The sequence below is a fragment of the Bradyrhizobium sp. AS23.2 genome (assembly GCF_001908185.1).
Taxonomy (GTDB): domain Bacteria; phylum Pseudomonadota; class Alphaproteobacteria; order Rhizobiales; family Xanthobacteraceae; genus Bradyrhizobium.
Genome location: NZ_LGHM01000051.1, coordinates 57,672 through 142,074, shown reverse-complemented (window position 1 = coordinate 142,074; position 84,403 = coordinate 57,672). Strand labels below are relative to the sequence as shown.

The following is an 84,403-nucleotide window of genomic DNA, read 5'->3' as shown; positions in this document are numbered from 1 at the left end:
CGCGAACTCATTTGTCATTGAAAAAGGATGCCCCGGTCCCTCGTGGCGTTGAGTGGGCCGGGAATATCGTCTGCCGCCCGATCCTGGGTGGACTGCACCATCAATATGGCCGGATGTGATTTACGGTAGGCAGAACACTATTCACTTCATCGATCGACTCCGATAGTTACCGAAGTGGCCTTTCTTCCGAGCCGGATAAATTTTCCTGTGAATTCAAGACCAAAAGGTTGGGGCGGATATACCGTCGGGATTTGACTGCCCGCTTTGAAACTTTGTGTTTGCAAATCAGCGCGGTAGTGTCGTCCTTAATGATTGAGTGGGAGTAGGGCGGCCAGACGCTATCGCGCAGTTTGGCGTAGTTTTGGTGAGGCTGTTCTCACTTCCTCTCATATCCGAACGTTGACCCGAGTTGTAGCCTCCACTTAATCTCGATCGGTGTTTGAATTCCACCGCGCTTCCTCGAACAGAGTATTGTGGCGTATTACAGCGTGCAGAGCGGCCGGAGCCCGTGAGGCGAAGCCTCAGTTTGAGGGTAGCGAAGCGGACATCCGCGCCAAATCCGACGGCAGCAACGGGCCATAGAAAGACGTCGCCACGGAAATTCCGGCTCGCAGACCGCTAATTTGCTGCAGTTCTGAGCGTTACCTCAACGTACGCGAAAGGTGAGGCCGGCGCGCTCGCTCAGACGCTCGCGCAAGGCCGGCCCCATGAGCGCGGCCGGTGTCCAGGTGCCGCCCTCGCCCTGCACGTCGCGCACGAGGCAGAGAGCGCTCTCGGTGATCATCTTGCTGGTCGAGCCATAGCCCGGATCGCGGTCGCCCGTGACGACTGCCTCGACCCGTCCACCGTCCGGTAGCTCGCCCAGGAAGAGGATATCGTAGAAGCCCTTCTCGCGCTCGTCCCGGGTCGGACCTGCGCCGGGTTTGAGACCGCTGGTCCCGAACAAGGAAACCACCGTGGCGAACGTCTCCGTCGCCACGCGACCGAATTCCCCAAATACCGGCGCGACCATCATCTCGTCGTACGCGAAGTCCTCGCCGTAGGGATGACCCAACAGGAAATTCGTACGGTGCACGTTCTTGGTGTTGATCGGCGCCATCGGGAACGGCACGAGCCACGCGTTCATGCGCGGGTCATATTCGGGGATGAGGCCCGACGGCTGAGAGGGCCCGGTGAACCCCGGCGTCAACGCGAAGGGATCGGTCAGCAGCCGGATCAGGGTCGGGTCGCGCGCCGCAGCGGCTAACGTCGCCTGAGCGCTCGCCGCAGTGCCGCCAGACATGCCGCCCTTCACCTTGCGCAGGCGGGCTTTGACTCGCCGCGCCGGGCGTCCGAATTTCTGGCGCGCCTTCTCCTGCAACGTGAGCACACCGAGATCGAACGGGATGGAATCGAAACCACAGGAGAAGACGATGCGCGCGCCGGTTCGTTTCGCCTCCTCGTGATGGGCGTCGATCATGCGCCGCATCCAGGCCGGTTCGCCGCACAGATCAACATAGGCCGTGCCCGTGGCCGCGCACGCCGCCACAAGCCCGGAACCATGGAGCTGATAAGGGCCGACCGCCGTGATGATCACGGCCGCACGCTCGCACATCGAACGCAGGCTGGCTGGCTCGGCGGCATCCGCCTTCACCAACGGCAAATCGTCTGGTGCGCCGATGTCGGCACGCACCTTCTGGAGCTTGTCGATCGAGCGTCGCGCGATCGCCCAGGAAGGAGCATCGTCACCGCGATAGGATGTCGCCAGATATTCGGCGATGAGACGGCCGGTGTAACCCGTCGCGCCATGCACGATGAGGTCGAAGTCCCGCTTCACGGCGTTGATCCTCCTCGAGACCGGGAGAGCGCTACCCCTTACGCGGACCGGTCTTCCGTCGGCCGGATCGCACCAGCTGCCTGGCGCACTCATTCGATCACCTCGTCGGCGCGGGCCGAGTAGCGCCTATGAGGTGGGGATGCCAGGCCATTTTGTGCTGTCCCGGAGCCCGGCGAGCACACGAGGACGCGCAGCAAGTGCCGTTCGAGGGGCAGCCGCTTTCATTGAACCGTCCCATCGCGTTGACGGAGGATACCACAGTTCCTGTCTTGGGGCGCGCAACGTCCGGTTAGAGCCAAGACGCCATTTTGACCGCGGGCGAGCCACTTCCGGTTTGCCTCGATAAGCGGACAGTTTCCGGGCCGGTTGGCATGTCCCAAACGGGCCCAATTGCAGAAGTGGCTCCCACCCGGGAGCTATGGCGATTGGCGCTCGCGCGCGCGATAATCGCGCCTCCTTACGACCTTTTCGATCGTTAGGTCGGCGAGCCTGCGTTGAGAAGCTGGGACACTGCCGTAACCAACTGCGCTGGGGCAAACGGCTTTTTCAGCAGAATGCTATTGGGCACGCCTTCGGACGCCCAATCGTCGGCGGCAGCACCGGTCATGTATACGATTGGAAATGCAGGATCGATTTGCCTGACCAGTTGCGCAATATCCCAACCCTTCATTTGCCCCTTGACGTTGATGTCGGTCACGAGTGCCGAAAACTTCAGCACGCCGCTTTCGATCATGGACACGGCTTCTTGGCCGGAAGCGACCGTGGTCAAGTCGAAGCCGCCCTCCGTCAAGGCGTCATGAATCATTTCCTGCAACGGTTCTTCCTCCTCCACTACGAGGACAATCGGCAAATCTGGCAATTCCCCCTCCGCGCAGCTTCAACTAGGGGGCCGTCCAGCCCTGTAACGCGATCTGGGCGGAAATGTTCAAAAGTGAGCGCTAGGTCGCGCGGAACCATCGGCCGGCCCCGTCCTTATACCCTCGGCAGTCCATCCTCCACGAGCGCGCGCCATGAGCGATCGCGACAACAAGCTAAACGGTTGCCGTGTTCTCATCGTCGAGGACGAGTATTTCCTGGCGAACGATCTGGAAGAAGCGCTCAAATCCCACGGCGCAAGTATCGTTGGACCATTTGGTGACTTTGACGCAGCGTACCGCCGAGCGGCACGCGATCACTTCGACGTAGCCATTATCGACATCAATCTCCACGCCAAAACGGCTTACCCGATCGCCGACGAACTGATGCGTCAGCGCATACCCTTTGTCTTCTATACTGGATACGATAGCAATGTGATCCCGGTGCGCTTTGCCGGAGTGAAACTATGGCAGAAGCCTTTCGACCCGTTTGAACTCGTCGAGGATATCGGGCGGCTGTGTCGGGAATGATCGTTCAGGCGCATCTTGCGGTGTCGCTTTAACGCCGTCGTCGGTGTTTGTCGCGCATTCAAAGAGCGCCAAACGAAGCTGCTCGCGTTCGCACTCAAGCTTCACCTTCAAGGTGCGACTGCGGTGTTGAAGCTTGCGGCTCTCTTCGATTGCAAGCTGGGCGCCGGCGTGTTTCCGACCACATCGCCGCACTGGCGTTTGTGGATGCATACTAAAGTCAGCTCCGGGTCATTTTCGACGGACTTAACCGGGTTTCTCACCGGTTGATGTCCGTGTTGCCCCGGAAGCAGACCTGGAGAAGGGGGCGAAGCGACGCCGGCAGCAGCCGCAGCGCCCTCGTGATGCCGCTAGTCAAATCGCACATGTGCAGCAAATGCTGCCGCGCGCGGCGGTCTCAGATACGAAACCTGTTGACAGCGATCGGCTTCATTCGTCCTTCCATTTGATCGAGCAGCCAATAGACGCCTTTTGGTCAGCTGGCGCCAGACCGGTGGTCGCAATCGCGCGCATGGCCTCGACAAGCTCTCGGGGCGCCCCCGCGCGAGGCGGAGTTGTGCGCCCTTCGTCGAGCCGGCCGCGATACTTGAGCTTGCGGTCGGCATTGTAGCCGAAGAAGTCCGGCGTACGACCGCCCCATACGCCCGAGCGACTGTCTGGGTCTCGTCGTGGAGATATGGAAACGGGAAATCATGAGCCTTCGCGAAACGCTTCATATTCTCAAATGAGTCTTCGGGATAGCTCGCCGCATCGTTCGAGCAAATCGCCGCAAAGCCGATGCTCTCCGACATCAGCACGCGGGCGTCCGAAACCACGCGGTCGATCACCGCTTTAACATAGGGACAATGGTTGCAGATGAAGACGACGACTGTGCCTTTTTCGCCCGCAACGTCGTCCAGTGCGTAAGTCTTGCCGTCGGTGGCCGGAAGCTGGAACACCGCCGCCGGCGTATCAAAAACGACTTGGGTAGCTGCTGTCGCCATATCGCACCTCCTTTGTGGCCCAATATATGCTGACGACGGCCCGCTGATGCACAGTTTCCAAAACCTGTTCGCCAGTCGCGTCGTTTTGGCCATACGTAAGCCATTTCCGGTCGCCCCTTAACAGCCGCCATTTGGACGAGCGCGGGAATTCGTCGGTGTGGGCCACGAATGGACGTTAGCACCTCCAATGCCCCGGCGGCGTGGGGGCGGCCATAAGCTACAGCTGTCTAAAGTTTGTTCGTCCGGCGGCTCTGAATGATTGTCTCGACACTCACCGCCGGCCGCGCTCCTGCGATTTTTTTTCGCCGATCAGACAGGGCACCCGGGGCTCTTTCTCGGCGGCTGGGACGATCCCGCTCTCTGGCGTGAGGCCCGCAACTTCGCGAACAAGCTTGGTCCGGATCGCATCCTGGAATTTTTCACGATCTTTGATCGTCATGACGAAGGCGCCCGGCCCTCCGATCACGCAGTCCTCGTAATAGAGATCAAGATTCTCGATATCGGTCGTCGAGAGGGATGGCTCCTTCACAATGATCGGGAGGCCGTTGATAATGATGCCTTTCTCCAGGGCAGCGTCGCGCGCGCCGGTTACGGGGGCTCCGTCGTTGTTCGGCCCATCGCCGGATATATCGATGACGCGCCGCAATCCGCGATAGGGATTCTCTTCGAACAGCTGCACCGCGAAATTAATCGCGCCGGAAATCGAGGTACTCGAACCTCGACGAACCGGCGGTTTCATGATCTCGGCGGCCACTGCATCCGCCGATTCCGGGCCGTCGATCATTCGCCAGGGAACGATGATCTTCTCGTCGCCCGACATCGACCACTCGAAATAGGTCACTACCACCTTGCTGCCCGGAACGGCCCTCAGCGCCTGCAGGAAGTCTTTCGAGACGATGGCCTGTGCATAGCCCTCGCGCTGAATGGCAAGCTCGTCCATATCCATCGAATAGGAGACGTCGACGACGATAACGAGCTCGACATTGACGGGCTGTACACTGTGGCTGGTGTCGGCGAATCGAGAGTTCGGGGTCGGCGCGGCAATGCCAGCAACGTCACCTCCGACCATCGCCCCCGCAACAAGCACCGCCCCGACCGAGACACACCAGCGCATGGCGGCCCTCCCGTCCTTTCACAAGCATGGTGACACCCAAAACGCGTTCCGAAAAGCGGAAACATGCAATTGTCGTCCTCGTTCGCAGCGATCAAGGCTTGCTCTGGACGATGAGTAGAAACCCGGAACTGCCTCGTGCTTCCGGGGCGCGCCAACAAGGCTTTGCCTGTCCGGACACCGATGAGACTTCCCAGATTCCAGTTAGTAAGATGACTGAGCAGAATCTCGACGCCCTCGTAGCCTGGTTGCGCACCATTCCGCCGATCGAATAGAGGTGAAGCTGTTGGCGCAAAGCGGACCGAGGTGTCTAAGTACGGAGTGGTCCGGTGCGCGGCGCGAGCGATCACCTCACAAGCCAACCACGGTTTTCCTGATCATTGACGGTATCGGAAGCAAAGGCGCGCGAGTGCGGGCGGTGACCCTTACGGCAAGGCACTCGCGTCCACCTAGTCGATTGACTCCGATACTTGCCGAAGGAGCCATTGCTCCGAGCGGCATGAATTTTCCCGTGAATTCAAGATCATAACGTTAGCACGGATATACCATCGGGATCTGACCGCCAGCTTTGACGCACTGTGCTTGCAAATCAACGCGGTAATGTCGTCCTAGATGATGGCGTGCTCGCATATTTCGGCTATCCGCGGGCCGATGAAGACGATGCTGAGCGAGCGGTATGCGCCGGACTAGCATTGGTTGCGGCCGTGGCAGGACTCGATGTCGGCCCGTCGGCAAGATTGCGAGTGCGAGTTGGCATTGCCACTGGCTTGGTGATCGTCGGTGATCTCATCGGAGAGGGCGCGTCGCAGGAACATGGGGTGGTCGGTGAGACCCCCAATCTGGCCTCGCGGCTGCAGGCGCTGGCCGAGCCGGATACGGTGGTTATCGACGGCAGCACCCGCCGCCTCGTCGGTGGACTGTTCGAGTATCTCGCTCTCGGGAGCGTGTCCATCACGGGCTTCAGCGATCCGGTGCCGGTCTGGCGAGTCATCGGCGCGAACGCGGTCGATAGCCGCTTCGAGGCCTTGCGTGTAGCCAGAACGCCACTGCTCGGCCGCGATGAGGAGATCGAGCTGCTGATGCGCCGCTGGCAGCAGATAAAACGCGGCGATGGCTCGGTCGTGCTGATATCGGGTGAGCCCGGCATCGGCAAATCGCGCCTCGCCGAGACCGTGCTCGAGCGACTGAGCGATGATCCACATATCCGTTTGCGCCGTTTCTGCTCGCCGCACCATCAGGACAGCGCGCTTTTCCCGACCATCTCACAGCTCGAGCGGGCGGCGGGATTCCGGCGCGAAGATACGGACCGGCAACGGTTGGACAAGCTCGAAGCGTTGCTCGCGGAGTCAGACGCTGACCTCGGCGAGGCCGTCCCTCTGATCGCGGACCTGCTGTCCGTGCCTATCGGCAATGGCTATCCGCCTCTCAGCCTTACCCCTCAGAAGCGCAAGGAGAAGACGCTTGGGGTTCTCCTGGCCCAGCTCGAGGGACTGGCGGCGCGCCGGCCCGTGCTGATGGTGTTCGAGGATGTGCACTGGATCGACCCTACCTCGCTCGACCTGTTGGACCGCATCGTCGACCGCGTGGCCACCCTCCGGGTCTTGCTGATCATCACTTTCCGGCCAGAGTTTGCGCCAGCCTGGATCGGGCGCTCGCACGTGACATTGATCAGTCTCAGTCGGCTGCCGCATCGCCAGCGCGCCGAGATGATCATGCGGGTGACCGGCGGCAAGACGTTGCCCCAGGAGATCGTCAAAGGAATCATCGATCGGACCGATGGCATACCGCTGTTCATCGAGGAATTGATCAAGGCGGTGATCGAGAGCGGCATGCTGGCCGACGCTGGTGACCGCTTTGATGCGAGGGGGCCCGTGCCTCGGCTTGCCATCCCTACCTCGCTCCATGCCTCGCTCCTGGCACGGCTCGATCGCTTGGCGCCCGTGCGCGAGATGGCGCAGATCGGGGCTGCCCTTGGGCGGTCATTCTCGCATGAGCTGATCAGCGCCGTCGCGGCCATGCCGCAGCAACAGGTGGACGGCGCCTTGGCGCGGCTCGTAGACGCCGAACTGGTCTTCCAGCGGGGGACCCCGCCTGAAGCAGAGTACACGTTTAAGCACGCGCTGGTGCAGGACGCAGCCTATAGCACCATGCTGCGCGGTCGACGCCAGCAGATCCATGCTCGCGTTGCGACGACGCTAGAGAGCCAGTTCCCTGAAATCGTGGCTGCTCAGCCCGAACTCATGGCCCACCATTGTACCGAGGCCGGTTTCAACGAGAAGGCGGTCGGCTACCGGCTCAAGGCCGGCCAGCAGGCGGTCGCGCGATCGGCAATGACGGAAGCGGTGGCGCAGTTGCGGAGGGGTCTGGAATTGCTTGCGAACATGCCCGAAGAGTCGCGGCCGGTGCAGCACGAGCTCGACCTGCAGATTGCCCTCGGGCGGGCCCTGATGGCAGCCAGGGGATATTCGGCGCCGGCGGTGGCCGATACCCTTGTCAGCGCGCGGGCACTCGCTGAGCGGCTCGATCGACCGGATCGTCTCGCTCCGCTGCTCTATTCCCAATGGGGTTTCCATATGGTTCGGGCCGAGCACGAGCTGGCGGTGTCCCTTGCCGAGCAGATGGAGAAATTGGGCGAGACAAGAAAAGATCAAGCCACTCTGCTGCTGGGTCACTATATCCACGGCGCCAGTTGCTACTTTCGCGGCGAGTTTGTGACAGCGCGCGGCCTTCTCGAGCTGCGTGATGGCTTGAGAGATCCGGCTGCTCGCGCGATTTGCGCCACCATAGCGGTGGCCGACCCGCACGCCGCGAGCCTGGGTCACTTGGCGTTGACGTTGGCGCTTCTGGGCCACATCGATCAGGGATGCGCGCGTGTGGACGAGGCGTTATCGGAAGCCCGTTCGCTCGACCATCCGTTCACAGTGGCCTTTGTGTTGAGCAAGGTGTGTGCGGTCGAGGCGGCCGCCGGCTTGTCGCATGACGCGCGGCGGCACGCCGAGGAATTAGTGGCTCTCTCGAACGAGCACGGTTTTCCGCTCTGGTTGGGCGTCGGACTGCTTCAGCACGGTCGTTCATTGACAACACTTGGACAGGTGCAGGACGGCCTCGCGCTGCTCGCGAGGGGGCTCTCGGTGCTTCGTGCTGCCGGAGCCGTCGTGCACACGCCGCGCGCGCTCTGCTTTCTCGCCGAGGCTCACGTCAAGGTCGGGCATCTGCAGGAGGGGCAGAATTGCCTCGCGGAGGCTGCGCAGCTGATCGAGACGACCCGCGAGCGGTGCGGTGAGGTCGAGCTCCATCGACTTCGAGCCGACATGATGAATGCGCGAGGCGACCAAGCTGCTGCGGAGCAAAATTATCACCGAGCGCTCGCAGCGGCGGAGCGCCAGAGCGCGAAGACGTTTGGGCTGCGCGCTGCGACCAGCCTCGCCCGCCTGTGGCTCAAGCAAGGCAGGTGCACGGAAGCTCGCGACCTCCTCGCGCTGGTGCACGGCTCGTTCACCGAAGGCTTCGACACGCCAGTCCTGCGGGACGTCAAGGCGCTGCTCGACCAGCTGGCCTGATGCAATTCACCGCTTGCGTGGCGGGATAGCTGCTCGTCGCCTGCACTGCAAGGCTTGACGCACTTTGGTCGATCATCTCATCAAGTGTCATCTGCAGCTTGGCGCCGCCGGCGCGCAGAGTGTGATGGTGTGATGCGATTGCCAACTCATGCGCACAACGCCGTCGCAATGTCTGCAGAGGGGCAAAATGCGACCTCGCGGGGAGGGCAGCTTCTGGCGCAAAGCGGCCCGCCGCCGAAAAAGTCGCGTCATAGGCGATATCTGACAGTCCGTCTAAGGTCAGACGGCCAAGCCGCCGCAGGCCGACAAGACGGCTCTTTGGGTACGAAAGACGTCGACCGTTAGCGAGCCGTTGGCCAGAGCATTGTTTGTCCGGTGCATGCGATAAGGCGGTCGGATCTACGATTAAGAAGGAGTAGCCATAGTCAGATCGAACGTGAAGCGGTAGTTTGATGTCTGCAGAAGAAGAGCAATCAGGCATTCAGGTGCGGTAGCCCGACAATGAGGCAATGAAAACCTCCTAAGCGCCACTGATTCACTGGTGAGCCCGGCAGGGCTCGAACCCGCAACCAAACCGTTATGAGCGACGGGCTAAAGAACGCAATCGTTGATTTTACTGAACTTTCGTTGGAAATTGATCGTGTTCGTTGCGCTCTGGTGAGATCGTTTCTGGTGCGAAAATGGTGCGGTAGATCGCAGGACCCAGGATCTACGGATGAGGACCAACGCGAAACTTGAGCTCGATGCCGGCACCAAGACGTTTGCTTCGGGCCTCCTGCCAGATTTGATAGCTGCGTTGCGCCTCAGTCGTAAGGGCGATCTCGTTGCCGTGATCAGCGGTGATGCAAGCATTGGCCCCGAGCTTGAGGCATGGTGTCGCTTCACCCGCAATAGCCTGGTCGGCGCTTCTGACGAAGGCGGCCGCACGCGCTGGGTGCTCCGCTACGGAGAGGCTCCTGAGGATGTTGGAGAGGATCGGCCTGTCGGCTCACGCCTGTGGCTTTACACCAACTTCGACTGCAATCTTGCTTGCGACTATTGTTGCGTGCGCTCGTCACCCAAAGCTCAACGGCGGGCGCTTGGCGTCGAGCGGGTGCGGCGGATTGCCGTCGAAGCGGCGGAGCTTGGCGTGGACGAAATGTTTCTCACTGGCGGTGAGCCATTCATGCTGCCGGATATTGGCGAGATCATTGCTGTATGCGCCGCGGCGGCGCCAACCACGGTCCTCACCAACGGCATGCTGTTTGCCGGAAGCCGACTCGCAACGCTGCGCTCATTACCGCGCGAGCGCGTGACCTTGCAGATCAGCCTCGACAGCCCAACGCCGGAACGTCACGAGAGCCATCGTGGAAAGGGGACATGGGCGCGCACCTTGAAGGGAATCGAGCTGGCCCGTGCCGAGGGATTTCGGGTGCGATTGGCGGCGACGGTTTCAACTGACGCAGAGGCGGAAGAGTTCCGTGGCTTCCTCGATACCCATCACGTGAGCGAGGAGAACCGGGTGATCAGGCGAATTGCGCTCCGAGGCTCGGCCGCGCAGGGCATCGCCTTGGCAAGGGCAGATCTGGTTCCCGAGGTGACGATCACCGCTGAAGGCGTGTTCTGGCATCCGGTCGGAGCTGAGGATAACGATCTGCTGGTCAGTCGCGACATCTTTCCACTTGCCGATTCCTTCGCGGCCGTGCGCCGCGCCTTCGAGCGCGAATCCGAGCATCAACGCCGGTTGGCAAGGATTTTCAATTGCGCCTGACAGCGTTCATGGCCGCTCCAAGAAACCCTGTTGCGTCGAGGCGTCGCGCAACTCGGCATAAGCTTCGAGCTGCGGCGGTATCCATTGGCGCAACCCCTCCGCATCAAGCACAGCACGATGCGCGGGGTTATCGTAGCTCATTCTAAACAATGCGTTGGCAAACGCCTGCTCCAATGCAGGGTCGAGATCGACCCGAGCAGTAAACATGCAATGATTATAGGGCTGCGAGGTCCAGATCTCCGTCAACGCGCCTTCCGGCACCAGGTGCTCGCTACGCACGGTATTCCAGAATGGGCTGCCGATTGCCCCGGCATCGGCGCGGCCGTCGAGGACCGCGCGAACGACGTCAACCTCGCTCGTCCCGGTGTCGCCGTGTTTGCCGAGGTCGGTGTTGAAGCGCAGCGTTTGGTAGTCCTTCCCCTCAACGAACCCCTCGCGCTGTAGAAAATAGACCGGGAGAATTGCCGCATGGCCGCTGTCGCGGCTGCCGAGAGCCAGAGTGCGGTTCCTAACTTCGGCAAGCCTTGCGACGGGCCCGCCGGTGACCCCGACGATCTTGGTCATCCAGCCGACATCGGTATCGCGCATCGCGATCGGTCGGCAGCGATGGTCGCTCCAGGCATCCGCCTGGATATAAGCAAGGTTTGTGTTCCATCCGATATCGATGCGCGGCAGCGGCTCCTCGGGCAAGGCGAGGAGGGCGGCGACCTGCGCCTCGTAGCTCTGAAACAGCACCACCTCGACAGGGAGCTTCGCTTCGTCGTGAAAGTACCGACGCATGCCCTCCCAGATAGCGACCACCTTTGGATCATATGCGACGGCACCTACCCAGATTGTCCGGCTCATGACTGCATCTCCCTTCGCAGGCTCGATGTTCAAATGCGATAAATCGCGCTCCCGAATCGCTGCCAGGCGGCGCTGCGCTCTCGCGCTCAAAACAGCGGTATTCCCAAAATGGCTTTGCCAATGAAGTCGCGCAGCACATCGCCGGTCGGCGCCATCACAGCGCCCGCATGGGCATCGCGGAACAGTCGCTCGATAGCCAAATGCCTGGAAAATGCAGCGCCTCCGCACACCCGCATCGCGGTCGAGGTGACGGTGATGGCGACATCACCTGCCGCTGCCTTGCTCTCGAGCACGCGCAGCATCGTGGTGTCCCGGGGCCGCTCGAGGTGATCAACGAGATCGTCGACACGTGCGGCAAGTCCATCCGTGTCGATCTGCATCGTCGCAAGCTGCGCGCGAAGCGTCGGCAGACTCTCGCCGAGGGTCTGGCCCAGATGCTCGAAGCGAGCGCCATTGAGATGCGCCACGGTCCCTGCCACTGCGGCCCGGCAAAGACCAAGTGCGACCGCCGATGTGCCAAGGTTGAACAGCGGAAGCACAACCTCCAGCATGGCCTTGAACCCGGCACCGTCATCGGTCAGCTGGAAACCGGGCGCGACCTCGCAATCTTCGAGGATCATCGGCGCAGATGCGTTGGCGCGCATCCCGAGACCATCCCACGGGCCGGCGACCGACAGTCCGGGCGTATCGCTGGCGCAAAGGTAAAGGGTCGTTTCGGTTGGACCTTTGCCTTCAGGAGACAGCGCCGAGACGACATAGCTTTGCGCGTGGCCGGCGCTCGTCACCCACGATTTCTTGGCGCTGAGGTGCACACCGGCGCCGTTGCGCTTCGCTCGCGAGACAGGCGCCCAGAAGTGGCTACGTGATCCGGCCTCGCTGAACGCCAAAGTGGTCAGGTGTTTGCCGGTCGAAATGTCCTTAAGCGTCTGCGCGACGGCGGCTCCCGGACGGGCCGCGGCGATGGTTGCGGTGGCGCATATGTGCATCAAATAAACCATCGCCGCCGATGCATCCGCTTCTGCGAACGTCGCGATGACCGCGGCGAGGGTCCGTGGTCCGAGCGCCGAGCCGGCTACCTCGGTGGGCAGCGTGATCCCCAGCAATCCGGCTGGACCGAGCGCCGCGATTGCCTCGGATGAAAATCGGGCTTCCTTGTCGTTTTGCCTGGCGGCCGGTGCGAGAATGCGATCGGCGATGTCTTTGGCATTCGAAACTGCGGTCTCGTGATTCATGACGACCCCTCGATACCTAGGTGCTGCCAACCAAGTTCGAAAAATATCGAACCTGCTCTCTGCGCGAACGATGCTAAGCGACCCGCATCATCGGATCAATATGACCAGCCTCAAGCATGGCAAGTTCTTGCGTTGCAGCAGCGAGTACGGGCCACCGTAATTACGTGCTCAAAGCCATTTAGTTACATCACCTGGAAGCTTTTTTGGCGTCGACAAAACCTTTCTTCGAGCCGCGGCCAGTAGGCAGCGCTTGCTCGCTGTCGACCGGAGCGCTACCAATGGCCGGCAACTGTGTGACGAGGTTCGTCTGGCGATGCCGGTCAATGATTGCGGGGTCTCGTCCGTCCCCGCGCAAAGACATGACACACTGCACCTGATCGCGATCGCCGCCGATCGCGTGCGATCCAGGCTTGTTCGGTGAGCGGCGCGGCGATCGGGATCGTTGGCAAGGCGCCGCAACCCGGCCGCTCAAAGACGCGGCTTGCGAGCGCCATTGGCGCTGCGGCCGCTTCCCAGCTGTCCGCTTGCTTTCTGCAAGACGTCGGTGCGGCGATCGAAGCGGTACCGGAAGCGCTCGGCAGGCGCGGCTATGGCGTCTATGCGCCGGCGGGAGCCGAAGATATCATGCGGCAGCTGCTTCCTGCAGGGTTCGGACTGTTATTGCAGGCCGGCGATGATCTCGGCCACGTGCTGATCGGCGCGACGCGTGCGCTGCTCGATGTCGGACATGACTGCGTCCTGCTCGTCAATGGCGATAGCCCAACCTTGCCCCCTCGCTTCCTTACGCAGGCGATCACTGCGCTGCGCAAATCCGGTGATCGGATGGTGCTTGGGCCGGCGAGTGACGGTGGCTATTACCTCATTGGGCTGAAGCACCCGCATCAGCAACTGTTCACCCGTATCGCGTGGGGAACGGAAACGGTTGCCCGCAGCACACGCGAGCGGGCCGCCGAAATTGGTCTTGCCACAACGCTGCTTCCGGAATGGTACGACGTCGACGATGTCGAGACATTGCGTTGGCTACGGGAGGAGCTGGTTGGCCGTTCGAACCGCTTTCGCGACGGCGGGTTTGCCGCGGCGACCCGGGCCTTTCTCGAGGCCGGGCACATGATAGGCCTGTGAACTGATGGCCGGGGCTGCTCGAAGGCAATTCGGTCGACTGGCGCGCGCCGCCAACCATGCTGCTCCGCTTCATCTGTTGGCCGGCATCGGTGTTGTTATCGCCGGCATGACGCTGGTCACTCCCTTTGCCTTCGAGGCTTATGGTGACAACGCCTTCATTGCTCTGACCATCGCCGCGGGGCTCCTGACGATCGTGTCGACGCGCCTCGCCGAGCGCGTGCCAATCGATCGCGCGCTGTGGCTCATCTTCGGACTCGGGATTGCGCTCAGGATCTATGTACTGTTGTTCGATCCGCTCCTGTCCAGCGATATCTATCGCTATGTCTGGGATGGCAGGGTTCAGGGCGCCGGCATCAATCCCTACCGCTATGTCCCGGCGGATGAGGCGCTGGCATTTCTCCGCGATGGCGCGATCTTTCCCCATATCAACCGCGTCGATACGGCTGTCACGATCTATCCGCCAGTCGCGCAACTTTTCTTTCTCACTGTCACGCGGATCGGCGAAAGCGTGACTGTGATGCGTCTCGCACTCTTGGGGTGCGAGACCGTCACCGTGTCACTGATCATGCTGCTGTTGCAGCATATGAAACGCCCGGTGACGCGCGTGGTTGCCTATTTCTGGCATCCGCTGCCCTTGTGGGAGATTGCCAACAGCGGCCATGTCGACGCGCTGATGGTTGCCCTGATGCTGCTGGGCCTGTTCGTTGCCCTGACCGGCCATGCGTTGCGTGGGGCCGTCGTGATCGCGCTTTCGATGCTGGTCAAGCCGTTTGCGGCACCGGTATTCGCCGGGATCTGGCGGCCGTGGGACCTCAAAATGCCGCTGGTCGTGATCGCAGCGGTCGTGCTCTGCTATCTTCCCTATTCATCCGTCGGTTGGGGCGCTTTCGGATTCCTGACCCAAGGCTATCTGAGGGAAGAAGGCATCAGTGCCGGCTACGAGATCTGGCCGTTGTCCCTCTCGCGGCTTGTGTTTGGCGAGCATCAGGGTGACGTGGTGGCTTACGCCGTGCTCGCCGCGCTGATCCTCGTGTTCAAAGGGCTTTCCGTGGCGCGCAGTTGTGATCATAGCATCGCGTCCAGGCTTGCCGACATCAACATGCTGCTACTCCTGACTCTGTTGCTGTTGTCGCCAAACTATCCTTGGTACTTTCTCGTCATCACGCCGTTTGTCGCCCTGTGTGGCTCCCTGCCGACGTGGGTCGTTTCAATTGGTGCACTGTTACTGTCCGAACAACTCGATTGGGACTTCTACATTCCAAGAATGGTAACAAAATCAATTCTGTTCGGAGGTCTCTTACTGGCTTGGGCCCTGACGACCTGGAGGACCCGCATGCAGCGAACCGCAGAAACGGGGTTGTCACCATGAGCCTTTCCGGCGATACGCGGGGCATTCGCGCGCCCTTCGATCCACGCCGTTATCACGAGCAGGTTACGGGGGAGCGCACCGAGGTCGCGCAGCGTGCGCCCGTTTGCCTCTATCTGGAAGTGACCAACCGATGCAATCTGTTGTGTACCACCTGTCCTCGCACCTACGAGGAGCTAGAGCCGCCCGCAGACATGGACTGGGACCTGTTCACATCGATCGTCGACCAGGTTCCCGATCTCGCGCGCGCCGTCCTGCACGGTGTCGGCGAACCGATGCTAGTCGCGAATCTGCCGCGGATGGTCAAATACCTGAAGGATCGCCGCGTTTACGTCCTGTTCAACACCAATGGGACGGTTCTCAGTGACCGCAACGGCCGTGCGCTGATCGAGGCCGGGCTCGATGAGCTGCGTGTGTCGCTCGACGCGTCAAACCGCGAAAGCTTCAAGGCGATCCGGGGGCGGGATTATTTCGGCCGCATCCTCCGCAACGTGCGCGCGTTTCGCGAGCTGCAGGAGCGGGAGGGATATACGAAGCCGCAGGTTTCCGTTTGGCTTACGGGCCTGAAGGAGACTGTCGAGGAACTCCCGGCGTTCGTGAAAGTGGCGGCCGAGATCGGTGTTAAGGAGGTCTACCTGCAACGTCTTGTGTTCTTCGATGAACAGACCATCGGCAAGGCGCGTCCGGATCAGGCCCTGTTCGAACGGTTGGCCGCGGGCGAAGCCGCCTGTCTGAAGCAAGCCGAGGAGCTGGCGCGCTCCCTTGGCATCACCTTCAGTGCGTCTGGCGCGGCGAGCGAGCCGGGCCTAAGTCTGAAGAGCAGCGGCTGTGGTTCGCCGTGGTCGCTCTGCCGGCGACCGTGGTCGCTGATGTATTTCACGGCCAATGGTCGCGCATTGCCGTGCTGTATCGCGCCGTTTTCGCAGCATGGCTATGACAATTATACGCTTGGCCATGCGGCGCGGCAGTCCTTGCAGGACATCTGGAACGGGCCATCGTATCGGGATTTTCGTGCGGCGCTGCTCTCGGACAAGCCGCCCAAATGCTGCGCCAATTGCGGCCTGCGCTGGAGCCTGTGAACGAGGTGGCCATCGTCTCGGCGATCATTCCGTGTCTCGACGAAGAAACGGCGATCGGCCAGGTCGTGACCGCGGTGCTCGCGCAGAATGTGAGAGAAGTCATCGTCGTCGACGGGGGCTCGCTGGATCGTAGTGCTGAGCGGGCAAAGGCCGCCGGGGCTCGCGTCATTGTCGAGCCGCGCCGCGGCTACGGTCGTGCCATTCAGGCAGGCATCGCCGCCGTGCGCGACGACGCCGACATTCTTGTCTTCCTCGACGGCGACGGCGCCGATCCTGCGGAATTCATCCCGGATCTGGTGTCGCCGATCGTTACAGGCCAGGCGGTCTTCGTGCTCGGTTCGCGCGTACGCGGTTCGCGCGAGCCCGGCAGCGTGGCACCGCAGCAGCTCATTGCCGCCCATGTCAGCAGGCTGCTGTTGCGTCTAGTCTATGGCACAAGCTTTACCGATCTGTCGCCGTTTCGCGCCATCCGGCGGGATGCGCTCAGCGGTCTCGGGATGAAAGAGGAGACCTATGGCTGGAACCTGGAAATGCTGATGCGGGTCGCCTCGGCGCGACTGCCGGCGCTGGAAATTGCCGTTGGGCAGCGGCGCCGGATTGGCGGGGTATCGAAGGTTTCCGGCAATCTCGTCGCCGGCGTCAAGGCGGCCTGGTCCATTTCGGCGACGTTTGTTCGCGTCGCGCTCCAGCTGCGAAGGTGATCAGCGTGCGCCGGTACGATCCGCACAAGCAACGATGCTCCCGGGAGATCTTCGTTTTTCCGGTGGCGAAAACACCGCGAGGTATCCGCCATCGCCTGCCAGCTGATATGTGGCGATCTCGCGATATCCAACCGCAGAGAGTTCGCAACGCAGCAGCTCAATCGGCGTGCCGTGGTCCGATGTCGGCTGCTCAAGGTCGACAATTCCGACCCGCGCGCTGGGCTTTAGCGCGGGCACGAGATCGTAGAGGAAGGCATAGGGCTGGGCGATCTCGTGATACATGTGCACGAGGATCGCGGCATCCAGCGAGGACGCAGGCAGGCGAGGGTCACCTGGTTCGCCGAGCGCGAACTTGACGTTTGTCAGCTTCAGTTGCTCCGTTCGCCTGGCGAGCTCGACGAGGTATTTCCGCGTGACGTCCTCAGCGATGACAGAGCCGGTGGGGCCGACGAGCGGCGAGAGGCGAACGGTGTGGTAGCCACTACCCGCACCGATGTCGCCGACCGTCATGCCAGGTTTCAGTTCAAGAAGACGGACGATCTCGCCGTCCTCATTGAGGGAGTCGCGGTGCTCCTCATTGGAACGCCTGGGGCTGACGATCTTGGCAACCGGACGCTGGGGTGCGGGAAACGCCGTTGCGGCGACTCCCGGCGGAGCCAGATAGCCGATGTCAGCGGCGTGCGCGCTGACGGCGGCGCCCAGCGCGATAAAGAGCGTCGCTGCGAGGCCAGCGCCCTCATATGCTCGTTTTCTCATCCAAACGACCGCGATCAACGATCAACCCGCGATGTCGAAGAACCAGCCAACAAACCCCTTGCCGTCGCGCACGACGGGCACCTCGCGGCGAAGCCAGGCATCAAGGCCAAGACTGCGGCCGGCGCCGTCGAGCGCAAACAGGAACATCAGGAGGGCCAGGCACATATACGTCCATGGCCACTCGGAGGGGTTGCCATACAGGCCGAGCCAGAGTTGCAGCGTATAGGCGAGGGCCAGCACTCCCACCAATCGCACCGCAAGGCCGAGGATCATCGATCCAGCGAACACCAGCTCGGCCAAAAAGACGATAGGCCCAAAGATCGTCATGTGAGGCAGCACGATGTCCTTCATGAAGGTGCGGTGAAACTCGAACGCCGCGCTGGTCGATTCCTGTTCGGTCCAGTATTGCAGACCGTCGGACACCGGCAGCGGTAGTTTCCACAACATGCCCTGGAACCACAGGCAGCCGATCAAGACTCGCGCCACCCAGATTCCAAGATGTCGGCTGGTACGCTGCGCAGGATCTTCTCGCCAATTCCGCACAGCAATCACGATGCTGGCAAGCAGCAGTGCCCAGAATAGCGCCACGATCAGATAGCGCCAATTTCCCTGATGGAGATAGTCGCTCGTCGTCGCGGTCAGGAAATGCCAGACGTCGGTGAAAGGATTGGTGGGCATGCGCGGGCTCCCAGGGGACTTGGTTGCTCTACGTATCGCTTAATCGCATCGTTACTCTGCGTGCCAGTTGCCTGCCAAGGCGCACCGCCCGCAGGCGATCGGACGGTGCGCCCGCCTTACGTGCTTTCGATCAGCTGTCCGAAAAAACCCCTCCTAGGGTCATTGCGCGTCGATCCATTTGTCGGATCCTGTCAATTTCACCGACACATCCGTCAACGTGATCCGGAAGGGCTTTCCGTCCACCATCCCGGGGTGATTCATTGAGATCAGGAGCGGGCCGGCCTTCTTGTGGTCCGCATATATCGCGGTCACGAAGTGCGGCGGGTTGGCAGCGCCCCGGTGGTAAGCGATTTCCTCAATTCGCTTGTCGGCGCCAATGTAGAGGTCCCACGTGTCGCCGGGCTGGTAGCCGCCCTCCGACGGGTATTTCATCACCACCTTCTGGGCCGACGTGTCACCTGTCGGTCGCTTCTGCTGGCCTTCGTCGGTCGCGGTCGCGCCATCCCATAGCAGGTGGAACGGGAGCAACACCCAATATTGATCGTTGGAGAATGCTGGATCGACTTCTTTCTTGACGACATCGCTTTGGCTAGAGAGCTGGGAGCGCTGATAGGTCACCTTGACCGGATTGCCTTCCTTATCTTTCCCCTCGTAGGAGACCGTGTCGGTCTTCGGGCTCCATTCCCACTTGTTGGAAATTTTGTGACCGCCAGGAAACTCACCGTTCCACGTGTAGCGGATCGCCTCGATTTGTCCAAATGAATCAAGACCGTAGGTCTTTGCGATCTGCTCGGCAATCGATGGGCTCTGCTGCGCCCGGGAAGCCGCAGGGAGGACCAACAGTAGGCCGAAGGCCAAGAGGCGGATCACATTCAGTCTCACTTCGCTGCGCGCCTGAGTACGAATACTGGTCATGTCGGGCTCCTTGGATGTGGCTTGCAATTGCCTCGGCCGAGCCGAGGTTCGAGGCCGTTCGGCCAAACATTTGGGCTCGGCCGGGACGGAGCACATGTTCGGACGGCGAGAGACACTGTTTCGTGTCACGCACGAGTGCCGGTCGTCCCGAACATTCTAGCAAACGACCGGAAATTGCGGCCGTTGGCGGTCATGAGCATACCAACAAATCTGGTCAACCGCTGATGGGCGGTTCTCGTCCGTGGTTTGTCTTAGGGCAAAGCGAGTGAAGCGCTCGAAGCGGCAGCTTAGGGCGCAAAACGGGGCCATCGATGCCCTTCGACTGAGAATAGTTGACGGTATCAAGCGGAAATCGAGAGAAGCGAAGCGGCGGCCGCTCACACCGAGCACACGTCTACTTCGTCGATTGACTCCGATAGTTGCCGAAGCCGCAATTCCTCCGAGCGAAACAAATTTTCCTGTGAATTCAAAACCAAAAAGTTCGGGCGGGTATGCCGTCGGGATTTGACCGTCAGCTTGAGAAGTTTGCTTGCAAATCAACGCGGTAACGTCGTCCTAATGATTAAGGGGAAGGAGTGCGGCCGGCTGGGATCGCGGCCTTTAGCGTAGTCTGGTGGAGTCGTACTCACTTTCTCCGCGTTGAGGACGCTGACCGAAGTAGTGAGATTGTGGCGTAGTCCGATGGAGGTCGGTGATCCACCGCTTCTTCGCGATAGAGTATTGCAGCGCAGCTAATCGTGCAGAAGGGCGGGTCGTCCAAAGCCCAGAATTCGAGCACCGGGCTTTAGCCCGAAGCCCAGCCCGATGCATCCCGAACACGCTAGGGCGCCGTCCGAAAGAGCGCTTACACGTGACCGGTCCCTTCGTGCCGATCCAGGTATTGTTCGTCGCTGACTTTTTCCAACCATGTGACGGGACTGCCGTTCAGCGCTTCCTGGATCGCGATGTGGCTCATCGCAGTATCGGCTGTGGCTCCGTGCCAATGCTTCTCGCCGGCCTCGAACCAAACAACGTCGCCTGGACGAATCTCCTCGACCGGTCCGCCGTCCCGCTGCACCCAGCCGAGCCCTGACACGACGATCAGCGTCTGGCCGAGCGGATGTGTGTGCCAGGCCGTCCTGGCGCCGGGCTCGAACGTCACGAGGGCGCCGCGAGCACGAGCCGGCTCCGGCGCCTCGAAAAGCGGGTCCACGCGCACCGCGCCTGTGAAGTATTCCGCCGGCCCCTTGCCGGAAGGTCGAGAGCCACTGCGTTTGATGTCCATGTTCATGCTCCTTTGTCAGATACGATTAACAGCCAGCCAGAGTGGAGGCTCCAAGCCGACCTTGGATTTCCGTCAGCGCGGGTCGTAGCCCGGCTTCTTGTAGATACTGTCAGGTTTGGCGAGGATGTCGGGCTTGTAGACCTGCTCCGACCAGTCCTTCGGGTGGATGTCCTCGATGGCGACGGAGACCGATTCCTCTCCGGATCCGAGCGTGTCCATCACCGCTTTCGTCAGTGCCGTTGCCAAAGCGGACTTCATCTGCTCCGACCATTCCAGAATGGAGCTTCACGACCACGTGGGGCATCGCCCGTCCTTTCGCGCTCTCAGGTTGATTTCTCGGTTGCGGGGTGCCTCATCAGCCAAGCCGCGACGAGGACGGCGCAGAGAACGGTTGCGGCACTGGCGAGAAACACGACGTTCATCCTCGCTCCGGTCGCGATCAAGCCCAGTGCCAGGCCCCGGCTCTGCGGCGGCACGCGGCGCACCGCTTCCACGCCGAAGCCTGGATAAACGAGGGAGAAGCCGAAGCCGGTGAGGGCGGCCCCGACCAATGCCATCTCCGGCCGAACGGACAGCCAGATCAACTCCTGACCGGCCGCTTCGATCAACGCGCAGACAAAGGCGACCTTCGCCCCGCCGATCGCGTCGGGAACGTGGCTGAAGAATACCCGCGCCAGGATGAAAGCCGTGGCATATGCCGAGTAGGCGTGCCATCCGTTCGGCCAGCCGCGGCTCGCGAACAGCAACGCGACGAAGGTAGTCACCGCACCGAAACCGACGCTGCCGAGCGCCGAGCCCATGCCCGGCACCCATACGGCACCGACAACCTCGACGAACGAGAAACGCGCGTGGTGCACCGGCGCGACCGCCGGGAGGCGCGCGACAAGCAGCAAAGTGGCAAGCGGAGCCGCCGCGGTTGCGAGCGCGATCGCGGCAAACCCGTAAGCCGCGTAGAGGGCCGATCCGGCCGGCGCGCCGATGGCAAAGGCCGCGAACACGGCCGATCCGACCCAAGCAATGACCTTGCCGGTGCTGCGGGAATCGACGAGCGCGAGGCCCCAACTCACGGCTGCCGTGATGGTGAAACTTTCGGCCGCGCCAAGCAGCCCGCGCCCCAGCAGTAGAATGGAGACTGACGCAAGCGGAGCATCGATGAAGCGAGCGACAGCAGATAAAGCAGTCCGGAAGCCGCGGCCGCGAGCAGACCGACGATCACGCCCCGCTTTGCGCCGCTGTTGTCCGAGTAGCTTCCCGCCACGGGCCTCGAGATCAGCGAGGCAGCGAACTGACTTCCGGCGACGAGGCCCACGACAAAAGGCCCCAGCCCCAGGCCATCGTGCACGTGAAGCGGAAGGACGGGCATCGCGATGCCGATGACGAGGAAGCGACGAAGACAATCCCCATGATCGGCAACAACATCGGAGCCACTTCCGATGTCTGTTCCGTAACCGCCGACATCGCTCTACCAGGCATAGGCAACGGGCGCCTCGCCCCCCGGACCGGGCCAGATCTCATCCAGGTTCGCCAACGTCTTGTCGGCGAGGCGGAGCGAAGGCGCCTTCAAGTTCTGACGAAGCTGCTCGACAGTGCGGGGCCCGCTGATGGCCGCCGTGACGACGGGATTGTGGAGCAGCCAAGCGAGCGCCACATCGGCCGGTGCCTCACCGAGATCGGCGCACAGCTTTTCATAGGCTTCGAGCCGCGGCCGCGACTTGTTCACCTGCTGCTGCATCCGCTCGGACGCGCGGCGGCCACCTTCAATCTTCTTCAGCACCCCGCCGAGGAGGCCCATGCCGATCGGGCTCCATGGGATGAGGCCGATGCCGAAGTGACGCAGCGCCGGGATCACCTCCAGTTCGGCCGTCCGCTGAGTGAGATTGTAGAGGCTCTGCTCGGAGGCGAGGCCGAGCAAGCTGCGTGACGCCGCGGTCATCTGCGCGGTAGCGATGTCCCAGCCGGCAAAGTTGGAGGAGCCGACATAGGTGATCTTGCCCTCTCGGATAAGCTGCGCCATCGCCTGCCAGATCTCTTCCCAAGGCGTCGAACGGTCGACGTGGTGCATCTGATAGAGGTCTATGTGGTCGGTCCGGAGCCGGCGCAGGCTCGCCTCGCATGCGCGCCGAATGTGGTAGGCCGAGAGGTACTTGTCGTTGGGGCCGGTCTCCATCGGTGGTAGACCTTGGTCGCCAGCACGATCTTGTCGCGCCGGCCGGCATTCTGCGCCAGTCAATTGCCGATGATCTCCTCCGAGACGCCGAACCCCTTCGCCATATCCGGCGACTGCGGCCCGCCATAGACGTCGGCCGTGTCGAACATATTGATGCCCGCTTGCAGCGCCTCGTCCATGATCGCGAAGCTGGTCTTCTCGTCGGTCAGCTCGCCGAAGTTCATCGTGCCGAGCACGATCCGGCTGACCTTCAGGCCGGTGCGGCCGAGATGCTTGTAGTCCATCGTCGTGACTCCTCGTTCGATTAGCGTCGACCGACGAAGCGCCTCCTTCAGGGCAGCGCCACGCCGGTAAGTTCTTGAAGACGTGCGACCAGTGCGTCCTGGAAGACGGCATCCATTGCTTCGGCCGCAGGCTGGTCCTGCCGCATGTTGTGCCAGTATCTGCCGCTGACCATGGCGGCAGCGTCGGAGCTCGCGGCGAGCCAGCTCTGCGTCCGCTGCCCCGTATCGATGTCGACCGGAGCGCTCGCACCTCCCATCCGCGTGCGCACCCAGCCGGGATCGACCGCGTTGCAGAGGACCTTCGGCCACCGCCGGGCGAGACAAAAAGCCAACGCGACGACATGCAGCTTGCTTTCCGCATAGGCGCGCGCCCCATCCCATGGACGATCGGTCCAGTCGAGATCGCGCAAGGAGCCATCGCCCCCCCCCCCGGTGAAGTCCGCTGCTGAGATAGACCAGCCGGTCGGGTCGCTCGATCAAGGCCGTCAGCATGAACGGCGCCAGCGTGTTCACCGCCAAGGTGACCGCATGCCCTTCCGGCGTCGATCCTCGACTAGGTGCCGTGTAGATGCCGGCATTGTGGATGATGGCATCCATGCGGCCGATCGCGTTGACCTGGTCCGCGATGCGGCGGACATCGGCCGCGCTGCTCAGGTCGCCGATGACGACTCCGGCGGTTGCGGACAAGAGATCGGCAAGCGCCGAGGCGCGCTCGCTCGATCGCGCATGCAGGACGACTTGATGGCCCACGCTCAGAAGCGAGCGCGCCGCCGCGCGACCGAGCCCATCGGTGCTGCCGGTGATGAAGATGCGTGCCATCCCTTCCTCCCGTGCGCACGCGGTGCCAAATCTTTCCTGGAAATCACCGCTGCCGCTACCCGGCATCATCTCACGTCAATGCGACTTCCCTTCCGGTTTCACGAGGTGGAGCAAATCGTCGGCGATACGATCGGCGGGCGTATCGGCGTCGAATGCCTGCACAAACTGACCTTGCGGGTCCATGACGTAGAGGTAGGTGCTGTGGTCGATGAGGTAGTCATTGGCGCCCTCATCACCCTTGTGTGCGACATAGTACGCTCCGTATTCGTGTGCCACGGCGGCGATCTGCGCGGGAGTGCCCGTGAGCCCGACAATTCTTGGATCGAATGACTCCGTGTATTTGGCCAGCACGTCAGGTGTATCGCGCTTGGGATCAACGGTGATGAAGATCGGCTGCACCTTTGCGGCGTTAGGGCCGAGCTTCTCAAGCGCAGCAGCGATCTCCATGAGCGTCGTTGGGCAACTATTGGGACAGAAGGTATATCCGAAATACACGAGCAGCCATTTTCCCCGATAAGTCTGATCGGTGACCGTCGTGCCGTCGGGCGCTGTCAGACTGAAAGGTCCCCCTATCGAGACAGATGAGGCCGGTTGGCTGATGGCCAGCACTATCGCGAGGACCGCACCAGAGAGACTTCGCTCAAGAGCCGAAAGATGAATGAGTTCACGGCGGCGATTCATTGGACCTCCGCAATCTCTGGTCGCAGCTTTCAGGCCGCGAAGCCGCTCCTCGACGCCTGCTCTGCGCCAGTCAAATCATTGACTTCAGGTAAGTTTAGGTATGCTATAAATTACTAAGGTGTGTTTCCCCTGGCAAGACGATTGGGTCTTGGCATTGAGAACGGGGAGGCGCCGTGATGAAACCCAATTGTTCAGTCATTGTGGCCTCCCTGATCGCCACCGCGATCAGCGGTGTGCCGGCGCGCGCATACGAAGAGGGCCCCGTCCCCCAGGGCGGATCCATCCAGGGCAAGGTCATCTTTAATGGCGCGCTCGAGACGCGGAAGATCATTCCGAACAAGGATCTCCAGGTCTGTGACGGGCCTCGCGACGAGCCCTTGATCGACGTTGGACCTGACAAGGCCGTGCAGAACGCGGTCGTGTATTTGGCCCAGGTGGCCAAAGGAAAAGCTTGGCCCGCGCAGGCGGGGCAGGCCAAGACGCCCGAGCTCGTCAATCACAACTGTCGTTTCGAGCCCAAGGTTCAGGTGATCCGCGGGGGACCACTCGTGGTCGTGAATAGCGACCCGATACTGCACAACACCCACGGCTATTACGGGAAGCGTACAGCTTTCAATATGGCACTGCCGAACGAGGGGCAGCGAATTCCCACGGAGCTGACGCGGGCCGGAACCGTGCGCATCGACTGCGACGCACACGGCTGGATGGAAGGGTGGATCTACGTGGTGGAGAACCCCTACTACGCAATCACCGGCGCGGACGGAAAGTTCAGTATCGCTGACGTACCGCCTGGCAACTATACGCTGGTAGCGGTCCAGTCCCTCACTGGCCCAGTGCAGCAGTCCGTCACCGTCGCGGCCGGCAAGCCGACTGAACTAACGATAGAACTAATGAAGCAATAGACTTTTTCACCGCCGGTAATCGCCGGCAGCACTTGCGCAACGCGAGACACAACCGCGAGGTCCGGCGACAGATCTCAGACACAGAGAGGAACGATCTACCGGGAGGAGGTGCCTATGTCCGAGCTTGACCGTGAACGGCGTGAGTTGGCGGCGGTTCTCCAACGGCCCGGGGTGCATCCTGATCCCTCGCTCCGTCTTACTCGGCGCACTTTCATTCACAGATCGTGTTTGACCGGCGCGGCTACAGTCGCCCAGACTTTCGCATGGTGGCCGCTACTTAACACCATCGACGTCGCTTACGCTGCCGAGGAGCCCTTCAAGTTCGCATGGGTTTCCGACACCCACCTGTACCCGAAGTCTGTCAACACGCGCTTCGTCGAGAAGGTGCAGCGCGCCGCGAGGGAGGTCCAGGCCATGAGCCCGCCGGCCGACTTCATGATCTTCGGCGGCGACTTGGCTCAGCTCGGCAGAGCCAACGAGCTCGAGCTCGGAGTTGAGCTCCTGAACGAAGTGAAGATTCGGAAAGTCTTCATCCCGGGCGAGCACGACTGGTACTACGACATGGGCGCGAAGTGGAAGCAGCTTTTCGACAAGCCCAACTGGACCTTCGACCACAAGGGGGTGCGCTTTATCGGGCTCGACACGGTCACCCACGGACCGGACTACTGGACGGCGCGGAAGATGAGCCCCGAAGAGCGCATGGACCATATGGCAACCCTCGACGGCAGCGTCGCCGGCCCGTGGGCCGGCGTGGGCCGCGACCAGCTCGACTGGATGCAGAAGACGCTTGCCGACTGGGACAAAGCCAGGCCGGTTGTCATCTTCAGCCACAACCCACTCTACGAATACTATCCGCCCTGGAACTTTTGGGTGCGCGACTGGCGCGAAGTTAATGAGGTGCTCAAGCCTTATCTCAACGTCACCAATATCCATGGCCACGTCCATCAGGTGCTCTACAACGAAATCGGAACCATGCGGTCGATCGGCATGCTGGCGACCTCCTGGCCTTGGCCCTATGCCCCCGAGGGCGTGCCCAAGCTCACCAAGCCGATGATCCGCGCCGACCCCGGCGATTTCTACGACGGCGTTGGCTGGGAAACCTTGAGCATGAAGAATGATCGGATCGAGACCGAGTACATTATGTGGGGCCGGAAGGAGGTCTTCGTTCAGTCGCCGCCGGACTCCTCGCTGAGTCAGCCTGAGATCCTGCGGCCGCGGATCGCCGACCAGATCTGGCCGTACTAGGGAGGACAGCCATGACAACCAGAACGACATTGCTGTTCACTCTTTGCATTGCTTCGCTCGTTGGTCTCTTGGCCGCGCTTGCGGTTCTCGTCGGCCCTGCCAATGCGAACAAGGACCCGGTAACACCTCAACAGTTGAAAGCTTACGAGGACGCCTTCATGGAGCAGGTCAAGAAAGGCGACCTGTTGTTCCATGGCGATGCCGCGACCGCGAAGCAGATGAACGTCGTGCTCAGCAACACCGGAATGGCCTGCGCGATGTGCCATCCCTTTGCCTCCGACACCCACCCGCAGGCGTTCCCAAAGTATCAGGCGAGCATGAACAAATTCGCGACGCTTCGCGACATGATCAACTGGTGTATCGAAAAGCCAAATCAGGGCGAGAAAATCGATTCCGATTCGGACGCGATGAAGGCACTCGAGGCGTACATCTATTGGTCGAACAGCGGCTCGGTGCTGGTCCCTGGCAAGTACTAGTCTTCGGAACAACACGAAGAAGCGGGTACCGTGACGAGCGAGTTCGGACGGAGCAACAGATGCCGCAGTGATGCCTGAGGAGCCGCGCGGCGTGAGGCCGCGATGTCGGCAAAGGGCGCGCGATGACAGAAACATTGCAACTACGAGGCAGGTTCACCGGTGTCGACCTTGATCAACTGGTCGATTGGAGTGTCGTTCGAACTTGGCTTTACCTGGGGATGTTCTGGCTCATGGTCACGCCGTCGATCGGCGTGGCGCTGTCCGGTCTCTTCAATTATCCCGACTATCTTGGTCCTACCTTGGGGCTGACTTTTGGTCGGCTCCGTCCGGTGCACGTCAATGGCGTCATTTTCGGCGCGTTTTCGACGCTGTTCATCGGCGAGTGCTATTATCTGGTGCCGCGCCTGTGCGGTGTTCGCGTGCCGTGGGGTCAGTGGGGCGTCCCGCTCGCCTGGGTGTGGAGCATCGCACTCCTGGCCGGTCTCGTATCGCTGCCTTTCGGGACGAACCACGGGCTGGAAGCCGGCGAACTCCCGCTCTTCGCTGAAATTCCCATGCTCATCGTAGTAGCCGCTGCGACGGTGCAATTCCTCATGACGATCGCGCAGCGCCTCGAGCCACAGCTCTACGTCGCGCTCTGGTATCTGATCGGCGCCTTCATATGGACGACGATGAACCTGGTTTTGGGAAGCTTCATCCTGCCCTACACGATTTCCGGGATAAACAGCGCGGCATTCCACGGCCTCTACATCCATTACATCGTCGGCCTCTGGATCACGCCTGCGGGCTATGTGCTGATCTACTACTTCCTTCCAGTCAGCGTGCACAATCCGCTCTATGCTCACAAGCTCTCATTAGTTGGCTTCTGGTCTCTCGCCCTGTTCTATCCGTTCGTTGGCATCCATCACTATCTTTACAGCCCAATCGCCGACTGGGCCGAGACGCTTGCAATCGTCACCTCCATGCTTCTGATCATTCCGGTGTGGACAGTGCTGGTGAACTTTTTCGGCACCGTGAAGGGGCGTTGGGATGGCTTCGGGAGGAATCTGCCCGCGAAGTTCCTGATCATGGGCTCGCTGATGTACCTGGCGGGTTGCTTCCAGGGCTCAACGGAGGCGTTGCGTTCGATCCAGCAGCCGACGCATTTTTCCGACTTCGTCATCTCCCATTCGCACCTTACCGTGTTCGGGACTTTCGTCGTATGGGCGATGGGAGGCCTGGTCTATGTCTGGCCGCGGGTGTGTGGTCGCGAGCTTTGGTCCTTTGCGCTCGGCAATTGGGCATTCTGGCTGATCACTGTCGGCATCACCACGATGGGCCTCGTTCTGACCGCCGCAGGTCTGCAGCAGGGCTTTGAGTGGATGAACGGAACGGAGTGGGTTGATACAGTTGTTCGGATGAGGCCGTATTGGCTGGTGCGCACGCTCTCCGGCATCAGCATGGACACCGGAATGTCGCTGTTGGTCATCAACATGATGATGACAGCGTTGACCCGGCCCGCCGCGGCGAGGGAAGTGGCTCCAGTCCCCGGCGTGGCTCCCGTTCCTGCGGGAGGGTCGGCAGAATGAGCGCGCGGTTTGTCGCCCTTGTTGCCGGCGTCGGCTTCTTCTTTCTCGCGGTCCTCACCCAGGGGATACTGCCGTTCGTCGAACCGACAGCGCGTACCACTACCGTGACCTCGGTTGTGCGCACCGAGCTGGGTCAGCTCAAATGGATGGTGACCGAGGCCACCGACTACACCCCGATGGAGCAGCTCGGCCGTCGCGTGTATCTGCGCGAAGGCTGCTGGTATTGCCATTCCCAATACGTTCGTCCGGTGACGGGCGAGACGCGCCGTTGGGGCCCGGTGAGCGAGGCGGGCGAATACGCCTTCGATGTTCCGCACCTGTTTGGCACGCGACGCATCGGACCGGATCTGACGCGGGTCGGACTCAAATACGGCGACGAGTGGCATCTCGCCCATTTTTGGAATCCGCGCATGCTTACGGAAGATTCGATCATGGCGCCCTATCGGGAACTATTTGATGCATCCCCGCAGCCAGCGAAGATTGTTGATGATGGAGCAGGCAATCGCACGCTTGAGAAAACGTCGGAAACTGCAAAGCTGTTCGACTTCGCGAGCAAGGAGCAGATCAAGCTCACGCCCAACACCGAGGGGCTGCTGTTCGTTCCGATGAAAGCGCGCGGCAGGTTTCCGATCGTCTGGACGCCAAACATGGAATACACGGGCGACACGGTCAAGATAGCTGCCGAGACGGAAGAGCTCGAGGGTCTCATTGCCTATGTCCAGAAGCTCGGCATGAATCGCGGCAAGTGGCGCGATATGTTCGAGCCGCAGCAGCTGGCGGTCACGGAGGCCACCCTTCCGCGCTCAAGCGGATGGATCGCGTACGGCAAGGAGGTCTACGAGCGGCGATGTATCGGGTGCCACGGCGTCAAGGGCGACGGGAATGGACCCGCTGCGACCTTCCTGTTCAAGCAGCGACCGCGAAACTTCAATGCGGCGGCCTTCAAGTTTCGTTTGACCCAGAAACCGATCCCCACTGACGGCGACTTGTTGCGAACCATCACCCGCGGAGTGCGCGGCACGGCGATGCCGGCGTGGTATGAGTTGCCACTCACGGATCGGCTCGCTGTCATCCAGTACATCAAATATGAGCTTGCGGTCGACCGCTCCGACCCCGCAGCACCTTATGCTTTCTTCACCGAGGAGCCGCCGGGCGCACCACTGTATATTGGACGGCCGCCTGCGCCGTCCCAACAGCTGCTCGCTCATGGCAGGGAGGTGTGGCAAAGCGCCAAGTGCTGGGAGTGCCACGGCAATAGCGGCAAGGGCGATGGCGAGAAGGCCCCGGGGCTGAAAGATGATCTCAACTTCCCGGCGCCGCCCGCGGATCTCACCAGCGGCCAGTTCAAGTCGGGGCCCGCCGTGGAGGATATCTTCAGGACTATGAGCACCGGCCTCAGCGGAACGCCCATGCCTTCTTACCGTGACTCGCTGTCGGAGGAGGACCGCTGGGCTCTTGCCTACTATGTTGTTTCGCTGTCCGCCTTCAAGGACCCGCTCACCCTTCAGCCGCTGTCTATTTCGCCCGCGGATCGCGCCGCACTCAACGATCCCAAGTTGGAAGCTGCAACACCGGAAGATGCCTACGTTCCGGGTGGCGGCCGTATGCAGCGTGCCGAGGTGTCTGGCGCCGCAACCGGCAGCCCGGAGCGCTTGTCGGCAAGCGGAACTGCCGACCCATTGAGGAAAGAATGAACCATGACGGATTTCGAGGTCATAGGACCTTACTTGGTTGCGTTGCTGATGAGCATCGGTGCGCTGTGCATCTTCATTTGGGGTGTCCTCTCGGGCGCCTTCAGTGGAGCGGACGACGCGGCTCTACGGTTCTATCGCAAGGAGATGGAAAATGACCGAGCCGACGAACCGGTCAAACGAGCCGGCGAGTGACAGTTCAGCCCACGAGATGGAGGAATATGCCGGTGGCTACATCCAGGCGCGAGTCGGGAAGATCCCGATTTGGCTGTTGGTTGTCTATGCCGTGCTGTTCATCTGGGGGCTCTATTACCTGGTGAACTATTGGGGCGGGCTTGGCCCGGGAAGGCCGGGCTGAGCGGGAGCGGGCGATGACGAACATCCTGCCGGCGCGGCTGATTGCAATCATCATCATCGCGATAGCGGCCTTGAATCTGATTTTCCTGCTTTCCGAGCTCACCATGAATGTTGTCCGGGTCTACTTCGGCTGAGGGAACAGACCATGCTGGCCGATCCAATCTTCTCGTTGGCTGCTGCAAGTCCAGAACAGATCGTCGCCTTCATCGGATTTGCGGTATTCACGATTGGTTTCTTCGCCTGGGTTGCTTACCTCGTTCGTATGAAGTAGCTGCCGCGCAGTAGCGCCCGGCGCAATGCGACCAGACGATTTGCGGGACGTCCGTTGTGGCCTACTATCTGATGCTCTTCGCCGCAGGCTTCGCCGGCAGCTTTCACTGTGTCGGGATGTGCGGCGGCTTCGCCTGCGCGCTTGGCCATGACCCGCACGGGCAGGCAGCCACCGCGTTGCGCCATTTTCTCTATAATTTGGGCCGATTGACCACCTATTGCTTCCTCGGCGTACTGGTGGGCGCTCTCGGTCAGGTGATCTGCACGCCTCAGGGAACGGCCGTATCGATGTTGAGTGGCAGCCTCGACGCCACCCAGCGAGGCCTGGCAATTGTTGCCGGAATGCTCATGATCGCCATGGCGCTGCAGTTCTTCGGCCTGCTGCCGCGCTTGCATCGCCTCGCGACCGGCTTCGGTAGCAGCACGCTCGCCGCGTCGCTGCGCAGCCTGTTGACCGCACATGGCCACGCCGCACCGCTGGCATTCGGCGTATTCAATGGCTTCCTGCCGTGCCCCTTGGTCTATGCCTTCCTTGCTGAGGCGGCGAGCACCGCCGGGGCGCTTCCCGGCTTTCTCACCATGGCGTCGTTCGGACTGGGGACCTTCCCGGCCATGCTGATGATGGGCGCCGTTGGCCAGGTTCTTGCGCCAGCATGGCGGCAACGTGGTGTGTGGCTGGCCGGCAGTTGCATTCTGCTTCTCGGCTTTTTCACCCTTGGCCGCGGCATCCTGCCCTTCGCTGCTCAAATGGCACATGGCTGGCCCGGAGGATATCCCGCATGAGCGAGCGCGGCGCCATCCTGTGCAGCCATTGTCTGCTTCCCGTCGGCGTACGCGCGATGCAGCGTACGGTGAACGGCGAGAGCCACGCATTCTGCTGCTATGGCTGTTGCATCGCGTTTCAGGTGAAGAGCGGCAAGAGCGAGGAATGGGAAGCGGCTTGGCTCCTCATCAGGCTCGGTGTGGGCGCTTTTCTGTCCATGAACATCATGCTGTTCAGCCTGCTGCTATATGCAGGGACATTCACAGGGGTAGATGCGAGGCTGCTTCCTTGGATTCACCTTTTTCTCTGGGTGTTCGCCACGCCGGCTGTCATTATTCTCGGCGGACCATTCTTTAAGGAGACTTGGCGTGAGGCACGCGACGGGCACGTGACGTCCGCTGCGCTCATCGTGCTTGGCGTTGGTGCCGCCTATCTCTATTCGGCATTTGCCGTCCTCGAGCGCGGCCCGCACGTCTACTTTGATACCGCTACTATGGTGCTGATGCTGTTCACCGTAGGCCGCTATCTCGAGGCGGCAGGCCGCGCCCGGGCCGCCCGCAACCTCGAACCGCTGTTGGCTGCGGAGAGCGAATGCGCGACTGTGGTTGAAGGCGGCCTTGAGGCGCGCCGTCCGGTGCGGGAGGCGGGCGTCGGCGCGCTGGTGCGGGTGCGACCGGGCGAGCGCATTCCCCTCGATGGTACGGTGGTGGAAGGCGACTCTCACGCCGACGAAGCTGTGATAACAGGTGAAGGTCGGCTGGTGCCGAAGGGCGTCGGCTCCGCAGTGATTGCGGGCAGCATCAATATGGATGGTCCGCTCTTGATCCGGAGCACCCGGGCCGCGACGGACACCCGATGGGCCCAGATTTGCCGATCGGTACGGGACGCGCTGAGCCGGCGCAGTCCGACCCAACGTCTTGCCGACCGCGTCGTCGGCGTCTTCGTCCCTCTGGTTCTGTCCCTCGGCGCGCTGACGGTGCTCTACTGGGCGCAGTGGCTGCCGTTCGATCGGGCATTGCTTATCGGTCTTTCCGTGCTCGTGATTGCCTGCCCGTGTGCAGTAGGCCTTGCCGCCCCGCTTGCGACCTCGCTCGGCATCGGGCGGCTGGCGCGGCGAGGCTGCCTGGTCCGAGAGCCTGGCGCGCTCGAAGAACTTGCCCGCACGCGCCTGGTTGCTTTCGACAAAACGGGCACGCTCACGTCGGGCAGAGCACTTGTTGTGAGGATAGAGACCGGCGGAGTAGTGGCCGACGAGGTGCTCGCACGAGCCGCTGGGCTTGAGCGCCATTCCGAACATGGTTTCGGACACGCCATCACGGCGGCGGCGGCGATGCGTGGCCTCGATCCGGTAGTTGCTGCCGACGTCCGGATCCTGCCGGGCCGCGGCATCCGAGGGATCACAGACGGACAAGTAGTGGTGGCCGGCAACCGAGCACTGATGAGCGAACTGGGCTGGTCAGTCGCGCCGGCTCTCGGCGAAGGTGGACGGTCGCTGGAAGCCGATGGCTATTCCGTGATCTATGTCGGATGGGGCGAGCAGGTGCGTGCCGCGCTGGCGCTCGATGATACGGCGCTTCCCGAGGCGCGATCGACGGTCGAAGCACTGCGTCGGCGGGCGTTGCACGTGATGCTGCTCAGCGGGGATCTAGCGCGTGCCACGCAGCGAGTTGCGGTCACGGCCGGGATCGAGGATGCACAATCTGGCCTGTCCCCTGAGGCCAAGCGGGCTGCCCTGCGTCGACTGCACCAAAAGTACGATGTGGTTGCGATGGTCGGCGACGGCCTCAACGACGGGCCGGTGCTCGCCGAAGCGGACATCGGAATCGCCGTCGGTTCCGCGACCGATCTCGCTCGCGAAACGGCCGCCGTGGTCTTGCCTCGGGGTGGGTTGTGGATGCTGCCTTGGGTCGTCGATGTGGCACGCGCGGTTCGCATGACGATCCTCACCAACCTGCTATGGGCGTTTGGGTACAACCTGATTGCGCTGACCCTTGCCGTGCTCGGCCTGCTTCAGCCAGTCCTTGCGGCTGCGGTGATGGCCGGCTCGAGCATTCTCGTGGTGGTGAATTCACTTCGTCTGGAAAGGATGCCGGATCCCGTCCACACGCCGATATCTGGAGAACGGCCGGGCGGGGAAACGCAATCTGCGCCCGATACCTTCCCGGTGATACCCGTGTCGGCAATCGAGCGGGGCTGAGCGACGGCTTCAGCCGAAGATGTCATGGGTGAATGCGGCGTACCAGCCGTCTGCCTCACGCACAGCCTCCCGGCGTGTCTCGGCACTGTCACCGACCTTGCTGAGGAAGAAGTCGTTGATCTTGATTGTATCCGGCTCGGCGCTGTAGCTGATGGCACTCGTCACCGCGTCGTCGGAAGCAAGAAGAGTGAAGCATGTATTGAACAGGTGGGGCACAAATCGCTCGGATCCGGTGAGTGCAGCCAGGATTGCGAAGGCGCAGACCTTGGCTTGGCTATTCGACGCAAAAGCCGATTTCGCCATATTGCCGGCCTTGGCCGCATCGCCGATGACATGGATGCCGGGCTGCAGCTTCGATTCGAACGTCATCGGATCGATGGGACACCATCCCGATTGGTCCACGAGGTGGGCCTGGTGCGCGAGCCGGCCCGCCTCCTGTGCCGGGATGACATTGGCGACATCGGCCTTGAACGTGTCCCCGCCCGTCTTGATCATTCGACCCTTCACGTCGACCCCCTTGATTCCGCCCGTGAACTGTCCCGGCAGCCACTCGATCATTCCCGGATAGTGGCGGTTCCAACCATCTTCGAACACGTCCTGCGCGAAGAAGCTGTCTTTCGCATCGAGGATCAGGATTTTCGCCCGCGGCTTGTACTGCTTGAAGTAATAGGCGATTAGGGACGCGCGCTCGTAGGGACCGGGCGGGCAGCGGAACGGATCCGGCGGAGCGACGAGCACGAACACGCCGCCGTCCTCCATGCTTTCGAGTTGCCGTCGGAGAAGGCTGGTTTGTAGCCCGGCGGACCAAGCGTGCGGCATGATCTGCATCGCGGCGTCGTCATAGCCCTCGATGGAGCCAGCCTTGAAGCCAATACCTGGCGCAAGGACGACGCGGTCGTACGATAGGTTCGCCCCGCCTTCGAGGCTCACGTTCTTGGCCACCGGATCGATCGCGGCCACGGAGTCTTGGACGACGTTGACGCGGTATCTCTGCGCAAGTGTCTCATAGCCATGCGTGAGGGATTCCAACGGGCGGAGCCCGGCGAGATAGAGGTTGCTGAAGAAGCAGCTCGTGTACCGCGCTTTGGGCTCGACCAGTGTCACATCGAGCGCTTCGGAGCCCAAGGCCAAGTACTTGGCGGCGGTCGCGCCGCCGACGCCGCCGCCGATAACAATGATCCGCGCCCTGGCCTGGCCTCGCGCGGCTTGCGGACGGAGCGCCGCTACGGACATCGCTCCAGCCAAATAACCAAATTGACGACGTGTCCAACATGTCATCGCCGCTGGGTTTCCTTTCCTCGTGCCGCGAAATAGCGCGCCAGGATCGCGATCTCTTCGTTGCTGAGGGAGCGCGCCATTGTGCGCATGATCGGACCGGTACGCTCGCCCGACGTGAAGGCGCGCATAACGGCGACAAACTGTTCCTCGCTGAGTCCGACAATCGACGGAATACCCGTGTCGTGGCCGTCGAGGCGATGACAGGCTGCGCACGTGGCTGCCAGTTGGGCGCCCTGATTATTGTCCGCCCCGAAGCTGCACTCCGCAAAGGAGACAACCAGGCTCAAGACCGTCGAGAGCGCGATGAACTGATGGAGGCTCGACGCACTTTGGCGGTGGGCCGCGGTCGCCGAGACAGCGGTCGAGCCGCCCGGCATCAGCCGACTGTGAGTTGGTGGGTCAATGCGTAGATGTGGCCACCATCCTCCTCCCAGACGAACTCCAGCCGGCCGCTCTCCGTCGCACGCAGGTAGAACTCAAGATAGGGATTGGCCGCCACGGCCTCGTGCAGATCGACGCCGAACACGATGACGTCGTTGTAACGACAGCTAAACCTGTTGATGATATTCCGCGGGATCACGTCGCCTTGATCGTCGCGACGCAGCCCTGTTTCCATTCGATGGCTAATTAGGGCCTTGACCTGAAAAATTTCGCCGTTTGCCGCAGTGCTTGGCACTTGCACGCGTGGTGTCGGGATGAACATTCTTGCCTCCTTCCGGGCGATGTCAGGTGCAGCCGTTCGTGGCCACCTCGACCCAGGTCTTGTTCATCAGGAGTGCGCCATCGTTCATTTCCACCACCGCCAGGACATATTGCGGTTCGGCCAGACGGATCCGCGTCGACACTCTCGGCTCGCTACGCCGCGGCACAAAGTGAAAGCGGGCAACCTCAATGAGCGGATTGTGCGGCGCGAGCACACGGACATGCCGCACGTGGTCCGCTTCGGTCATTGGGCTATCAATCTCGAGAGAGAGAGGTACGGTATAGCCGTTTGGAAACGTCCTCGGCATCACAAGGTGAATTCGATCGGACTCCACGGGAGTCTTTCCGGTGAGTTGCTTGACGATGGCAACATCATCGTCACTGTCACCCGCGTCCACCTGCGAAATGAAGACACCGCCTGCCACTCCAGCGCCAGCCGCAGCGGCCGCCGTCAATAGAGCACGGCGCGTGAAGTTTGCTGTCTTGGTTCCTTCCACCACGCCAACCTCCTCGTGCCGACGTGGACCACCAAACGCGATAAGACACTATCCCACGTCCGGGCGTGCTCACAAGGCGAAGTTAGTCCGCTGACATGATCTGCCGATCAATCGTGACGGACCGATCCTTGACGGGCGTCGGTTGTGCAACGCAGCGCCGCTCAAAAGTCGATGTCGGCCCCGTGGGGCGGGTGCGGGTGGCCAAGCGGCGCCGTATCCTTCCGCTCTGCGACCATGGCCTCCGTCGCGATCAGCAGGCTTGCGATCGACGCAGCATCCTGCAAGGCCGCTCGAACCACCTTGGTCGGATCGATAATGCCCTTGGTCACGAGGTTGCCGAATTCGCCGGCCTGGGCGTCGAAGCCGTAGGCGTAGGTCTCGTGATCCAGGATCTTTCCGATGACGAGCGAGCCGTCCTCGCCGGCATTGATGGCGATTTGACGGGCCGGCCAACCCAAGGCCTTCCTGACGATCTCGATCCCGTGCCGCTGATCCTCGTTTCCGCCCTTGAGCTTCCCGAGCGCCTTGACCGCACGGAGCAGCGCAACTCCGCCGCCGGGCAGAAAGCCTTCTGCGACCGCCGCACGGGTTGCATGCATTGCGTCATCCACGCGATCCTTCCGCTCCCTGACCTCGATTTCGGTCGCCCCGCCGACGCGGATCACCGCGATCCCACCGGCGAGCTTGGCGAGCCGCTCCTGGAGCTTCTCACGATCGTAGTCGGAGGTCGTCTCCTCGATCTGCAGCTTGATCTCGGCAATGCGAGCCTCGATGTCGGCCTTCTTGGCGGCGCCGCCAACGATCGTGGTGTTCTCCTTGTCGATCAACGCCTTCTTGGCGCGGCCGAGCATATCAAGCGTCACACGTTCGAGCTTGATGCCGAGGTCCTCGGAGATCACGGTGCCGCCGGTCAGAATTGCAGTGTCTTGGAGCATCGCCTTGCGGCGATCGCCGAAATCGGGCGCCTTGACGGCAGCGACCTTAAAGCCACCCCGCAGTTTATTGACCACAAGCGTCGCGAGGGCTTCGCCTTCGACGTCTTCCGCGATGATGAGAAGCGGCTTGCTGCTGTTCACGGCCGCTTCCAATAGCGGCAGCAACTCCTGCACCCCCGACAACTTTTTTTCGCAGATCAAAATGTGCAGGTCTTCAAACTCGACCAGCATTTTTTCGGCATTGGTAATGAAATAGGGCGAGAGGTAGCCGCGATCGAACTGCATCCCATCCACCACTTCAAGCTCCGTCGCGAGCGACTTTGCCTCCTCGACAGTAATGACGCCCTCGCTGCCGATCTGTTTCAAGGCATTTGCGATGAGCCGGCCGATTTCTGTATCGCCGTTGGCCGAGATCGTGGCAACCTGAACGATCTCCTCATTCGAGGTCACCTTCCTGGACTTTTCCTTGAGGTCTTCGACAACTGCATCGATTGCCAGGTCAACCCCGCGCTTCACGTCCATCGGATTCATGCCCGCGGCTACGGCCTTGACCCCCTCCTTGACGATTGCATGGGCGAGTACAGTTGCCGTCGTCGTGCCATCACCGGCCAGGTACGACGTCTTTGACGCGATTTCCTTCACCATCTGCGCACCCATATTTTCGAACTTGTCGTCAAGCTCGATTTCCTTCGCTACAGTCACGCCATCCTTAGTGATCCGCGGCGCCCCGAACCTATCGAGCACGACATTACGACCCTTGGGACCCAGCGTGACCCGCACGGCGTCGGCGAGGATGTCGATGCCGCGCAGCATCTTTTTGCGCGCCTCGGTGGAGAATTTGACGTCCTTGGCAGCCATCGCGTTTCTCCCTAGTCAATTTCTGTGTGATTATGCTCCCCGTTGATTACCTGAGCTGTCCGAGCGTCGGCTCGTTTCGCACCGCGCTCGGTTTCCTGATCCAAGCAGCCACATTTTGTCACGCTTCGACGCGAACGCGACGGAGTGGCGCTCTCGTTATCCTGCGGCTCTGAGCATACCGCCGCCGTTCCTTGTGGGAAACATTCTCGTATCGTGAAACGGGCAAACCAGCCGAACCCGCGACCCCAGATTCGGCGGCTTGAATCAGAGGATAGCAATCGCCTCGATGCGAACGAGGCGGATCGCATGTCGGCTTTCGGTCGTAGACCGGAAAAGACTTGCTCAGTTCGAGGCTTACCGTTTCTGACCCAACTGCGACATCGAACGGGATAGATGCCGAGGTACGTTGAGTAAAACATTTCCCATTCGCCGCCAGACGCGACGTACCGAGAGTGGCGGGCGCTTTGCAAATCCCATGGCAATGCAGAAACTCTCCTGAGCTTCTGCGTAGGAGTCGTTGTCGGATATCTGCTTGGGGACAATCGCGACCCGTGCTTCTTGATCCGAACGAAACTCCAGATCGAAAGGTCGACCGCGACGTTGCAGAGCATCGTCCGGTTCCCAGTTGAGCCCGCGCTTTACGGTGCATCACCCTGGTGTTACTTCTTCACACGCTTACAGTAGCAAATCGAGAAGGGAGGATTTCATGCGTTTGATTCACGCAGCGGCATTCGCTCTTTGTTTGCTCACAGTTGCTCCGGTGGGGTCCTTTGCCGGTGACCCCAAGAGCGATGTCTCGGCGGCTTACGCAGCATTTGATGCGGCATACAACAAGGGCGACCCGAAGGCTGTTACCGCCTTATATCTGCAGAACGCGAAGGTGCTACCGCCAACCCACGAGGTGGCGTCGGGTCCGGCGGAGATCGAGAAGTTTTTTGCCGGATTCTACGCCAACGGGGTAACGGACCACAAACTTCAGCTGATCGATGCAGGGGGCGATGACAAGGTCCTCTATGGCACGGCAAACTGGAGCGCCAAAGGCAAGGACAAGGATGGCAAGCCTGCGAACTTCTCTGGCATCGCCACGCACGTGTTCGAGCGTCAGGCGGATGGTTCGCTGAAGCTGAGGTTACATACCTTCAACTGAGCTGGCCGTATGTATCGCCTGACGCCGCGCGAGGAGACTTTGCGTGGATATCGCGGAATGGCTTCGTGATCTTGGGCTGGATGCGACAGCTGACCGAAGAGGCGCGGCGCACGTCGGAGCGCACCGCGGATGCGGCTCTTCGGCTTGCCGCACACCGTCTGTCCGGGCTCACAGCCCTGCAGGTCGGAGCGTTTGTCGAAGCGCGCTCCGAATTTGAGACGATCTTGCGCCTCTATGACCCGAGCCAACATCGCCCTCCACCGGTCCATTACGTCCACGATCCGAAGATTTCGGCGCTCCCGTATCTCGCGGTCATCCTCTGGATCCTGGGCTATCCGGAGCAGGCGCGAGCCTGGAGCGTTGCGGCGTTGCAGTACGCCGAAGTATTAAACCAGGCGAACCTCACCGCTCATGTCCGAGTTTACGGCGGCGCCGGGCTTGCCGAGCTTCTTCGCGATACGGCGGCGGTGCGGGGGCATGCCGATGCGATCATCGAGCTCGCCGATCAGCACAGCTTGCATTACTTCCGGCTAAGCGGCCTGATCCTGAGAGGCTGGGTGATGGCCCAGGAAGGAGTCGGCGAGGCCGGGCTGGCGCTGATGCGCCAGAGCGCCGCTGAGCGGCTCGCCTTGGGCGTCGGCTGGTACCAGATCCGATATCTCTGCATGCTGGCGGCAACTCACCTGCAAGCAGGCGCCGCCGAAGAAGGCTTGGCCGTCATCGCCCAAGCGACGGATCTCGTCGCGCGAAACAACGACCATATGTGGGAGGCAGAACTCCACCGGCTTGAGGGTGAGTTGCGGTCCGCGCAGGGTGCATCACCGGCCGACGTCGAGTTTTGTTTTGCGCAGGCGCTGGCAACGGCGCGGGATCAGAGCGCCAAGTCATTCGAGCTGCGGGCCGCGATCAGCCTTGCCCGACTCCGGCGCGCCCAGGGCAAGTACCCTGAGGCCCGCGCTCTGCTCGCGCCGGTCTACGGCTGGTTCAGCGAAGGCTTTGAGACCCGCGATCTGAAGGAAGCGAAGGCCCTGCTCGACGAACTCTCGTAACTTCCGGTATTGGCCCGACACGAACCTACTGCTCGCCCGGTCTCACGTCGGCCGTTCGGGGTAAAGCGGACTCATTGTGCCTCAGTACGAACCATTCTGAGTGTGACCCACTCAGATATTGCGCGCTATCCGCCCGAGGGCGACTGGTGGTCCGATTCCAATAATTCCCGTCGCTTCATGGGTCCTAGAGCTTTAAGCCGTCGCTATACCGGCAAACAGGTTCTTCTTGATGATCGCGTGGATGCCCCAATTGCCATCGACTACCTGCGTGACGCCGAAGTCGACTCCGATGGACATGAGCGAAATCGCCTCGTCCTCGGTCAGTCCCTTGCTGGTCATCAGGAAGCTGCGCATTTTGCGAAACGCATCCCTTAGCGCGAGATCGATCGAGGATTTCTTGTAGATGTCCTGCTGCGCCGTAGGACCGAGCTCCTCGAGATAATTGGGGAAGCTGAATCCGTGCAGAACCCATTCGTCCAGCGTCTCAAGCCGCGGGTAATTCAGCCCGGCGAGCGAACCGCTCAGTGAATTCTGCTTGTGCAGCGCCGATTGACACTCTCGCCCCCGGAGAGGGGGTAGACCGGTTTAGGTCACCCCTTGAAATCGCCTTCTCACCCTCCACATACCATCCGTCTACCATCCCTATGGATGGATAAGGAGACCGTTCCGTGCCTGACAATGTCCGCGAACTGCGACCTAAGACCCCCGACACCGAGAAGATCACGATCAACCTCGGCTATGTCGACCTCGGTCAGGTCGACCTGATGGTGCAGGAAGGGTTCTATTCCAACCGGACCGACTTCATCCGGACGGCCATCCGCAACCAGCTCGAACGCCATGCGGACGTCGTGAAGCAGTCGACTGTCCGAAAGAGCCTGGATCTCGGGCTGCGGACCTATAGCCGCATGGATCTCGAAGCGGCGCGACGCGCCGGCGAGATGCTGCACATCAACGTTCTCGGCCTGGCGAGCATCGACCAGGACGTCACGCCGGATCTGGCCCGCGCGACCATTGCTTCGGTCTCGGTGCTCGGAGCCCTCCATGCCACTCCCGCGGTCAAGGCCGCTCTCGCCGATAGAACGAGGTGATGCGATGTTGGATCAGAATATAGTTCGCGAGGCCACCCGCCTCACGCGTGCAGGTCAATTGGTCGAGGCCACCGCGCTCCTTCAGCGCATGCTTCGGGGAGAGAGCGTGTCGAAACCGTCCGGCAGCGATGCTGATGTCGCAGCCCCGAGGCTCGAGCCGCCAACCATCGACCTGAAGGCCAACGTCGTCGAGGAGAAAGAAGGCCGAAAATCCACCCAGACCACTTCCGTTGAGCGGCGCAAACGTGCCGCTCCGCTCGACGGCATGCGGCAGTTCTCCGGGCTCGGCCTGCGTGGCTCGATGAAACGCGCTCCGCCCGTCACGACGGATATCGCGCCCGAGGGCACGAGGTTCGTCGCTGGCACCTTCCGCAATGCGGCCGGAAGTCGAAGCTACAAGCTTTTCATCCCGAGCCGCTCGCAGGGGCGAACGCTTCCTCTCGTCGTCATGCTTCACGGCTGCACCCAGTCTCCGGACGATTTCGCGGCCGGCACCCGGATGAATTTCCTGGCGGAGGAGCTGAATTGCTTCGTGGTCTATCCGGAGCAGCCCAGTGGAGCCAATCAGTCGAAATGCTGGAACTGGTTTCGCCCGGGCGACCAGCAGCGCGGCGGTGGCGAACCTTCGCTGATCGCGGGCATCACCCGGCAGATCATGCGAGACCATGCGATCGATCCGAAGCGCATCTACGTCGCAGGCTTGTCGGCTGGCGGAGCGGCTGCAGCCATTATGGGCGAGACGTACGCCGATCTGTACGCGGCTGTCGGGATCCATTCGGGTTTGGCCTGCGGTGCCGCCAGCGACCTGCCCTCCGCGTTCGCCGCGATGAGGCAGGGCGGCGGGCCCAAAGTTGCTTTCGCCGGATCGCCGGTGCCGACCATCGTTTTCCATGGCGACCGGGACACCACGGTGCATCCGAACAACGGCGATCGAATCGTCGAGCGGTCCCCCGACGCAGCAAGTCCAAAAGCGAGGGTGATCCACGGGCGAGTGCCCCAAGGGCACGCTTATACTCGCACGATCCTGACGGACGCCGGGGGGGCGCGCCGTGTCCGAGCACTGGAATATTCACCGGGCCGGCCACGCCTGGTCGGGAGGCAGCCCCGCCGGCTCCTACACCGATCCGCGAGGGCCCGACGCGACCAGGGAAATGCTGCGTTTCTTCCTCGAACATTCGCTTGAGGGGTAGGCGGGCCTCACAACGCGGACAGGTTGGCGTCGCCGAAGTCGCCGGTCGCGGGATCCCCGCTGCGGCTGAAGGCGAGCGCGCCGGCGTGGCCTGGCTTCCGCGACAGCGCCTCAGCACGCATGACCGCGGCGTTGGCGCTGAAGCATTCCGTCGCCTCGCCTGGAGCGAGACCGTCGTCGGCCACGACGAACGGAAGGGCGACGTAGTAGGTCACCTCCGACATCCCGGTGCCTCCGTTCAGTTGCCTGTCGCCTGCAGGTTGCTGTAGCCGGCGAAGGTCATCTCGTTGAGGATCGCAGCCAGAACCGTGGACGGCGGCGCATCTGCCATTCCGGTGCCCAGGACAAGGGGCATCGAGAGCCACTGGCGCCAGTCGACGAACTCGATCGCGAGCAGATCTTCGCCGCCTTCGATCGTGCCGGAGAGTCGATGTAGCTGCGTCCGGGCTCGCGCTGCACCAGATCGACTCGGCAGGCATATTCCGTCGAAAGCGGCTTCAGGCCGACGATCTCGTCCCAGGCTTCGACGTGCCCCTCCCGGTTCGCTACCTGCCGGGGGGCTTTGCCTCTCGAGTTCGCCGATGACGGCATCGCGATCGAGAGACGCGAATAGGTCCCCGACGGTCATGTCGTCACCTCGTTGCGATCGGCAGCCATCGCTCACTCCTTGCTATGGCGTGCGGTGCGGACGCGGCCGCGCGCGTAGCCCTCCGATGAGGGTCTGAGTGACGACACCAAAACACTAGCCGCCCGCCTCTGTGATTATGTGCAGGACTGATGGACGTGGATGACGTCCCGATGTCCAGTCGCCTCGGCTTTGCTAGGGAGCTGGATGGTATCCTACAGGACCTGTATGAAAGCGGTGTCAGCGTGTATTCGGCGACGCGCGATCGCAAGTTCCGCAGTGACAGCTGGGGCGACGCGCCGGCCATGGAGATGACGGTGGGCTACCTGGTTATCGTTCCCGCCGACCGACAATTCACCCAGCTCTACATCCCTCGCCGGACAAGGCTCGCCTAATGGGACGATCGTGCGACGAATGCCCATTTTCGGCCGGATAAGGTCGGTGGTGCGACCGGCAAGTCATTGATCGTTCTGAACCCGGGGCTGACTCTTAATTAGCTGCTCGCTCGGCACACACAAGGTCCTACGACGCGTTCGTCCACGCGGCTTCCAGAACTGATCGCGGGATGAGAATAGCTAAGGCCTCCTACAAACTACGTCAGGCGAAAGACTAGTTGAGATACCGTAGGTTCGGTTGGTGTGGGGAAGGGACTCAAATCCCCGGCGCCCTCGGATTGGTATCGTTGTGCTAACGGCCTCTCACGCGAGCAGGTCGGTGCCGTTCGGATGCCATCCCTCGCTGGGAGAGGCGCTTCCTCATTTGGAAACGCCTGCTAAGCAATTGATTTTTCTAGAGGCGAATTCCGGTATTTTTTCCAAACACTCATTGGAATCATTGAATAATCAAGCTGATTTTGATTCCGCCATTCGGAGGTTCGATCCCTCCCGCCCCAGCCAGCCAGCCAGTCTGGCCTTCGGATATGTCTCCCACAGACAAACCGGCTGCTTTTGTTCGCTGGTCGGCCTCGGCTACAAGATGGGCCGCTCAAGCTCATCGATCTCATCGGCCTCGACACGCAGGTCCGCCCTTGCGAGGCATTCTATCCGATCACGCTGGACACGCGCGCGGCGACTCCGTCGCTGCTGCGCCGGATGGTGGCCGCGGGCCTCCTCGGATGAAAGTCGGGGCGCGTTCGGCGAAAACGTTCGTCTGGCCGCTCTCCAGGTAGTTGCGATCGGGTTGACCACAATGAATGGGGATTGGGTTCTCAGGGCCGTCTGTGCCGACGAGAGCATATGATTGGCGCCGTACGCCGAACGGCAGCGGCGAATCGCGTCGGACTCTTGCTGATGCGGCGCGGATGAAGGCAGCACCTAAACCGCCGCGGGTTACATTTCGTATATCCTTGCGATCTGCCGTTTTGAGCGTTCGGCGACGCGCGCCGGCGTTGACTCGGCAAACACCCGAGCTACCCATGATGGAGCGGCAACCGTCGCCAAACACGCCGGTTCGGGGCGTGTGTCCGTAGTGATCATGTCGAGCCTTGGGAGAAGCCCATGAGGGGTCTTGAAAATCGTATCGCTGTCGTAACGGGCGCTGCCGGCGGCATCGGCCGCTCGATCTGCCGTCGTTTCATCGAGGAGGGCGTCAAGATTCTCGCCATCGACGTCGATTCCAAGAGTCTCGACGATCTTCGTTCCAAGCTGAACGTCGGGGAAGAGCGGCTATCGACCGCAGTTGTCGATATCGCGGACTACGGAAGGGTGAACGAGGCAGTCGAAAAGGGTGCCGCGCACTTCGGCAAATTGGACATCCTCGTGAACAACGCGGGCTGGGATGTCGCCAAACCCTTTCTTGAGACGGAGCCGGACCTCTGGGATAAGATCATCGCTATCAATCTGCGTGGGCCATTGAACTTGCACAAGGCGGTCTTGCCGCATCTGATCGCCGCCGGTGGAGGAAAGGTCGTCAATGTGGCCTCCGACGCAGGACGGGTCGGGTCGTCGGGAGAGTCGGTCTACTCGGCCTGCAAGGGTGGCTTGATCGCATTTTCCAAGACCATTGCACGCGAATGCGCCCGCAACAACGTCCGCGTGAATGTCGTCTGCCCGGGGCCGACCGACACGGCCTTGTTGCGTTCGTTCGTTGGCGAGGGCGATTATGGTCAGAAGATCTACGACGGCCTCAAACGCGCAATCCCTCTCAAGCGTCTCGGGCAGCCGGACGATATTCCCGGTCTGATCGCCTTTCTTTCGAGCGACGATGCCGGTTTCATTACCGGTCAAGTGGTAAGCGTCTCCGGTGGTTTGACGATGAGCGGCTAGTTGGAGACCCGCGCCCCGGTCTCGGCGCCGGAGCGCCCGACCGCCGAGACGGAGGCTCCCAGGAGCGACATGTTTCTCGGGGGTCCGCTAAGCCGAGCTGACGAGGAAGACGCCGCGGCCGCTTGCGACGAGTGCTCCGGACTCGTCGAAGACTCTCGCGTCGCATGTGGCAAGCGTTCTACCCATCTTCACGATGGCGCCTTCAACTCGCAAGCGCCCTTCAGTCGCAGCCTTGTGGAAGTCGACGCGCATGTCGATCGTCTGTGCTGGTCGTCCCAATCTGGTTGCGACGGCGAAGGACCCGGCGGTGTCGATCAAGGTGGCCAAGATACCGCCGTGCACGTAGCGCCGATCGGGGTTCGAAATGAACTCTTCGCGCCACGGTGCGACGATTTCGACCGTTCCGGGCGCCGCGGAAGCGAGCTCGAGACCCATCCAATTGGCAAAATGGTTGCGTGACAGCCTCGTGCGAAGCTGTTCGAAGGAGGCGGTGTCTTGTTGATCGGTCATCGAGGCAGTCGCGCAGTCGGATCGGAAGGTTAGACAAGGCCGGACGAGCGCAAATTGCCGATCTCCGACGTCGTGAGCCAGGATGTGAGCGTGTCGGCTTTTTCGACCAGCGTTAAGACCAGCTCTATCGCGTCGGGCTTCTTCAGGTCGAGCGCGACCGCCTTCCGATTTCTCAGAAGAAGATTGAACTTGAGAAGGCGCTTTACGCCGAGATTGGCCGCCACTTTCCGTTCGATCCGGAGGACAGTCGCCCCCAAGTCGGCCAACAACGTGGCTGCCATCGGTCCCGGGCCGATCGCTGCCCATTCGACTATCTTGATGCCTGCAAGCGGCCCGGGCATGAGAACCTTCCGACGTGCGCTTCTAGGCCGCGTGGATGACCGCGGACCGCTGTTCGACGTCTTCCAGAGATCCCTTGCGCGTCTGCTGTCGGACCGTGGTGTTACCGTCCGATCCGAAATAGTGGATCATCTCTTCGCGAAGGGCAGACACGAATTCATTTTCGTTCTTATCAAGAACGTCACAGGCGCCGCAGATGCCGATCGCGAGTGGTCGATTGGAACATTCGCGCGGGATCGCCATTGCGATCACTCCGAAGCCGGACAGCACCCGGTTTCTGGAAGACGTATATTCCGCGGAGCGGATGTCCCGGAGCTTCGCGATCAGTTCGGCGATGTTGATTTTGTCCTGAGGGGCACGGCTGTAGGCGTTCATACGATGGAAGAGTCGCCGGACCTCGGCGTCCTGCATGCTCGAGAGCAAGATCAGGCCGACGCCCGAGGTCGCTAGAGGGCGTTTGACGCCCAGCCCGATGTGGTGGGGTACATTCTCGGGCGCGTTGAGAACATGTATGTATTGCGCAAAGTCGCCGTTTCGGGCGGCAAGTAACACCATCTGACCCGTGCTCTGCGCCACCGAACGCATCATTCGGGTCAGCTTACCTTGCTCGAAGAGGGCGGGATTGATCCAGTTGCCTAATAGGGAGACGCGGTCGGTGGAGACGAACGTACGCGCATGAGCGTCGTAGTGTAGATAACCCATCGCGACCAGGCTCCGCAGGAGCGCGGCTGTGCTCGACTGCGGATAGCCGAGAGCTTCCGACACCGTCACCACGTTCAGCGGAGCTTTGATCTCATCGAACAATTCAAGGATTTGCAGGGTGCGGACGGCGGATTTCACGACCGGCACCTCAATGGAGGCTTCGCTCATCTCCACGGACATGTTGTTTCTCCCTCGACTCTCGTCAGCCCTGGGCGAGTTTGATATTATGAACCGCGTTCGTTATTTTGAACAAATGGACTTCCGAGTCAAGTTTGGATTGAGGCGACCGGCCTTGCCGATCCTCGCGTGTGATGTCAGGTGAACGGAGCGTGTGAAACGGGCGGGAGTGAATGACATCGAGCTCGGGAATAGCTGCGGATGCCCAGCAGCCGGGAAGCGAGATCGCCAGGAAGCCGGATGGATCGCCGCGCGCGCTTCAGCGGGTCCTGGACATTTTCGGCGCCATCGCGGCGGCGCCAGAAGGCCTGTCGCTGACGGAACTCAGTGTCAGGGTGCGGACGCCGAAAAGCAGTCTGCTCACGCTGCTGCGTCCGCTCAGCATCGACGGATATCTCGTCCATCAAGACGGCAGGTACTCGCTAGGAAGCGAAATCTTCGCTCTCTCCGAAAGCATTCTCGCCGCGCGGAAGGTCGGAAACCTCTTGAGGGATCTGATGCTCGAGGCGAGGGAGCAGTGTGGGGAAACCGTAGTCCACGCCGCTTTCACCCGGGAAGGAAACGAAGTCGTCTACGTCGATGTTCTCGAGAGCAGACAGATGATCCGGTATTCCGTCCCGGCGGGCGTGAAGCGGCCGCTGTACACGTCCGCGGCCGGGCAGCTGCTGCTCGCCTATCGGGACGAGGCTTGGCAGGACGATTACTTGAAGAGCGTACCGCTCAAGCCTTTGACCTCCGAAACGATCACGGACCCGATCGTCCTGCGCAAGAAGCTGCGCAAAATAAGAGCTGATGGCGTCTCGATCAGCGTCTCCGAAGCCGTGGAGGGGGCGAGCGGAGTTGCTGCACCGATTTTCAATGTCCGCGGCGAAGTGGTTGCGGCCCTGCTCATCGCAGGGCCGTCGACCCGTCAAGACCGCGACGGATCCGTCTGGCGCGACGTCGCGGTCAGCTTCGCCGCGAAGGCTTCGCGAGCCCTGGGTTACAGGGCAACGCTCAAAGCGGACAGTCGGTAGGAAAATTGGGCTTGCGCTTCTCCCGGAAGGAAGCCACCCCTTCGCGTGCCTCCGGGCCGGTGAACCCGAGGAATTCCAGCGCGAGGGATGCGTCGAAAGTGGGTCCCGCCTGGCGCAGCCAATTGTTGAGCGAATATTTGGTCCAGCGCAGAGCGCTTTGAGGGCCCTCCGCCAGACGGGTCGCGATCTCGACCGCTTTGGCGTCGAGTTCCGTGTCCTCGACCGCCAAAGCCACCAAACCGATCCGCTCGGCTTCCTCGCCGCTCAAGGTATCGCAGAGCAGAAGGTAGTACTTCGCCTTCGCGAGGCCGCAGAGCAGCGGCCAGACGATGGCGGCATGATCGCCGGCCGCGACGCCGAGCTTAGTATGTCCGTCGATGATCTTGGCTTTCTTGGAAACGATGGAGATGTCGGCCAGGACAAACCAGGCCCGCTCCGACCGCGGGGCCGCGTATCGCGCTGACGACGGGCTTCGAGCAGTTGATGACGTTGTAGACGATATCCTTTGCCTCTTTCCAATTCCGAGCCCGGATATTGAAATCGTTCATCATGCCGTCGATCATGTCCATCTCGCCGCCGGCTGAGAACGCGTTACCCGCTCCGGTGAGAATCACTGCGGAGACTTCGGGGTCGGCATCGACGTCGCGCCAGATCGCTCCGAGTTCGCCGTGCATGGTCTGATCCGCGGCATTCAGCTTGCCCGGATTACTCATCGTAATCCGTAGCACGCGCGGCGAGGGACGGTCGAACTGAAGCCGTTTATAATGAGCATAACGATCGGACATGAGGACCTCCTTCATTATCGTCCGTGATGATACTTGCCTGCGCCGAGCAGCCTTCGAAAGCGTCCTTTGGCAAACGCCCGTCCATGAAAGATGCTCTCAGAAAGAAAGAACTCGTGATGGCTCACTTTCCTTCGGGACATTGCAGCGTCTTCCAATCGGGCACGAGCACCACTTTGCCTATCGCCTCGCGCGTCGCCAAGCGATCGGCCGCTTCCGCAAATGACGAAAAAGGGAAGACGCTGTCGATGTCCAGGCGGAATTTGCCTGAGGCCGCACCCACGTAGATCTCCTGCATGACGCGTACGAGCCGTTCGTCCCTTTGCGTAAGAAAGCGCTGAATGGAAGAGCCGACGACGGCGATGTCCTTCAGGAGAAGATAATTGGCTTCGACGCTCGAAATGGCGCCCGATGCGAATCCGACCACCACCAGCCTGCCGCCGGGACGAAGGCACCGAATCGCTCCGTCGAAGGTGTCGCCGCCTACGACATCCATCACTACATCGACTCCGTCGACGCCCGCCCCGCGAAGCGTATCCCGCAATTGTACAGCCACGTTATCGAGACGGTCACTCCGCACCACGACATCCGCACCGTAGCGCTTCGCTGATTCTTCCTTCGCGGCCGACGAGACCAGCGCCACGACCGTGGCTCCGAGATGCCTCGCATATTGAACGCCGGCGGCGCCGACGCCGCCCGCCGCTCCCGTTATCAGAACTATTTCGTTCGCTTTCGCTTCCCCGCGGATACCAAGCGCGGCGACGACCGTTGCGAAGGCTGTCCCCAACGAGGCCGCTCTCTTCGCGTCGAGATCCTCCGGAATCGCGAAGCATTGGCTAACCGGTACGACCGCAACCTCGGCGAAGCCGCCGAAGATGGGCTGAGCGGCGACACGTTGACCCGGTTCGAACTCGGTCACCTCGGCGCCGACCGAATGGATCCGGCCGACGATATCCCTGCCGACGAAGAAAGGAAGCGGCGGTTTGTGCTGGTAGCGTCCCTGTACGATGAGGAGATCAGGGAAGTTCAGCGCGGCGGCCTCCGGTACGACAAGAACGTCGCGCGCCCCGGCCGCCGGAAACGGCAGACGGCCGATCTCCACGTCGCGCCAAGATTTGTGTCGATCGACGAGCAGGCCTTGGACAGTGGGCACAATCGCTCCCTCCGGATTTCGAGGCATTGATCGCGTTCGTCCGTTCCATGGCAATACTCAATTGGCTGCGGAAGACGAAGATCGCACATCCATGCGATCTGCCGTGGATAAATTGACGAAGGATTTCCGCCTAACCATTGTCGCGCCAACAAACCGCAACCGGGACAAGCGCAACGATGACGGCCGACGGAATGAAACTGCTCAAGACAATATTCCTGAGTGGCGTTATCGGGTTCGCGGCGACGGGTATCGCTTCGGCAGCCGACGACCCCGTCCGCATCCCGGTCATCACGGCGCTGACGGGGCCCGTAGCCGTCCTTGGGCAGGACGCTCAGAAGGGAACGGAGCTGGCGCAAGAGGCGATCAATAAAGCGGGCGGTATCGGCGGACGTCCCGTTTCGTTTCAGATCGTCGACACGCAGGGCCGCCCGGACGTCGTACGCCGCGAGATGGAGAGGCTCACACGACTGGAAAAGATGCCCCTCGTCGTCGGGTGCGAAATCAGCGCCGGCACCGCGAGCGCGGCTCAATTCGCGGAGTCGGCCCAAGTCCCGCTCGTCAATCTCCTTTCCGTTTCCGCCGACATTCTTGAGCGCGGCTACAAATGGTACTTCGCAGAACAGATCACGGGCGACGACGAGGCCGCAGCGGCTCTCGGCTACCTTTCCGCCGTCGCGCCGGGGCAGGACCTCTCCGGAAAGTCGTTCGCTCTCCTCTACGAAGACAGTCCCCGCGGCGCCGGCACCGCCACGCGGATTCGCAAGCTTCTCGGCGAGAAGGGCCTGAAGGTCGTTTCGGAGAATTCCTATAACCGGGCCGACCGCAATCTGCTCGCGCTGATGCGGAAGGTTCAGGACAGCAAGCCCGACATCCTAATCTGGGCGAACTACGCGGAGGACGCCGTCGCCGGTCTCAAGGCCATGAAGCAACTCGACTTCTATCCCTATGTGCTCGGCATCGGTGCCGGCCTAGGAGATCCTCGCCTTCCCGAATTGGTCGACCCGGACCTCATCCAGAAGGTTCACGTTTCCAACGTCGACTATTTCAGCCCCGACATCGCGCGGGCCAAGGCCTTACGGGAGGCGTTCCAAGCGAGATACAAGCTCGATCCCTCCAGCTACGCGGGTGCGTGCTATGCGGGCCTGCTGACGCTCAAGGAGCCTTTGGAGAAGGCGGCAGCGGGCGGTGCTCTGACGCCGACCGCGATTCGAGACGCGCTTCGCGCCGTGAATATTCCCGGCGACACGACGAGCTGGCCCGCGAAATCGATCCACTTCGACGTGACGGGACGGAATATCGGAGCTCAGGCTCTGGTCTCCCAATGGGTCGGCGGTCGATCCAAGTCGACGGTCTACCCGCCGGAGATCGCGGTCGCAAAGCCGGCGCCGCTTCCTTAGGGCGAACTCCATGAGCGCATCGTCGATCGCCCAGGCTCTGGTTTCGGGATTGATGCTCGGCGGCATCTACTCGCTCGTCGCCATGTCGCTGGCGCTCGTCTTCGGTGTCATGCGCGTGCTCAACTTCGCCCACGGAGATTTGCTGATGTGCGCGATGTACGGGGTAGTGGTCCTGTGCAAGGCGCTTTCGATCAGCCCTTACGCGGCGGCGGTAATCATGCTGCCAGTCATGGCGTTGGTCGGTTACGCGCTCTTCGTCGGGCTCATCAGACCCGTGCTGGGATCTGGTCCGCTCATGCAAGCCCAACTGACGATCGGCCTTTCCTTCGCCATCCAAAGCGGAGCTCTTCTGCTGTTCGGCGCGGATCTGCTCAACGTACACACCTCGATCGAGGGCGAAGTCGTTCGTCTAGGTGGCGTCGTGCTCGGTGTTCCCGAGCTGCTAGGCTTCTGCGTCGGTATCGCGCTGTCTGCCATAGTGACCTGGTTCTTGGTTAAGACGGAAACCGGTTGCCGCATCCGTGCGATCGCGCAGGATCCGGTGATGGCTACCTTGTGCGGCATCCATTTGCCGAGGATGCAGATATTGGTCTTTGCAGGCTGTATCGCGCTTCTTGCCATCCCCGCCGGATGCCTCATGGCATTCTACCAATTGACGCCTAGCGTCGGCATTCAATTCAGTCTGCTGTCGCTGATGGTGGTCGTATTGGGCGGGCTCGGCGATCTGAGGGGAGCCTTCCTAGGGGGGGGTGCTTTTGGGGCTCGTCGAGTCGCTGACGACGCTCCTCGTCAACGGGGCCGCGGCGCCCGGGGCCGTCTATCTTGTCTTTGGGATAGTGCTGCTGGCTCGCCCGCGCGGCCTCTTCGGACGAGGAGCGGCCGCATGATCTCCAAACGGATATTGGCCAATCAGACGATCTGGGCTCTCGCAGCTCTTTGGCTGGCGATCGGGATCATCGGCCGATACGCCAATTCCTACTGGGTCACCGTGGCGGTCACGCTCGTCATGTGGATCTATTTGGCCTCGGCATGGAACGTGATCGGCGGCTTTCTCGGGCAAGTGTCCTTCGGCAACGCCGCATTCTTCGGGATCGGTGCGTACTCGGCCATCTACCTTGCGTCGGCGTTCGGGCTTTCCCCTTGGATCGGCATGTTCGTCGGCGCCGGCCTGTCTGCGATGACGGCGTTGGCGGTCGGCTATCTCCCGTTCCGGATGGGGCTAAGTCCTCTAGTCTTCGCACTGCTGACGCTCGCGTTTTCGTACATGCTGCTTTACGGCGTGAGCGGAGTAGAGGCTCTCGGCGGGACCAACGGACTCTTCGCGTCCGCGTCGGGTCAATCGTTCTGGGATTTCCGCTTCTCGGATCCCGTCACGCTGCTCGTCGTCGGCGGCGTGTTCACGACGGTCGAACTGGCGCTGATCCAGATGCTGTACGCCGGCAGATACGGCTTCTACTGGCGAGCGATTCACGACAACGAGGCTGCCGCGGCGGCGATGGGCATCGACGTATTCCGCGTCAAGCAGCTTACCTTCGCGCTGAGCGGCTTTCTGACCTCGTTCGCAGGAAGCTTTTTCGCCCAGAACGTCGGCTTCATCGACCCGCCTTCAGCGTTCGGAATCGAGATCACAATCTTCATTCTTCTCTTCGCGGTCGTAGGCGGTGCCGGAACAATGCTAGGACCGCTGTTCGGCACCATGCTTCTTATGCCGGCCGGAGAGTGGTTGAGAGTGAAGCTGGCGGAGGCGGGCAGCGCGAGCGCCAATCATCTCGTCTATGGCGTCGCGTTGATGGCCGCCATTCTCCTATGGCCAGGCGGCCTGGTGAAAGCGCTTTCTCGTTTCGGTCTAAGTCGCGGCCGCCTGTCCATGCCGACGCTTGGTGACGGGGCGCTTCCGACGGCTCCGGCCTCCGAGAGGATCTGCAACGATCCTCTGCTGGAGGTCCGCGAGGTGTCGAAGCGGTTCGGCGGTCTCGCGGCCTTGCGAAACGTCACTTTCGAGGTCCCGAAGGGAGCGATCGTGGGACTCATCGGTCCAAACGGGGCAGGCAAGACGACGCTCTTCTCGTGCCTCGCGGGTTCTCAGATTCCGACATCCGGAACGATCTGCTTCAACGGCCGAAGAATCGAGGGGATGCGGCCGGATCGTGTGTGCGCCTGCGGCATTGGGCGCACCTTCCAGATTACGCAGGCCTTTCCGAGCATGACCATGTCGGAAGTCGTGTTCACCGCCGCGCTCGCAAACGCCGGATCCGCCGATGCCGCTGCGATCGCTTCGCAGGTATTGAAGGACACCGGTTTGTGGCCTCGACGCGATGCCGTCTGCGCCAGTCTCACGCTCGCCGAGCAGCGGCGGTTGGGAATTGCGAGAGCCCTTGCCGCGCGGCCCACGTTGATACTCCTGGACGAGATCATGGCCGGGCTGACGCCGCGCGAGATCGACGAGGCCATTCTGCTCATACGAAATATTCGAGATTCAGGCGTGACCGTACTGCTGATTGAGCATCATATTCGCGCCGTCATGGCGGTTTCGGATCGCATCATCGTCCTCGATGCCGGAGAACTCATCGCCGACGGCACCCCAGATCAGATCAAACGAAACGAACGCGTCTTGGAGGCGTATCTCGGCGCACCCGAACCGGAGGAACAGTTGCGGAAGCCCAAACTGCAGGACCATAGCACGTGAGCATCATCTATACGCCCGAACAGATCCAGATACGCGACCTCGTCCGCAGGGTCGCGGCCGAAAGGGTCGCGCCACGAGCCAACGAAATCGACGCGACGGCCGAATACCCTCAAGACATGTTCCTCTTGCTGAAGGAACTGGGGCTCTTCTCCCTGCCGTTTCCCGAAGAATACGGCGGTATGGGCAGCATGGTCACGGCGTGCCTCGCGATCGAGGAACTCGGACGCGTCTGTTACAACACTGCCTATCTCCTACTGGTCCAGTGGGTGCCCTTCGTTGCCATCCTGGCCAGCGGCTCGGAGGAGCAGCGACGGCGCTATCTACCGGGCCTCTCGACCGGTGACGTTCGTGGAGCTCTCGCTTTGACCGAGCCCCAAAGCGGTTCCGACGTGGCGGGGATCAAGACGAAGGCGGAGCGGCGCGGGGATTCCTACGTGATCACCGGGTCCAAAAGCTGGTGCACGAACGCGGGGCTGGCGGACTTCATCCTGGTCGCGGCGAAGACCGGGGATTCCGGAAGTCGAGGAAACATTGGCCTGTTTCTCATGGAGACCGACAGGGCCGGGTTCGAGCTCGGACGTAAGGAAGACAAGATGGGCGCCCGAGGCGTTCCTTCCTGGCAACTCCATTTCGACGACGTCGAGTTGCCGCTATCCAGCCGTATCGGCGGTGCCGAGACCGGCTTCAAGGTCGTCATGGAAGCGCTCAATCATTCGCGACCCATCATCGGGGCGCGGGGCGTGGGGTTGGCGCAGGGCGCCCTCGATCATTCCATCAACTTCGTCAAGGACCGTCACGCATTCGGAAAGTCGGTCGCGGACTTCCAGGGTGTGCGATGGATGCTCGCCGACATGGCGATCCAGATCGAGGCGTCGCGGCATCTGGTGTACGCGGCCGCGGCCGCGGTTGATCGCGGCGTCAGGGGCAACGATCTCGCGCAGATGGCGGCGGTCGCGAAATGCCATGCGACGGATACGGCCATGCGGGTCGCTACCGATGCGGTCCAGCTTTTCGGCGCTTCGGGAATCTCCAACGAGTTTCCGATCAATCGCTACTTCCGCGACGCCAAGGTGCTTCAGATCATCGAGGGGACCAATCAGATCCAGCGGAACATCATCTCGCGCAACCTTCTGTCGGATCGGTGAGCGATGGCACTGTTGAACGTCGAAAATCTCAGCGCCGGTTACGAGCAGGTCACAGTGCTTCGCGAAGTGTCCCTGAAGGTCGAAGCGGGCGAGGCCGTCGCGATCTTAGGCCCGAACGGCGCCGGAAAGTCGACCTTGCTCCGCTGCATATCCGGGTTGGTCGCCCCCACTTCGGGCTCCATCGTATTCGACGGCCACGATCTGACGAAGGTCGAAGCCCACGCCATTCCCCATCTGAGGCTCATTCAGGTTCCCGAGGCGCGCCATATCTTCGCGGGCCTATCGGTGACCGAGAACCTGCTTGTCGGCGGCACGCCTTTGGCGAGCCGATCGGAACGGATGGAGAGGTTGGAGGAGATCTGGCGCTACTTCCCTGCGCTCCGGCAGAAGAGCGGCGCGGCCGCCGGCACGCTTTCGGGCGGACAGCAACAGATGGTGGCGATCGGTCGCGCACTGATGGCCAAGCCACGCATGGTCATGCTCGACGAACCGTCGCTCGGCCTAGCTCCTCTGGTCGTGCGAGAACTCTACGGGACATTGCGGACGCTCGTCGACGAAGGACTGACGCTGCTCGTGGTCGAGCAGGATGTGTCCATGGCCCTCAAGATCGTGGACCGCGCCCTCGTCCTGGAGACGGGAGTGTTCGTCCTTTCGGGCTCGGCCTCCGAGCTGCGCCACAACGATCACGTCAAACAAGTTTATCTCGGCATTTAAAGGAGAGACGATCACATGGAAACGTTGGGTCTTGGCTGCTATTTCGAGGATCTGCCCGTCGGCAGACAGTTCCGGACGATCGGCCGGACGATCACGGAGACCGACATCGTCAACTTCGTCAATACGACGGGAATGACCGAGGTTCTCTTTACCAACCTCGAATTCCTGAAATCCGAGTCGGACATCAAGGAGCGCGTCTCTCCCGGGGCGCTCGTATTCTGCATCGCCGAGGGGCTTCTCGTGCACGCAACCATGCAGCATACGGGCTTCGCCTTCCTTCATATGGAGCTGAATATCGAGGGACCGGTCATCGCCGGCGACACGATTCACGTCGAGTGCGAGGTGATTGAATCGCGACGCAGCAAGAGCCGGCCCAATCGGGGTCTGGTCCGTACGCGTAACCGGGTAGTCAAGCAGGATGGCTCGGTCGTACTGACCTATACGCCGCTTCGCATGATCAAAGCGCGCTCCGACGGAAAATGACGACGCGTTGCGACCGAACATCCCGAAATAAACAGGAGTCAAATCATGTCGGGGCCGCTTGACGGAGTTCGCGTCCTAGATCTCACGACCGTGATCCTGGGGCCGTACGCGACTCAAATTCTGGGCGACATGGGTGCCGACGTCATCAAGGTCGAGACGCCCAGCGGAGACAGCACTCGCTATACAGGGCCGCGCCGAAGTCCCGACATGGCGGCCCTGTTCATGGGCGTCAACCGAAACAAGCGCTCGATCGTGCTCGACCTGAAGCAGCCGGAGGCGCTGGAGGCTCTCTACACCTTGATCGAGGGCTCGGACGTAATCGTCCACAACATGCGTCCTCAGAAGGCGAAGAAGCTGGGCATCTCTCCGGAGGCCGTCCAGGCACGAAATCCGAAAATCGTCTACGCGGCGCTGTACGGGTACAGGGAAGGCGGGGCGTATGCCGGAAGGCCTGCTTACGACGACGTCATCCAGGCGCAGTGCGGAATCGCATCTCTGATGGCGCAGTCGGCGGGACGCCCTCGGTATGCGCCTATCGTCATTGCGGACAAGACGTGCGGACTGGTCGGCGCTTATTCGATCTCGGCGGCTCTCTTCAAGAGAGAGCGGACAGGGAAGGGAGTCGTGGTCGAAGTTCCGATGTTTGAGACCATGACCTCGTTCGTGCTGGTCGAGCATCTATATGGAAAGATGTTCGTCGGCGACGGAGGACATACGGGTTATACCCGCGTCCTCGATGTCTGGCGCCAGCCCTATGCGACGAGCGACGGGTACATCGGCATGATGGCCTACAGCGATCAGCAATGGCAGCGGTTTTGGCAGGAGGTCGATCGTCCCGATCTTGCCGCCGATCTGCGCTTCAAGGACTTGGCGACGCGAACGGTGAATATTTCCGAACTGTATCGGGTCGCGGGGGAATGCCTGGCCTCGCGCACGACGGCGGAGTGGGAGGAAGCACTGTCCCGTCTCGAAATCCCGAACGCGAAGATCAATACGCTCGACGAACTGCTGAATGATCCACACCTCAATGAGGTGGGCTTCTACAGGACGGTCCGCCATGAGACCGAAGGGGAGATCATGCTGACCGACGCGCCGGTGACGTTCGATCGGGAAGCGGCTCCGCCCTCGCGGCTTCAGCCGAGGCTCGGACAGCATAGCATCGAGATCCTGCGTAGCGCAGGCGTCGAGCAAGAGAAGATCCGACAGATGATCAAGACGGGGGCGACTGGCGGCCTCGGGCGCGAATGAGGCCATGCCCGCTAACAGGTGAAAGCCCCTCTTCCGGCGGCTCGCCGCGAGCAGGCGGCGAAATGATCCCGTGATCAAGATCCCGCTCGCATACCGGGTAAAGTATGCCCTCCCGAGACTTGCCCCGCGAGCGACGAGCTCGCGGGGCCCTTTATTCGGAGGCGCCTCTGGCGATGTCCCGGAATCCAGATGTCGTCATGAACGGACTGTCCGGAGAAGTGGCGCAACCAATCCCGACAATCGTCGACGAGCAAACATAATGTTGAATTGACACCCTTGCGATCGCCTGCGGTCTGCAACGGAACTCGCCAGAAGATCTTCTTCCTTGATCAGAACGCGGGAAGGGCAGGCCGTTCAATCGTTTGAATGTGTACAGGCTTGATCGACGTTGCGCGCTCGCAGTGCTTGCAGAATCGGCCGGTAATCCTGATTGGACCGCGGTCGCCAGCCGCTACTTCGCGCCATCGTGAACACCAATCGAGAGTTTGCAAGCTGTAGTCCGTCAAGGCTGGCGAGCAGGCGAAGCATCGCGCAGGGCGCCACCAGCGCGTGGTGAAAGGCGCGGTTCGTCATCTCAAAATCCTGAATCGTCTGGGCCATCTGATCTGACACGGCGCCAAGATCGGCAAGCCACTTAGCACTATGTGCGGATTGGAGTGTGGGCCGTTCAACTGGGCGCAAATCGTTTGTGCGCTTGGCCATATTGTCCGATGGTAGAACTGGGAGGGGAACGTATGCAATTGCCGGCAAGGGGTGCGTCGCGCTACCCGACGCTATTGTCACCGAGGCGTGACGGCACCCATACCCTCCGCAACCGCGCCATTTTGGGATCAATGTATGCGCGCCTCGAGCGCGCCCGCAATTCCGTCGAGCGTCAAGCTGCGTTCTATGCGGCGCATGCAGCAGACGGCGCAACGCCCATCGTCACCGGTGGTTTCGCGCCCAATGGGGCAGGCCGGCTCGAGGTGGGCGGCCCCATCCCGGACGTGAACGAGCTAACCGGCCGCGGCCTCACGGCGCAATCGATCGGCGGAGCCGAACGTGCCGAAGAACTGGATTCATTGCGCGCTATTCGGCAGGGAATCGAACAAGCGGATTCCCTCTGACGTCGCGCAAATGCAGGGAAACAGGAAAAGGGAAGAGCGACCTATGCAGACCAACGGTATTCCGCGTGATGACCAAACGCCTCGCGTGCTGGCGCGGGGAAGCACGAGTATTGAGGCTCGGTCGAAGCGAATGGCTAACGAGATGATACGAGCGTTAGTCAGTGTCTCGCTCTTGGTGGCAATGACGGCAATCGTGCGCGCCGGCGACAAGATGTACGGTCCAGGAGTGACTGATGCCGAAATCAAGATCGGTAACATCGCGCCCTATAGCGGGCCTGCGTCCGCCTACAGCCTGGTTGCCAAAACGGAAACCGCCTACTTCAAAATGATCAACGAGAACGGCGGCATCAATGGACGCAAGATCACCTTCATTTCGTACGACGATGGATACAGCCCGCCCAAAGCGGTGGAGCAGGCGCGCAAGCTGGTAGAGAGTGACGAAGTCCTGGCTTTGTTCGGCACAATCGGGACGGCATCAAACTCCGCTATTCAGCCGTACATGAATCGGCGGAAGGTTCCACAATTGTTTGTCGGATCCGGGGCTCAGAGATTTGCCGACCCAAAGCGCTTCCCTTGGACCATGGGATGGGCGCCAAACTACCAAACCGAAGCTGCGATATATGGCCAACATATTCGCTCGCAGGATCAGCCGAGAAAAGTAGCCATCATCTATCAGAACGATGACTTCGGACGGGATTTTCTTGCGGGCCTGAAGAAGGGGCTCGGCGAAGGAGCGAAAACGCAGTTGGTCGCAGAGGTGTCGTTTGAGACTTCGTCTCCGACGATTGCGGCGACGATCGTTAATCTTAAGGCGTCCGGGGCCGATACCTTGGTCATTGCTGCCGTTACCAAGTTTGCCACGCAGGCCATAAGGTCTGTCGCGGAGCTGGGTTGGAAGCCGGCCATATATCTAACGAACGTGTCAATAGCCGTGGATAATATATTGAAGCCGGCGGGGTTGGAGAATGCGAAAGGGATCATTTCTGCGGCCTATCGCAAAGATCCCGCAGATCCTGCTTGGAACAACGATCCCGGAATGCAAGAGTTCAAGGCGTTCATGGCGAAGCATCTTCCCGGGGAAGGTCTGAATGAGCAATCGGTTTACGGATATTTGGAGTCGCAGCTCTTGGTCCGAACGATCCAACAGTGCGGAGACAATCTTACGCGCGAAAATCTGATGGCGCAGGCCGCGAACCTGAAAGAGGTGGAATTTGGGCTCCTTTTACCGGGTATCAAGATCGATACGAGCGCCGACGATTACAGTCCAATCCAGCAATCTCAGCTGACGCGGTTCAACGGAGAAAGTTGGGAGACGTTTGGACCCATCATGAACGAGCAATAGCCGACGGCATATCTCAAGACCCGGCTAGCCTACCAAGGGAGGCACCCCGGCTCTGCCGGGGCGGCAGCAGAAGTGTGACATTTCAGACAATCGTCCACCGACGAAACTCAGGACTCGTGAAGCCACCACGCGCACGAGAAGGAGTTGCGCGATGGGACGATTACGGCGAACGAAAGCGCAACTTCGTAGGGCAGCATTTCTGGGCCAGGGGATACTTCGTCTCGACCATCGGTCGAGACGAAGCGGTGATCAGGGAGTACATCCGCAAGCAGGAGGCCGAGGATACTCGGCTCGACCAATTGAATATGCGGCGCTAAGGCCGCCTTCAGGCGGCCAACAAAATCGGGGACGCGGTAGCGTCCCACGTCCGCTTTGAGCGGCCCAATTCCTAAAGCCCACGGCCTTGCTGGGGGATACTTACCTGGCGGGAGGGCAGGGCGCAGCGCTGTCGGTGACGGCCGCCATTCCGACAGGGCGAAAACCTATTTCAGTGTCAATGCAGGTTGGACGACACGTTTGTCGGAATGACCGTTGAAATCAGCGGCCCTGTCGGAATTTCGCGCGGCCTGCAAGTCGCGTCGCACGGTACTCACAGTGCAGTTGCCATGGTCGCGCTCATCTTGCCCCTGATGCGGGTAAGCACGTAGGAAGCGACTCCGCCGTGAGTGCATTTGCTGTGGCTGTTCGTGATGGCTCCACTGCTGTCATGAACCGGGGCAGTGAAGCCGTAACGAATGCCAAACCGAGCTGCTTCGTCGAACAGCTCACGAGCTGGTTCCGAATGTACTTCTGGTCCGAGACCTAGGCCCGGTTCGAATGGGCTCAGGCCGGTGAAGAGCCTGAATGATAACAGGATCGATCTGACGATATCGTTGTTGATGTAACGCGCGGATAAGCGAAGCAAGACAGATTGAGCGCCGTTGCCATCTCGGCCATTCCATGCCTGAGGTCCTCTGGGTTGTTGCTTTTCAACGCGCTGGTCAACAGAGGGACTGGAAAATGCGACGCACTGTGGCTTCTCGCTGTTTGTGCGGGTGAATTCAGAGTTTCCAGCGGGACGAGCCAAGTTCAACTGGAACGGTTCTAGGGCCTCCAGCTAAAACCCCTAACATCACACATACATGTTATTCCGAGGGAGCCCGCAAAACGTGGGTGCTAGGGATTGAATCCCTAACCGAACGATCATTAGTGGCTGCCAGTCGTGAAAGCTCATCGGAGAATGCGTCTTGCGGCCTCAAGTCATGAAGACCCGGATCACCGAGCTGCTCGGAATTCGTCATCCCATTTTGTGTGGCGGCCTCGGACCTGGCGTTTCCGATGGTAAGTACGTTGCAGCGGTAGTGAATGCCGGATGTATGGGCTTCATCGTAGCAACAAGCCCGGCCGATGAGGACTGGCTCGAACACCAGATCGCCATGTGTCGCTCGCTTGTCGGTGGCAAGGGATTTGGCGTCAACATGTACATCTCAAAGCTCGCAGGCGGCGCGGATCGCATGCGCAAGCTGATTCCCCTTCTCGCAGACAATGGTGTCACCTGTGTCGAGACGGCGGGAGCGAGCCCGGACGCGATTTTGCCCGCTTTGCGAGAGGCGGGCATTGTCGTCATTCATAAGGTCCCCGCCGTAAGGTACGCACATACGGCCGCGCGGGTGGGCGTCGACGCCGTGACCGTCGTCGGAGCCGACTGTGGCGGTCATCCCGGCACGTTTCTGATCGGCACGATGGTCCAGACCGCGCATGCCGCTCGCGATATTTCCCTGCCTCTGGTCGTAGGAGGGGGGATCGGTACTGGTAGCCACATCGCTGCCGCGCTCGCGATGGGCGCGGATGCCGTCGTGCTGGGCACGCGGATGATGGTCAGCGAAGAGCTTTGGGTGCACCCCTCCTACAAAGAGCACATTGCGCAACTGGACGGGACTCAGAGCGTAGTCGTCAAGAAGCTGTTGCGCGACCATCACCGCGTCCTCAACAATGAAAGCGCCAGGGACGTCTTGGCGTTGGAAAACGCCGGGAGTGCGGATTTCGAGGACTATCGCCCGCATGTCGTCGGCGCGCTCGCTCACAACGCCTATTCAACAGGCGATCTCCGGCAAGGCATGCTCGACTTCGGCCCGGCAGCCGTGTTCGCCAATAAGGTTCAGTCGGTCGAGGCTATTGTCGACGAGCTCATTGACGAAGCTTTAGCCGCGTCGCAAAGGCTGGACAAGCTCCGCGTCGTCACCAGTCAAAACATCGTGGCGGCTGAATAGCGGCATCCGAGAGCCGGGTTTCGTCCGCACTGGGGCCGTCTTGGCGCTGCGCGTCAGGCATCAGCGGATCCGGGGCAATCTTCCCAGAGACGGGACACCGTCCATCCCCTCGATGATCTGTTTACGGTCGGTTGTGCATCGCCGAAAAAGCCGGCACGCCGATCCGGTAGCGGAGCATCGCAGCGTATAGTTGATCGTTCCAAGCGCGAGCCGCGAGTCATGCGTACTCCTGTACGGCGTCGAATACCACAAGCGGCCTGCCGTCCATCTCGGCGAAGCGATCCGTCAAAGGACGGTGGCGGGCGGAGCCTGGCTCATCTCGGCCTCGCTAAGATGCTTGTCGGTCGTTCCACATTGATGTGTACTCTGTCGCAAACAAAAAACACCACGTGCCCACAATATGGGCGTTCTGGAGGGGGCCCTCACACCACAATGTCAACGTCGTCACCCACGGGGGTGCAAAGCCTGGAACGCGCGTTTACCCTGCTTTCTTTGCTGGCCGATAACCATGTCGACGGCTTAAGGATGGATCAACTTGTCCGTGCCGCGGGCATAAGTCGGCCGACGATTCACCGTATGATCAGCTTTCTGGTGGACTTGCACTACATAGAACAGGACGTCACGACACGCGCCTACCGCCTCGGCACGGCTGCCATGCTCCTGGGCCTGCGTACGATGTCCCGTCCGCCGCTGGTGGCGACCTATCTTTTGACCATGCGGCGCCTCGCGCGGCGCACCGGCGAAGGAGTATTCATGGTCGTGCGCATCGGCGATTACAGCTACAACCTTCATCTGGAGCAAGATCCACCACAAAACCCCGCCCTGCAGGACCTGGTGGGCACCACCCGACTGCTCGGCCTGGGTATCGGCAGCTTGTCGCTTCTGGCCACGATGACAGACGCCGAAATCCGCCGGCACTACGCGCGTCAACGGGCGCAGTACGCTGCCAGTAACCTGAGTCTTACCCGCCTCCTGACCGGGGTCGAGCGGGGACGTCGGCTCGGCTACACGCTCGCGGCGGGCCTTGGTGTCGCCGGCGTCGGCTACGCGTTCGAAGTGCCTTCAGGATACGCTGCCATCAGCGTAGTCTCATCAAAGGCACGCATGCCGCTTGCGCGTCGGCATGAATTCGGGAAGCTGATCAAGCAAGAAATCGGCTAAACACAGACCAAGATCGTCCACATCGTGGACAAAAGGCCAAATGCCGATTGCGGGGCATAGGCGCTTCCCTGAAAGTCTTCTGAAACACGAACAGATTCAGGAGGTGCCTTTATGTCGGCAACGCCGGACCGGCTTGAGCCCGTTCTCAATCCATCCTCGATCGCCATCATCGGCGCCTCTAGCGACACCAGCCGCATAGGCGGCATAGCGCTCGACCACCTGTCGCGCCTAGGCTTCGCGGGTCAGGTATTTCCGATAAATCCCAAGTACCAGGAGCTCGCCGGCTATCGCTGCTATCCGGACGTGGAGTCGCTGCCGATGGCGCCGAATATAGCCGTCCTGGCGCTGCCGGTGAATGACGTCATGTCCATGCTCGAACGCTGCCACGCCAAGGGCATTCCCGCGGCCATCGTCTATGCGGCCGGCTATGCGGAGGTGGGCGGCGACGGCGTCGCGCGCCAGCGGGAATTGGTGAATTTCGCCCGCCGCACTGGCATGCGGATCGTCGGCCCGAACTGCATGGGTCTTGCCAACCTAAATACTCGCGCCATCACATCGTTCGTACCCACCTTTAGGCAGTTCCCGCCGGACAGCGAACCTGGGCGTGTGAGCTTGGTGACGCAGAGCGGCAGCATGTGTTCCGATATTTATGTGACCGGCCGGACGATGGGCATGCACTTTCGCCATTTCATAAATACTGGCAATGAAGCCTGCATCGAGTTTTCCGACTATCTCGACTACTTGGCCGGCGACGGTGGCACGGAAGCCATCGCTGGCTATGTTGAGGGCCTGCGCGACGGCAGCAAGTTCATCGATGCCGCGAGACGCTTGCGCCAGGCCCGCAAACCGCTGATCTTGCTCAAGGCAGGCGAGAGCGAGCGCGGCGCGCAGGTGACGCAGTCGCACACCGCGGCGCTCGCAGGCAACCGCGCCATCTACCGGGCGGCCTTTGCCCAGCTAGGCGTGATGCAGGCACGTCACACTGTCCATCTGGCCGACCTGGCCTACTTGGCTCGCTTCCAGCGCGGCAAGCGACTCGGTTCGCGCGTCGTGGTCGCCTCCATTTCGGGCGCCATGGGTGCAGTCACCGCCGACCTGCTGAGCGCACAGGGCCTGCAGCTTCCGCAGCTGTCGCGGCAGAGCCAGCAGAAGTTGCTCGACAGCGTGCCGGGCATTGCGATGGTGTGCAACCCGGTAGACATGACTGGCCAGTTGTTCAGCCGCAACCGGCTAGCCACCGAGGTGCTACAGACACTCCTGGCTGAAAACGTCGCCGACATTCTCCTAGTGTTCGCTACCGGCTCGCTTTATGAGCGTATCGCCCCCGAACTCATCGAAGTCGCGGCGAATACCGACTGCCTGGTGACCGTTATCGCCACTTCTGGCACACCGGAAACCAGGCAACGACTAGAGGCGGCAGGCATCCCGGTGTTTCCCGACGCCGCTCGCGCAAGCGAGGCGCTTGGTACTGCGGTGCGATGGGTCGAAGGAGCAGCAGGGGCTGAGCGGTGGAGCGCGCTGCGTTGGGCGAATACCGAGCAAGGCGGGGCTGCCACCGAGCTGCCTGAGCGGCTAGACGAGCATCAGGTCAAGCAGTTGTTGACCAAGTACGGCGTGCCGGTGGGGAACGCCGAGGTGGTGTGCGACGCCGCGCAAGCTGAGGCCGCGGCCCAACGCATGAGCGGTCCGCTGGCCATGAAGATCCTCAGCCCGGACATCGCGCACAAGACGGAGGTCGGCGGGGTACGCCTCAACCTCCAAGCCGACGCGGTTGGGCCGGCTGCACGTGAGATGCTGGCGTCAGTATCAGCCGCAGTCCCAGGAGCCGAGTTGCGCGGGTTGCTCCTGCAGCCAATGGAGCACGGCGTTTGTGAACTGATTATCGGTGTGACCCGCGATCCAGTGTTCGGGCTGACGATGACCGTAGGACTGGGCGGCATCATGACCGAGCTGTTCCAGGATGTCGCCCACCGACTGTTGCCGGTCGACGGCGTTATGGCGCGGGAAATGCTTCAGGAGCTGCGCGCATACCGGATCCTGCAAGGCTTCCGCGGCAAACCGGCGGCTGACGTGGAAGCGGTCGTGCAAGCCATTGCCGCTGTATCCAGCGCCGCAATGGCGCTCGGCCCGGCGCTCGTCGAACTGGAAATCAATCCCTTGCTGGTCAAGCCACAAGGCCAGGGCGCAGTAGCTCTGGATGCCCTGCTGCTGACCACCACCGACAAGGCTACGCCATGACACCTATCCAATCGCGAGTCGACACCGCACGGGCCGACTATGCTGAGCAGCGGCGGGGCATGCTGGCCTTGGTTGAGCGCCTCCGACAACTGGAGCAGCGAGCCCGAGACGCTTCGGCCAAGGCCAAGGCAGCTTTCGACAAGCGCGGTGCGCTGCTGCCGCGCGAGCGCGTGGCGCGCTTGCTAGACCCCGGCGCGCCCTTCCTCGAGATCGGCAACATGGCTGGCTATTGCACAGAAGGCGAGGACCCGGAGACGTCGGTCCCTGGCGGAGCTCAGATCGTGGGCATCGGTTTCGTGTCCGGTGTGCGCTGCATGGTAGCAGCATCCGACTCAGCCATCAATGCAGGTGCCTACGTGGATGCAGGCAGCAAGAAGCTGCTGCGTGCACAAGAGATTGCGCTGCAGAACCGCCTGCCTTTCATCCATCTTGTGGAATCGGCAGGGGCCAATCTGCGCGCATACAGAGTAGAACGGTTTATTCGCGGTGGCGGCCTGTTCTACAACCTGGCCCGTCTGTCCGCTGCCGGACTGCCAGTCGTCACCGTGGTACACGGCTCGTCCACGGCCGGCGGCGCCTACATGCCGGGCCTATCGGACTACGTGGTCATGGTGCGTAACCGTGCGCGCGCTTTCCTGGCAGGGCCCCCTCTTCTAAAGGCGGCTACAGGCGAGATTGCCACCGACGAGGAACTCGGTGGCGCCGACATGCACGCTCAGATCAGCGGCCTTGCGGAGTATGTCGGTGAGGACGATGCCCACGCGATTGTCATCGCGCGTGACGTTGTGGCCGCACTGAACTGGCCCACTCTGACGCCGCGATCGCGGGGCAAGCCGTCGAAATTGGACCCGGAGGAATTGGCCGGTGTGATGCCGCTGGATGTGAAGAAGCCGGTCGACATGCAGGAAGTGATTGCCCGCATCGTGGATGAATCGGCCTGGCTCGCCTTCAAGCCCGACTACGGCGTATCGACGCTTTGTGGTCATGCACGCATCGAGGGGCAGCCGATTGGCATCATCACCAACAACGGCCCAATCGACCCGGCCGGTGCAACGAAGGCAGCCCAGTTCATACAACTGTGCAACCAGTCGGGGACGCCCATCCTCTTCATGCAGAACACTACCGGCTTCATCGTCGGACGCATGCCCGAGGAGGCAGGCATGATCAAGCATGGCTCCAAGATGATCCAGGCGCTGTCGAATTCAAAGGTCCCGCACATCACGCTGTACTGCGGTGCCTCCTTCGGAGCCGGAAACTACGGCATGTGCGGCCAATCCTTCCGGCCGCGCTTCAGCTTTTCCTGGCCCAATGCCAAGACGGCCGTGATGGGCGGCGAGCAGGCCGCAATGACCATGGAGATCGTGGCCAGGCAACAAGCCGAACGCAAAGGCAAGCCGGTCAACGAAGAAGCTCTAGCAAGCCAGAAGGCTGAAATCATCGCCAACTTCGAGCGTCAAGCTAGTGCCTTCATCACCAGCGGCCTGATGCTGGACGACGGAATCATCGACCCGCGCAACACCCGCGCCGTGCTCGCCTTCGTGCTGGCTACGGTGCGTGAAGGCGAGAGCCGCCACACCAACCCTGTGCAGTTCGGCGTGGCCCGCTTCTGAACACCAAATCACGGATAAGCGATATGTATACAGAAGCACACCACAGCATCATGCAGAGCATCCGCCGCTTCCTTGCGAACGAAGTGGACCCGTTCGTGGACGAATGGGAAGCCGCGGAAATCTTCCCCGCGCACGAGCTGTTCAAAAAGATGGGAGATCTCGGCTTCTTAGGCATCACGAAGCCGACCGAATACGGTGGTCTGGGTCTGGACTTTTCCTACGGCGTGGCCGCTGCTGAGGCCATAGGCTATGTGCGTGCCCAGGGCGTGAGCATGGGCGCAGGTGTACAAACCGACATGGCTACGCCGGCCTTGACTGCCTTCGGCTCGGACGAACTCAGGCGTGAGTTCCTCGCACCAGCTATCGCCGGCGACGTAGTTGTGTCGATCGGTGTCTCAGAGCAGGGAGCTGGTTCGGATGTGGCTTCGCTCAAGACGCGCGCGCGCCGCGACGGCGACGATTACGTAATTTCCGGCTCCAAGATGTGGATCACCAATGGCACCCAAGCCGATTGGATCTGCTTGCTGTGCAACACGTCCGAGGGACCGATCCACAAGAACAAGTCGCTGATCATCGTGCCATTGAAGGAGAACCGCAAACGCGTCAAGGGCGTCGAAGTCCAGAAGATCAAGAAATTCGGCATGTGGTGCTCCGACACTGCGCAGATTTTCTTCGACGAGGTGCGCGTGCCGGTGCGTCACCGGATCGGCGAAGAAGGCATGGGTTTTATCTACCAGATGAAGCAGTTCCAGGAGGAGCGCCTGGGCGCCGCGGCCCGCCGCCTGGCCGCCATCCAACTCATCGATGACACGGCCGACTACCTGCGGCGGCGAATCGCTTTCGGCAAACCACTGCTGGACAACCAGTTCATCCAATTCAAGCTAGCCGAACTCAAGACCGAGCTCGAAGCCTTGCGTGGCCTAGTCTACATGGCCACGCAAACCTACATCAGCGGTGGCGACGTGGTGGAGTTGGCCTCCATGGCGAAGCTCAAGGCGGGCCGCCTGTCGCGCGAGATCGCCGAATGGTGCATGCAGTTCCAGGGCGGCATGGGCTACACGTGGGACAACCCCGTCTCGCGCGCCTATCGCGACTTCCGGCTCGGCTCGATCGGTGGCGGCGCTGATGAAGTAATGATGCAGGTGATCGCCAAACAAATGGGCCTCATGAGTTCGCGTTGACGCCAGGATGAGCAGCGCAATGGAAACCTTAGACGGATTTGACGCCCTTGTGGTGCGCCGTGCGCACGACGTGTTGTTCGCCACGCTGAACCAACCGGCTACCCGCAACGCCTTGAGCACCGAACTCGTGCGCGAGCTGACGCAGGTGCTGACCATGACCGAGCAGGACAACGTGGTACGCGCGTTGGTATTGCGCGGCGCGGGCGGCATGTTTTGTGCGGGCGGCAACATTGGCGGTTTTCGCGAGAGTCTACAAGCTGATGAGAGCGCTGGCGATCCGATCGCCGCGCGCAACAGGCAGTTTGGGTACTTCATGGAACGCCTGACGGCGCTGCCAGTGCCGGTAATGGCCGTCGTCGAAGGCGCCGCGATGGGAGGCGGCATGGGCTTGGCATGCGCGGCGGACTTCGTGGTGGCCACGGAAGGTGCTCGCTTTGCGCTGTCGGAAACCACGCTGGGGGTCATAGCAGCGCAGATCGCGCCCTTTGTCGTCGCACGCTTGGGCGCTGCGACCACGCGGCGGCTGGGACTGAGCGGGGAGCGTGTCAGCGGTATGGATGCCCTGACCCTGGGCCTCGTCAATGCCTTGGCTGAGAACGGCAGCCACTTGGACGTGCTGGAAGCCGAGTGGTTAACTCGTATCGGACGATGTGCGCCCAGCGCTAACCGGGCGTTCAAGCCGCTCGTAGCACGCTGCATGACAGAACCTACGTCGCTTCTGCTGGACGACGCTTCCCATGCATTCGCCAAGTGCCTACGCCACGAAGGCCGTGAGGGAACACAGGCGTTCCGAGAGAAGCGCGATGCGCGCTGGTGCGTTCGCTTCGATGCGGAAACCGTGCGCGCCGCCCATGCGGTGGCGGCCACGCCTGCATCCTTGAATCACGGAGCCACAACATGAGCATGCCATTCCGGCCATTTCACACCCTGCTCATTGCCAATCGCGGTGAGATTGCCGTTCGCATCATGTGTACGGCACGTCGTCTCGGCCTGCGCACTGTAGCCGTCTACTCCGAGGCCGACCGCACCAGTCTCCATGTCACCCAAGCTGACACGGCGATCTGCGTGGGGCCAGCCGCGCCGCGCGAGTCGTACTTAAACATAAACGCCATCCTCGACGCTGCCCGCCGCGGCGGAGCGGACGCGATCCACCCGGGTTACGGCTTTCTGGCCGAGAATGAGGAGTTCGCCGGGGCAGTCGCCCGTGCCGGAATTGTGTTCGTCGGGCCACCGGCCGAGGCCATCCGAGCGATGGGCAACAAAGCCGAGGCCAAGCGCTTGATGCTGGCGGCCGGCATGCCTTGCGTGCCCGGCTACGAGGGCAGGGACCAGAGTGATGCCACCCTTTCGGCGGCGGCCCGCGACATCGGGTACCCGGTCATGATCAAGGCCACTGCCGGAGGGGGCGGGCGTGGCATGCGGCTCGTGCAAGATGCCGCGAACATGCCTGCCGCACTGGCGAGCGCGCGCTCGGAAGCGCTCGCCGCCTTCGGCTCCGACGAACTGATCCTGGAGCGTGCCATCCTGGAGCCTCGGCATATTGAGATCCAGGTGTTCGCCGACAGGCATGGCCATGTCATCCACCTGGGTGAGCGCGACTGTTCGGTACAGCGTCGCCACCAGAAGCTCATCGAGGAGGCACCTTCGCCAGCCGTGAGTCCGGAACTGCGCAAGAGCATGGGCGAGGCTGCCGTCAAGGCGGCGCGTGCTATCGGCTACGTGGGTGCGGGCACGATGGAATTCCTGCTGGACCGCACGGGTGCCTTCTACTTCATGGAAATGAACACGCGCCTGCAGGTCGAGCATGCAGTGACGGAGGCAATCACCGGTCTGGACCTAGTGGAATGGCAACTGCGCGTGGCCGCCGGTGAGGCATTGCCCACGGCCCAAGAGTCAATCGTGCTGGATGGCCACGCGATCGAGGTGCGCTTGACCGCGGAAGACGTGGCAGCCGGGTTCCTACCTCAGGCGGGGGCTGTATTGTGCTGGCGTCCGCCCGGCGCGGCACACGGAGTGCGGGTTGATCACGGCCTGTACGAAGGCGGCGACGTGCCGCCCCACTATGACTCCATGGTCGCCAAACTGGTGGCGCATGGAAGGACGCGTGACGAGGCGAGGCGCAAGCTGCACCGTGCGGTGCGGGACTGTGTGCTACTGGGCGTAGCCAGCAATCAAGGTTTCCTCGCCGACTGCCTGGAGCATCCGGCGTTTGTCAAAGGCGAGGTCCATACCGGCTTCATCGCCCAGCACATGAGCAAGGCGATGAAAAACATCTGCCCCGACACCGCCACCGTCGCCGCAGCCGCAATATGCGAGGTAGGTTGGCCCGATCAAGATGCCGCGCAGCTCGGCCAGACGACCGTCTCCCTAGATCTAGAACTGGGCAGCTATCGATGGAACGCGCGCTTGCAACCTACGGGTGAAGGTATCGATGTGACGATTCAGCAAGGAAATGAGGTCGACGCGATGCGCTTCATACCGGTGCGAAAGCCAGCCGACGGCGTGTGGTGGCTGGAATGCAATGGCCAGGTCCACCGCGTAGTCCGGGCGCGCGACAGCGCGGGCATCCACGTGTTCAGCCAGGGACGCGCTTGGCGATTCCAGCCGAGCGATCCGCGCCGCGCCCGCGTCAAGGACGGCGGTAACGGTGCGGTGGCCGCGCCGCTGACCGGCCGCATCGTGGCCGTCCATGTAGCGAATGGCGACACCGTGCAGGCTGGGCAATCGCTGGTAGTGCTCGAAGCAATGAAAATGGAACACACATTGACTGCGCCGTTCGCGGGCCGGATCACCGAGCTGTCGGCGCAAGTGGGAGGGCAGGCGCGCGCCGGCGGAAAGCTGGTGCAGGTCCAGGCCATCGCCGAGGAGCAGGTAGCATGAGCACCCCGCGCACCATACGCATTGGCGGAGCCTCTGGTTTCTGGGGCGACTCGGCCACGGCGACGCCGCAACTGCTAGCCGTACCGGACCTGCAATACCTAGTCTACGACTACCTAGCCGAGACGACCATGTCCATCATGTCGCGTGCACGAGCCAAGGACTCTGCACTGGGCTACGCTACCGACTTCGTGAACATGGCCATGGAGCCGCATCTGGCGGAGATCCTGGGGCGCAACATTCGGGTAGTGGCCAACGCCGGCGGCCTGAACCCGCAAGCCTGCTGCGACGCACTGCTAGCCGTGGCTGAACGGCAAGGGCTTAGACCGAAGGTCGCAGTCGTCACCGGTGACGACATCATGGCCGCCATGCCCCACTGGTGCGCACAAGGTCTCAAAGACATGCACACCAGCGAACCGCCTCCCGCCAAGCTGATGTCGGCAAACGCGTACGTCGGTGCGCAAGGCATTGCTCGCGCCTTGGAATGGGGCGCCGATATCGTCATCACCGGTCGTTGCGTGGACAGCGCAGTTGTCGTCGGCCCACTCGTGCACGAGTTTGGGTGGTCCTGGGACGACTGGGATCGACTGGCCGCCGCGACCCTCGCGGGCCATGTGATCGAATGCGGCGCGCAGGCTACCGGCGGACTTTTCACCGACTGGAAGCTGGTGACGGACTGGGACCGCATGGGCTATCCAGTGATTGACTGCGCCGCTGACGGCAGCTTTGTACTCTCGAAGCCCAAGGGTACGGGCGGGCTGATTCACCCTGCCGCTGTGGCGGAGCAGATCCTGTACGAAGTGGGCGACCCCGGCTCCTACTTGATGCCCGACGTCACCTGCGATTTCAGGCAAGTACGCACGGAGTCGTTGGACGCCAATCATGTGCGTGTTAGCGGCGCACGGGGCCGCGCCCCTAGCTCCCTCTACAAATGCAATGGCACGTGGCTGGACGGCTATCAAATCGCACTCGCGCTGGCGATTCGCGGTGTGGATGCGCCCGCCAAGGCGCAACGAACGGCCGAGGCCCTACTGGCACGCACCAGACGCATGATGGCGGAAAAGGGTTACGCGGACTACAGCGAAACCAGCGTGGAACTAATCGGTTGCGAGGCCCTCTATGGTCCCAATGCCCGATCCCTGCCCACTCGTGAAGTCCTCCTGCGCCTCGCGGCGCGCCATCCCGATCGCAAGGCTTTGGTGTTCCTGCAGCGTGAATGCGTCTCGTCCGGCACGTCCATGGCGGCGGGTACACGCGCCACGCTGTTCGGACGCGCCGACGTGCAACAGGTGGTAAAGGTGTTCTCCTTCCTCGTTCCCAAACGCGAGGTGCCACTGACGGTGAAGATGGGCGCGCGTGAGGAATGCCTCGATGTTTCCGCAGCAGTGGGCGAGGAATCAGAAGCCGCGCCTTTGGTTCCTTCCGAGCCCTGGACTTCTCCGTCCGGCCCGAAGGTAAGCGTGCCCCTCATCGCGATGGCCTGGGCCCGCAGCGGCGACAAGGGCGATGACGAGAACATTGGGGTCATTGCCCGCGAACCCAGGTACCTGCCGCTGCTTCGTGAACAACTGACGACCGAAGCGGTACGCAAATGGTTCTCGCACTTGGTTCGAGGTGACGTCAAGCGCTACGAGGTCCCAGGGCTCAATGCCCTGAACTTCGTGCTGCATCAGGCACTGGGCGGCGGCGGGTCGGCGAGTTTACGCTCCGACCCGCTCGGCAAGAGCTTTGCCCAGATGCTGCTCGACTTCCCGCTTGCGGTACCGGCTGACTGGGCGCACAGCATCAAAGCAGCACCAAGCACGCTGGTGGCTCGCCATTCGCAGAAGGAAATTTGAGAATCCGATTGGCCACTATGCGTTCGAACACCATGGAAGTGATCAGTTTTCTAAATCGGCTTTGCCGCAAACTCTGGCTTTTGTCGCAACAAGTAGCTATCCGTTCGCCATAAGGCCGCGAGAATTTCGAACTGCTCGGCAATTGACAGACACGGATTGTAGGCAAATCTCGCCTGTCGTTTGCGCATCATGTGGACCATCTCGATTCCCGACAGGATGATTTCGGCGCTGTCCATTGACTTGAAGCCCAGCATGGGCCGAACGCGCCGCTTGATGCGGCGGTGATCCTGTTCAATTCGATTGTTGAGATATTGGCTTTTTCGGATGCAGATGGGCTTCAGTGCCCGTCGTGATCGATCTCGCAGACGGCTTTCAGCATCACACGACCGGATTGCCTCGTAATTGATCTGGCTGCCATTGCCGGTGACACTACGCTTGCGTTTGTTGAAACGCGCCAGAAACTCGGGCGAGAAGTGGACAACCCACCGATGCACGGTGGAATGGTCAACGCTTAAGCCGCGTTCGGCCATCATCTCTTCCAGATCACGTAGGCTCAGATTGTAGGCAAGGTACCAACGCACGCACAGCAGGATCACTGATCGATCGAAATGACGGCCTTTGAACATCGCAAGCTCCAAAAGATGGAAACGGCCTCATGCCAGAGACAGGTTGCCAGTCAGTTTGCGACAGAACCGTCGTGCTTCGTCCGGAACTTGTTGTTCGAAGATCGACCGCATTCAGGGCGATCGAGGCAGGCGCCTGAATCTAGTGCTGCCCCGATTGCACATGAAAGGCGCCGCGTCGCGAGTTAGGCGGCCCTTCGATGAGGAAACAGGGCTCCCGCGATAGTGGGTATTGCGCTGTAGCGGACCCTTAACTAGAATCCCCGACGCTTCTTATATGCATTTCATTATATGCATTTCATTCACGGAATCGGTCGCTAGACTAGCTGGCCTAGCCCGAGTAGGACCGCTGCGCCAAAGCGAGGTATTTCCCTGTTCTCCGCGATTCGGCTCCTTGTTCTTCGACGAATTTTCCCTGTTACGTTGGGTAGGGAATTCAGCGAGAAAGGCCCGTGGCACGGGGGGCTTGCTATAGAGACACCCGGAACGCGGCTAGAATCGACGAAATTCCCTGCAAAATTCCCTGCTTGCAGGGAATTTGGCTGGAGACAGGTGCGATCTGCACTGCCTCGCCAGCCAGCCAGTCCGGCATTTGGCCAGGTTTCCCCAAAAACGAGAGAATGGGCCGGAAGTCCCAGCCTTTTGCGTTTTCGATTCCGTCCTCAGACTCCCGGTTCGCTCAACCGGAGGCGGAAATCCCGGAAAGTCTCCGGCCCTGTCCGCGAATATTCCCGTTTTTCGGAGACAGACGGCGGAGACTTGGTGCGATCACGACTGCCGCCGAGGCCCGCAGTCAACTTCGCTAGTTCTCCGATCAGCAAGCGGCCCTATCAGGAGCTATCAACACTGCACCGCCGCCCGATCAGCGCAGTCGGGTTCGGCCACTGATAAGGTTTTGAGAGTTTGCTTATCAGTCCCTTTGCGCTTCTTCCACAGTGGCGAGCCGTCTTGTTTTTGCTCTGCCCCTCGCCAACATTTTGTTCGCATATCGAACAAGGAACCCGCACGCAGTCAGATGGGTGCTAACACCGCCTCTCCGTATAGCCTTCGGAGAATTGCCAGCATCGTATAGAACGCCAAGATGCTTGCGTGTGCTTGGATCTTGTCGTGCTTATCGCCATCCCCAAAATCGGCGACGCCCTTTATGCCAAGAACCGATGGCTTCATCTGGCCAATCGACTTCTGCACCGCATGCGGTCGCACGGAAGATACAAGCACTGGCCGCCCTTCCATGCCGGGCGAAAGACCGACGACACGATGTGCGGCCCGGTCGGCCACCGCGCACCCGGCAAGGGCCGGTTCGCCGCGTGGTCCCACGGCTGCGCTGACACCGGCGTTGCGCGATAGCCCGAACAGTTGAAGCGGAAATCGAACGCCTCGGGTGCTCCGGGTCGCGGCGGCGCCGCGACCGCGAACACCACATGCGGCCACATGGTTGCGAGGTGCCGCCACCGGCCTTCGATCTCGCCGCACCGAAGCGCCGGTGCGGCGAGATCGAGCTCAAGCAGAACCCGATCGGGAGGCAGGGGCGCGTTCATACTTAGCCCTCGACCCGCTTTTCCGGCACGAAGTCAAGCGTGCAGGTGTGACTTAAGATTGTCCGACATTTTGGCCCTCCCCGAAGGCAGGTTAAAATGGTTCGGCTGAGCCAAACAGCAGGGCTCGTTCGCCAGTGAAATTTTGCCAACGCCGCACCGCGGCATCAACATAGATCGGGTCAATTTCGATTCCAAAGCCACGACGGCCTGTTCGCTCTGCGGCGATGATCGTCGTGCCACTCCCGAGAAAGCCGTCGAGAACGACGTCATCCCGCGAGGAACAGTCAAGTATGGCGTCAGCGACAAGCCGCGCCGGCTTCACGGTCGGATGCAGCCTGTGCCGGGGCCCCTCATCGGTTGATCGACGGAAGTCGCTCATCCCGGGGTATGCCCAGACATTACTGCGGTTACGTCCGTGCCGACCGGGCTGAATGTTGTTTTTATGTGGAGCAAGACCGGATTTGAAGACCAAGATCATTTCATGCTGGCTACGATAAGGACTGCCCATTCCGGCATTGTGCTTGGTCCAGACGCATATATTCTTCAGGCCGCCGCTGTACACGTCGCGGCCGGCCTCTAAAAGCTCGGCGCTGTGCGCCCAGTCCATACAGACGAAGTGAATGGCGCCATCTGCGCTGTAGGTCGCAAGCGCTCTACATGCGCAGGTGAGAAAGTTGATGAACTCCAAGCGGTTCATCTCGCCGACACCCATTACGAATTCGCGGTGCCTCGTGGAGCCTTTGCCGGATGTCGAGACAGAGACGGCGAAGCTCGGTCGGGGACGAACCATCTTGCCATCGCTCGGCTGAGGAAGCACCCCCTGTTGCTTGCATGATCAGCGGCGAAATCGTTGAAGGCTCTTCACTGATGGCTCTCAATGCCAGTTCGGAGCTCTCAAAGCGAAGTTCGAAGAGGCACCACAGGACCGGATCAAAATGCGTGATGGGCGTCTCGCGGAGTGATATTCGCATGTGCTCTCCTTGTTAGAAGCGCCCCCGCGCGGGTCTACCAAGGAGTGAGGAACGATCAATCTGCGGACTCCGAAAATTCGACCAAAATGCAATAATGTCACATGATTGGCTCTGGAGTAGAGCAACATCGCATAATGGGCGGTTATGGAATGTCCGTTGTCCTGTATGGTGTAACCTGGCTGTCCGGAAGGATTGCGCGGTTAGTGGACGGCTGCGCGCGCACACCAGCCGAATTTCCGGTGGAAAGATAACGGTCAGGCTTTCTCGCTTCGCAGCAGGCCCTCGGGCGCCAACACTTTCTTCTTTGTCTGCCTTGACAGCGAAGGGCTTGCATCGTCCGCCTGCTCGTCCCAGAAGCCGTTGCAAACGAAGCGCATATAGGCCTTCGTGACGAAGTCCGGCAACTCCCGGATCGAGTCGTTAGATCGTACGAAACGGCTTGAGAGATACTTTCTCGCCCCCATCAACATGAACGCAATGACTTCGTACTCGCGAGGATCGACAGCGCGCGCATCGCCCGCATTGGTCGCCCGCCGCAACACCCGCTGATAGCCCTGCGCAATGACCTGGATATGCTTTTGGAATGCCTCAGGCGCAAACAGCTCCGACTCGTACAGAATGCGGTAGAACTCGGGCCGCGCAAGCAGGTAGGCGAAGTAAGCCTCGAAGCGAAGCTTCTCTCGCGCCACATCATTCGCCGCGTGCGACGAGCGCTGATTGATAAATCCCAGCATCTCGTTGCTCATGCTGGGCAGTAGTTGATCGAAGAGATCCTGTCGCGAGCTGAAGTAGTTGTAGAAGGTGCCCTGGGCAACACCGGCGCGACGCGTGATGGTCGATACCATCGCCGCCGAATAGCCGACTTCGCCGACGACCTTGGCTGCCGCATCCAGCAACGCCGCGCGGATATGGCTCTGTTTCTCCGCACGCGTCAGCTTTTGCGCTCTTCCCAGCTTCTTTACGAGAGGAAGCTTTCGTGTCCGCCGTTCAGATTTCACCGCCGGAGCTCCGGAATCGCTGTTGGTTGTCTACCGCAAATGGAATGCCGAGCAAAGCCCCCGGGGAGGGGGCGTATTCGGCGGCCCTGCCGATCGCATGTGACGGCTTGCGGATATGGTTCACGGCGGCCTGCAGTTGCCGTCGATTCGGCTGGTTGTGTCCCGCAAGCCAGCAGCTCTGGTTGGCCATCAGCGAGCCGCGGGCGCCTCTTTCAGGCCCAGGAGCGATCTCATCCCGTGATGATAATGGGTCAGGCCGGGCTCGTTGCAGCCGAAGGTGATGTAGCTTTGCGCATTGGAGCGGAAGCCGCGTTGCATGTCGATGCAAACCGGAAAGTCCTCATGTTCGACGGTGGCGAGCAGCAGGTCCATATTCTTGTCCCAATGCCGCTTCGCCTCCTCGGTGGTCGCGGGCTCGGGCGCGTACAGCGCGGCTTCTGCAATGCACTCCTCCGTCGAGAGACCCTGCGGGAATGACCGCCACGTCTCGATATGGTCGCCCTGCCAGACAATCAGCGTGTTCGGAAACAGCAGATAGATGATTGCCGAGTGCTTCAGCAGGTCCCACTCGGATTCGGGTTTGTCGCGCAGTTCGAGGATACTGCGCCGGGGCAAAATGAAGCGCCCGTTGAGTCCGAACGCGTCGAACACGTTGATATTGGGCTGAAAGATCGACGCAACGGTCTTCCGGTGCAGTGTCCCAATATGCCAAGTCTCGAGGAACGTGTCGATGACGAGCTTCCAGTTCATGCGCTTGTGCAGATTGGAAGTGCGGTAGTGGTTGGTCGTTTCGAGTTTGTACGATGCGAGTTCGGGGCCGAGTCCCTGAAGGAGTTCATCTGTATCGATATCGGGGCCCGGCGAGGTCTTGACCCAGATGATGCCGTGCTTTTCCGCTACGGGAAGCGGCACCAGGCTGGCGTTGTCGGCCGAAATATCAGGGAATGCGTCGGAGGGGCCGCGCGAGCGCAGCCGTCCCTCGAGATCGTAGCTCCATGCGTGATAGGGGCAAACGAACATCTTCTTCCCGGAGCCGCAGCCCTGGGCGACCTGGGCTCCCCGGTGCCGGCAGACATTGAGAAAGGCGCGCACTTTCCCCTCCGCATTCCGCGTGACGAGGACCGGCACACCGGACAGTTCGTCCGTCATGTAATCGCCGGGATTGGGAATTTGCGCCGACAGGCACATCACAAGCGGATGATCGCGGAACAGCTGCTTCTGTTCCAGCTTCGCCTGATCCATGCAGGTGTAATCGGAAATAGGATTGCGATACATGCTGTCGCCCATCGACGTCGATTTTCGATCGTGCATGTCGAAGACGCGTTTGATCAGTTCTACCTGTGTCGAATGTTGCATTGTTCCTCGCGCCATTCTGGACGTCGCTCGCGACGCCGTTCGTTCGATCAATCCGGCGGCGGCTGTATGCCGCCGCACGCAAATGTCATTTCCGGTCGATGTCCCCGCGGACCACGTCCGGATTATTTGGAGCCCACCACGCCGTCAGCGACGCGGACCCAGCGTCCCTTTTCGACCCGATAGATGACCGAGGCATGCGACGAGACATGTTGGGTCGCGGAAAAGCCCTGCGGCGGCCCGCCAAAGACGTCCTGATAGTTCTGAATCTTCTCCATCCCTTCGACGAACTTCTTCGTCGTGAGGTCCGGCCCGGCGTTCTCGATCGCCTTTACGGTCAGATCGATGATCACCTGGCCGATCGCAGCCTGGATGGTCGGATCGGTGTTGTACCGGCTCTTGTACTGCGCGATCCAGGCAGACGCCGCCGGCCGGGCGTTCTCGGCATAGGGAGCGTCGAAGAAGCCCGCTGTATAGTAGCCCTCGGTGCTGCCGCCCTGCACGCCGGAGATGGCGAGATCATAGCTCGCCGACGTGCCGATCATGTCGACGTCCCATCCCATCTTGCGAGCAGCCGAGTAGGGGATGACGGTGTCGCGCACGATCGTCCCCATCGCTATCAGGTCGCAATTCGCTGCACGCAGCTTCGTCAGTTGCGCCGTGAAATCCTGGTCGGTCGGCTTGTGCGTTGTGACCTCGGCGAACTTCATTCCCATGGCGTCGAGCTGAGCCTTGGCGCCGTTGAACACCTCGCTGCCGAAGTCCGTATCCTGGTACATCGCGCACACGGTCTTCTTTCCCTTCGCTTCGACCATGTACTTGACGGCTGCGCGGATCTGGTCCGAATACGGTGCATAGATGGCGAATTTCTGCGGATGGAACGGCTTCGACATCGAGTCCGCCCACGAGATCGGGAATATGTTCGGTACGCCCGCTTTCAACTGTTCAGGCAGGACAGCATTGTTCTGCGGCGTACCGAGATTGCCGATCATGGCGAAGACGCCGTCCCGGTTGATCAGCTTGTTGGCAGCCTGTACCGCTTTCGGAACCTGGTAGCCGGTATCCTCGACGACCAGCCGCAATTTCCGTCCGTTGATTCCGCCGGCGGCGTTGACCTCGTCGATGCGCATGCGAAACGCATTGACGACTCCTACGCTGAACGTCGCGGCCACGCCGGACAGGTCGGCGTGCATGCCCAGAACAATCTCATCCTTGGTTACACCCTGGGTCTTCCAGACTAGTTCGTCTGCGCGGATCGTTGTCGAGGCGGTCAGCACGGCAATGCCAACGACGATTGAAATTCCCTTCATTATGTATCCTCCCGCTGTTTTTTGTCAGTGTTTTTCTTCGTACATGGCGTCGATGAGCGACTTGTACTTCTCATTGACGAATTTCCGCTTCAACTTCATGGTCGGAGTAAGCTCGTCGTCCTCGGCGGTCAGCAACTGATCGATCAGTGCGAAGCGCTTGATGGTTTCGACTCGCGCGAAGTTCTTGTTGACCTTGGCGATCTCGCCGTCGATCAGGTCGCGCACTTCCTTGGCTGCGCACAGCGACGCATAGTTGGTGAACGGAACGGCACGGTCCTGCGCATACTTGACGACGTTGTCATGGTCGATCATGACGAGACAGCTCAGGTATTTTCGTCGATCGCCGATCACGACAGCGTCGGAAATGAACGGCGAGAACTTCAAGTGGTTCTCGATCTCGGATGGCGTGATGTTCTTGCCGCCGGCGGTGACGATGATGTCCTTCATCCGGTCGGTGATCCTGACGTAGCCGTCGCCGTCTATCTCGCCGACATCGCCGGTGTGCAGCCAGCCGTCGACGACGGTCTCCGCGGTCTTGGCCTCGTTGTTGAGATAGCCGAGAAACACGTGCGGTCCGCGTACGAGAATCTCGTTCTGCGAAGACAGCTTGACCTGGGTGCCGGGGATGGCCGTACCCACGGTGCCGAGTTTCTTGCGTCTGGGCATCACCGTGGAGATGCCGGTATTCTCGGTCTGGCCGTAGATTTCCCGCATCTCCAGCCCCAGCGCGAAGTACCAGCCGATGAGGTCGGGAGAGATCGGTGCCGCGCCAGTGCCAAGGATGCGTGTTCGGCGCAGGCCGAGATAGACCTTGATGTTGTGAAGTATGAGCTTGTCGGCGATCCAGAATGCGGCCGTGAGGTGCCAGGGGATATTCTCTCCCGCAAGGCTGCGCCGCGCCCGCGCCTTGCCGATGGCGATCGCCGCGCCATATGCGGCCTTGCCCACGAAGGTGGCGTCCGACATCTTGATGGTCACGTCGGAATAGAACTTTTCCCAGATGCGGGGCACCGCGAAGAACCAGGTCGGGGAGACCTCGCGCGCGTTCTCCGGTACCGCATCGAGACTTTCGATGAAGTTGATCACGGCGCCGGTCTTGAGCGGATAAAAGACGCTGAACTTGCGCTCGGCGATGTGACAGAGCGGCAGGAAGGATAGCAGTTCGTCCCCGGGCTGGCTCTCGCAGAACACATCGGCATTCGCGATGTGAAAAATGATGTTGCGGTGGGCGATCATCGCGCCTTTCGCAGGTCCCGTCGTGCCCGAGGTGTAGATGAGCACGGCGAGATCGTCGGGGTTTGCCAGTTCGAGCTCCCGTTCCCACACACCGGGATGCGACCGGTCGTATTCGGCGCCGAGCCGCAGCAGTTCGTCGAAGGAGATGACCTGGTCGTCCCGGAAGCGCTGCAGGCCTTCCATATCGTAGACGATGATCTTGATCAGTGATGGGCAGTTGTCGCGAGAGGAAAGAATCTTGTCGAGCTGTTCCTCGTCTTCGGCGAAGAAGAACTTCGTGCGACTGTCGTTGACGATGTACTGGACCTGTTTGGTCGAATCGGTGGTGTAGATTCCGTTGGTGATGCCGCCGACGCCGAGCGTACCCATGTCCGTGTAGAGCCACTCGGGAAGGTTCTCGGAGATGATTGACACGACGTCGCCGCGGCTCAGTCCGAGAGACTTCAGTCCGAGTCCCGCCAGTTTCGACCGCTCTCCGTATTCCCTCCACGTAATCGGGTTCCAGATGCCGAATTCCTTCTCGCGCATCGCGACGCCGTCGCCGCGCTGCTGCACTCGGGACCAGAACAGCCTGGGCACCGTGTTGCAGCCGTCGACCTCATAAGGTGCGTCATCAACCATGGAGGGTGTCTCTGCGGTCGGCGCGAGCATCGGCTAGTGACCTCGCATGAAGACCGGAAGGCGAGGTGCGGCTGTCCTCGAAGTCTGCGCCGCCGCGGTAGGCCTCCGCCTTCGAACGCTTGCCATGTCAGCCTCCCTCTAATTCCAGCAAAACTGGTCTTTGTTTTTTGAGAAATATGATCGGTGGTTCATGGATCATTGTCAATCGAAAGAGAACTCTCCTGGAGCTTTTTGCGCTGCATCCGCCTGTCACTCCCGTGGAGCCGCGAGCTGGTCTCGGAATTGCGGTGCGGCGATCGCGATCATGCTGCGGCGCCGCTCCTCGAGGGATTTTCCACGCAGTTCCGCGACGCCAAATTCGGTGATGATGGCGTCGACGTCTCCGCGCGGACAAGTCACCGTGGTGACGGACGGGACGATCCTGCTGATGGCGCCGTCGCGTGCCGTGGCGGGTAGAGCGATGATGGCGCGGCCGCCTCTCGAGGCGTTCGCGCCACGCATGAAATCGAGCTGTCCGCCGAGCCCTCCGATATAGGTGCCGTTGGTCTCCTCGGCATTTACCTGACCGGTCAGGTCGACTTCGATTGCCGAATTGATCGAAACGAAAGCATCGATCTTCGCCATGATGTCGAGGTTGTGGGTTTCGGTCGGCGGGCCGACGCTGATCGCGGGATTACGATGTGCGAAATCGTAGAGGCGGCGCGTGCCGAACAGTGAGCCGCACACCGACACCCCCGGATTGAACGGCTTCTTCGCGTTGGTGATCACGCCCCGTTCGATCAGCGGGACGACGCCGTCGCCGATCTGTCCGGAATGGATGCCGATGTCGCGATGGCCGGAGAGTTGAGCCAGCACCGCGTCGGGGATCGTCCCGACGCCGAACTGCAGCGTAGCGCCGTCAGGAATGAGCTCGGCCACCAGGCGTCCGATGGCTTGTTCGGTCGGCCCGACGCGAGGAGGCGGCAGTTCGAGCGGTTTGTTCCTGGCTTCGATGAGGAAATGCGGTGCCAGTGACCGCGGCAGCTCGGCGCCGTAGGTCCACGGCGCGTCCGGATTGACCTCGGCGATGATGACGCGCGCATGAAGGGCGGCCTGAGCTGCGATGTCGTTGGCGAGGGAAAGGCTGCAGCGCCTGCCACCCTGAGCCGGCGAAAGCTGGAGAAATGCGATGTCGGCCCGCGGCTCGCCCCTGGCGAAGGCCTGACACAGCCATCCGTAGTGTGAAGGAATCACGCTGAGCCGGCCTGCTTTGGCGAGCGCTGCGGTTCTGCCGAGGGCGCCGTATGCGGCAAAGCTGATTCCAGCGGTACGATCGGGATGAAAGGTGTCGGAGAATTGCGCGCCCAGAAAGACCTCGAACTTCGGCAGTTCGTCCTTCTGTGCAACCAGACGCTCGGTCAGGGTCCGTGGCTCGGCGGTCCCCTGGCTGAAGATGATCCGGTCTCCCGGGCGAACGATGCCCGGGAGATCGAGTTCGTCTATGGTCGCAAGATGCTTCACGTCCACTGCATGCGCTGAGTGCTAGACCGCCATGCAGACGGATTTGTTCTCGGTGTAGAGATCAATGACCGCGCGTCCCATTTCGCGGCCGAGGCCCGATTGCTTATAGCCTCCGAACGGCAGTGCAGGATCGATCAGGTTATGGCAGTTGACCCAGACCGTGCCGGCCTTGATCTTGGGGATCAGCCGGTGAACCTTGCTGAGATCGCGCGACCAGATGCTGGCGCCGAGGCCGAAAGGCGTGTCGTTTGCCCTGGAGGCGATCTCATCGAGGTCGTCGAAGGGCATTGCGACCAGGACGGGCCCGAAAATCTCCTCCTGGACAATGCGCATGTCGTTTGCGGCATCGACGAAGACCGTTGGCTTGACGAAGTAGCCGGGCTGCTCCGGTTTGCTGGCGCCAGCCACAGCACGGGCACCTTGCGCCATGCCTGCCTCGATATAGCTCCACACGCGGTCGCGGTGCCGCTCAGAGACCAGCGGCGCAATTTGCGTCGCCGGGTCGAGGCCGGAGCCGAGCTTCAGCTTGCCGGCGTTTTCGGCGATACCTGCCACCACCTTGTCGAACAACTTGTTCTGTACGTAGAGGCGCGAGCCTGCCGTGCAGACCTGGCCCTGATTGAAGAAGATGGCGCTTGCGGCCCCGCCGATCACCGCGGCGGGATCGGCATCCTCGAGCACGATCA

The 84,403-nt window shown here is 61.3% G+C and carries 77 protein-coding genes and 6 pseudogenes (1 of these 83 running past the window's edge); 41 read left to right on the top strand and 42 right to left on the bottom strand.

The genetic code is table 11. The annotated features are described in order from the left end of the window. Positions 1-646 precede the first annotated feature (646 nt). Both AC630_RS12765 and AC630_RS12760 read right to left on the bottom strand, forming a co-directional pair. A complete protein-coding gene (locus AC630_RS12765) occupies positions 647-1,816 on the bottom strand; it encodes a saccharopine dehydrogenase family protein (protein ID WP_074118863.1) in 1,170 nt (389 codons plus the stop codon). Positions 1,817-2,291: 475 nt separating this feature from the next. Continuing rightward, positions 2,292-2,666 carry a response regulator gene (locus tag AC630_RS12760; protein ID WP_074118862.1) on the bottom strand — a complete coding sequence of 125 codons (375 nt, stop codon included), beginning with the start codon at positions 2,664-2,666 and terminating at the stop codon, positions 2,292-2,294. 160 nt (positions 2,667-2,826) lie between these two features. On the opposite strand from AC630_RS12760, the gene AC630_RS12755 reads away from it, so the two are divergent. Beyond that, positions 2,827-3,201, top strand: coding sequence for a response regulator (locus AC630_RS12755; protein WP_074118861.1), 375 nt, complete (start codon positions 2,827-2,829; stop codon positions 3,199-3,201). Between the two features lie 426 nt (positions 3,202-3,627). Here the strand turns inward: AC630_RS12755 and AC630_RS12750 are convergent. Both AC630_RS12750 and AC630_RS12745 read right to left on the bottom strand, forming a co-directional pair. Continuing rightward, positions 3,628-4,181 (bottom strand): annotated as a pseudogene (locus AC630_RS12750) (thioredoxin family protein). Positions 4,182-4,452: 271 nt separating this feature from the next. Further along, positions 4,453-5,295 carry a DUF1194 domain-containing protein gene (locus tag AC630_RS12745; protein WP_074118860.1) on the bottom strand — a complete coding sequence of 281 codons (843 nt, stop codon included), beginning with the start codon at positions 5,293-5,295 and terminating at the stop codon, positions 4,453-4,455. A 617-nt stretch (positions 5,296-5,912) separates the two neighbouring features. Between AC630_RS12745 and AC630_RS12740 the strand changes: the two genes are divergently transcribed. Together AC630_RS12740 and AC630_RS12735 are read left to right on the top strand one after the other, a co-directional pair. Beyond that, positions 5,913-8,852, top strand: coding sequence for an AAA family ATPase (locus AC630_RS12740; protein WP_074118859.1), 2,940 nt, complete (start codon positions 5,913-5,915; stop codon positions 8,850-8,852). Positions 8,853-9,567: 715 nt separating this feature from the next. Next, complete coding sequence (locus tag AC630_RS12735; RefSeq protein ID WP_074118858.1) at positions 9,568-10,602, top strand: Rv1681 family radical SAM protein; 1,035 nt, start codon at positions 9,568-9,570, stop codon at positions 10,600-10,602. Between the two features lie 6 nt (positions 10,603-10,608). Here the strand turns inward: AC630_RS12735 and AC630_RS12730 are convergent, their stop codons facing one another. Both AC630_RS12730 and AC630_RS12725 read right to left on the bottom strand, forming a co-directional pair. Next, positions 10,609-11,448: a phosphate/phosphite/phosphonate ABC transporter substrate-binding protein gene (locus AC630_RS12730; protein WP_074118881.1), complete on the bottom strand. Its 840-nt coding sequence runs from the start codon at positions 11,446-11,448 to the stop codon at positions 10,609-10,611. Between the two features lie 86 nt (positions 11,449-11,534). Next, positions 11,535-12,680: an acyl-CoA dehydrogenase family protein gene (locus AC630_RS12725; protein ID WP_074118857.1), complete on the bottom strand. Its 1,146-nt coding sequence runs from the start codon at positions 12,678-12,680 to the stop codon at positions 11,535-11,537. 417 nt (positions 12,681-13,097) lie between these two features. Between AC630_RS12725 and AC630_RS12720 the strand changes: the two genes are divergently transcribed. Genes AC630_RS12720 through AC630_RS12705 form a run of 4 tightly spaced genes read left to right on the top strand, consistent with a single transcriptional unit; the run spans position 13,098 to position 16,948 of the window. Further along, entirely contained in the window at positions 13,098-13,802 is a 705-nt protein-coding gene (locus tag AC630_RS12720) for a TIGR04282 family arsenosugar biosynthesis glycosyltransferase (RefSeq protein WP_167561188.1), read from the top strand. A gap of 4 nt (positions 13,803-13,806) precedes the next feature. Further along, a complete protein-coding gene (locus AC630_RS12715; protein WP_074118855.1) occupies positions 13,807-15,171 on the top strand; it encodes an MptA/MptB family glycosyltransferase in 1,365 nt (454 codons plus the stop codon). Beyond that, positions 15,168-16,247: a radical SAM protein gene (locus AC630_RS12710; RefSeq protein ID WP_074118854.1), complete on the top strand. Its 1,080-nt coding sequence runs from the start codon at positions 15,168-15,170 to the stop codon at positions 16,245-16,247. Before AC630_RS12715 ends, AC630_RS12710 begins: the two co-directional genes overlap by 4 nt. Continuing rightward, positions 16,211-16,948, top strand: coding sequence for a glycosyltransferase family 2 protein (locus AC630_RS12705; RefSeq protein WP_074118853.1), 738 nt, complete (start codon positions 16,211-16,213; stop codon positions 16,946-16,948). The genes AC630_RS12710 and AC630_RS12705 overlap by 37 nt, the downstream gene beginning before the upstream one ends. Here the strand turns inward: AC630_RS12705 and AC630_RS12700 are convergent, their stop codons facing one another. The 11 genes and pseudogenes from AC630_RS12700 to AC630_RS12660 form a co-directional block, all read right to left on the bottom strand. Next, complete coding sequence (locus AC630_RS12700; protein ID WP_083636232.1) at positions 16,949-17,704, bottom strand: class I SAM-dependent methyltransferase; 756 nt, start codon at positions 17,702-17,704, stop codon at positions 16,949-16,951. A gap of 21 nt (positions 17,705-17,725) precedes the next feature. Continuing rightward, a complete protein-coding gene (locus tag AC630_RS12695) occupies positions 17,726-18,382 on the bottom strand; it encodes a DoxX family protein (RefSeq protein WP_074118852.1) in 657 nt (218 codons plus the stop codon). 159 nt (positions 18,383-18,541) lie between these two features. After that, positions 18,542-19,297 (bottom strand): hypothetical protein, encoded by a 756-nt coding sequence (locus tag AC630_RS12690; RefSeq protein WP_074118851.1) that lies wholly within the window; start codon positions 19,295-19,297, stop codon positions 18,542-18,544. 844 nt (positions 19,298-20,141) lie between these two features. After that, positions 20,142-20,561, bottom strand: a complete 420-nt coding sequence (locus AC630_RS12685; RefSeq protein ID WP_074118879.1) for a (R)-mandelonitrile lyase — start codon at positions 20,559-20,561, stop codon at positions 20,142-20,144. A 72-nt stretch (positions 20,562-20,633) separates the two neighbouring features. Further along, positions 20,634-20,819, bottom strand: coding sequence for a tautomerase family protein (locus tag AC630_RS12680; RefSeq protein ID WP_245330359.1), 186 nt, complete (start codon positions 20,817-20,819; stop codon positions 20,634-20,636). 65 nt (positions 20,820-20,884) lie between these two features. Next, complete coding sequence (locus AC630_RS12675) at positions 20,885-21,628, bottom strand: MFS transporter (RefSeq protein WP_245330358.1); 744 nt, start codon at positions 21,626-21,628, stop codon at positions 20,885-20,887. After that, complete coding sequence (locus tag AC630_RS46900) at positions 21,625-21,924, bottom strand: MFS transporter (protein ID WP_245330357.1); 300 nt, start codon at positions 21,922-21,924, stop codon at positions 21,625-21,627. The genes AC630_RS12675 and AC630_RS46900 overlap by 4 nt, the downstream gene beginning before the upstream one ends. Before the next feature lie 99 nt (positions 21,925-22,023). Further along, a complete protein-coding gene (locus AC630_RS12670; RefSeq protein ID WP_283808416.1) occupies positions 22,024-22,728 on the bottom strand; it encodes an aldo/keto reductase in 705 nt (234 codons plus the stop codon). 59 nt (positions 22,729-22,787) lie between these two features. Then, complete coding sequence (locus AC630_RS47795; RefSeq protein ID WP_283808414.1) at positions 22,788-23,012, bottom strand: aldo/keto reductase; 225 nt, start codon at positions 23,010-23,012, stop codon at positions 22,788-22,790. Positions 23,013-23,059: 47 nt separating this feature from the next. Further along, positions 23,060-23,831 (bottom strand): annotated as a pseudogene (locus AC630_RS12665) (SDR family NAD(P)-dependent oxidoreductase). A gap of 75 nt (positions 23,832-23,906) precedes the next feature. Next, positions 23,907-24,512, bottom strand: coding sequence for an SCO family protein (locus AC630_RS12660; protein WP_074118850.1), 606 nt, complete (start codon positions 24,510-24,512; stop codon positions 23,907-23,909). 176 nt (positions 24,513-24,688) lie between these two features. Here AC630_RS12660 and AC630_RS12655 point away from each other — a divergent pair, with 176 nt between their 5' ends. The 10 genes from AC630_RS12655 to AC630_RS12615 all read left to right on the top strand — a co-directional run bounded on the left by AC630_RS12655 (position 24,689) and on the right by AC630_RS12615 (position 33,981). After that, positions 24,689-25,414, top strand: coding sequence for a carboxypeptidase regulatory-like domain-containing protein (locus AC630_RS12655; RefSeq protein WP_074118849.1), 726 nt, complete (start codon positions 24,689-24,691; stop codon positions 25,412-25,414). 228 nt (positions 25,415-25,642) lie between these two features. Next, a complete protein-coding gene (locus AC630_RS12650; protein ID WP_245330356.1) occupies positions 25,643-26,659 on the top strand; it encodes a metallophosphoesterase family protein in 1,017 nt (338 codons plus the stop codon). Positions 26,660-26,670: 11 nt separating this feature from the next. Further along, positions 26,671-27,135 carry a c-type cytochrome gene (locus AC630_RS12645; protein ID WP_074118847.1) on the top strand — a complete coding sequence of 155 codons (465 nt, stop codon included), beginning with the start codon at positions 26,671-26,673 and terminating at the stop codon, positions 27,133-27,135. Between the two features lie 134 nt (positions 27,136-27,269). Further along, the gene (locus AC630_RS12640) at positions 27,270-28,703 is read left to right on the top strand and encodes a cbb3-type cytochrome c oxidase subunit I (RefSeq protein WP_074118846.1); all 1,434 of its coding nucleotides are present in this window, start codon (positions 27,270-27,272) and stop codon (positions 28,701-28,703) included. Further along, positions 28,700-30,397: a cbb3-type cytochrome c oxidase subunit II gene (locus AC630_RS12635; protein ID WP_083636223.1), complete on the top strand. Its 1,698-nt coding sequence runs from the start codon at positions 28,700-28,702 to the stop codon at positions 30,395-30,397. The genes AC630_RS12640 and AC630_RS12635 overlap by 4 nt, the downstream gene beginning before the upstream one ends. Before the next feature lie 3 nt (positions 30,398-30,400). Further along, complete coding sequence (locus AC630_RS12630; protein WP_074118845.1) at positions 30,401-30,589, top strand: hypothetical protein; 189 nt, start codon at positions 30,401-30,403, stop codon at positions 30,587-30,589. After that, the gene (locus tag AC630_RS12625; protein WP_074118844.1) at positions 30,549-30,752 is read left to right on the top strand and encodes a hypothetical protein; all 204 of its coding nucleotides are present in this window, start codon (positions 30,549-30,551) and stop codon (positions 30,750-30,752) included. Before AC630_RS12630 ends, AC630_RS12625 begins: the two co-directional genes overlap by 41 nt. A gap of 144 nt (positions 30,753-30,896) precedes the next feature. Then, positions 30,897-31,022, top strand: a complete 126-nt coding sequence (locus AC630_RS47790; RefSeq protein WP_283808413.1) for a hypothetical protein — start codon at positions 30,897-30,899, stop codon at positions 31,020-31,022. A gap of 56 nt (positions 31,023-31,078) precedes the next feature. After that, positions 31,079-31,804: a sulfite exporter TauE/SafE family protein gene (locus AC630_RS12620; RefSeq protein ID WP_074118843.1), complete on the top strand. Its 726-nt coding sequence runs from the start codon at positions 31,079-31,081 to the stop codon at positions 31,802-31,804. Then, on the top strand, positions 31,801-33,981 hold the full coding sequence (locus AC630_RS12615; RefSeq protein WP_245330354.1) for a heavy metal translocating P-type ATPase: 2,181 nt from the start codon (positions 31,801-31,803) through the stop codon (positions 33,979-33,981). The genes AC630_RS12620 and AC630_RS12615 overlap by 4 nt, the downstream gene beginning before the upstream one ends. A gap of 9 nt (positions 33,982-33,990) precedes the next feature. On the opposite strand, the gene AC630_RS12610 is transcribed toward AC630_RS12615, so the two are convergent. The 5 genes from AC630_RS12610 to groL all read right to left on the bottom strand — a co-directional run bounded on the left by AC630_RS12610 (position 33,991) and on the right by groL (position 38,251). Next, on the bottom strand, positions 33,991-35,214 hold the full coding sequence (locus AC630_RS12610; RefSeq protein WP_245330353.1) for an FAD-dependent oxidoreductase: 1,224 nt from the start codon (positions 35,212-35,214) through the stop codon (positions 33,991-33,993). Between the two features lie 41 nt (positions 35,215-35,255). Beyond that, positions 35,256-35,636 (bottom strand): c-type cytochrome, encoded by a 381-nt coding sequence (locus AC630_RS45380; protein ID WP_074118841.1) that lies wholly within the window; start codon positions 35,634-35,636, stop codon positions 35,256-35,258. Continuing rightward, positions 35,636-35,962, bottom strand: coding sequence for a thiosulfate oxidation carrier complex protein SoxZ (gene soxZ, locus AC630_RS12600; RefSeq protein WP_074118840.1), 327 nt, complete (start codon positions 35,960-35,962; stop codon positions 35,636-35,638). The genes AC630_RS45380 and soxZ overlap by 1 nt, the downstream gene beginning before the upstream one ends. Before the next feature lie 22 nt (positions 35,963-35,984). Continuing rightward, entirely contained in the window at positions 35,985-36,461 is a 477-nt protein-coding gene (locus AC630_RS12595) for a thiosulfate oxidation carrier protein SoxY (RefSeq protein WP_143197997.1), read from the bottom strand. Positions 36,462-36,619: 158 nt separating this feature from the next. After that, on the bottom strand, positions 36,620-38,251 hold the full coding sequence (groL, locus tag AC630_RS12590) for a chaperonin GroEL (RefSeq protein ID WP_074118839.1): 1,632 nt from the start codon (positions 38,249-38,251) through the stop codon (positions 36,620-36,622). 706 nt (positions 38,252-38,957) lie between these two features. Between groL and AC630_RS12585 the strand changes: the two genes are divergently transcribed. Further along, positions 38,958-39,398 carry a YybH family protein gene (locus tag AC630_RS12585; protein ID WP_074118838.1) on the top strand — a complete coding sequence of 147 codons (441 nt, stop codon included), beginning with the start codon at positions 38,958-38,960 and terminating at the stop codon, positions 39,396-39,398. Between the two features lie 65 nt (positions 39,399-39,463). After that, positions 39,464-40,447 carry a hypothetical protein gene (locus tag AC630_RS12580; RefSeq protein ID WP_167561187.1) on the top strand — a complete coding sequence of 328 codons (984 nt, stop codon included), beginning with the start codon at positions 39,464-39,466 and terminating at the stop codon, positions 40,445-40,447. A gap of 192 nt (positions 40,448-40,639) precedes the next feature. Here the strand turns inward: AC630_RS12580 and AC630_RS12575 are convergent. Then, positions 40,640-40,999 (bottom strand): annotated as a pseudogene (locus AC630_RS12575) (acetamidase/formamidase family protein); the annotation flags it as partial. A 116-nt stretch (positions 41,000-41,115) separates the two neighbouring features. Between AC630_RS12575 and AC630_RS12570 the strand changes: the two are divergent. Beyond that, the gene (locus AC630_RS12570) at positions 41,116-41,535 is read left to right on the top strand and encodes a ribbon-helix-helix domain-containing protein (protein ID WP_074118837.1); all 420 of its coding nucleotides are present in this window, start codon (positions 41,116-41,118) and stop codon (positions 41,533-41,535) included. 4 nt (positions 41,536-41,539) lie between these two features. Continuing rightward, positions 41,540-42,725, top strand: a pseudogene (locus tag AC630_RS12565) (extracellular catalytic domain type 1 short-chain-length polyhydroxyalkanoate depolymerase). 7 nt (positions 42,726-42,732) lie between these two features. Here the strand turns inward: AC630_RS12565 and AC630_RS12560 are convergent. Further along, positions 42,733-42,948, bottom strand: coding sequence for a hypothetical protein (locus AC630_RS12560; RefSeq protein ID WP_074118836.1), 216 nt, complete (start codon positions 42,946-42,948; stop codon positions 42,733-42,735). 14 nt (positions 42,949-42,962) lie between these two features. Beyond that, a complete protein-coding gene (locus AC630_RS12555) occupies positions 42,963-43,352 on the bottom strand; it encodes a DUF6557 family protein (RefSeq protein WP_074118835.1) in 390 nt (129 codons plus the stop codon). 149 nt (positions 43,353-43,501) lie between these two features. On the opposite strand from AC630_RS12555, the gene AC630_RS12550 reads away from it, so the two are divergent. Beyond that, entirely contained in the window at positions 43,502-43,744 is a 243-nt protein-coding gene (locus AC630_RS12550; protein WP_074118834.1) for a hypothetical protein, read from the top strand. Between the two features lie 1,101 nt (positions 43,745-44,845). Continuing rightward, a complete protein-coding gene (locus AC630_RS12545; RefSeq protein WP_074118833.1) occupies positions 44,846-45,613 on the top strand; it encodes a glucose 1-dehydrogenase in 768 nt (255 codons plus the stop codon). A gap of 87 nt (positions 45,614-45,700) precedes the next feature. Here AC630_RS12545 and AC630_RS12540 read toward each other — a convergent pair whose 3' ends face one another. The 3 genes from AC630_RS12540 to AC630_RS12530 are packed head-to-tail and all read right to left on the bottom strand — an operon-like array spanning position 45,701 to position 47,344. Then, the gene (locus AC630_RS12540; protein WP_074118832.1) at positions 45,701-46,123 is read right to left on the bottom strand and encodes a PaaI family thioesterase; all 423 of its coding nucleotides are present in this window, start codon (positions 46,121-46,123) and stop codon (positions 45,701-45,703) included. 29 nt (positions 46,124-46,152) lie between these two features. Beyond that, entirely contained in the window at positions 46,153-46,464 is a 312-nt protein-coding gene (locus tag AC630_RS12535) for a CoA transferase (RefSeq protein ID WP_083636222.1), read from the bottom strand. A gap of 22 nt (positions 46,465-46,486) precedes the next feature. After that, positions 46,487-47,344, bottom strand: coding sequence for an IclR family transcriptional regulator (locus AC630_RS12530; protein ID WP_074118831.1), 858 nt, complete (start codon positions 47,342-47,344; stop codon positions 46,487-46,489). Positions 47,345-47,514: 170 nt separating this feature from the next. Between AC630_RS12530 and AC630_RS12525 the strand changes: the two genes are divergently transcribed. Continuing rightward, positions 47,515-48,357: an IclR family transcriptional regulator gene (locus AC630_RS12525; protein WP_083636221.1), complete on the top strand. Its 843-nt coding sequence runs from the start codon at positions 47,515-47,517 to the stop codon at positions 48,355-48,357. Here AC630_RS12525 and AC630_RS47785 read toward each other — a convergent pair. The 3 genes from AC630_RS47785 to AC630_RS12515 all read right to left on the bottom strand — a co-directional run bounded on the left by AC630_RS47785 (position 48,338) and on the right by AC630_RS12515 (position 50,319). Further along, the gene (locus AC630_RS47785; protein WP_283808417.1) at positions 48,338-48,736 is read right to left on the bottom strand and encodes an enoyl-CoA hydratase-related protein; all 399 of its coding nucleotides are present in this window, start codon (positions 48,734-48,736) and stop codon (positions 48,338-48,340) included. The genes AC630_RS12525 and AC630_RS47785 overlap by 20 nt on opposite strands. Beyond that, on the bottom strand, positions 48,720-49,142 hold the full coding sequence (locus tag AC630_RS47780) for an enoyl-CoA hydratase-related protein (protein WP_283808412.1): 423 nt from the start codon (positions 49,140-49,142) through the stop codon (positions 48,720-48,722). The genes AC630_RS47785 and AC630_RS47780 overlap by 17 nt, the downstream gene beginning before the upstream one ends. A gap of 121 nt (positions 49,143-49,263) precedes the next feature. Next, on the bottom strand, positions 49,264-50,319 hold the full coding sequence (locus tag AC630_RS12515) for a zinc-binding dehydrogenase (protein ID WP_083636220.1): 1,056 nt from the start codon (positions 50,317-50,319) through the stop codon (positions 49,264-49,266). 149 nt (positions 50,320-50,468) lie between these two features. Between AC630_RS12515 and AC630_RS12510 the strand changes: the two genes are divergently transcribed. Genes AC630_RS12510 through AC630_RS12485 form a run of 6 tightly spaced genes read left to right on the top strand, consistent with a single transcriptional unit; the run spans position 50,469 to position 57,965 of the window. Then, entirely contained in the window at positions 50,469-51,689 is a 1,221-nt protein-coding gene (locus AC630_RS12510) for an ABC transporter substrate-binding protein (RefSeq protein ID WP_143197995.1), read from the top strand. Between the two features lie 10 nt (positions 51,690-51,699). After that, complete coding sequence (locus AC630_RS12505) at positions 51,700-54,375, top strand: branched-chain amino acid ABC transporter permease/ATP-binding protein (protein WP_074118829.1); 2,676 nt, start codon at positions 51,700-51,702, stop codon at positions 54,373-54,375. Further along, positions 54,372-55,520, top strand: a complete 1,149-nt coding sequence (locus AC630_RS12500) for an acyl-CoA dehydrogenase family protein (RefSeq protein WP_074118828.1) — start codon at positions 54,372-54,374, stop codon at positions 55,518-55,520. The genes AC630_RS12505 and AC630_RS12500 overlap by 4 nt, the downstream gene beginning before the upstream one ends. 3 nt (positions 55,521-55,523) lie before the next feature. Then, positions 55,524-56,234 (top strand): ABC transporter ATP-binding protein, encoded by a 711-nt coding sequence (locus AC630_RS12495; protein WP_074118827.1) that lies wholly within the window; start codon positions 55,524-55,526, stop codon positions 56,232-56,234. Positions 56,235-56,249: 15 nt separating this feature from the next. Further along, positions 56,250-56,717, top strand: a complete 468-nt coding sequence (locus AC630_RS12490) for an FAS1-like dehydratase domain-containing protein (RefSeq protein ID WP_074118826.1) — start codon at positions 56,250-56,252, stop codon at positions 56,715-56,717. 45 nt (positions 56,718-56,762) lie between these two features. Beyond that, positions 56,763-57,965: a CaiB/BaiF CoA transferase family protein gene (locus AC630_RS12485; RefSeq protein ID WP_074118825.1), complete on the top strand. Its 1,203-nt coding sequence runs from the start codon at positions 56,763-56,765 to the stop codon at positions 57,963-57,965. 329 nt (positions 57,966-58,294) lie between these two features. Here AC630_RS12485 and AC630_RS43740 read toward each other — a convergent pair. After that, positions 58,295-58,562: pseudogene (locus AC630_RS43740) on the bottom strand (FCD domain-containing protein); the annotation flags it as partial. Between the two features lie 137 nt (positions 58,563-58,699). Here AC630_RS43740 and AC630_RS12475 point away from each other — a divergent pair. The 3 genes and pseudogenes from AC630_RS12475 to AC630_RS12465 form a co-directional block, all read left to right on the top strand. Further along, positions 58,700-59,071: a hypothetical protein gene (locus AC630_RS12475; protein ID WP_143197994.1), complete on the top strand. Its 372-nt coding sequence runs from the start codon at positions 58,700-58,702 to the stop codon at positions 59,069-59,071. A 142-nt stretch (positions 59,072-59,213) separates the two neighbouring features. Beyond that, positions 59,214-60,413, top strand: a complete 1,200-nt coding sequence (locus AC630_RS12470; RefSeq protein WP_074118874.1) for an ABC transporter substrate-binding protein — start codon at positions 59,214-59,216, stop codon at positions 60,411-60,413. A gap of 161 nt (positions 60,414-60,574) precedes the next feature. Then, positions 60,575-60,730: pseudogene (locus tag AC630_RS12465) on the top strand (transposase); the annotation flags it as partial. Positions 60,731-61,002: 272 nt separating this feature from the next. Here the strand turns inward: AC630_RS12465 and AC630_RS48290 are convergent. Then, positions 61,003-61,317, bottom strand: a complete 315-nt coding sequence (locus AC630_RS48290; protein WP_074118822.1) for an autoinducer binding domain-containing protein — start codon at positions 61,315-61,317, stop codon at positions 61,003-61,005. A gap of 337 nt (positions 61,318-61,654) precedes the next feature. On the opposite strand from AC630_RS48290, the gene AC630_RS12455 reads away from it, so the two are divergent. The 8 genes from AC630_RS12455 to AC630_RS12420 all read left to right on the top strand — a co-directional run bounded on the left by AC630_RS12455 (position 61,655) and on the right by AC630_RS12420 (position 73,567). Further along, the gene (locus AC630_RS12455; protein ID WP_208867004.1) at positions 61,655-62,662 is read left to right on the top strand and encodes an NAD(P)H-dependent flavin oxidoreductase; all 1,008 of its coding nucleotides are present in this window, start codon (positions 61,655-61,657) and stop codon (positions 62,660-62,662) included. Between the two features lie 219 nt (positions 62,663-62,881). After that, a complete protein-coding gene (locus AC630_RS12450; RefSeq protein ID WP_349538458.1) occupies positions 62,882-63,823 on the top strand; it encodes an IclR family transcriptional regulator in 942 nt (313 codons plus the stop codon). A gap of 111 nt (positions 63,824-63,934) precedes the next feature. Beyond that, a complete protein-coding gene (locus tag AC630_RS12445; protein WP_074118819.1) occupies positions 63,935-66,061 on the top strand; it encodes an acetate--CoA ligase family protein in 2,127 nt (708 codons plus the stop codon). After that, positions 66,058-67,671 carry an acyl-CoA carboxylase subunit beta gene (locus tag AC630_RS12440; RefSeq protein WP_074118818.1) on the top strand — a complete coding sequence of 538 codons (1,614 nt, stop codon included), beginning with the start codon at positions 66,058-66,060 and terminating at the stop codon, positions 67,669-67,671. The genes AC630_RS12445 and AC630_RS12440 overlap by 4 nt, the downstream gene beginning before the upstream one ends. A 23-nt stretch (positions 67,672-67,694) precedes the next feature. Further along, positions 67,695-68,852 carry an acyl-CoA dehydrogenase family protein gene (locus AC630_RS12435; protein WP_074118817.1) on the top strand — a complete coding sequence of 386 codons (1,158 nt, stop codon included), beginning with the start codon at positions 67,695-67,697 and terminating at the stop codon, positions 68,850-68,852. A 19-nt stretch (positions 68,853-68,871) separates the two neighbouring features. Continuing rightward, positions 68,872-69,753, top strand: coding sequence for an enoyl-CoA hydratase/isomerase family protein (locus AC630_RS12430; protein WP_167561184.1), 882 nt, complete (start codon positions 68,872-68,874; stop codon positions 69,751-69,753). Then, positions 69,750-71,732 (top strand): acetyl/propionyl/methylcrotonyl-CoA carboxylase subunit alpha, encoded by a 1,983-nt coding sequence (locus AC630_RS12425; RefSeq protein WP_074118815.1) that lies wholly within the window; start codon positions 69,750-69,752, stop codon positions 71,730-71,732. Before AC630_RS12430 ends, AC630_RS12425 begins: the two co-directional genes overlap by 4 nt. Next, positions 71,729-73,567, top strand: coding sequence for an acyclic terpene utilization AtuA family protein (locus tag AC630_RS12420; RefSeq protein WP_074118814.1), 1,839 nt, complete (start codon positions 71,729-71,731; stop codon positions 73,565-73,567). Before AC630_RS12425 ends, AC630_RS12420 begins: the two co-directional genes overlap by 4 nt. Before the next feature lie 50 nt (positions 73,568-73,617). On the opposite strand, the gene AC630_RS12415 is transcribed toward AC630_RS12420, so the two are convergent. The 9 genes from AC630_RS12415 to AC630_RS12375 all read right to left on the bottom strand — a co-directional run. After that, positions 73,618-74,193 carry a DDE-type integrase/transposase/recombinase gene (locus tag AC630_RS12415; RefSeq protein WP_074118873.1) on the bottom strand — a complete coding sequence of 192 codons (576 nt, stop codon included), beginning with the start codon at positions 74,191-74,193 and terminating at the stop codon, positions 73,618-73,620. A 1,160-nt stretch (positions 74,194-75,353) separates the two neighbouring features. Next, a complete protein-coding gene (locus AC630_RS48285) occupies positions 75,354-75,728 on the bottom strand; it encodes a DUF7665 family protein (RefSeq protein ID WP_074118813.1) in 375 nt (124 codons plus the stop codon). A gap of 91 nt (positions 75,729-75,819) precedes the next feature. After that, the gene (locus AC630_RS12405; RefSeq protein ID WP_074118812.1) at positions 75,820-76,440 is read right to left on the bottom strand and encodes a DNA-methyltransferase; all 621 of its coding nucleotides are present in this window, start codon (positions 76,438-76,440) and stop codon (positions 75,820-75,822) included. Positions 76,441-76,953: 513 nt separating this feature from the next. Further along, positions 76,954-77,697: a TetR/AcrR family transcriptional regulator gene (locus AC630_RS12400; protein WP_074118811.1), complete on the bottom strand. Its 744-nt coding sequence runs from the start codon at positions 77,695-77,697 to the stop codon at positions 76,954-76,956. A gap of 189 nt (positions 77,698-77,886) precedes the next feature. Next, a complete protein-coding gene (locus AC630_RS12395; RefSeq protein ID WP_208867003.1) occupies positions 77,887-79,104 on the bottom strand; it encodes an aromatic ring-hydroxylating oxygenase subunit alpha in 1,218 nt (405 codons plus the stop codon). 71 nt (positions 79,105-79,175) lie between these two features. Beyond that, positions 79,176-80,360, bottom strand: a complete 1,185-nt coding sequence (locus AC630_RS12390) for an ABC transporter substrate-binding protein (protein ID WP_074118809.1) — start codon at positions 80,358-80,360, stop codon at positions 79,176-79,178. Positions 80,361-80,384: 24 nt separating this feature from the next. Next, positions 80,385-82,217, bottom strand: coding sequence for an AMP-dependent synthetase/ligase (locus AC630_RS12385; RefSeq protein WP_074118872.1), 1,833 nt, complete (start codon positions 82,215-82,217; stop codon positions 80,385-80,387). Positions 82,218-82,466: 249 nt separating this feature from the next. Next, a complete protein-coding gene (locus tag AC630_RS12380; protein ID WP_074118871.1) occupies positions 82,467-83,717 on the bottom strand; it encodes an acetyl-CoA hydrolase/transferase family protein in 1,251 nt (416 codons plus the stop codon). A gap of 21 nt (positions 83,718-83,738) precedes the next feature. Further along, positions 83,739-84,403 carry the 3' portion of an aldehyde dehydrogenase family protein gene (locus AC630_RS12375; RefSeq protein ID WP_074118808.1) on the bottom strand. The gene runs 853 nt beyond the window's last position, so the window shows 665 of its 1,518 coding nt (coding positions 854-1,518); the start codon falls outside the window, past its right edge; its stop codon occupies positions 83,739-83,741.

Excerpts from the sequence above, each read along its gene's own strand:
- AC630_RS12540 (WP_074118832.1), bottom strand. The coding sequence starts at position 46,123 with ATGACCGATCAACAAGACACCGCCTCCTTCGAACAGCTTCGCACGAGG.
- AC630_RS12585 (WP_074118838.1), top strand. The coding sequence starts at position 38,958 with ATGCGTTTGATTCACGCAGCGGCATTCGCTCTTTGTTTGCTCACAGTT.
- AC630_RS12490 (WP_074118826.1), top strand. The coding sequence starts at position 56,250 with ATGGAAACGTTGGGTCTTGGCTGCTATTTCGAGGATCTGCCCGTCGGC.
- AC630_RS12385 (WP_074118872.1), bottom strand. The coding sequence starts at position 82,217 with ATGGTTGATGACGCACCTTATGAGGTCGACGGCTGCAACACGGTGCCC.
- AC630_RS12630 (WP_074118845.1), top strand. The coding sequence starts at position 30,401 with ATGACGGATTTCGAGGTCATAGGACCTTACTTGGTTGCGTTGCTGATG.
- AC630_RS12560 (WP_074118836.1), bottom strand. The coding sequence starts at position 42,948 with ATGTCGGAGGTGACCTACTACGTCGCCCTTCCGTTCGTCGTGGCCGAC.
- AC630_RS12470 (WP_074118874.1), top strand. The coding sequence starts at position 59,214 with ATGATACGAGCGTTAGTCAGTGTCTCGCTCTTGGTGGCAATGACGGCA.
- AC630_RS12625 (WP_074118844.1), top strand. The coding sequence starts at position 30,549 with ATGACCGAGCCGACGAACCGGTCAAACGAGCCGGCGAGTGACAGTTCA.
- AC630_RS12670 (WP_283808416.1), bottom strand. The coding sequence starts at position 22,728 with ATGGAGACCGGCCCCAACGACAAGTACCTCTCGGCCTACCACATTCGG.
- AC630_RS47795 (WP_283808414.1), bottom strand. The coding sequence starts at position 23,012 with ATGGACTACAAGCATCTCGGCCGCACCGGCCTGAAGGTCAGCCGGATC.
- AC630_RS12445 (WP_074118819.1), top strand. The coding sequence starts at position 63,935 with ATGTCGGCAACGCCGGACCGGCTTGAGCCCGTTCTCAATCCATCCTCG.
- AC630_RS12700 (WP_083636232.1), bottom strand. The coding sequence starts at position 17,704 with ATGAGAAAACGAGCATATGAGGGCGCTGGCCTCGCAGCGACGCTCTTT.
- AC630_RS12475 (WP_143197994.1), top strand. The coding sequence starts at position 58,700 with ATGCAATTGCCGGCAAGGGGTGCGTCGCGCTACCCGACGCTATTGTCA.
- AC630_RS12705 (WP_074118853.1), top strand. The coding sequence starts at position 16,211 with ATGCTGCGCCAATTGCGGCCTGCGCTGGAGCCTGTGAACGAGGTGGCC.
- AC630_RS12655 (WP_074118849.1), top strand. The coding sequence starts at position 24,689 with ATGAAACCCAATTGTTCAGTCATTGTGGCCTCCCTGATCGCCACCGCG.
- AC630_RS12525 (WP_083636221.1), top strand. The coding sequence starts at position 47,515 with ATGACATCGAGCTCGGGAATAGCTGCGGATGCCCAGCAGCCGGGAAGC.
- AC630_RS12660 (WP_074118850.1), bottom strand. The coding sequence starts at position 24,512 with ATGAATCGCCGCCGTGAACTCATTCATCTTTCGGCTCTTGAGCGAAGT.
- AC630_RS12755 (WP_074118861.1), top strand. The coding sequence starts at position 2,827 with ATGAGCGATCGCGACAACAAGCTAAACGGTTGCCGTGTTCTCATCGTC.
- AC630_RS12450 (WP_349538458.1), top strand. The coding sequence starts at position 62,882 with ATGCGTACTCCTGTACGGCGTCGAATACCACAAGCGGCCTGCCGTCCA.
- AC630_RS12685 (WP_074118879.1), bottom strand. The coding sequence starts at position 20,561 with ATGGACATCAAACGCAGTGGCTCTCGACCTTCCGGCAAGGGGCCGGCG.
- AC630_RS12515 (WP_083636220.1), bottom strand. The coding sequence starts at position 50,319 with ATGCCTCGAAATCCGGAGGGAGCGATTGTGCCCACTGTCCAAGGCCTG.
- AC630_RS12485 (WP_074118825.1), top strand. The coding sequence starts at position 56,763 with ATGTCGGGGCCGCTTGACGGAGTTCGCGTCCTAGATCTCACGACCGTG.
- AC630_RS12435 (WP_074118817.1), top strand. The coding sequence starts at position 67,695 with ATGTATACAGAAGCACACCACAGCATCATGCAGAGCATCCGCCGCTTC.
- AC630_RS12555 (WP_074118835.1), bottom strand. The coding sequence starts at position 43,352 with ATGACCGTCGGGGACCTATTCGCGTCTCTCGATCGCGATGCCGTCATC.
- AC630_RS12745 (WP_074118860.1), bottom strand. The coding sequence starts at position 5,295 with ATGCGCTGGTGTGTCTCGGTCGGGGCGGTGCTTGTTGCGGGGGCGATG.
- AC630_RS47790 (WP_283808413.1), top strand. The coding sequence starts at position 30,897 with ATGCTGGCCGATCCAATCTTCTCGTTGGCTGCTGCAAGTCCAGAACAG.
- AC630_RS12420 (WP_074118814.1), top strand. The coding sequence starts at position 71,729 with ATGAGCACCCCGCGCACCATACGCATTGGCGGAGCCTCTGGTTTCTGG.
- AC630_RS12715 (WP_074118855.1), top strand. The coding sequence starts at position 13,807 with ATGGCCGGGGCTGCTCGAAGGCAATTCGGTCGACTGGCGCGCGCCGCC.
- AC630_RS12645 (WP_074118847.1), top strand. The coding sequence starts at position 26,671 with ATGACAACCAGAACGACATTGCTGTTCACTCTTTGCATTGCTTCGCTC.
- AC630_RS46900 (WP_245330357.1), bottom strand. The coding sequence starts at position 21,924 with ATGCCCGTCCTTCCGCTTCACGTGCACGATGGCCTGGGGCTGGGGCCT.
- AC630_RS12495 (WP_074118827.1), top strand. The coding sequence starts at position 55,524 with ATGGCACTGTTGAACGTCGAAAATCTCAGCGCCGGTTACGAGCAGGTC.
- AC630_RS12455 (WP_208867004.1), top strand. The coding sequence starts at position 61,655 with ATGAAGACCCGGATCACCGAGCTGCTCGGAATTCGTCATCCCATTTTG.
- AC630_RS12695 (WP_074118852.1), bottom strand. The coding sequence starts at position 18,382 with ATGCCCACCAATCCTTTCACCGACGTCTGGCATTTCCTGACCGCGACG.
- AC630_RS12550 (WP_074118834.1), top strand. The coding sequence starts at position 43,502 with ATGGACGTGGATGACGTCCCGATGTCCAGTCGCCTCGGCTTTGCTAGG.
- AC630_RS12510 (WP_143197995.1), top strand. The coding sequence starts at position 50,469 with ATGACGGCCGACGGAATGAAACTGCTCAAGACAATATTCCTGAGTGGC.
- AC630_RS12610 (WP_245330353.1), bottom strand. The coding sequence starts at position 35,214 with ATGTCCGTAGCGGCGCTCCGTCCGCAAGCCGCGCGAGGCCAGGCCAGG.
- AC630_RS12440 (WP_074118818.1), top strand. The coding sequence starts at position 66,058 with ATGACACCTATCCAATCGCGAGTCGACACCGCACGGGCCGACTATGCT.
- AC630_RS12390 (WP_074118809.1), bottom strand. The coding sequence starts at position 80,360 with ATGAAGGGAATTTCAATCGTCGTTGGCATTGCCGTGCTGACCGCCTCG.
- AC630_RS45380 (WP_074118841.1), bottom strand. The coding sequence starts at position 35,636 with ATGCCGGGCGGCTCGACCGCTGTCTCGGCGACCGCGGCCCACCGCCAA.
- AC630_RS12725 (WP_074118857.1), bottom strand. The coding sequence starts at position 12,680 with ATGAATCACGAGACCGCAGTTTCGAATGCCAAAGACATCGCCGATCGC.
- AC630_RS12615 (WP_245330354.1), top strand. The coding sequence starts at position 31,801 with ATGAGCGAGCGCGGCGCCATCCTGTGCAGCCATTGTCTGCTTCCCGTC.
- AC630_RS12535 (WP_083636222.1), bottom strand. The coding sequence starts at position 46,464 with ATGCCCGGGCCGCTTGCAGGCATCAAGATAGTCGAATGGGCAGCGATC.
- AC630_RS12710 (WP_074118854.1), top strand. The coding sequence starts at position 15,168 with ATGAGCCTTTCCGGCGATACGCGGGGCATTCGCGCGCCCTTCGATCCA.
- AC630_RS12505 (WP_074118829.1), top strand. The coding sequence starts at position 51,700 with ATGAGCGCATCGTCGATCGCCCAGGCTCTGGTTTCGGGATTGATGCTC.
- AC630_RS12415 (WP_074118873.1), bottom strand. The coding sequence starts at position 74,193 with ATGTTCAAAGGCCGTCATTTCGATCGATCAGTGATCCTGCTGTGCGTG.
- AC630_RS48285 (WP_074118813.1), bottom strand. The coding sequence starts at position 75,728 with ATGAACGCGCCCCTGCCTCCCGATCGGGTTCTGCTTGAGCTCGATCTC.
- AC630_RS12545 (WP_074118833.1), top strand. The coding sequence starts at position 44,846 with ATGAGGGGTCTTGAAAATCGTATCGCTGTCGTAACGGGCGCTGCCGGC.
- AC630_RS12405 (WP_074118812.1), bottom strand. The coding sequence starts at position 76,440 with ATGGGTGTCGGCGAGATGAACCGCTTGGAGTTCATCAACTTTCTCACC.
- AC630_RS12635 (WP_083636223.1), top strand. The coding sequence starts at position 28,700 with ATGAGCGCGCGGTTTGTCGCCCTTGTTGCCGGCGTCGGCTTCTTCTTT.
- groL (WP_074118839.1), bottom strand. The coding sequence starts at position 38,251 with ATGGCTGCCAAGGACGTCAAATTCTCCACCGAGGCGCGCAAAAAGATG.
- AC630_RS12680 (WP_245330359.1), bottom strand. The coding sequence starts at position 20,819 with ATGAAGTCCGCTTTGGCAACGGCACTGACGAAAGCGGTGATGGACACG.
- AC630_RS12430 (WP_167561184.1), top strand. The coding sequence starts at position 68,872 with ATGGAAACCTTAGACGGATTTGACGCCCTTGTGGTGCGCCGTGCGCAC.
- AC630_RS47780 (WP_283808412.1), bottom strand. The coding sequence starts at position 49,142 with ATGTCCGATCGTTATGCTCATTATAAACGGCTTCAGTTCGACCGTCCC.
- AC630_RS12690 (WP_074118851.1), bottom strand. The coding sequence starts at position 19,297 with ATGACCAGTATTCGTACTCAGGCGCGCAGCGAAGTGAGACTGAATGTG.
- soxZ (WP_074118840.1), bottom strand. The coding sequence starts at position 35,962 with ATGTTCATCCCGACACCACGCGTGCAAGTGCCAAGCACTGCGGCAAAC.
- AC630_RS12730 (WP_074118881.1), bottom strand. The coding sequence starts at position 11,448 with ATGAGCCGGACAATCTGGGTAGGTGCCGTCGCATATGATCCAAAGGTG.
- AC630_RS12735 (WP_074118858.1), top strand. The coding sequence starts at position 9,568 with ATGAGGACCAACGCGAAACTTGAGCTCGATGCCGGCACCAAGACGTTT.
- AC630_RS12425 (WP_074118815.1), top strand. The coding sequence starts at position 69,750 with ATGAGCATGCCATTCCGGCCATTTCACACCCTGCTCATTGCCAATCGC.
- AC630_RS12530 (WP_074118831.1), bottom strand. The coding sequence starts at position 47,344 with ATGTCCGTGGAGATGAGCGAAGCCTCCATTGAGGTGCCGGTCGTGAAA.